This is a genomic window from Streptomyces sp. NPDC048291 (genome assembly GCF_043201715.1).
Classification (GTDB): Bacteria; Actinomycetota; Actinomycetes; order Streptomycetales; family Streptomycetaceae; genus Streptomyces.
The window spans coordinates 55648-169290 of record NZ_JBICZC010000020.1; the positions used below are offsets into that span (position 1 = coordinate 55648).

Consider the following 113643-nt stretch of genomic DNA (forward strand, 5'->3'; position numbering starts at 1 on the left):
TTACGTGCACGTCATCGCCGACGGCGGTGTCGGCTGGTCCGGCGACCTCCCCAAGGCGATCGCCTGCGGCGCCGACTCGGTGATGATGGGCTCCCCGCTGGCCCGCGCGACCGACGGCCCTGGCAGGGGCCACCACTGGGGCATGGAGGCCGTCAACGAGGAACTCCCGCGCGGCAAGAAGGTCGACCTCGGCACGGTCGGCACCATCGAGGAGATCCTCACCGGCCCGTCCCACACCCCTGACGGCTCGATGAACCTCTTCGGCGCCCTGCGCCGCGCCATGGCCACCACCGGCTACAGCGAGCTGAAGGAGTTCCAGCGCGTCGAGGTGACGGTGGCGGACTCGCAGCACAAGCGGTAGCCGCCGGACGTCGGACGGAGGGCTGGTCGCCCCGGGTGGGTGACCGGCCCTTTCGCTTGCCCAGCTGGGCTGGTGGGGGCGGGGCGCATTCTGCCGCACCGGGCCTGTTCAGAGCCGGTGCGCCGCCCCCGTCGGGGTCGCCCCGCGCGTGTCCAGCAGCAACTGGGCCTTCACCGACAGGCCCTGCAGGTCGTACGTGCGGTGCTGCTGGACCAGGATCGTCAGGTCGGCGTCGGCGGCGGCCTCGTAGAGGGAGTCCGCGCGCGGCACCGGGCGGTCAAGGACGCTCCAGGACGCGATGTGCGGGTCGTGGTAGCTGACCGCGGCGCCCAGCTCCATGAAGCGCATCGCGATCTCCTGGGCAGGGCTGTTCTGCTGGTCGGCGAGGTCGGCCTTGTAGGTGACCCCGAGCAGCAGCACGCGCGCGCCGCGCGCCGACTTCCCGTGCTCGTTGAGGAGGGCGGCGGCGCGCTGCACGACGTACCCCGGCATCCGGCTGTTGACCTGCTGGGCCAGTTCCACCATGCGCAGACCGCGGCTCGCGCGGCCGGACAGGTCCTGGGCGACGCCGTGGCCGCCGACACCGGGCCCGGGGCGGAAGGCCTGGAAGCCGAACGGCTTGGTCTCCGCGCAGCGGATGACGTCCCACAGGTCGACGCCCAGGTCGTGGCAGAGGACGGCCATCTCGTTGACGAGGGCGATGTTGACGTGCCGGAAGTTGGTCTCCAGGAGCTGCACGGTCTCGGCCTCGCGCGGGCCACGCGCGCGTACCACCTTGTCGGTGAGCCGGCCGTAGAACGTGGCGGCCGACTCCGTGCACGCGGGCGTGAGGCCGCCGATGACCTTCGGGGTGTTGGCCGGTGTGAAGTCCCGGTTGCCGGGATTCACCCGACTGGGCGAGTAGGCGAGGTGGAAGTCGCGGCCCGCGCGCAGGCCCGAGCCCTTCTCCAGCAGGGGCCGCAGGAAGTCCTCCGTCGTCCCCGGGTGGACCGGGGACTCCATGATCACCGTCGTGTGCGGACGCAGCCGCTCGGCCAGCGTGCGCGCGGCGGCCTCCACCTGGCCGAGGTCGAGCCCGCCGTCTGCGCCGCGCGGGGACGGCGCGCAGATCACGGCGGTACGCACCCGTCCCAGCTGTGCCGGGTCCTCGACCACCCGGAAGCCCTTCGCGAGCATCCGGCGCAGCTCGGCGGGGCTCAGCGAACCCGCCTCGGGGCCGGTGGCGTAGCCGATCGTGGAGACGCCGGCGGCCACGGCGGCCTGGGCGAGGGGCAGGCCGTAGGGACCGAGTCCGATGACGGCGAGGTCTGCGGGCATGGCGTGGGCCGTCCTTCCCAGTAACCGAAGCGGGACAGGTGCGCAAGCCCTGTGGACAGGATGAGCGAGGCGCACGGTCAGACTAGGAGTAAATATGACCGTTATGCGGGATTGTGTTCATGTGTCTTCCGTGGGTTCGGTGGCCGTTGTCCACAGGCTGGGGGCGAGTGGTGGCTGAAGCCGGGCAAGCCGGTCAGAATTTGGGCAGGGGCCACGCCCGCCGGGGTGCGGCCGACGCGACCGATGACCGGTGGCCCGCGGTCGGCGATGGCCGGTGTCGAGCGATGGACCGACGGCGAGCGATGGCCGCATGGCGGCAGAGCGGGAGGCAGCGGTGAGGACAGCGACACTGGGGCCGGAGCAGCGCGCGGAGTCCCTGGCGGCGATGGCCGAGCGCGAACTGGACGTGCTGGTGGTGGGCGGTGGAGTGGTCGGCGCGGGTACCGCGCTGGACGCGGTCACCCGGGGCCTGAACACCGGCATCGTCGAGGCCCGCGACTGGGCCTCCGGTACCTCCAGCAGGTCCAGCAAGCTGATCCACGGCGGCCTGCGGTACCTGGAGATGCTCGACTTCGCCCTGGTCCGCGAGGCACTCAAGGAGCGCGGTCTCCTCCTGGAGCGCCTCGCCCCGCACCTGGTCAAGCCGGTGCCCTTCCTCTACCCGCTCCAGCACGAGGGCTGGGAGCGCCTGTACGCCGGCTCGGGCGTCGCGCTCTACGACGCGATGTCCATGGCCAGCGGGCACGGCCGGGGCCTGCCCGTGCACCGGCACCTGACCCGCCGTCACGCCCTGCGGATCGCGCCCGCGCTGCGCAAGGACGCCCTGGTCGGCGCCATCCAGTACTACGACGCGCAGATGGACGACGCCCGCTACGTGGCGACCCTGGTGCGCACGGCGGTGTCGTACGGTGCGAAGGCGGCCAACCGCGCGCGGGTGACCGGGTTCCTGCGCGAGGGCGAGCGGGTCGTCGGGGCCCGGGTGCAGGACGTGGAGAGCGGCGGGGAGTACGAGATCCGTGCCCAGCAGGTCGTCAACGCGACCGGGGTGTGGACCGACGACACGCAGGCGATGGTCGGCGAGCGCGGCCAGTTCCACGTCCGCGCGTCCAAGGGCATCCACCTGGTCGTCCCGAAGGACCGCATCCACTCCACGACCGGCCTGATCCTGCGCACCGAGAAGTCGGTCCTGTTCGTCATCCCCTGGGGCCGGCACTGGATCATCGGTACGACCGACACCGACTGGGACCTGGACAAGGCCCACCCGGCCGCCTCCAGCGCCGACATCGACTACCTCCTCAACCACGTCAACTCGGTGCTCGCGGTGCCGTTGTCGCGCGACGACGTGCAGGGTGTCTACGCCGGCCTGCGTCCGCTGCTGGCCGGCGAGTCCGACGCCACCAGCAAGCTGTCGCGCGAGCACACGGTCGCGCATCCGGTGCCGGGGCTCGTGGTCGTCGCGGGCGGCAAGTACACGACGTACCGGGTGATGGCCAAGGACGCCGTCGACGAGGCGGTGCACGGGCTCGACATGCGGGTCGCGGAGTGCGTCACCGAGGACATCCCGCTGCTCGGCGCGGAGGGCTACCGGGCGATGTGGAACGCCCGGGCCAGGATCGCCGCGCGCACCGGCCTGCACGTGGTCCGCGTCGAGCATCTGCTCAACCGGTACGGCTCGATGGCGGAGGAGATCCTCGACCTCATCGCCGCCGACCCCGGCCTGGCCGAACCGCTGTCGGCCGCCGACGACTACCTGCGCGCCGAGGTGGTCTACGCCGCGTCCCACGAGGGCGCCCGTCACCTCGACGACGTCCTGACCCGCCGCACCCGCATCTCCATCGAGACCTTCGACCGCGGCACCCGCAGCGCCCGCGAGGCCGCCGAACTGATGGCACCCGTCCTCGGCTGGGACAAGGACCAGATCGAGCGGGAGGTCGAGCACTACGAGAAGCGTGTCGAGGCGGAACGCGAATCCCAACTCCAGCCGGACGACCAGACGGCGGACGCGGCGAGGCTGGGGGCGCCGGACATCGTGCCGCGGTGACTACCCGGGGGCGTTGGGTGCTGCCGGGCCCGGCCCGGCAGCCGGTCCCGGGAAATTCCTCCCCGCCCCGCCCCACTCGACCGCCCGACATCGCCCGATCGCCCGACATCACCCGATCGAGCTACCCGCCGTCGGGATCTCCCTCCGGGCCCCGGCCGTTCTACCCATTGCGAGGGCAGAACTCGGCCGCGAGCAGTGCGGGTTCGAGGTCCGGGTCCGCGATCGCCGTCGTGTTCACGCGGAACGTGAGGACATGCCGGCCGCCGATCGAGGCGGCGCTCCGCACGTAGCTGCCCGCGATCCGGCCGTTGTGCCCCCACACCGTGGTCCCGCACGGCAGCTTCACAGGAAAGATCCCCAGGCCGTAAGCGCCGTGTGCGGCACGGGTGTCGAGCATCTCGCGCAGCCGGCGCGGGGGCAGCAGCTCGCCGTCCAGCAGTGCCGCGTAGAAGCGGTCCAGGTCGTCGAGCGTGGTCACCAGCTCACCCGCCGCGCCGGCCACGCGCGGGTCGAGCTCGGTGACGTCGGAGCCGTCGGTCGCGTAGGCGCGGCCGTGCGGAGAGGGCAGCGTGGTGCGGGCACCGGGGAAGGAGGTGCCCGTGAGACGGAGAGGGGTGATGATGCGGCGCCGGACCTCGGCGGCGTACGAGTGACCGGTGACCTGGTGGATGACCATGCCGAGCACGACGTAGTCGGTGCTGGAGTACGCGTAGTGCCCCAGCCGGGTGGACGGGAGGGCGAGCGAGACGCGGACGGCCTGAAGCGGGGTCAGGGCGACGGCCCCCCGGGTGACCCTGGTGAAGTCGGCGAGCCCGCTGGTGTGGCTGAGCAGGGCCCGCAGGGTGATCCTCCGCCCGTCGACGCCGTGTCCGCGCAGCAGTCCCGGCAGATACCGCTCCACGCTGTCGGACAGGGAGAGCCGGTGTTCCGCGGCCAGTTGCAGGACGACGGTGGCGATGAAGGTCTTCGTGACGCTGCCGGCGCGGAAGTGGTCGGCGCGGGCGATGTCCCGGCCGGCGGCCGCGTAGCGGACGTCGTCGCCGTCGTGGTCCAGGAGCGCGGCGGCGGGTGCTCCGCCTTTGGTGACGAACTGTGACAGGAGGGGATCGGTGGCCTCCGTGGAGGAGGCGGAACCGGCCATCAGCGGGGCGAACAGCAGGGCAAGAGAGACCGGTATGGCCACCAGTGTCCGAAGCGACGGCATCCGGGTTCCTCCCTTCTCGGGACCCATCATCCTGCCCGTGTGACGCCCTCGTCACGGGGGGTTCCGGTTGGCCGGCCGCGATGCGCGGTCAGGGGGCCCCTGGGCGTCGGGCACTTGTCGGGTGAGGGACAATGGAGGCTCTGTCAGGGCGGGTTGCATGAGGGGACGCATGTCGGAGGCGGAGCGGGCGGGGACTTCTCGTCAGGAGACTCGTCAGGACAACAGTGAGCGTCTTCTCGCCGGGCGGTACCGGCTGGGGGGTGTACTCGGCCGCGGTGGCATGGGCACGGTGTGGCGGGCCGAGGACGAGACCCTCGGCCGGACGGTGGCCGTCAAGGAGCTGCGGTTCCCGTCGAACATCGACGAGGAGGAGAAGCGGCGCCTGATCACGCGCACCCTGCGCGAGGCCAAGGCGATCGCCCGGATCCGCAACAACAGCGCGGTGACGGTCTTCGACGTGGTCGAGGAGGACGACCGGCCCTGGATCGTGATGGAGCTGGTCGAGGGCAAGTCGCTGGCCGAGGTCATCCGGGAGGACGGCCTGCTGGAGCCGAAGCGGGCGGCCGAGGTCGGGCTGGCCATCCTGGACGTGCTGCGGTCGGCACACCGCGAGGGCATCCTGCACCGGGACGTGAAGCCGTCCAACGTGCTGATCTCCGAGGGCGACGGCCGCGTCGTGCTCACCGACTTCGGCATCGCCCAGGTCGAGGGCGACCCGTCCATCACCTCCACCGGCATGCTCGTCGGCGCCCCCTCCTACATCTCCCCGGAGCGGGCCCGTGGTCACAAGCCCGGCCCGGCGGCCGACCTGTGGTCGCTCGGCGGGCTGCTGTACGCGGCGGTCGAGGGCGCACCGCCCTACGACAAGGGGTCGGCGATCGCCACCCTGACGGCGGTGATGACCGAGCAGCTGGAGGAGCCCAAGAACGCGGGACCGCTGAAGGACGTCATCTACGGGCTGCTCACCAAGGACCCGGCCAAGCGGCTGGACGACGCGGGCGCCCGGGCGATGCTCAACGCGGTCATCAACGCGCCGGAGGAGGTCCCCGCGGACGCCACCCGGGTGGTACCGCTGCCTCCGCAGCCCGAGGCGCCGCAGGAGGAGAAGGGCGCCGGGGCCAAGCGGGGCGAGGAGGCCGGGGAGAAGCTGCGCGGGGCGCTGCGGTCGGTGCGGAAGGCCGCGGGGGCGGCGGGCGCCGCGGCCGCGACCCGGACGAAGAGCACCGGTGCGGGCGCCGGTGCCGGCGCCGAGGCGGGCAAGGCCGCCGCACCCGCGGCACCCGCCGCCCCGGTCGTGACCGGTTCGCCCTCGGGGCCGGTCGGGGGTGCGCGTCCCGCCGCCGGTGGCGGGTCCGGTGCCGCCTCCGCCCCGGGTGCGGCCAAGCCCGCGGCCGGCAAGGCGAGTTCGGGATGGCCCGTGATGCCGCCGCCGGATCTGGACCTGGCGCCCCGGCCCGTGCCCAAGGCGCCGCTCACCGACGTGGTGCCGAAGCGCACCCTGGTGGTCATCGCCGTCGTGGTGGTGCTCGCGGTGCTCGGTACCGTGCTCGCCGTCGTGCTGAACGGCGGCGACGGGGACAGCAAGGGGAGCGGCAAGAGCGGCGGTTCCAAGGCGGTGGCCAGCGCGGGGGCGAGCGCGAGCAGCGGCTCCGGCTCCGGTTCGGGTTCCGGTTCGACGTCCGGTTCCGGGGACTCCACGAAGCAGGACACGAGCGGCGGCACGCGGACGGACGGGGACGCCTCGACGGCCGACGCCTCCGGGAGCGACGACTCGGACGGGTCCGGTGACGACGCGTCCTCGACGTCGAACTCCAGTGGCAGCGACAGCGGCAGCGCGCCGGTGGTGCGGACGTACAAGGGCGACCAGGGGTATTCGATCGGGCTGCCCAAGGGCTGGAAGTTCCAGACCGGCAGTTCCGCCGGGGACCGGTTCACCGGGCCCGACGGGCAGAAGCTGCTGATCGCCTGGACGAGCACGCCCAAGGACGACCCGGTGGCGGACTGGAAGAACCAGGAGCGCTACATGGTGCGCTCCCAGTACCAGAAGATCCGCATAGCCGACGTGAGCTACCGCGGCTGGAACACGGCCGACTGGGAGTTCACCTACGTGGACGGCGGCACCGAGTACCGGACCGTCGACCGGGGGTTCGTCGTCAGCTCCAAGCAGGGGTACGCGCTGATGTACACGGCGAAGGCCGACGACTGGAGCAGTGAGCTGCGCAAGGACACCTGGAAGACGCTGACGGCGTCCTTCGAGCCCAATTGAATCCTCCCTTCCTTGAAAGGAGGGGATTCCTGGCTCAGGCAGCCGTCCGGGGCAGCGCCCCGGACGGTCTTACGCCCTCGGCGCCAGCCGGGTTGAGACCAGCCCGGACGAGCATCACGCGTGCGGAGTTCTTGTCTCTGGGGGAGGAGATTCCGCAGTGTGTGCAGGTGTAGGTGCGCATCCCCAGCGGCAGTGCGTGCTTGGCTCTCGCTCCGCAGTGCGCGCAGTCCATCGTGGTGTGCGCGGGGTGGACCAGGTGCACGGTGCGTCCGTGCTTGCGGCCCATCTCGATCAGGGCCTTTTTGGTGGCGCCGATGGCGGCGTCGGCGGCTTTGCGGGCCATCGAAGTCCTGGCGAGGAACTTGGGTCTGAAATTTTCGACGGCCAGTACGTCATGGTCGGTGACGATCTTCTTGGCCCACTTGCGGCCGGTGTCCTGTCGTTGGCGTGCGACTTTTTGGTGCGCCTTGGCGCGCAGCCGCTTCGCCTCGCGGTAGCCCTTCGACCCGGCCTGCCCTTTCTTCGGCTTGCGGCGGGCCATCATGCGGTCGTACCGGGTCAGTTTCGCTGCGGCCTTCCTGCCGTGCTGGGCGTGCGGGAGGTCGTGGGCTTCGGATGTGGTGGTCGCTGTCTCCTTCACACCCCAGTCCACACCGATCACCGCACCGGTCTCCGGCAGCGGCTCGACGGCGGCGGGCACGACGAAGCAGGCGTACCAGTGACCGATGACGTCCTGGTAGACGCGCACGCTGGACGGGGCGGCAGGCAGCTTGCGCGACCACACCACGTTCAGGACGATCCGGCCCGCCAGGTGGAGTACTCCATCGGTCAGCCGAAAACCTCGGCGGGTGTAGTTGAGGGTGGGCGGCGCCTCGCGTTTCTTCTTCCACTTTGGCATCCCAGCTCGGCGTGTCGGAGGCAGCCGATTCTTGATGTCCTGCTGCGCCCTGGCGCGGGACTTGCCGAAGTCCCGGATGGTCTGCTGTTGCGGCACCGAGCTGCCGTCCCGCAGCCACGGGCTCGTCCTGCGCGCCCCAGTCAACATCTTGTCGAGCTGTGCCGGGCCGCACGTCTGCTTCCCACCGGTGGCCTTGTTGCGCAGGTGCACGGTCTGGGACTTGGCCACGCACTCGTTCCACACCCACCGGCACCGATCCCACTCCGCCATCAGCGAAGTGCGGGCAGTGGACGACACGCGCAGCCGGAACGTGTACCGGGCATGCCCCACTCCGTCGGTTCCCGCCGCTGCCGCCACGCCACCACCTCCCGCCCACGTTCCGGTCACCCGTTCTACTGGACGACCATACGTACGAGATCAGTACAGCTGCACCCACTTCGTGGCGTTCACTCCAATTGGCGAACATTGATATACATGTTCGCGTCCACCCGGCTCTGTCGGTAAGCCACAGCGGCGCTCCGCGCCTGGCAGGCGGATGCGGCGACGGTCCGCACCATCATCACGGGATGCGATTCTGTGCCGCAGGCGGGAAGCACCCCCACCCGGCGTGAACGCTGGGGCCTCCGGGCAAGAGGCCCGGTGACAAATTCGCATCGCCACAATGAGACTTGCCTCCGGCACGTATCGTGAGTGGTTGCGGACCGTACGCATCCAGGTATGCATACAGAACGGGCCGCGAAACGAGCGGATTTGACCATCCGGACGGCCGGGGGAGGCAACGTGGACGACTACGCGGGTCGGGTGCTCGCCGACCGCTACCGCCTGCCGCTGCCCCCCTCCGACGAGTACGAACACGCCGAGACCCGGGCCTTCGACACCTACAGCGGGCAGGAGGTGTTCGTCCGCCAGGTGCCGTTGCCGGAGGTCGTCGAGGCGGAGGTGCTGGACGCCGAGGGGCTGCCCGCGGGTTTCACTGCGCGTGACCGTGGCGCCCGGAGGCCGGCGTCGGCGCGCACCGCGACACGCCGGCCCAGCGACCCGGTGGTGCGGCGCGCCGTCGAGGCCGCGCAGGCCGCCGCCCGGATACCCGACCATCCCCGGCTCGACCAGGTCTTCGACGTGTTCGCCGAGGGCGGTTCGCTCTGGATCGTCAGCGAGTCGGTCGCCGCGCGGTCGCTGGCCACGCTGCTCGCGGAGCAGCCGCTGAGCCCGTACCGGGCGGCGGAGGTCGCCTCCGACGTGCTGATGGCGCTGCGCGTGCTGCATGCCCACGGCTGGGTCCACCGCAACATCACCGCCCGCACGGTCCTCGTCTGCGACGACGGCCGGGTGATGCTGACCGGCCTCGCGGTCGGGGCGGCGGAGGAGGCGCTGTGCGGGTACGACCCGGTGCCGGCGCAGGAAGGCGAGGACGGTGAGGGCGGCGCGGGCGGCGCGGAGACCGGCGGCCGGCGGACGGGCGGGGCGGCGGAAGGTTCCGCCACGCCCGGCGGCCCGCCCGGTCCGGGCGTTCCGCCCAGTTCGGGTGTGCCGGGCGTTTCGGGCGGTTCCGTCGGCTCGGGTGTCGTCGCCGTCGGAGGCATCGGGAGCACCGGTGGTGCGTCCGGTGGTACGGGCGGCGCACAGCAGGCGCCCGGCGCGCCGGAGACCGACCCCGAGGCCGCTCGGCGCGCCGCGATCCAGGCGCGGGCCGCCGGCGGGCTGCCGGGGGCCGGTCCGGACGAGGGTTCGGGCGGGCCCGGTTCCGGAGGCGCCGGTACGGGTGCCGTGGAGCGGCGGGCGCTGGAGACAGGCTCGGACATCAGGGCCGCCCGGGCCGGGGCGATCGCCGCCTACCGGGCGGGAGCCAGGGCCGCCGCCCGGGTCCAGGAGGCCCAGCAGAACGGGCGCGCCGCGCTGCCCGGCGCCCGGCCGCCGGCCGAGGGCGACAGCGCGCCGCCCGCGCCGCAGCCGCCGTACGGCCCGGGACACGCCAACGGGGCGGCCCAGCAGCCGTACGCCAACGGCGGGGCGCAGCAGCCGTATGCCAACGGCGGCGCCCAGCAGCCCTACGCCAACGGGGCGGCCCAGCAGCCGTACGCGAACGGGCAGGCGCAGGTGCCGGGTGGGGAGCAGCGGGCCGCCGGTGGCGTGCCGCCCGGCCGGATAGCCGACCCGTACGGGGTGCGCGGCGCGCCGTCGCCCTGGCACGGCGCCGCACCCCGCCCCGGCACGCCCCCGGCGGTGGTCCCGGGCCAGGAGCGCAGCGCACTCCCGTCCGTCGCCCCCGGCGCGGGCATGCCCGGGACCGGTACCCAACTCCCCAGCGTCCAGGGCCACGGACAGGGCCAGGGCCAGCCGCACGCCGTCGTGCCCGCGCAGGGTGCCGGACCCGCCGCCGCCCGCTGGGGCGAGCCCGGCGCCGCCGTCCCCGGGCGGCGGGGGCCCGGCACCGCGCTGGCCGCCGAACGGGCGCGGCAGGTGCGGATGACCGTCGTGGGTCCGGTGACCGAGCGCTGGGCGCCGGAGCAGGCCGTTCCGGTGCACGAGAACTGGCAGCTGGCGGCGCCCATCGGCCCGGCCACCGACCTGTGGGCGCTCGGTGCGCTGCTGTTCCGGTCGGTGCAGGGACACGCGCCGTATCCGGAGGAGTCGACGGCCGAGCTGGTGCAGCTGGTGTGCTCGGAGCCGCCCGCGTTCGCGGAGGAGTGCGGGTCGCTCAGGCCGGTCGTGGAGTCGTTGCTGCGTCAGGACCCCACCGAGCGGCTGGACTTCGAGGAGCTGCGCGGCTGGCTGCGCTCGCTGGTGCGGTCCGCGCCCGAGCCGGACGCCGGCACGCATGTCGTCGCCGCCCCGCCCGCCGACCCCAGGCGGCTGCCGATCGTCCGGCGCCGCGGTGAGCTGGTGCGCAGGCGCAAGGCCGGGCTCCCGGCGACCCACGGCCGGCACAAGCGGGCCCGGGAGGAGGCCGGGTCCCCGCGCCGGCTGGGCCGTACGCTGGTCCTGCTGGTCCTGCTCCTGCTGGCCGCGGCGGTCGCGTACGCCATGCTGTTCCTGCCGAAGAAGGACGCCGGGGACGAGAGCGGCGCGGGGACCGGCGACCGGACCGGCGCGGCCGGCCAGGCGAGTCCCGCACCGAGCCACCGCCAGACGCCGACCCCGACGCCGACGCCGACTCCCACGTCGACCCCGTCCACCGAGACGCAGACGACCGCCGGTTCGACCGGCGGCGCCACCGTCGCCGACGGGTTCACCCTGCGCAACGACCCGAACGGCTTCCGGATCGCCGTCGCCCAGGGCTGGAGCCGCTCCCCGAAGAACAGCAGCGGCCAGGTGATCTACTCGCACGGGAAGTTCGAGCTGATCGTCGTGGCCGGACGGGACAGCGCGGCGGCCGACGGCAGCGACCCGATGGTCTACCAGCGGGACAAGGAACCGGAGCTCCAGCCGTACCGGGACTCCAGCTGGGCCACCGCCGGGGGACTGCGGACCATCACGGTGGGTCAGCAGGTGTCGGCCGAGGGGCAGTTCACCTGGACGGACAGCCAGGAGGGCGACCTGTTCGTGCGCAACATGGTCTTCCTGATCGACGGCAGGTACCACATCGTGCAGGTGCGCGGCCCCGAGGCCGACCGGGACGAGGTCACCACGCTGTACGAGCAGGCGTCGTCGACGTACAAGTACACGGGCTGAGACGGGGACGTGGCCACAGACGTACAAGTGGGCGGGCCGGGTTGAAGTCAACGCGTCGCCAGGGCGGTTGGTTCCCGTTCCGGTGCGGGGATTTCGTTCACATCCGGTGACAAGGGCGAGAACCGTCACAGTGCTGTCTCCGTGGGACCCCACTTGTTCCCTGACCGAGGGGCGGTCCTTAGTCTGACCCTGACAAGAGCATTGCGGGGCAACGTGAATCAGATGCAGGGCCTGCTCATCGCGGGCCGCTACCGGCTGGCCGACATCATCGGCAGCGGCGGCATGGGCCGGGTGTGGCGCGCCCATGACGAAGTGCTGCACCGGGCTGTCGCCATCAAGGAGTTGACGGCCGCGCTCTACGTCTCCGAGGGCGACCAGGCCGTCCTGCTGGCCCGCACCCGGGCCGAGGCCCGCGCCGCGGCGCGCATCAACCACTCCGCCGTCGTCACCGTCCACGACGTACTCGAACACGACGGCCGCCCGTGGATCGTCATGGAGCTGGTCGAGGGCCACTCCCTGGCCGACGCGGTCAAGGAGCAGGGGCGCATCGAGTCGCGGGAGGCCGCGCGGATCGGGCTGTGGGTGCTGCGCGCGCTGCGCGCCGCGCACAGCGCCGGGGTGCTGCACCGGGACGTGAAGCCGGGCAACGTCCTGATCGGCCGGGACGGCCGGGTCCTCCTCACCGACTTCGGCATCGCGCAGATCGAGGGCGACACGACGATCACCCGTACCGGGGAAGTGGTCGGATCCGTCGACTACCTCGCGCCGGAGCGCGTGCGCGGGCACGATCCGGGGCCGTCCTCCGACCTGTGGGCGCTGGGCGCGACGCTGTACACCGCGGTGGAGGGACGTTCGCCGTTCCGCCGCACCTCGCCGCTGACCACCATGCAGGCGGTCGTCGAGGACGAGGCCGCCGAGCCGCGCGCCGCGGGCCCGCTGGAGCCGGTCATCACGGCCCTGCTGCGCAAGGAACCGGCCGAGCGGCCGAGCCCCGAAGAGGCCGAGCAGATGCTCGCCGAGGCGGCCGAGGGCCGCCGGCCGAACTCGGCACAGGCGTACGTGCCGACGCAGTCGCAGATCAGCGGCGGCAGCGGCGGGGGGCCGCGGCCGGACTCCGGTGGCGCGTACGGCGGCGGCTCCTACCCCGGAAACTCCTACCCCGGAAACTCCTACGGCACCGATTCCTACGGGAGTTCGTACAGCGGTTCCGTCGGCGGTTCCCCGGAGGGGCGGCGTCCCTCCGGCGGTTCCGTGATCCCGCCGACGACCATCGGGGCGCCGTCCGATGCCGTCCCCGTCCGGTCCGGGCGGCGCAGGCTGCGGACGCTCGCTCTTGTCGTCGCCCTGGCCGCGCTGCTCGGCGGCGGTGCGGCCGTAGCCCTGCAGAAGTGGGGTTCCGGGCAGCAGGACGACAGCGGCAGCGTGGCCTCGCCGGCCACCTCGGGCCCGTCCTCCTCGGCGGGCGCGACCACGGCCCCGGACGGCGCCGTTCCCGCCGACTGGCAGGCCGTGCACGACCCGCTCGGCTTCGGCCTCTCCCTGCCCAAGGGCTGGAAGCGCAAGGTCTTCGGCATCGACGGCGACCTCAAGCAGGTCGACTACACGCCCGACGGCGGCAAGCACTTCGTGCGCATCGCCATCGACAGCTCGCCGGACTTCTCCAACGCGCTCGCGCACCAGCAGGACCTGGAGCAGCAGTTGCAGAAGCTGGTCGACTACCAGCGCGTGACCATGAAGCAGAACCTGTACCGGGACCGGGACGGGGCGCTGTGGGAGTACACCTGGACGGCGCTGGCGAAGGACGGGGCGAACGTGGCCGGGCCCCGGCGGGCGGTCGAGGAGACGTACTACTCACGCGCGGGCGTCGAGTACGCGATCTACATGTCGTCGCCGGCGAAGGACTGGACGACGGCCGCCCAGCAGTTCAAGTGGGTGCTGCAGAGCTGGCAGGAGCCGGGCGCGTCCGGCTGACCCGGTCGCGGGCCCCGGCCCCGGCCGGTCCCGGAGAGCGGCGCCGCGGGCTGGCGTCTTGGCTTGTCACCGTCCGGAAGGTTCGGGTCCGGTGGGGCATCATGGGGCCATGGGGACCGACGGGGACGCCGTCCGTCTGATCGCGGGGCGTTATCGCCTGCAAACGCGGCTCGGGCGGGGCGGAATGGGTGTCGTATGGCGCGCGGCCGACCAGTTACTGGGGCGGGAGGTCGCCGTCAAGGAGCTCACCGTCGACGACTCCCTCTCCGACGACGACGCCCGGCTGCGCCGCGAACGCACCCTGCGTGAGGCGCAGGCCGTCGCCCAGCTGCACCACCCGCACATCATCGTCGTGCACGACGTGGTCGAGGACGGCGGACGGCCCTACATCGTCATGGAGTTGATCGAGGGCGGTTCGCTCGCCGACCGGATCTCGCGGAGCGGGCCGGTGGACGTCGGGGAGGCCGCGCGGATCGGGATCGCGCTGCTGAGCGCGGTGCGCGCGGCGCACGGGGCCGGGGTGCTGCACCGGGACATCAAGCCGGCGAACGTGCTCGTGGAGGCCGCCACCGGGCGTGTCGTGCTCACCGACTTCGGCATCGCCCAGGTCGCGGGCGCCAACACGCTCACCGAGACCGGTTCCTTCGTCGGCTCGCCCGAGTACACCGCGCCCGAGCGGATGTCCGGCGGCCGGTCCGGCCCGGCGTCCGACCTGTGGTCGCTGGGGGCGCTGCTGTGCGCGGCGCTCAGCGGCGAGTCGCCGTTCCGGCGCGACTCGCTCGGCGGGATCCTGCACGCCGTGGTCTCCGACGAGATCCGGCCACCGGCCCAGGCGGAGCCGCTGCTGCCGGTCGTACGGGGGCTGCTGGAGCGGGATCCCGAGCGCCGGCTGGGCGCGGCGGAGGCCGAGCTGATGCTGCGCGGGTTCCTGGAGACGGGGGCCGTGACGGGCGCCGGTGGTGCGGCGCGGAGCTCGGGCGGAGCGTCGTACACGCCGACCCAGCGGGACGTTCCGTGGCCGCCGGCTCCGGAACCGGCCGTGCCGCCCCGGCCGTCCACCCGCGGGGTGCTGGTCGCCGCGCTGCTGGTCGCCGCGATGGCTGGGGCGGGCGTGTCGGCGGCCACACTGCTGTTCCACGGGGACGGCGGCGGCACCACCCCGGCCCCCGGGGGCACCACGGCCGTCTCCGCGTCGTCCCCGGCGACCCCGTCGGCGACCCCGCCCGCCTCCTCGTCCTCCTCGCTGCCCCCCACCGCCCACTCCGCCACCGCACCCTCCGGCTACCGGCTCGCGCAGGACCCGGCCGGCTTCTCCCTCGCCGTGCCGGAGGGCTTCACCCGCGACCCGCAGGGCGAGCGCGTCTTCTACCTGTCGCGGGGGCAGACCTTCCGGCTCGGCATCAAGGTCTCCGAGACGCAGACCGGCGGACCGGGAGGGGCGATGCGGCGCGCGGCGGCCGAGGGGCCGAGCACGAACCCCGGCTACCACGACGGCCGGGTCACCGACACCACCCACTCCGGACACCCCGCCGCGTTCTGGGAGTTCACCTGGAAGGGCTTCAGCGCGACGGAGGGACCGCGGCACACCTACGACCTCTGCTGGGAGGAGGGCGGCATGCTGTACGACGTGTGGGTGTCGGCGCCGGTCGGGAAGGTGCGTGAGGCGCGGGAGTACTTCGACGTCGCAGTCGACACGTTCACCGCGGGCTGACCCGCCGTCGACGGGTGCCGTGCGGCACCGGCGGGCATCACCGGCATGGAGTTCGGGGTCGGTCCGGTCCCGGACACCTCGCACGGCTGTGATGCCGCGGTGCGTCGGGGAGCCCGGAGGCGGCCGGGGCTCACAGGAAGGGGCCCGCACCCCGTGGCCCGCTGACCGCGCCGCTTCGACAACGGCATGGTGCGCAAGGTACTCATGTGACATGAGTGAAGACGGCGAACAGCCGGTCGAGGGACGTCTGATCGGTGGGCGTTACCGGCTCGCCGAGCGCATCGGGTCCGGGCCGGCGGGGACCGTGTGGCGGGCCCGGGACGAGCAGGACGGGCGGGACGTCGCCGTCAAGGAGCCCGACCCGGCCGGTGAGCCGGAGGGCGAGGAACGGCAGCGCGCCGCCCACCGTCTGCTGCACGAGGCCCGGGCCGCCGCCCGCGTCGACCACCCGGCCGCCGTCGCCATCCACGACGTGCTCATGGATGACGAACTTCCCTGGATCGTCATGGAGTTGGTGGAGGGGGAGGCGCTGCACTCCGCCCTCGCCGCCCGCGGCCCGCTGCCGACCGCCGAGGCCGCCCGGATCGGGCTCGCCGTGCTCGGCGCCCTGCACGCCGCGCACTGCGTCGGCATCGTCCACCGTGACCTGAAGCCGTCCAACGTCCTCCTCGCGGCCGACGGCGACCGCGTCGTCGTCACCGACTTCGGCATCGGCGGGGGACAGGGCCGCGGCCCCTTCGACGCCCCGGAGTGCGGTGCGGGGCGCGGGGCCGGCCCCGCCTCCGACCTGTGGTCCCTGGGCGCGCTGCTCCGCGCGGCCACCGGCGGCGACGCACAGGGCGCCCTGGGCCCCCTTCTGGACGGGCTCCTCGCCCCGGAACCGGAATCCCGGCCGACGGCCCAGCAGGCCGCCGAGGCGCTCGCCGAGGCCGCCGGAGCGCCCCTTCCGCGGTGGGTGTCCGAACCCGCCGCCGCGCCGCCCCCGGACCTGGCCCCCGCGCCGCCCTCCCCGGCCCCCGAACCCCGCCGCCTCACCCCGCTCGCCGCCCTCGGCCTGCTCCTCGCCAAAAAACCGGAACGCGGCTGATCGTCCCCACCCGAGGCGCTGATCAGCACGTTCTCTGCCAGTGATCACTGGCGGTGTGTGTGCGGTCGGTGAAACCGGGTTACCCACGGGTACCCAAAGGCCCCGCTCCCGAATACCCTGCGGCTCATGACGGACTCGCAGGCCCCGGCCCACGCACCGGCCCCCACCGGCACGAACCCGCTCGCCCCCGCCCCCGCAGGGGCCCGAACCGCCGCCGACGTGGTCACGCCCGAGCTGGTCGCCCAGCTCACCAAGGGCGTCGCCGGCTCCGGCCGTACGGCCAACCACACGCCCTTCACCGGCGAGAAGCTGGCCGACCTGCCCGAGTCCACCCCCGAGGACGTGGCCAAGGCCTTCGACGCGGCCCGCGCCGCGCAGGCCGTGTGGGAGAAGGTGCCGGTACGGCAGCGCGCCGCGGTCCTGCTCCGCTTCCACGACCTGGTCCTGGCCCGCCAGGCCGAGGTCCTCGACCTCATCCAGCTGGAGACCGGCAAGGCCCGCCTGCACGCCCACGAGGAGGTGCAGGCCGTCGCCGTCGCCGCCCGCCACTACGGCCGCAAGGCCCCCGCCTACCTGCGTCCCAAGCGGCACGCGGGCGCCATGCCCACCCTCACCAAGGTGACCGAGCTGCGGCACCCGCGCGGCGTGGTCGGCCAGATCGCCCCCTGGAACTACCCCCTCGAACTCTCCGTCGGCGACGCGCTCCCCGCCTTCGCCGCCGGCAACGCGGTCGTCATGAAGCCGGACACCGAGACCTGCCTGACCGCCCTGTGGGCCCGCGACCTCCTCATCGAGGCGGGGCTGCCCGCCGACGTCTTCCAGGTCGTGCTCGGCGAGGGCCCGGTCGTCGGCCCCGAGGTCGTCCGGCACGCCGACTACGTCTCCTTCACCGGCTCCACCCGCACCGGACGCGAGGTCGCCCAGGGCGCCGCCGCCCGCCTGGTCGGCGTCTCCCTCGAACTCGGCGGCAAGAACGCCATGCTGGTCCTCGACGACGCCGACATCGAGAAGGCGGCGGCCGGCGCGGTCCGCGCCTGCTTCTCCTCCGCCGGCCAGCTCTGCATCTCCATCGAGCGGCTCTACGTCCACGAGTCGATCGCCGACGCCTTCGTCGAGCGCTTCGCCGCCCGCACCAAGGCCATGCGCCTCGGCCCCTCCCTCGCCTACGGCGCCGACATGGGGTCCCTGGTCGGGGAACGGCAGCTGGAGACCGTCACCCGGCATGTCGACGAGGCCGTCGAGAAGGGCGCCACCCTCGTCGCAGGCGGCACGGCCCGCCCCGACATCGGCCCCTACTTCTACGAGCCCACCATCCTCGACGGCGTCGAGGACGCGATGGCCGTCTGCACCGAGGAGACCTTCGGCCCGGTCGTCTCCATCTACCGCTTCAAGACCGAGGACGAGGCCGTCGAGCACGCCAACGGCACGCCGTACGGCCTCAACTCGTCGGTCTGGACGAAGAACGGCGCCCGCGGTCGCGACGTCGCGGCCCGCCTGCGCACCGGCACCGTCAACGTCAACGAGGGCTACGCCCCCGCCTACGGCAGCGTCCAGTCCCCGATGGGCGGCATGAAGGACTCGGGCCTCGGCCGCCGCCACGGCTCGGAGGGCATCCTCAAGTACACCGAGGCCCAGACCGTCGCCCAGCAGCGCCTCCTGCCGATGGCCCCCTCACTGGGCATGGACGACGAGAAGTACGCCCAGTTCATGAGCACGAGTCTCAAGGTGATGAAGGCACTCAGGCTGCGTTGACCGACCTGCTTTCAGGGGCGCGGGGAACTGCGCGATCAACCACCGACGGCCCGCACGCGAAACTCGACGAGGAGCACCCGTGCCCCAGGACACCTACGACTACGACGTCATAGTCGTCGGCTCAGGATTCGGCGGCTCCGTCACCGCCCTGCGCCTCACGGAAAAGGGCTACACCGTAGGCGTCCTGGAAGCCGGCCGCCGCTTCACCCGCGAGACCCTCCCCAAGAACTCCTGGGACATCAGGAACTACCTCTGGGCCCCGCAGCTCGGCTGCTACGGCATCCAGCGCATCCACCTCCTCGGCAACGTCATGGTCCTGGCCGGCGCGGGCGTCGGCGGCGGTTCGCTGAACTACGCCAACACCCTCTACGTCCCGCCGAAGCCCTTCTTCGACGACCCCCAGTGGCGTGACATCACCGACTGGCAGGAGGAGTTGAAGCCGTACTACGACCAGGCCCAGCGCATGCTCGGCGTACGGCTCAACCCGACGACGACCCCGTCCGACGTCCACCTGAAGGCGGCGGCGGAGAGGATGGGCGTCGGCGACACCTTCCACCTCGCCCCGGTCGGCGTCTTCTTCGGCGACGGCAAGGACGCCGACGGCGAGTCGAAGGCGTCGCCCGGGGACCCGGTCGCGGACCCCTACTTCGGCGGCGCGGGCCCCGCCCGCAACGCCTGCACCGAGTGCGGCGAGTGCATGACCGGCTGCCGGCACGGCGCGAAGAACACCCTCAACGAGAACTACCTCCACCTCGCCGAGAAGGCGGGCGCGGAGGTGCACCCCATGACCACCGTCGTCTCCGTCACCGACGACTCCCGGGGCGGCTACGCGATCGCCACCCTCCCCACGGACGACAAGAAGAAGGCGGAGGGCCGGATCTTCACGGCCCGCCGGGTCGTCGTCGCCGCCGGCACCTACGGCACCCAGACCCTCCTGCACCGGATGAAGGCCGGCGGTCAGCTGCCGTACCTCTCCGACCGCCTCGGCGACCTCACCCGCACCAACTCCGAGGCCCTGGTGGGCGCCCAGACCGACGACCGGCGCTACCGCAAGGCACACGGCACCCCGAAGGCCGACTTCACCAAGGGCGTCGCGATCACCTCGTCCATCCACCCGGACGCGAACACGCACATCGAGCCGGTCCGCTACGGCAAGGGCTCCAACGCGATGGGCGGCCTGTCGATCCTCCAGGTGCCGTACGCGGAGGGCTCCTCGCGCGTCCTCGGCTGGCTGGCGAACGCGGCCCGGCACCCGCTGCTCGTGCTGCGCTCGCTCTCCAACCGGCGCTGGTCGGAGCGGACCATCATCGGCCTGGTGATGCAGTCGCTGGACAACTCCCTGACGACGTACCTGAAACCGGACGGCGTCGGCAAGGGCCTGCTCACCGCCCGGCAGGGCCACGGCGCCCCCAACCCCAAGCAGATCAAGGCCGCTTCCGAGGCGGCCACGGTGCTCGCCGAGGAGATCAACGGCTTCGCCGGCAGCAACGTCGGCGAGCTGATGGGCACCCCGCTCACCGCCCACTTCCTCGGCGGCTGCCCGATCGGCGACTCGCGCGAGACCGGGGTCATCGACCCCTACCACCGGGTGTACGGCCATCCGGGCATCTCGGTCGTGGACGGCGCCGCCGTCTCCGCGAACCTGGGCGTGAACCCGTCCCTCACCATCACCGCGCAGGCCGAGCGCGCGATGTCGTACTGGCCCAACAAGGGCGAGGCGGACCCGCGGCCCCGGCAGGGCGAGCCGTACCGGCGGCTCCAGGCCGTCGAGCCGCACCGCCCGGCGGTCCCGGCGGAGGCGTTCGGCGCACTGCGGCTGCCGTTCCTCGGGATGCCGGCCGTACCGCCGAAGAAGTAGACGGAAGAAGCAGAGGGAGAAGCGGGGCAGAAGCAGGCGGACACCGAAGAGGGACCTGTGCCCCCCTCCGAGCCCAGGTCCCTCTTCGATCGGTGCGCGGTCGCCGTACGGCGGTCCGCGCGACCTTGCCTATGAGTCCGTGCCGGTCCTCCGCCGCCGTACCAGGACCACCGCGCCGGCGCCGACCACGACGGCGACCCCGCCGACCAGGCCGATGACGGGGAGCGCCGAACTGGTGCCGGTGTCGGCGAGGTTGCCGGTCGGCAGGTCGGAGACGTCGCCCTGCGGCTTCTTCACGGAGTCCCTGCCGCCGTCGTCGCCCGGCGTGGCGGTACCCGGGGCCGGGTTGGACGAGCCGGCCTTGAGGACCGTGAAGTCGTACTGGGCCCAGCCCTCGGCGATGCAGTCCAGGCCCTGGACCTTGTCGAGGTAGGCGCCGGAGCCGAAGGAGTAGGCGTCACCGGCCGGCGCCTTGGCGTCGACGGAGACGCGCAGGTCGACCGACGTGCTCGCGCCCGACTTCAGCTTCGGGACGTAGAAGAAGTAGTCGCCGGCCCAGTCGTCGTCGCCGATCCGGTCCCAGGAGCCGGTGTCGGGGTTCTTGAACTCCAGGTCGACGTACGGGCTGAGGTACTTCGACTCGTCGAGCGCGTAGTTCTCGATCTCGGCGTAGAAGGCGACGCCCTCGACGTCGGCCTCGGCGTCGTTCGTCACGACCAGCTCGAAGCCGTGGAAGCCGTCGCCCGCGACGATCTTTCCGGGCAGGCCCTTGACGTCGGCGGACACCTTGGCGTCGCCGAAGTTCTCGTCGAGGTCCTCGCAGTAGGGCACGTCCGGGTCGGACGGGTTCGCGCTGGGCTCGGCCGACCCCGAGGGCCCGGCGGACGCCGACGCCGACGATGACGCCGAGGCGCTCGCGCTGCCACTGGGGGAGGCGGCGGCCGACGCGGATCCGGACGCCGAGGCGCTCGTGCTGTCGCTGTCGCTGGGGGAGGCGGAGTCCGAGGCGGCGGCGGATCCCGTGTCGCCGGGCTCGCCCGGCGCGCTCTCGGACGCGGGCGTCGACGGCGAGTCCTCCGCGAAGGCGAGGACCGGCGCGGACAGCAGGGCGACCGGCGCGACGACGGCCGCGACCGCTGCCGCGGCCATGACCCGGCGAAGCTTCATGAGGAGGACCCCCGTGCGTCAGCTGCGGTGGATGGATGTCACCGCTGGTTCCGCAGATGTGACAGGCGAGTCCTGTGAATGGTTGCCTCCGCATTCACGGAACCCTCATGTGATCTGGGTCACTCGTCCCGTCGGGGCGTCGGGTGGCATGGACACAGCCGACTGCAAGGTTATTCTCGCCCCCGTCGAGCGGCCGAGCGAGAGAGTGCCATGTCTGACAGACGGTCCGAAGAATCGTCGGGGGACGAGCCGTCGTCCTCCTCCATATCCGACGAGGTGTGGGAGCAGTTCCTCCAGGACACCGAACGGGACATCCGCAAGTCCGCCCCCAAGGAGCCCTCCGCCCGGGCCCGTGAGGTGACCGAGCGGCTCAAGGGGCGCAAGGGGGAGCCCGAGGGATGGCGGACCGGGCCTGCCTGGCAGGAGACGAACGGGCGGGCCGCCCGGCGCCGCAGGACCTGGGCGGTCATCGGCGTCCCGCTGGCGATCGCCGTGGCCGTCGTGGCGATGCGGCCGTCCGTGATCCCCGGCGACCCCTTCGGCTCGTCCTCCGGCTCCTCCTCCGGCACGGACACCACCACCGCGCGGCTGCCCGACGAGATCACCACCCCGACCGCCCCGCCCTCCGCGGTCGCCCCCGGCACCCCCACGCTCGCCCACCCGTTCGCCGGATCCCCGGCGCTGCGCTGGGCCGACGGCGCGGCCGGCATCGTGCTGCCGAAGGCCACCGCGCTCGGTGCGATCCCGGAGGACCGCGTCGAACTGGCCCTCCGGCAGACCAGGAAGCTGCTGGTGGACGCCAACCTGAACCCCGGCGTCATAGCGGGCGGCAACCCCGCCGCGGCCCTCTCGGTGCTCGACCCGAAACAGCCCGAGGTGCTCGACAACCTCAGGACCTCGCTGCGCAGCCCCGGCAAGGCCCACAACCCGCTCTTCCTCTTCAGCCGCTTCGACCCGAAGGACGTGAAGCAGGCCGGGAAGGTCGTCAAGGTGCGCGGCCGGATCACCTTCGCGAAGGGCAAGTACCAGGGAGTGGCCGTGCACGCCGACTACACCTTCGTCTACCCGGTCGTCCGCGCCGGCGCCGCCACCGACGGTTCCGCCGAGGTCGCCCGCACGATCGTGCGCCGCGTCATCGACGTCGAACTCCCCGACCCCACGCGGTACCAGGTCACCGCCGGCCGCCTGACGCTCCTCCGCTACGACGAGGACGCCGGGAACTCGGTCTGCGGCATCGACGACGGCTATCTGCACCCCCAGTTCCCGTCCCGGGCCACGACCGCGACCGCCACCCCGACCGGCCCGCCCGTCGACCCGTACGACCGCAGCCGCGACATCGGCAAGGAGGAGGCCTGCGGCAAGGTCAGCCGGACCTAGGCGCCTCGGGCTTCGCCGCCCGGGGTTTCGCCGCCCCGGGTTTCCGGGGCAAGGCGAAGGGCCCCGCGGGACGGAGCCGCGGGGCCCTTCTTTCGTCAGCACCGACGTCAGGGCAGCGTCGGTGCCTGGGAGCGGCGCCGGGGGGTTGCGCCGCTGGTCTCTGTGCCCTGTGTCGCCGTCCGTGCCCCGGGTCGGCGCCCCGGCGCACTCGGGGCGTACGGCAGGTCTCGACCTTTGGCGGACGGCCGGCACACGGCAATTCCGTTGCCTGAACTGGGACTTGGGGGCTCCGAAGGCCGTGGGAGCCTTCTACGCATCGTGCTGGATGTACGCGGCCTCCGCAACCGTTTGACCCAGCCCTTGTGCATTTTTGCAATTTTCCGCCGGTCGGCCCCGGGCGTCCCCGGAGCCGGCCGTCTCTTGGGTGACCGGGCTGCTGTCCCCTGCCGTCCGGTCACTTGACTGGAGCGAGGTCCCACGGCGCACGGCACGTTCCGTACGCCTCATCGCCCCAGCGGAGCCACGCGTGGTTCTTCCGGGCCCGCCCCTGGCTGAGACGGACACCCCACCAACGAAGCGGTTCCCGGGCCGGTCACGCGCCGTACGGGTGAGAAGGGCCCCGAACTCAGATCCGCCCGACTCAGATGCGACCCCGGCACAGTTCCAGGAGCGTCATGGCGAGGGTGGTGCCGGGCCTGCCGAGCGCCGTGCTGTAGTGGCCGAGGATCTCCATCTCCCGGGAGAGGTTCACCCGACGGCCGCCGGAGGCGATCCGGGCGTCCTGGACGACGGCGGAGACGGCCATCCGTTCCTGGATCAGACCGATGATCCGGTCGTCGAGCGCGTCGATGCGCTCCCGCGCACCGGTGATCACATCGGCGGCCTCGGGGGTACGGGCACCGGTCACATCGAGGGCGGTCATGTCGGGGCTCCTCATCTGAAGGCATCTGAAGGGAGGTGCCCCGGAGCGGCAGGATCCGGAGAAACACCAGGCGCCCCGGACCTTGTCGGCCCGGGGCGCCTGGGGAAGTCGCTTGTCAGTTGCTCAAGCAGCACGACCATGGCAGCCGGTGGGCCGGTCGCCATAGGTAAAGAGGAAGGTCGTCTGCGTGAGCATGGGGGCGAGTATGCCACAGCACTACGGGGAGGTGTCCCGCGCCCACCCCGTTAGAATCGGTAACCACAGACCCCCGCCCGACCGCCGGAAGGCACCCCGTGTCATCAGCGACTCCCGCTGCCGCCGCTCCCGACACCGTCCTGGTCGTCGACTTCGGCGCGCAGTACGCCCAGCTCATCGCCCGCCGCGTCCGCGAGGCCCGGGTCTACAGCGAGATCGTGCCCAGCACCATGCCGGTCGCCGAGATGCTCGCCAAGAACCCGGCGGCGATCATCCTCTCCGGCGGCCCCTCGTCCGTGTACGAGGAGGGCGCCCCCCGCCTGGACCGCGAGCTCTTCGAGGCCGGCGTCCCGGTCTTCGGCATGTGCTACGGCTTCCAGCTGATGGCGCAGGTCCTCGGCGGCACCGTCGACAACACCGGCGCCCGCGAGTACGGCCGCACCGACCTGCACGTCTCCAAGTCGGCGTCCACCCTGTTCGAGGGCACCCCCGCCGAACAGCACGTGTGGATGTCGCACGGCGACGCCTGCTCCGCCGCCCCCGAGGGCTTCACCGTCAGCGCGTCCACGGACGTCGTCCCGGTCGCCGCCTTCGAGAACGACGAGAAGAAGCTCTACGGCGTCCAGTACCACCCCGAGGTCATGCACTCCACGCACGGCCAGCAGGTCCTGGAGCACTTCCTGTACCGGGGCGCGGGCCTCAAGCCCACCTGGACCACCGGCAACGTCATCGACGAGCAGGTCGCCGCGATCCGCGAGCAGGTCGGCGACAAGCGCGCCATCTGCGGCCTGTCCGGCGGCGTCGACTCCGCGGTGGCCGCGGCCCTCGTCGCACGGGCCATCGGTGACCAGCTGACCTGCGTCTACGTCGACCACGGTCTGATGCGCAAGGGCGAGACCGAGCAGGTCGAGAAGGACTTCGTGGCCGCGACCGGCGTCAAGCTGGTCGTCGTCGACGCGGAGGCCCGCTTCCTCGACGCGCTGGCCGGGGTCTCGGACCCCGAGCAGAAGCGGAAGATCATCGGCCGCGAGTTCATCCGGGTCTTCGAGCAGGCCCAGGCCGAGATCATCGCCGACGCCGGCCCGGCCGTGGAGTTCCTGGTCCAGGGCACGCTCTACCCGGACGTCGTCGAGTCCGGCGGCGGCACCGGCACCGCGAACATCAAGTCCCACCACAACGTGGGCGGGCTGCCCGAGGACCTCGAGTTCCAGCTGATCGAGCCGCTGCGCAAGCTCTTCAAGGACGAGGTCCGGATGGTCGGCCAGGAGCTCGGCCTGCCGGAGGAGATCGTCCAGCGCCAGCCGTTCCCGGGTCCGGGCCTCGGCATCCGCATCGTCGGCGAGGTGACGAAGGAGCGTCTCGACCTGCTCCGCGACGCCGACGCCATCGCCCGCGAGGAGCTGACCGCGGCCGGCCTCGACCGGGCCATCTGGCAGTGCCCGGTGGTCCTGCTCGCGGACGTCCGCTCGGTCGGCGTCCAGGGCGACGGCCGCACCTACGGCCACCCGATCGTGCTGCGCCCGGTCTCCTCCGAGGACGCCATGACGGCCGACTGGTCCCGCCTGCCGTACGAGGTCCTCGCGAAGATCTCCACCCGGATCACCAACGAGGTCCGTGACGTCAACCGGGTCGTCCTCGACGTCACCTCCAAGCCGCCGGGCACCATCGAGTGGGAGTAGGCCCGAAGAAGCGGGAGTAGGCCCGAAGGCCCGAAGAAGAGGTGGTGCGGCTCCGGCGGCGCCACCTCTTCGACGTGTGCCGTACGTGTCATCCGGTCGCCGATTCCCGACAACTTCTGTCGCGATCTGCTCGCGCGCGTCATCTTTACAGAACAGCTCTGTTTTCCTGCACTGACCGGCGGTAACTTCCGGCCGTAACACAAACCCAGTGCTGGAGGACCTATGCACGGGCCGACCCCGCCCCTTCCGCTGCCCACCGATCAGCTTCAGTTCGCGATGCCGCCGATGTACGACTCGCTCGACGACGAGCGCCGGCATCGCAAGGAGCGGCTCGCCGGAGCGCTGCGGATCTTCGGCCGGGCCGGACTGGAGGACGGTGTCTCCGGGCACATCACCGCCCGCGACCCCGAGTACTCGAACTGCTTCTGGGTCAACCCGTTCGGCATGCCGTTCAAGCACGTCACCGTCGGCGACCTCGTCCTCGCCAACCAGGACGGGCAGGTGATCGAGGGCCGCTACCACGTCAACCAGGCCGCCTTCACCGTCCACGCCCAGGTGCACGCGGCCCGCCCCGACGTCGTCGCCGTCGCCCACTGCCACTCCGTGCACGGCCGCGCCCTGTCCGCCCTCGGCGACCTGCTCGACCCGATCAGCCAGGAGAGCTGCGCCTTCTACGAGGACCACGCTCTCTACGACGCGTACACCGGCGTCGCCGTGGACGCCGAGGAAGGCCGCCGGATCGCCGCCGCCCTCGGCTCCCGCAAGGCGCTGGTGCTGCGCAACCACGGGCTGCTGACCGTCGGCGACTCGGTGGACGCGGCGGCCTGGTGGTTCCTGTCCATGGAGAAGTCCGCGCAGGTCCAGCTGACCGCGAAGGCGGCCGGCCGGCCGCTGCTCATCGACCACAAGCTGGCCGTCGCCACCCGGGAGCAGCTCGGCGGCGACCTGGTGGCCTGGATCAACTACCAGCCCCTGTGGCAGGACATCAGCCGCAGCGAACCGGATCTGCTGAGCTAGACGCTCCGCAAGGCGCTCCGCAAGGCGCTCCGCTGGAAGTGCCGCGATCTGTCGTCTGCGGCGCCGTCGTGGCTGGTCGCGCAGTTCCCCGCGCCCCTTCGGGGGCGCTGCTGCCCCTGGGTCAGAAGCTTCGCAGTACGGCTGCTTTTGTCTGTGCGAACTCCTCGTCGGTGAGGACTCCGTCGCGGTGCAGTTCGCCCAGCTCCCGCAGCCTGCGCAGCAGGATGTCGTGGAGGTCGGCGGACTGGCGCGGCACGGTCGCCGGGGGCCGGTCCCGGTCGGTGTACTCCGTGCCCGGCCGGGTCGACGGATGCGGCAGCCGGGCCGTGACCGCCGCCGCGACCAGCGCCGTCAGCAGGTCGCGGCGGACACTGCCCCACAGGTCGAGGGCGTACGGGTCGCGCTCGGCCGGCAGTTTCGAGAACACCGTCTCCCGGGTCACGAACCGCAGGAAGCCGTCCTCGTAGCCGGAGTTGGGCAGCCACTCCACCTGGACCAGATCGCCGACGCCGATGATCCGCGGCCCGGTGGCCCGCTTGACCCGGTGGGAGGTGTCGGCCCAGTCGATGCGCACCTGCGTACCGTCGAACGACACCGTGCCGTCCGAGGACCGCACCGACACCGGCACCGGCGGACCCGGCAGCAGGTACGTCCTCGCCGGCTCCTTCGGGACCTGGTCCAGCAGCAGCGACTGCCGGATCTCCGCCACGACGTACTCGGCCACCCCCGACCGGTCCCCGTCCACCGCCAGCCGGTACGGATCCGCCGCCTCCGGCAACCGCCCGCCCGTCGCCTGCAACAACGGGTCCGCCCCCTCGCGCAGCCGCATCCTCAGCCGCCCCCGCCTGCGCTCCGGCTCGTACACCACCCCCGCCACCGCCTCCAGGGGTACGGCGATCTCCCCGTAGGTCTGCCGGAACAGCGGCACGGACCGGTGGCGTCCCGGCGTGATCCGGACCGTACTGCCGTCGAAGGCCCAGGTCCCGTCCCGCTGGATGATCTCGGCCATGGGGAAATTCTCGCAGCCGGGTCAACACGTCTGCCGTATCTTCACTCGTCGTGACCGGCCCGCTGAACGCGAACCGCGTGGCGTAGGGCACAATTCGCTCTCGACACAAGGGAGTTGCACGACGCCGTCCGGGCCCGGGGAGGGCCCTGCGCGTCGTGCCCCGGGCGTGGGGAAGGCAGGCGTCGGGCGTGGCGGTGCAGGAGGCGAGGCAGGGCGCCGGTTCGGGTGCCCACGGGGGCGGCTGCGCGTGCGGGGACTGTCCGCACGGGGCACGGGAGGGACACCGGCGGGCGGTCGCCGAATTCCTCCTGAAGCGGGAGGAGTTCGCGGCCGGGCAGGGGCTGCCCGCGGCGGTGGCCCACTCGGCCTCCGCCTCCCGCCAGTGGGTCTCCGAGGAACTCGCCCAGTCCGCCGGGGTGGTCGCCGAACGAGGCCGCGCCGAGGGCGAGGCCTGGCTCGCCCGCCTGTGGCTGCGCACCGCTTGCACCGTCTGGGCCGCCGTCGTGATCATGCTTCTCACCCAGGCCCTCACCGCCATCGGCACGGGCTGGACCAGCGCCCGCACCGCCGGACTGCTCGCCGCCCTCCTCGTGGCCCTCGCCCTCACGGCGGCCTCCTGGTTCCACCGCTCGCGCGGTGGGGTGCTCGCCCCCGTCATCGGCGAGGACAACCGCATGTCCACCTCCCGTACCATCGCCGCCTTCTGGGTCCTCTTCGTCGCCTACGCCGTCCTCGTCCTGGCCGGCCGCCTGGCCGCCGCCTCCTCTCCCGCCGACCGCGACGCCCTCATCGCCGGTCTCGACCTCGCCCGCGGCGCCGGCGTGGTGACCGTCCTCGCCGTGGTCTGCGGCATCGCCGTGCTGGTGCGCCGGGTGGTCGGCCTGCGCATCGCCGGCCAGCGCCTGCAGAAGGTGCGCGCCCACCGCCCCCGCGCCGCCGACCTGCTCACCGACGACTCCGGCCGCGGCACCTTCGCCGACATCCAGTACGTCGTCATCAGCGCCGTCGCCCTGCTCTTCGCCGCCGTACGGCTCGCCCGCCGCCCCGACCAGCTCCCCGACCTGCCCTGGGGCCTCGCGACGGTGGTCCTGATCTCCGCCGCGACCTACCTGGCCGGCAAGTACGCCGAGGGCGGCCGCCCGGTGATCCTCTCCGTGGTCCGCGCCCGCGAGGCCGGTGACCTGGACGCCCCGATCCGCACGGGCGACGACATCGAGATCCGCGGCACCGGTTTCGTCCCGCCCGGCGCCCAGACCGCCGACCGCCTCTCCCGCATGGTCGTCCGCATCGGCGCCGTCAACGTCCACGTCCCCCTGGTCCCGGTCACCGGCGGCTTCAGCAACCCCACGGACCACGTCCTCACCGTCCCCGTCCCCGCCGAGGTGGAGCCCGGCTCCGTCGAGGTCCAGGTGGTGACCGCGGCCGGGGTGGCGACCAACCGGTGCACGGTCGAGGTCACGGAGTGAGCGGGCCTGCCCAGCCCGCATGTGCCCCCTCCTGTCCGGCTTTCTCCACCCTCCCGGGTGTCTGAGTCCGGCCGAAATTCGGAAAAACGTCCGGGAGAGGGTTGAGCCGACCACGGTTGTCGTACGTATGGTCTGTTGAGGGGCCCGGGTACTGCGGCGAGAGGCGGCTACTGGCGATGACTCACGGCATTCGTTCGGACACGCACACTCCGTATCTCGACGGCGACCGCAGCCTGCGGGACACCGCCACCCGATACGCCCTCCTTCCCCTGCGGATCTTCCTGGGCGTCACCTTCATCTACGCCGGCCTGGACAAACTGACCGACAACGCCTTCCTCAAATCCGGCGGCTCCGGGTCCATCGGCGACACCATGCGCGCCGTCCGCGACTCCGCCGCGATCCCGGCCCTGATCGACCTGGCCCTGAAGAACCCCGTCGGCTTCGGCACCGCGATCGCCATCGGCGAGCTCGCCGTCGGCCTCGGCACCCTCTTCGGCCTGCTGGCCCGGCTGGCCGCGCTCGGCGGCGCACTGATCTCCCTCAGCCTGTGGCTGACCATCAGCTGGGCCAACTCCCCGTACTACTACGGCAACGACCTCGCCTACCTGATGGCCTGGCTGCCCCTGGTCCTGGCCGGCGCCCCCTACCTCTCCCTGGACGCGATCCTCCGCGCCCGACGCCGACACCGCTCGGCACGGGCTTCGCTGGGCCTCTGATCTGAGCGGCGTTCCCGCTCTCTACCTCTCCGGTGTGCCGCGGCGCCTGCGTATCGCCCTGGTCAGCGCCGCGGTCAGCCCTGCGAGGGCGAGGCCGGCCACCGTCACGGGGATGACCGCGAACCACTCGGTGTCCCACCAGCCGCCCGCGTCACCGGCGTAGGCGATCCCCGCCGCCGTCAGGAAGACACCGACGACCAGCCGTCCGGGCTGGAACTCATGCCGCAGCACGGGTCACCTCCACCTGTCCCGCGCCGACCTGGAGATCCAGGTCGAGCGTCCCCGCGTCCTTCGCGCCGCTCGCCGGCGCCAGTGTCACGTCCTTGTGCTTGCCCGGCTCCACGTCCACGTCCTTCTTGTCGTCACCGGGCAACTGGATGTCGCCCACCCCCACGTCGATGCTCATCCGCACCGTCACGCCGGCCGGCACGACGATCTTCAGTTGGCCCGCGCCCACCTCGGCGGAGGTCGACACCGTCCGCCCCCGGGCGACGCGTATGTGCGTCAGGTCCAGCGTGGCCACACCCGTCCCGAGGTCGTACGCCGGCGCCACCTCCGCCGCCGTGGCCGGGGTCCAGTTCGCCCGTGTCCAGTGGGTGCTGATGTCGGACGGGAGTGCCGTCGCGCCGGCCAGCAGGGCTGCCGTGAGCAGGGCGAGGAAGAGCGAGCCGGCCCCCGTGCGCCCCAGGAACGAGCTGAGCGCCGTGCCCAGCCCGAACACGATCAGCGCGCAGGCCAGACCGGTCTGGAGGCTGGTGCCCAGCGGGTGAGTGTCCCACGTCAGCCCCGTGCCCAGGCCGCCCGCCACGAGGGCCGACAGGAAGATCCAGCCGCCGATCCAGCGCGGTCCGCGCGGTCTCGGGGGCGGGCTCTGCCGGGCGCGGACGTCCTGGCCGTGGACCCACGGGGTGCTCAGCCGGAAGTCGAGCCCCGGGGCCTCCCGGCCGCGGACCTCGGCCGGGCCCCACAGGTAGCCGGTGCCCCCGACGTGCGTGCCGTCCTTCACGATCGGGTCCCGCCACCACGAGGGGTAGGAAACCGGGACCGGCGGCGCCTGGGCCTCCGGCGGGGCGTCGGCGACGGCCTGGGCGGACAGCGGATCGGGGTCGGGGGCGCCGCGCCGCCGCGACCAGTACCCGGCGCCGGCCAGCAGCAGGGAGAGGACGACGGCGAACGCCAGCACCTGGCCGTTCCTGATCATCGTCAGCAGCACTCCGCAGCCGACCAGGGCGAACAGAACGGCCGCCAGGGCCTGCCCGTCGACCCGGCCGGTCAGCAGCTTACGGACCTCGTTCTCCTCGTCGTCCTCGTACGGCACGAAGAGCCAGGCGAAGCCGTAGAAGAGGAGACCGATGCCGCCGGTCGCGGCCAGCACGGCCAGGGTGATGCGGAAGATCACCGGGTCCAGGTCGGTGTGGCGGCCGAGCCCCGCGCACACGCCCGCGATCATCTTGTGCCGGCGGTCGCGCCGGAACCGCGGGGAGGCCGCGTCGACGGCTTCCGCGCCGGTGCCGGTACCGGTGGCCTCGGCCCCCGGCGCGGCCGTCTCCGCCGCGGCGGGCGCGGCATCCGACGGCCCGGTGCCCGCTGCGGGCCGCGGGCCGGGGCCGGGTCCCGGACCCGTCGCGGCGTGCTCGTGATCAGTCATGAGTCAATGGTGACGGCCGAGCCGTCGCGGCGGCAGTCGGGATGACCCTGGCCGAACCCTGAAATCTGCCCCGAGGCCGGACCGGGAAGCGTTCGAACGGCGTGACAGGGGCAGTGCCCGCGGGAAATCCGAAGATCAGGGGAGTCTCGGGGGTCGACCCTGATGCTCCGCAACTCCGGGCGTGTGAACATCGATGGCATGCCGGAAGCCGCAGCAGCGCCCCTCGACGACCCGCGGCCGCCGCGCAAGCTCTACCGCAGCAGCGACGGCCGCTGGCTCGGCGGAGTGGCGCGGGGGCTCGCCGGGCACCTCGGCCTGCCCGTCGTCTGGGTGCGGCTCGTCTTCGTCGGCCTGTTCATGGCCAACGGCCTCGGCGCGCTGCTGTACGCCGCGTTCTGGTTCTTCGTGCCGCTCGGCGTCGGCGGGGTCGGCGGGCAGAAGCCGCCCTCCCTGGTCACCACCGAGACCTCGGCGGACGGCCGCCGCAGACTCGTCGCCCGCAAGCCCGACAAGGGCCAGATCGCCGCCCTGCTCCTCATGGTCGTCGTGTCCATGGTGTTCGTGGGCAGCGTCAACCTGACCAGCGGAGCCAAGGCCTACCTCCTTCCCGCGGTCCTGGTCGCCGCCGGTGTCGCCCTGGTCTGGCGGCAGGCGGACAACGCCCGCCGGGCCCGCTGGGTCGAGGTCGGCAGCCGGCGCCGCACGCTCAGCCTGCTGCGCGCGGGCGTCGGCGTCCTGCTCGTCACCGCGGGCGTCTCGGGCGTCTTCGTCATGCAGGGCTCCGCCGCGCACATCGGGGCGGTGCTCCAGGCCTCGCTCGCCGTGCTCGTCGGCATCACCCTGCTCGCCGGCCCGTATCTCGTGCGGATGACCCAGGACCTCTCCGAGGAGCGGCTGATGCGTATCCGCGCCCAGGAGCGCGCCGAGGTCGCCGCCCATGTCCACGACTCCGTGCTGCACACCCTCACCCTGATCCAGCGCAACGCGGAGAACGCGGGCGAGGTGCGCCGCCTGGCCCGTGCCCAGGAGCGCGACCTGCGCACCTGGCTCTACAAGCCCGAGGGCACCGGCAAGGACGAGGCCGACGAACCCGCCACCCTCGCCGACGCGGTCCGGCGCAACGCGGCGGAGGTGGAGGACAAGCACGGCGTCCCCATCGAGGTCGTCGTGGTCGGGGACTGCCCGCTCGACGAACGGACGGGCGCGCAGATGCAGGCCGCGCGCGAGGCGATGGTCAACGCGGCCAAGTACGGTGGCGAGGGCGGCGCCGTCCAAGTCTACGCCGAGGTCGAGGGCAGGACGGTCTTCGTGTCCGTCCGTGACCGCGGTCCCGGCTTCGACCTCGACTCGATACCCGCCGACCGCATGGGTGTCAGAGAATCGGTCATCGGCCGCATGGAGCGCCATGGCGGCACCGCACGGCTGCGGTCCGTGCCGGGCGGCGGCACGGAGGTCGAGCTGGAGATGGAGAGGGCGGAGAGGACGTCATGAGCGACGCGACCGAGGCGAACGGTCCGGGGAACGGCCCGGCGGAAGGCGCGGACGAGGCCGGGCGTCGGGTGCGGGTGGTCCTCGTCGACGACCACCGGATGTTCCGCACGGGCGTCCAGGCCGAGATCGGCCGGACCGAGGAGACCGGCGTCGAGGTGGTCGGCGAGGCCGCGGACGTCGACCAGGCGGTCTCGGTGATCACCGCGACCCGGCCCGAGGTGGTCCTCCTGGACGTGCACCTGCCGGGCGGCGGCGGGGTCGAGGTGCTGCGCCGGTGCGCCCCGTTGACGGCGGACGCCGAGCGGCCGGTGCGCTTCCTCGCACTGTCCGTGTCGGACGCGGCCGAGGACGTGATCGGCGTGATCCGGGGCGGCGCCCGCGGCTACGTCACCAAGACGATCACCGGCACCGACCTGGTGGACTCGATCTTCCGGGTCCAGGAGGGCGACGCCGTCTTCTCGCCGCGGCTCGCCGGGTTCGTCCTGGACGCCTTCGCCTCCACCGACGCCCCGCCGGTCGACGAGGACCTCGACCGCCTCACCCAGCGCGAGCGCGAGGTCCTGCGCCTCATCGCCCGCGGCTACGCCTACAAGGAGATCGCCAAGCAGCTGTTCATCTCAGTGAAGACGGTCGAGTCCCATGTCTCGGCGGTGCTGCGGAAGCTGCAGCTGTCCAACCGGCACGAGCTGACCCGCTGGGCGACGGCTCGCCGCCTGGTCTGAGGCCGTTCAGACGACCCGCGTCGCCCCCGCGAACGGCATCTCGTCGATCGGTGCGATCCGTACCGGCGCCGACGGGTTCGGCGCGTGGATCATCTGGCCGTTGCCGATGTAGATGCCGACGTGGCTGATGCCCGAGTAGAAGAACACCAGGTCGCCCGGCTGGAGCTCGGAGCGGGAGACGCGGCGGCCGGCGTCGATCTGGGCGTAGGTGGTGCGGGGGATGGAGACGCCGGCGGAGCGGTAGGCGGCCTGGGCGAGGCCCGAGCAGTCGAAGGCGTCGGGGCCGGTCGCGCCCCAGACGTACGGGCTGCCGAGCTTCGAGTAGGCGTACGCGACGGCGGCCGCGGCGCGGGAGTCGGTGGCGGCGACGCTGCCGGTGGTCAGCGGGGCGCGGGCGTCCGACGCGGAGCGGGAGGCGCGTCCGGTGATGTCGTCCGCCGTGACCGCCGACCGCTGCTGCGGTGACAGCCGGTCCAGCAGCTGCCGAGCCTCGCCCAGCTTGCCGTTGACGGCGGCCTTCTCCCGTTTCAGCTCGGCCTGCCGGGACCGCAGCGACGTCAGCTCGACGTGTGCCGCACCCCGCAACTGCTCGATCTCGCGCAGCTGTTGCCGTACCCGCGCCACCGCACCGGCCTGCCGGTCGCCGGCCCGCTCGGCGAAGGCCGCGTCGTCGAGGTACCGGTCGGGATCGCTGGACAGCGCCAGCTGCCAGGCCGGGTCGATGCCGCCGTCGCGGTACTGCGCGGCCGCTATGGAACCGAGCGCGTCCCGGGCGGAGTTGAACTTCTCCTGGGCGCGGGCGGTCTCGTCCTGCAGCGACTTCAGCCGCCGCTGGGCCGTGTCGGCCTTCTCCTTCGCTCCGTCGTACTTCTGGGTGGCCTCCTCGGCCTCCTGGTACAGCTGGTCCACCTTGGCCTTCACCTGCGCCGGGGTCAGTTGCGGCTCGGCGTTACCGGTCCCTTCGAAGGCCGTCGCGGTGGCCGCGCCCGCCAGGGCGAGGGTGGCGGCCGTGCGGGCCGTGTTGCCGCTGAGCGAGCGCTGTCGGGGCTTGCGGTGCGCTGCCACCTGGACTGTCCCGTCCTTTCGTACGACCGCCGTCTCGTCCGCGGGGAGTGCGCATCGCGCGTCCGGCGGCGGCCCGCACAGGGGGAGCGGGCCGCCGCCGGATCTTCTCGGCGGTGGTGTCCGACTGCCGCCCCTGGCCCGGGCGGCGGTGGGGAGTCGGCCACCTGGGGGAGGACGCTAGGCCCGGGTGTGTCGGCTTGGTAACGCGATGCACGGAATTGGCACGACCGGATCGTTACCCGACGGTATGTGTACGGAATTCCGGTCCGGAGTCGTCGGCTTCCCGGGGCGGGATGACCGAAGCGGCGGTTCCGGGGCTGGTGGGAGACGCGGGCTGCTATGGGGTGCATATATGCGGCGCGGTCGGTGCCGAGGGAGGGGCCGGTGGCCGGTGCACCGGAGGGCCCTGATTAGGCTCCGGGGCCATGGACGTACTCATCCATCTCTTCGTCGGCCTGCACATCATCGGCATCGCCGCGCTCCTCGGCGGCTTCCTCACCCAGATGAAGGCGATGGGCCAGGGCACGGCCCGGTTCGTCCCCGGGATGCTGCACGGCGCGTTCACCATGCTCGCGACCGGCGTGATCCTCGTCGGCCTCAACGAGGCCGACGACCACCACGTCAACACGATCAAGATCGGCGTGAAGCTCGCCCTGCTGATCGTGATCCTCGGACTCGTCTACGTGAAACGGGACGACGAGAAGGTCGAGAAGGGCGCCTTCGGCCTGGTGGGCCTGCTCACGGCGGTGAACATCTTCATCGCCGTCCTGTGGACCTGATCCCGGCATCCTCTGCGGGCCTCAACGGGCCTTCCTGAGGGCGGCACGGGCGCCCGCCGCCGCGCCGGTCGCCACCGTCAGCCAGGCCGCCACCGTGACCCACACCAGCACCCGCCCGGGCCACTCCAGCCACGCACCGCCGACGGCGGCGGCGACCGACAGCGCCGCCGTCGCCGTCATCCCCATCGGGAACACCGTCGCCCAGCGGCGCACGTCGTAACGCGGCCGGGGCCACGCCACCTCCGCGGCCAGCAGGACGGCGTACCAGGCCAGGTCCAGGACCAGCAGCCCCACCGTCACCACGCGCAGGACGCCCCGGTCGTCGTCGTTCCACAGGTACAGCCGCGCGCTGTCGGCCGCCAGCAGCCGCGCCCCGGCCAGCGCGGAGATCGCGAGCGCGCCGCCCGCCACCCACTGGTCACCGGGCCCCCGGGCGATCTGCCGCCACTCGAACCGGGGCACGGCGAGCCCGTACATCGCCAGCCCCAGCCAGAACAGGACCAGCGAGAGGTGCGCGAGCCACGCCGTCGTCAGGGCCGCCGCCAGCGTCGCTCCGAGCACGGCGGGCCCCTGGGTGGCCACACAGGCAAGGAACACCGCTCCCGGCATCCGCGGCCTCCAGTGCCGCACGACGACGACCAGCAACGGCAGCCACAGCACCACCGACAGCGCCAGCAGGGCCTCGGCGGGGCTCTGCCACCCGAGCGCCGAGAACCGCGTCCCCAGCACCGCCGTCGCCGCCACCGCGGTGAGCGCGCCCGGCGTCCGCGCCTCCCGCGCCCACCGCCGGCGATCCCGCGCCAGCCGTACGACGAAGTCCGCCGCCAGCGCCGCCCACATCACGCAGGCGAGCGCCAGCGCCACCCGGGACACGGTCTCCGCCCCCACCAGGTGCAGCCCCACCGACAGGATGCCGGTGGCCATCACGGCGGCCCCGGCCGCCGGCGGACGCTGCGCCCACCAGGCGCGGAGGGGTGAAATGCCGGACATGCCCCTGATGCTAGGGAGAGCCGGCCGCAGTACGAACGGGGCACGCGCGCGTGTCACGAACGATGCACGCGCGCGTGCGGCCCGAAACCCGCGCGCCGGTGCGCCGAGGCGTGCGGGGGAGCGGGTGGAGCGTGCGGAGAAGCGGATGGGGAAGCGGATGGGGGCGCCCGGGGGACGGCGGGCGCCCCGTGGGATCAGGCCGGGCGCACCACGCTGTGGATGATCGACTCGCCGCCGTAGTAGATCGACTCCTCGCGGACGTAGGCGCCGGGCTTGGGGGCGTGGATCATCATGCCGTTGCCGATGTAGATGCCGACGTGGCTGACGTCGTCGTAGAAGAAGACCAGGTCGCCGGGCTGGGCGTCGGCGAGGGGGACGGTGGTGCCGGCGTTCACCTGGTCGTAGGTGGTGCGCGGCAGGGAGACGCCCGCGGCCTTCCAGGCGGCCTGGGAGAGCCCGGAGCAGTCGTAGGAGCCGGGGCCGGTGGCGCCCCAGACGTACGGCTTGCCGATCTGCGCGCGGGCGAAGGCGATCGCCTTGGCGGCCTTCGTGGCGTAGGCGGAGTCCGAGCCGGAGCTGGAACCCGAGCCGGAAGAGGAGCCGCTGGACGACGACGAGGATGACGAGGATGACGAGGACGACGCCGCCTGGTCGGCCGCCGCGGCCTGCTGCTTCGCCAGCTCGGCCGCCTTGCGGTCCGCCGCCTCCTGCTGCCGCTTCTCGATCGCCGCCAGCCGGGCCTTCTCCGCGGCCGTCAGCTGGGACAGCAGCTCCCGCGCGGAGGCCAGCTTCGTCTGCACGGTGGTCTTGGCGGTCTTGAGGTCGTCCTGCGTCTCGGTGAGCGTCTCGAGGCTCTGGGAGGCCTCCTGCCGCTTCTTCATGGTCGCGGACTGCTCGGTGACGTAGTCGTCGACCGCGCCCTTCTGGCGCGAGGTCAGGCGGCTCATCAGCTGGTCCTGGTCGAAGTAGTCCTGGGGACTGTCCGCGAGCAGGAAGGTCGCCGTGTCGGGGACGCTCGCCCCGGTCCGGTACTGGGCCGCCGCGAACGAACCCAGTTCCTCACGCGCCTTGTTGAGCCGGTCCGTGCGCCGGGCGACGTCGTCGAGCAGGGTGTCGACCTGCTTGCGCTGCCTGCCGGTCCGCTCCTTGGCCGCGTTGTACTTCTCGGTCGCCGACTCCGCCTGCCGGTAGAGGGAGTCGACCTTCTTCTCGACCTCCTCCAGGCTCGGCTTGCCGTCGTCGGAGGGCGCGGCCTCGGCCGTCTGGGAGAACAGGGCCATGGAGGTGAGGGCGGCGGTGGCCAGGGCGGGGGTGCGTATGCCTGCCGCGCGTGTTCCTGACGGCCGGGACTTGCGGTGCGACGCCAACGGGGGCGACTCCTTCCAGCGTTCCGCCTACCGAGTTAGCTGTCGGGTTCGGGCGGGTGGTTCGGAAGGGTTGCCCTACGGTCCGTTCTCCGGTGGGGAGTCGGGACCGATTCACCCCAAGGTCGGTGTGGGTCCCCGGCTCCGGGTGCGCGGCGGCACTCCGGACTCGGCGGAGGCCGTGCGGCCCGGCGACGTTCGCCGGTGGGGGTCGTACGGCCTGCCCGGCACGCTAGCCAACTCGTGTGGTCCCTGTGAAGTTTGATGTGCGATATGCCCGATACATTTTCGTGACCTTGGTGTTGCGGTGCGCTCCGGCGATGCGATTAGGGGCGTTATGGGTGACTTGCCCGACGGTGGCGGAGGGTTCGAGGCGGGTGTTCGTTGCTGCGTGACGCGCGTCGACCGGCCGTGACGGAGCGGATCTGTTCGGTGACCGGGGCGAGTTTTCGGGGCGGCGGCCGGTTGTCGGTGGGGCGCCCTAGACTCGGAGAGCGATGAGCAGCCTCTTTGACGACAGCTTCCTGGCGAACCTCCAGGCCCCCCGCGGCCATGACGAGGAACCTCCGCCGCCGCCCGAGGACGAGCACGCTCCGGAGTCGATTCCGGACGATCTGTTCGGCGGGAAGTTCGACGTGCCCCCGGACCGGGACGCCTACTACCGCGACGGCGCCGCCCGCCCGGCCCTGGACCCGGCCGCCCTCCTGGAGGGGCTGAACGACAACCAGCGGGCGGCCGTCGTGCACGCCGGCTCCCCGCTGCTCATCGTGGCCGGCGCCGGTTCCGGCAAGACGCGCGTGCTCACCCACCGCATCGCCCACCTGCTCGGCGCGCGCCAGGTGCACCCGGGCCAGATCCTCGCGATCACCTTCACCAACAAGGCCGCGGGCGAGATGAAGGAGCGCGTCGAGCACCTCGTCGGCCCGCGCGCGAACGCGATGTGGGTGATGACCTTCCACAGCGCCTGCGTGCGGATCCTGCGCAGGGAGAGCAAGAAGCTCGGCTTCACCTCCTCCTTCTCGATCTACGACGCGGCCGACTCCAAGCGCCTGATGGCCCTGGTCTGCCGGGACCTGGACCTCGACCCCAAGCGGTTCCCGCCGAAGTCGTTCAGCGCCCAGGTCAGCAACCTCAAGAACGAGCTGGTCGACGAGGAGGACTTCGCCGCCCGCGCGAGCGACGGCTTCGAGAAGACCCTCGCCCAGGCCTACGCCATGTACCAGTCGCGGCTGCGCGAGGCGAACGCCCTCGACTTCGACGACCTGATCATGACGACGGTCAACCTGCTGCGCGCCTTCCCGGACGTCGCCGAGCACTACCGCCGCCGCTTCCGGCACGTCCTGGTCGACGAGTACCAGGACACCAACCACGCCCAGTACGCCCTCGTGCGCGAGCTGGTCGGCACCGGCGAGCCCGACCTGCCCCCCGCCGAGCTCTGCGTCGTCGGTGACGCCGACCAGTCGATCTACGCCTTCCGGGGCGCGACGATCCGCAACATCCTCCAGTTCGAGGAGGACTACCCGAACGCGACGACGATCCTCCTGGAGCAGAACTACCGCTCCACGCAGACGATCCTGAGCGCCGCCAACGCGGTCATCGAGCGCAACGTGTCCCGCCGCCCGAAGAACCTGTGGACCAACGCGGGCGCGGGCGCCCGGATCACCGGCTACGTCGCCGACACCGAGCACGACGAGGCGCAGTTCGTCGCCGAGGAGATAGACCGTCTGACGGACGCGGGCGAGGCGAAGGCGGGCGATGTCGCCGTCTTCTACCGCACCAACGCGCAGTCCCGTGTCTTCGAGGAGATCTTCATCCGGGTCGGCCTGCCCTACAAGGTGGTCGGCGGCGTCCGCTTCTACGAGCGCAAGGAGGTCCGGGACGTCCTGGCCTACCTGCGGGTGCTCGCCAACCCGGAGGACTCCGTCCCGCTCCGGCGCATCCTCAACGTCCCCAAGCGCGGAATCGGCGACCGCGCGGAGGCGATGATCGACGCCCTCGCCCAGCGCGAGAAGATCAGCTTCCCGCAGGCACTCAGGCGCGTCGACGAGGCGTACGGCATGGCCGCGCGCTCGACGAACGCGGTCAAGCGGTTCAACACGCTGATGGAGGACCTCCGTACGGTCGTGGAGTCCGGCGCCGGACCCGCCACGGTCCTGGAGGCGATCTACGAACGCACCGGATACCTGGCCGAGTTGCAGAACTCCACGGACCCGCAGGACGAGACCCGCATCGAGAACCTCCAGGAACTCGCCTCCGTGGCGCTGGAGTTCGAGCAGGAGTCCGGCGAGGGCGAGGAGTCCGGCGGGCTCGCCGACTTCCTGGAGCGGGTGGCCCTGGTCGCCGACTCCGACCAGATCCCCGACGACGACGAGAACGGCGACGGCGTCATCACCCTGATGACCCTGCACACCGCCAAGGGCCTCGAATTCCCGGTGGTGTTCCTGACCGGCATGGAGGACGGCGTCTTCCCGCACATGCGTGCCCTCGGCCAGACCAAGGAGCTGGAGGAGGAACGCCGGCTCGCCTACGTCGGCATCACGCGCGCGCGGGAGCGGCTGTACCTCACGCGGTCGGCGATGCGCAGCGCCTGGGGCCAGCCGTCGTACAACCCGGCCTCGCGCTTCCTGGAGGAGATCCCGGGCGCGTATCTGGAGTGGAAGCGGACCGGGGCGATGGCACCGGTCTCCTCCGGGCCCGCGGCCGGCGTGGCGGCCTCGCTCTCCTCGACCCGCTCGCGCTCCTCGGCGTCGGGCGCGTCCGGCTTCGCCACCCGGCGGACCTCGGAGCAGCCGGTGGTCTCGCTGGCGGTCGGCGACCGGGTCACCCACGACCAGTTCGGCCTCGGCACGGTCGTCGCGGTGAAGGGCACGGGCGGCAACGCGGAGGCGACGATCGACTTCGGCGAGGCCAAGCCGAAGCGGCTGCTGCTGCGGTACGCGCCGGTGGAGAAGCTGTAGGGGAGAGGGAAGAGAAGAGGTAAGAAGGGCCCGGTCAGGTCGGGTCGAGCCCGTGGCTGCGCAGCCACGGCAGCGGGTCTATGGCGGCGCCGCCGGCCGGCCGCACCTCGAAGTGCAGGTGCGGTCCTGTCGAGTTGCCGGAGTTCCCGGAGTACGCGATCGGGTCGCCGGCCTTCACCGTCGTACCGGCGGCGACGCGGTAAGACGAGAGGTGGCAGTACCACGTCTCCGTGCCGTCCTTCGCCGTCACGATCATCATGTTGCCGTAGGCGCTGTTCCACTTGGTGGAGACGACGCCGTCGGTCGCGGCCATCACCGTCGTGCCGTAGGAGACCGGGAAGTCGATGCCGGTGTGGACGGACATCCAGTTGACGCCGGCCTGGCCGAAGTAGGCGCTGAGCCCCCGCTGCGTGACCGGAAGCGCGTACTTCGGGCGCAGCCGCTCCTTGCGGGCCGCCTCCGCCGCCGCTTTCTTCTTCTCGGTCTCCTGCTGGGTCTTGAGGTCGATGCGCTCCTGCGTCCGGCTGGCCCGGTCGGCGAAGTCGTCGGCGCCCGCCGAGAGCGTCCTCAGCTGGGCGTCCAGCTTGCTGTTGGCGGCGGACGGTTTCACCGACTGCGCGTCCGAGGCCGAGGCGGTGGTGTCCTTGCCGTCGCCGGTCAGGCCGTTGACGGAGGCGGCGGCGATCCCGGCGACGCCCATCACACACACGGAGGGCACCGCGACGGTCAGCAGCGCGGACCGCTTGGGAGGCGTACGGCGACGGGAACGCGCCCCCGCGCGGGAACCGGCGCGAGTCGCCGACGGGGCCGGGCCGGCCGGGGTGACCTCTTCCTGGTCGTCCAGCAGTGGCGTTACTGCGGGCAGCTCACCGGTCGAGGCCGACTCCGCGTACTGCCCGTGCTCCGCGTGCTCCGCGTACTCCTCGAAGTCCCCGTACGGCTCGTGCTGTTGCGCGTGTTCGGGCTCGGGCTCGTATTCGGGCTCGGGCTCGTGTTCGGGGAGCTGTGCCGGGGTGCCGTCGGAGTTCCACTGCGTGGCGTCGTACACGCCGGTGTCGAAGGCCTGGGTGCCCCACTCCCACTGCTGGGTGGCGCCGGCCATGCCCGACTGGTCGGGCTGGAGCCAGGCGTTCGCGTCCCAGTGGCCGCTGGTGTCGGCGGCCGTCCCCTGTGCCGGGACGGTCCACGCGGTGCTGTCGTAGGCGCCGGAGTCGTAGGCGGCGTGGTGCTGGGCCGCGTACGGGTCGTAGTTCGGCGTCTGGCCGCCGGCGGTCTGCCACTGCGTGGTGTCGTACGCCCCGGTGGCCTGGCCCTGGCCCTGGCCCGGGAGGCTGCCGAAGAGCGGGTCGCTGTGGAAGGCGGTGCCGGTGGCGGTGTGGTCGCCGTACGTGGTGAAGTCGCCGTACTGGGCTTCCTGGGTGCCGTAGGGCGCGTAGTGCGCCGGATCGGCGTCGGAAGCCGGGGCCGGGGTGGTCATGGTCCCCGACGGGTGACGGTCGTTCACCAACTTCTCTTTCGCCTCGACAACAGGGGCTGCCAGAGCAGTGCGGCGACTGTACCCGGCGGTATGCGGGCGCGACAATCTTCAACAGGTTTCGCTGTTTCGGGAAACGGGCATTCGGCCGTGTTTCGGGGGACGACGGGCGCGGGTTTGGCCTTGTGTTCGAGGATTGTTCGAGGCGAGTGGGTTCTTCGGCGCTCCGTGAACCGCCCTCGGGCCGCTTTCGAACCGTCCTCGGGCCGCCCTCAGGCCACCGTCAGACCGCCCGCGGTCCGCTCCTCCGCGTGTGTTTCGTCGAGGGCCTGTCGTATACCGGTCGCGATCGCCGGGTGGACGGGCAGGGCGAGGTGGCCGATCCCGGTCACCCGCACGTTCGTCGCCATGAGGTCCGGGTGGTCGACGCGGGCTGTCTCCACCGGCTCCATCAGCGAGTCGAGGTCGCTCCAGAAGCTCACGAACCGGGTACGGCAGCCGGGCGCGGGCCGGGTCAGCTCCTCGATGACCTCCGAGCCGGGGCGCATCTGCCGCACGATCGGGTGCGCGTCCGCCAGCGGCGCCACCCGGGTCCCGGAGTGCGGGGTGCCGAGCGTCACCAGGGTGCGGACGCGCAGGTCACCGCCGAGGCACTGGACGTAGTAGCGCGCGATCAGCCCGCCGAGGCTGTGCCCCACGATGTCGACCCGGCCGCTGCCGGTGCGCTCGCAGATCTCCTCGATGTGCCGGCCGAGCAACTCCGCGGCGGTACGGATGTCGCAGGTCAGCGGCGAGTAGTTGAGCGACTCGACGCGCTGGCCGCCGTGCTGGGCGAGGGCGCGGCGCAGCAGGACGAAGACCGAGCGGTTGTCGATGAAACCGTGCAGCAGCACGACCGGCGGGGCCGCCCGGACCGGCAGCCGGGCCGTGCCGTCGAGCTCCGGCGACGGTACGGAGGGCACGGCAGGGCGGCGCTCGGGGGTGAGGCCGGTCGGGTAGAGCAGCAGATGCCCGGCCAGGATCGCGGCCTCCAGGGCGGTCGACTTCAGGAGGGCCAGCGACAGGCCGGTGAGCCTGCTCGGCAGGAAGCGGCGGCAGATCGGGAGGAACGGCTCCAGCAGTACCTCGGTGACCTTCATCGGCCGACCTCCTGTCGGCACGCCGAGGACAGCTCCGTCCCCCGTGTGCCCTCATGGGGAGACCGGGCGGAGGCGGCGGGGGCGGCGGGCCGCGACGACGTGCCGCGTCGCATGCCGTACCGTCCCCGCGGACCACGCTGCGGCTCCCTGACGTGTCCCGCTGTGTGTGATTTCCCCCTCTGTAACCTCCGCGAAACTGCCGGTTGCGGGATGCTGGAGATAACGTTCGTTCACTTGAGGTGGGTGGCGGAACGCGCCGAATGTGCGGTACTTCTCGGTACGAATGGATGTTGGCGTGTTCGTTTCGTGGTCATGGAGGCAGTGATGGGTGTGGCAGCCGGTCCGATCCGTGTGGTGGTGGCCAAACCGGGGCTCGACGGCCACGACCGCGGGGCCAAGGTCATCGCGCGGGCGCTGCGCGACGGGGGCATGGAGGTCATCTACACCGGGCTCCACCAGACGCCGGAGCAGATCGTCGACACGGCCATCCAGGAGGACGCCGACGCGATCGGCCTCTCCATCCTCTCCGGTGCCCACAACACCCTCTTCGCGGCGGTCCTCGACCTCCTCAAGGAGCGTGAGGCCGAGGACATCCTCGTCTTCGGCGGCGGCATCATCCCCGAGGACGACATCGCCCCTCTCAAGGAGAAGGGTGTCGCCGCGATCTTCACGCCGGGGGCCACGACGGCGTCGATCGTGGAGTGGGTGCGGGAGAACGTGCGGCAGCCGACCCAGGCGTAGGCCGCGTTCGCGGGGGGCCGACTTCAGGGTGCGGGGCGTGTGTCGTCCGCGGCGCCGTCGTGGTTGGGCGCGCAGTTCCCCGCGCCCCTATGGGGCGCTGTTGTTCAGCTCTGTGAGCATGGCTGCCCGCAGTCTCAGTGTTGTCATCAGGCGTTGGAAGGCTTCCGCCCAGTAGCCGCCGGCTCCCGGTGAGGCGTCCTCGCGTTCGTCCGGGACGGTGAGGAGTGCGTCGAGGCGGCCGGCTTCCGCGGGGTCGAGGCAGCGCTCGGCCAGGCCCATCACCCCGCTGAAGCTCCACGGGTAACTCCCCGCGTCCCGGGCGATGTCGAGGGCGTCCACCACGGCCCGGCCGAGCGGCGCGGACCACGGTACGGCGCACACGCCGAGCAGCTGGAACGCCTCCGACAGGCCGTGTGCCGCGATGAAACCGGCCACCCAGCCGGCCCGCTCCCCGTCCTCCAGCGTGCCCAGCAGCTTGGCCCGCTCGGCCAGGGACACCGCGCCCGGACCGCCCGCCTCCGGTGCCGCCGGCACCCCGAGCAGCGCTCTCGCCCACCCGGCGTCCCGCTGCCGTACGGCGGCCCGGCACCAGGCCGCGTGCAGCTCGCCCTGCCAGCCGTCCGCCACCGTCAGCGCCACGATCTCCCGGGGCGTGCGGCCGCCGAGCCGGGCCGGCCAGCAGGAGAGCGGGGCCGCCTCCACCAACTGCCCCAGCCACCACGACCGTTCGCCGCGTCCGGTCGGCGGCTTGGCCACGACGCCGTCGCGCTCCATCCCCGGGTCGCACTCCGGCGGGGCCTCGACCGCGATCACGGGCCCGTTCCCGGTGTGGTCGACCGCCACGCACGCTCCCGCCCGTACCGCCATCCGCCCGGCGAGCGCCGAGCCGGGCAGCGCGGACAGCAGCTCGGCCGCCGTCGTCCGCACGTTGCGGCTGCGGTCCGACAGCGCCTGCTCCAGGAACGGCTCGTCCCCGGCGGCCAGTCCCGTGCGCAGCGAGTCGAGGAACATCAGCCGGTCCTCGGCCCGCTCCGTCGCCCAGGTCCCGGCCAGCAGCTCGCGCGCCGCCTCGGGCGCACGGGCCCGCAACGCGGCCAGCAGGGCCACCCGCTCGGCGAACAGCCCCTCCTGCCAGAGCTGCCGTATCGCGTCGGTGTCCTCGGGGCCGGGCAGGGCCGCCCCGCCGCCCGGGGCCGCGCGCAGGGCGAACCGCCAGTCCTGGTTGAGCCGGGCCAGCCACAGCGCGCGCGGTCCGGCGAAGGCCAGCGCGGCGGGCCGCAGGTCGGTACGGCCGCGGGCCGCGTCCAGCAGCGCGGGCAGCGCCTGCGGGGGTGCGGCGAACCCGCGTGCGTTGGCCGCCGCGAGCCACTGCGGCAGCAGCTCCATCAGGTCGGGCGAGGTGCCCCGGCGGCCACCGGCCGCGGCGCCGGGGCGGTCGGACAGCAGCATCGCCAGTCTGCGTGCCGCGGCGGCCGGCAGCGCGGGGCGCGGGTCCCCGGGGGCCGGTTCGGGGCGGCGCGCGGCCGGTGCCGGACGCAGCCCGGCCCGCCGCCGCACGGTCGCCACGGCCGCCTCGTCCAGCAGGGCCACCGGAGCCTCGCGCCCCGGCCCGCCGGTCACGGGCGGCCGCCGGTCCGTGCCCAGCAGAGCCGTGGTGACGAGATCCTCCCAAGCGGTCACGGGGTTCCCCTTCCACGGGATCCAGGAGTTCTGCGAGTTCTACTGGTCGTGCTGGTTCCGATAGCTCTGCGCGTCGGTTCGGGTGTCGGCCGGGTCAGCACAGCGGTACCGCCTCGCCCGCCTGTTCCGGCCAGGCCGTCAGCGGGGTGAAGCCGCGGTGGCCGCACTCGCCGAAGACCGTGACCGGGGCGCCGCCCGAGAGCGCGACCAGCCGCCACAGACCCGGCCCGGAACGGGCGCCGGGCGTCAGTGGCAGCGCCGACTCGGCCTCGGCGTCCGCCAGTTGCCAGGAGTCGCCGTCGGGGACCGGCACGACCCGGTCGAGTGTCACCGGCACCGAGTCCAGCCACGGGTCGTCGCGCAGTGCCTCCCCGTACCGGGCCGCCGCCTGTGCCGTCGGCATGCCCGGCGGCCGTGCCGGCAGGGGCGCGGGTGCGGCGAACCGCTCGCCCAGCGCCGCCCGGTGCTGCCCCGCGCCCGGATAGGCGGACAGCTCCGCGTCCAGGGCGAGCCCGACGGGCAGCGCCAGCTCGGGGGCGCGGCCGGCCGCGCCGTAGGAGAGGAGCAGTGCCGTACGGCCCGATTCGGCGCCGTGCAGCCAGATCCGGCGGGTCGTCAGCTTCGGGTCCGCCGTGTCGTACTGGGCGAGGACCAGCCAGCGGTCGCGGACCGGCGCGCCGTCCGCCTGGGCGGGCAGCCCGATGCGGGAGCGGACCGTGGCCGCGAGGCCCGCCGGGAGCCGGTCGCGGCGCAGCCAGCCCTGGTCGAGGAGGTGCAGCAGCGCGCACTCCTCGAGGAGCCGCACCGGCCAGCCGGGACCGGAGCCCGGTATCGCCCCCAACTCCCGCACCCGCGCGGCCAGTCCGGGAGCCTGGGCGTCGACCATGCGGGCCGCCGTCTCCTCCCACAGGCCGTACCCCGCCTGCTCGGCCGCGGCCAGGCCGCCGCGCAGCAGGTCGGACAGCCGCTGCTCCAGCTCCGTGGCGCCCGCCGTGACCCGCTCGGCCCGCTGCTCCGCCCGGCGCCGGGCCGCCTCGGGATCAGCGGCGGCCGGGGAACTCCCGGCGCCGGCCGGCCGTTTGTCCTCCGCGCGCCTGCGCCGGCCCGCGATCCACTGCTCGGCCCAGTCGGGCGGCTCCTGCGCCCCGGGCACCGCGTCGTCCCCGCCCGCCCAGAGCAGGAGCAGGCCCAGGGCGTGCTTGCAGGGGAACTTCCGGCTCGGGCAACTGCACTTGTACGCGGGCCCCGCCGGGTCGGCGACGTCCACGATCGTCTGGTACGGCTTGCTGCCGCTGCCCTTGCACAGTCCCCATACCGTCCCCTCCTCGCCACTTCCGGCTCCGGACCACGGCCCCGCCGCTCCGAGCCTGCTTCCCGCCTTGCGTGACGCGGCGTCAGGCGCCAAGGCCAGCACCTGGTCCGCACTCCAGCGCACCCCCTGCTGAGTCATGCCATCGAAGGTAGATCCCGCCACTGACAATCGCCCCGGCGAGCGTGTCTGTGCAGGTCAGAGCGATTGTCAGTGGCGTGGTGCACGGTGGACACCAGATCCGAACCGGCCGAGCTGGAGGGGGCCTCAGCCATGACTGTGTCCGTGGAACCGACCGACCCGACGACCGACCCGACGGCTGATCCGACGACCGATCCGACGACCGTCGAGAGCGCGCTGCGACCGCACGCCGAGCACGCCTTCGCCGCCGAACTCGCGGCACTGGCCGCACAGGACGACCGGCCGCGCCCGGCCCGCTGGCGGCTGTCGCCGTGGGCGGTGGCCACCTATCTGCTGGGCGGCACGCTGCCGGACGGCACGGTGATCACACCGAAGTACGTCGGCCCGCGCCGCATCGTCGAGGTCGCCGTCACCACCCTCGCCACCGACCGCGCCCTGCTCCTGCTCGGCGTGCCCGGCACCGCCAAGACCTGGGTCTCCGAGCACCTGGCCGCAGCCGTCAGCGGCGACTCGACGCTGCTGGTGCAGGGCACGGCCGGCACCCCGGAGGAGGCGATCCGCTACGGCTGGAACTACGCGCAGCTGCTCGCCCACGGCCCCAGCCGGGACGCCCTCGTGCCCAGCCCCGTCATGCGGGCCATGGCCGAGGGCATGACGGCCCGGGTCGAGGAGCTCACCCGGATCCCCGCCGACGTCCAGGACACGCTGATCACGATCCTGTCCGAGAAGACCCTGCCCATCCCCGAGCTGGGCCAGGAGGTGCAGGCGGTGCGCGGCTTCAACCTGATCGCCACCGCCAACGACCGCGACCGGGGCGTCAACGAGCTCTCCAGCGCCCTGCGCCGCCGCTTCAACACCGTGGTGCTGCCGCTGCCGGAGAGCCCGGACGCCGAGGTCGACATCGTCGCCCGCCGCGTCGACCAGCTCGGCCGCTCCCTGGACCTGCCGGCCGTGCCCGAAGGCATCGAGGAGATCCGCCGGGTCGTCACCGTCTTCCGTGAGCTGCGCGACGGCGTCACCGCCGACGGCCGCACCAGGATCAAGTCGCCGAGCGGCACGCTCTCCACGGCCGAGGCGATCTCCGTCGTCACGGGCGGCCTCGCCCTGGCGGCCCACTTCGGGGACGGCGTGCTGCGGGCGGGTGACGTCGCGGCCGGCATCCTCGGGGCCGTCGTCCGCGACCCGGCCGCAGACCGGGTCGTCTGGCAGGAGTACCTGGAGACGGTCGTGCGCGAGCGGGACGGCTGGAAGGACTTCTACCGCGCCTGCCGCGAGGTGAGCGCGTGAGCGACGACACGGCGTGGCGGCGGTCGCCCGGCCCCGGGCCCCTGCTGCTGGGGGTACGCCACCACGGGCCCGGCTCCGCGCGGGCGGTGCGGGCCGCGCTGGACGCCGCCCGGCCGCGGGCCGTGCTGATCGAGGGACCGCCCGAGGCCGACGCGCTGGTCCCGCTGGCCGCCGACCCGGAGATGCGGCCACCGGTCGCGCTCCTCGCGCACGCCGTGGACGAGCCCGGCCGCTCCGCGTTCTGGCCGCTGGCCGACTTCAGCCCCGAATGGGTGGCGCTCCGCTGGGCCCTGGAGCACGGGGTCCCGGCCCGCTTCATCGACCTGCCGGCCACGCACACGCTGGCCTGGGAGCGGCAGGACGACCCGGGCGAACCGGACGACGGACCTGACGGATGCGACGGACCTGACGGATCCGACGGCGGGCAGCGGCGGGTCCGGGTCGACCCTCTCGCCGCGCTCGCCGAGGCCGCCGGTCACGACGATCCCGAACGCTGGTGGGAGGACGTCGTCGAGCACCGGGGCGGGGACGGGGAGCGGGACGTGTTCGCGCCGTTCGCCGCGGTGGCGGAGGCGATGGAGGCGCTCCGCGAGACGTACGGGGGCGGAGGCCGCGACCGGGATCCCGTGCGGGAGGCCCACATGCGGCTCCGGCTGCGCGCCGCGCAGCGGGAGTTCGGGGAGCGGGTCGCGGTGGTGTGCGGGGCGTGGCACGTGCCGGCGCTGCGCGCGAGGACCACCGTCGCCGCCGACCGGGAACTGCTGAAGGGGCTCCCCAAGGTCAAGGCGGACATGACCTGGGTGCCGTGGACGAACCGCCGGCTGGCCCGGGCGAGCGGCTACGGCGCGGGCATCGACTCGCCCGGCTGGTACGGGCATCTGTTCCGCGCCCCGGACCGGCCGCTGGAGCGGTGGCTCACCAAGGTGGCCGGACTGCTCCGCGAGGAGGGCCGGATCGTCTCCTCGGCCCATGTCATCGAGGCGGTGCGGCTGGCCGAGACGCTCGCGGCGATGCGGGGCCGCCCGCTGCCCGGCCTCGGTGAGACGACCGACGCGGTGCGGGCGGTGCTCTGCGAGGGCTCGGACGTCCCGCTGGCGCTGGTGCACGACCGGCTGGTGGTCGGGGACGTGCTGGGAGAGGTGCCGGAGGCGGCGCCCGCGGTGCCGTTGCAGCGGGACCTGACCCGGGAGCAGCGCCGGCTCCGGCTGAAGCCGGAGGCACTGGAGCGGGAGCTTGAGCTCGACCTGCGCAAGGAGACCGACGCCGGGCGCAGCCGCCTGCTGCACCGGCTGCGGCTGCTCGGCGTCGAGTGGGGCGAGCCCGCGCAGTCGCGGGGGAGCACGGGCACGTTCCGGGAGACCTGGCGGCTGCGCTGGGAGCCGGAGCTGTCGGTACGGGTGGCCGAGGCCGGCGTGTGGGGGACGACCGTCGAGGGCGCGGCGACCGCCAGGGCCGAGGCCGACGCGGGGCAGGCGGGCGCCCTCGCCGACGTCACCGCTCTCGCCGAGCACTGCCTGCTCGCCGGGCTGCCGGACGCCCTGCCGGTGGTGATGCGGGCGCTCGCCGACCGGGCCGCGCTGGACACGGACGTCGGCCATCTCGCCCAGGCCCTGCCGGCCCTGGTCCGCTCCCTGCGCTACGGCGACGTCCGGGGCACCGGCACCACCGCGCTCGCCGAGGTCGCCGCGGGTCTCGCCGAGCGGGTCTTCGTCGGACTCCCGCCGGCCTGTGCCGCCCTCGACGCGGACGCGGCCGACGAGATGCGCGGCCATGTGGACGCGGTGCACACGGCGGTGGGGCTGCTCGGGGAGACGTCGGCGCAGGCCGGATCCGGCCACCCGGACCTCCGCCTCCGCTGGCGGGCCGTGCTCCGCACGCTCTCCGGGCGGGACACCGTGCCCGGGGTGCTGCGCGGGCGGGCCGTGCGGATCCTGCTGGACGAGGGGGAGCTGGGGCCCGAGGAGGCGGCGCGGCTGATGGGGCTGGTGCTCTCGCCGGGAACCCCACCGGCGGACGCCGCCGCCTGGATCGAGGGGTTCGTCGGCGGGAGCGGCGGGGGCGGGATGCTGCTGGTCCACGACGAGCGGCTGCTCGGCCTGGTCGACGCCTGGCTGACCGGCGTGCCGGCGGAGGCGTTCACGGACGTGCTGCCGCTGCTGCGCCGGACGTTCTCGGCGTACGAGCCGGGAGTGCGCCGGACGATCGGCGAACTGGTGCGCCGCGGCCCGGGGGAGCGGCGCCGGGGCGGAGCGGGGCAGGCCGACGGCACACCGGGATTCGGCGCCGAGCCGGACCCCGGGCGCGCCGACGCCGTACTGCCGGTGCTGCGCCTGCTGCTCGGCCTCGGCGACGGGGAGGACGCGACGGAATCGGACGACGACCTTGTGGGGGCGGGGAGATGACCACGGACGTGACGGACGCGGGTACCGACACCGGCAGCGGCGACACCAGCGCCGGCGCCGACTCAGGAGATCCCGCGCGGGAGCGGCTGCGGCGGTGGCGGCTGGTGCTCGGGGGTGAGGCCGCCGACGGGACCGGGTGCGCGCTGTCGGGGCGGGACGCGGCGATGGACGGGACGCTGGCCGCGCTGTACGGGAAGGGGGACAGACCGCAGTCCGGGCGGGAGCGCTCGGCGGGGCTGGGGGCGTCGGCGCCGTCGGTGGCGCGCTGGCTCGGCGACATCCGGACGTACTTCCCGTCCTCCGTCGTCCAGGTCATGCAGCGCGATGCCATCGACCGGCTCGGGCTGGCCTCGCTGCTGCTCGAACCGGAGATGCTGGAGGCGGTGGAGGCGGACGTGCACCTGGTCGGCACCCTGCTCTCGCTCAACAAGGCGATGCCGGAGACGACGAAGGAGACGGCCCGGGCGGTCGTGCGCAAGGTCGTCGAGGACCTGGAGAAGCGGCTGGCCACCCGCACCCGGGCCACCCTCACCGGCGCCCTCGACCGCAGCGCCCGGATCAGCCGCCCGCGCCACCACGACATCGACTGGAACCGCACGATCTCGGCCAATCTCAAGCACTACCTGCCGGAGTACCGCACGATCGTGCCGGAGCGGCTCGTCGGGTACGGCCGGGCGTCGCAGTCGGTGAAGAAGCAGGTGGTGCTCTGCATCGACCAGTCCGGATCGATGGCCGCGTCGGTGGTGTACGCCTCCGTCTTCGGGGCGGTGCTGGCGTCCATGCGGTCGATCGACACCCGGCTCGTCGTCTTCGACACCGCGGTGGTCGATCTCACGGACCAGCTGGACGACCCGGTGGACGTCCTGTTCGGCACCCAGCTCGGCGGCGGGACGGACATCAACCGGGCACTGGCGTACTGCCAGTCGCAGATCACCCGGCCCGCGGAGACCGTCGTCGTCCTCATCAGCGACCTCTACGAGGGCGGGATACGCAACGAGATGCTGAAGCGGGTCGCGGCGATGAAGGCGTCGGGGGTGCAGTTCGTGGCGCTGCTCGCGCTGTCGGACGAGGGCGCGCCGGCGTACGACCGGGAGCACGCGGCCGCGCTCGCGGCGCTGGGTGCACCGGCGTTCGCGTGCACGCCTGACCTCTTCCCCGAGGTGATGGCGGCGGCGATCGAGAAGCGGCCGATTCCGGTGCCGGACCCCCTGTGACGACCGCACCCGGAGGGTGACTTGTCGACTCGGTGATGTCCGGCTCGGGCGCCAAAAGGGACATGAGTACCCATCGGTAACAGGGGGCTTGCGCACCCTCGGGAGTCCCGTGCAAGGATCGAAGTCTCCACTGGTCTTTCACCGGCCTTCACGCCGTTGGACCCCTTCTGCTCTGTTCCGCCGCACGGGAGGATCCTCCCCGTCTTGACCTCGCCAGCCGTTCTGTCCGGTGCCGCCGTACGCGTGTTGCGTACGGCGCCGGCACGGCGTGCGCTGCAACTGGCGCTGCTGGTCGGCGGAGTGCTCGCGCTCGGCTTCCTCTGCGGGCAGCAGGCGCAGGCGGCCGAGGGGGCGGCGTCGACGCCGTCGCTGACGTCGGCAGTGACGTCGACGTTGACGTCGGCGGTGCCCCACAAGCTCGCGCCGCACCCGGAGCCGGGGGCGGCGCGAAAGCCCGTCGCCGAGGCCGTGCCGGTGGTGGACGGCGTGGGCGAAGTCGTCCGGTCCGTCACCGGCACAGTGAGCGACACGGTGACCGGGACCGTGACCTCTCCCGTCGTCTCGGCCCTCACCGAGACGCTCACCGAGACGGTCACCGAGACGGTGCGGCAGGTGACCGGGGGGCTGTCCGGCGTGCCGGTGGTGCAGGTGCCGGAGCTCCCCGTCGTCTCCGCCCCGCCGGCCGAGTCGGCCCCGGCACCGGTGACGCCGGCGCCCGGCCCCACGCAGGCGCAGCCGCGGACACCGGTCACGCACGACGCCGGGCGCGAGAAGCCCCGTACGGAAACGGACGCGGCGGGCCCCGCCGCGTCGTACGGGCCGCGGATCGCCGCCCTGGCCTTCGCCTCCGGCGAGGTGACGCACGCCGACGGCCACCGGGTCGACCGGGCCGGCCGTGCCGTCGACGCGCCCGCCCGCCCCGCGCCCGCCGGTGACCCGGACGGCGCACTGGGCAAGGCGGCGGTGGACGGCACCGCCTCCCGGCACGGCGACGCGTACGCCGTGACCTTCGCCGACCGGGCGCCGCTCAGGCTCGCGCCCGCTGCCGCCGCGCGGCTCGACGCGGCCGGGACCCGGGACAGGTACCGGGACATCCCCCTCTTCCCCGGCTAGGACCGGCGACCCCCTTCCCCGCCACGGACCTGCCGCGCGGGGGCGGAACAGGTCTGCCCGTCCGTCCGGACCCCGCGGATCCCTCTCCTGGACTCCGTGAACACGCCTCGGTTCCCCTGCCGAGCGCTCCGGGCGGCGATGTCCCCAGCCGCGCTTCCGGCCGCACCGGAAGCTCTCCCGGCTCCGTCCGCACGTGCTGAACGTGCCGGAGCCCCGAAGGACTGACACACGTATGAACGAGTACATCGGCCGTTCCACGATCACCTCCGCCGGTGGGAGCTGGGCGTTTGCGTTCGGCCGGCCCGCGGCGGCCGGCGCCGTGCAGCCGCCCGCCGGGCCGGGCCGGGCGGACCGGATCCGCGGCGCCCAGGCCATCCAGGGCGCCCGTGCGGCCCGCGCCGCGACGGCCACGGCCAAGGCGCAGGCCACCGCCCGAGCCCACGCCCAGGCCCTCCAGAACCGCGCGGAGGCCATGCTCGCGGCCACCGAGACGGCCCCCGGCCGCTTCCCCGGCCGCCCGGCCGTCACCCCCACGACCCCATGAGCTTCACGACCGCATGAGCTCCACGACCGCATGAGCTCCACGACCCCATGAGCTCCACGACCGCATGACCCCATGACTCGGAGGTCGGCCGTCGGGCGCAGGCCCGTGCGACCGGCTCTCCGCGACTCCGTGGGCGGTCCGGTACGGGCGGCCGAACGCCGTCGGTCCGTCCGGCCGGAATCCCACGGTCTCGGGGCGGCCCTCCCCCCTGGGGCGGGGCGCGGCCGCCCGGCCCGAGGACGCAGGAAGTCCTCGGGGCCTTGGGGCCTCACCGGGCCAACCCCAGCCCGGTGAGGCCTCGCACTTCGCACGCAAGACGGCACGCCGTGCCACGAGAACCCCGGATACCCGGCATCATGTGACAGGTATCACCGCTCAGGTGTGACTCCCGATTTAGAGACCCCCAGCGAGCGGCGATAATCTGCGAGACGGACATGCCGCGCGCTCGGACACCGTGTGCGCACCCCTTGTGACACATTGCGGACGTCACGTTGCCCTTCGCGGCACGCCCACGCATCCAACGAACCGCGAGATCACTGATAGGGACGGAAGCGCGTGGACCTGTTCGAGTACCAGGCGAGGGACCTCTTCGCCAAGCACGATGTACCGGTGCTGGCCGGTGAAGTCATCGACACGCCTGAGGCGGCGCGCGAGATCACCGAGCGGCTGGGCGGCAAGTCCGTCGTCAAGGCGCAGGTGAAGGTCGGTGGTCGCGGCAAGGCCGGTGGCGTCAAGCTGGCCACCTCCGCGGACGAGGCCGTCGCCCGTGCGACGGACATCCTCGGCATGGACATCAAGGGCCACACGGTCCACAAGGTGATGATCGCCGAGACCGCCCCGGAGATCCTCGAGGAGTACTACGTCTCCTTCCTCCTCGACCGTGCCAACCGCACCTTCCTCTCCATCGCCTCCGTCGAGGGCGGCATGGAGATCGAGGAGGTCGCGGCCACCCGCCCCGAGGCCGTCGCCCAGACCCCGATCAACGCGATCGACGGTGTGGACCTGGCCAAGGCCAAGGAGATCGTCGCCGCCGCGAAGTTCCCGGCCGAGGTCGCCGACAAGGTCGCCGACGTGCTGGTCACGCTGTGGGACACCTTCATCAAGGAGGACGCCCTCCTCGTCGAGGTGAACCCGCTGGCGAAGGTCGCCTCCGGTGACGTCATCGCCCTGGACGGCAAGGTGTCGCTGGACGACAACGCCGAGTTCCGCCACGCGGACTGGGCGGAGCTGCACGACAAGGCCGCGGCCAACCCGCTGGAGGCCGCCGCCAAGGAGAAGAACCTCAACTACGTCAAGCTCGACGGCGAGGTCGGCATCATCGGCAACGGCGCGGGTCTCGTCATGAGCACCCTGGACGTCGTCGCGTACGCCGGTGAGAACCACGGTGGCGTCAAGCCCGCCAACTTCCTGGACATCGGCGGTGGCGCCTCCGCCCAGGTCATGGCGAACGGCCTGGAGATCATCCTGGGCGACCCCGACGTCAAGTCGGTCTTCGTCAACGTCTTCGGTGGCATCACCGCCTGCGACGAGGTCGCCAACGGCATCGTGCAGGCCCTGAAGCTCCTTGAGGACCGCGGCGAGGACGTCTCCAAGCCGCTCGTCGTCCGCCTCGACGGCAACAACGCCGAGCTGGGCCGCAAGATCCTCACCGACGCCAACCACCCGCTGGTGCAGCGCGTCGACACCATGGACGGCGCCGCCGACAAGGCCGCCGAGCTGGCAAACGCCGCCAAGTAAGCACTCAGGACGAGGACACAACACACCATGGCTATCTGGCTCAACAAGGACAGCAAGGTCATCGTCCAGGGCATGACGGGCGCCACGGGCATGAAGCACACCAAGCTCATGCTGGGCGACGGCACCAACGTCGTGGGCGGCGTCAACCCGCGCAAGGCGGGGCAGACCGTGGACTTCGACGGCACCGAGGTACCGGTCTTCGGTACGGTCGCCGAGGCCATCGAGAAGACCGGCGCCAACGTCTCCGTCATCTTCGTGCCGGAGAAGTTCACCAAGGACGCGGTCGTCGAGGCCATCGACGCCGAGATCCCGCTGGCCGTCGTGATCACCGAGGGCATCGCCGTGCACGACTCGGCGTCGTTCTGGGCGTACGCCGGCAAGAAGGGCAACAAGACCCGGATCATCGGCCCGAACTGCCCCGGCATCATCTCCGTCGGCCAGTCGAACGTCGGCATCATCCCGGGCGACATCACCAAGCCGGGCCGCATCGGCCTGGTCTCGAAGTCCGGCACGCTGACGTACCAGATGATGTACGAGCTCCGTGACATCGGCTTCTCCACCGCCGTCGGCATCGGTGGCGACCCGATCATCGGCACCACGCACATCGACGCGCTCGCCGCGTTCGAGGCCGACCCCGAGACCGACCTGATCGTGATGATCGGTGAGATCGGTGGCGACGCCGAGGAGCGGGCCGCGGACTTCATCGCGAAGAACGTGACCAAGCCGGTCGTCGGCTATGTCGCGGGCTTCACCGCCCCCGAGGGCAAGACCATGGGCCACGCCGGCGCCATCGTCTCCGGTTCGTCGGGCACCGCCCAGGCGAAGAAGGAGGCCCTGGAGGCCGCGGGCGTCAAGGTCGGCAAGACCCCGACCGAGACGGCGAAGCTGGCGCGCGAGATCCTCGCCGGCTGAACGTCGTTCTCGACGCCGGTCGACTGAACGTCGGTAGGCCCGTCCCCGGGGTGGGGGCGGGCCTACGGGCGTTTCGCTCACCGGCGCTTGCCGGGTGCCGCCGCGCCCACCCGTGCCGCCTGGGGGCACCTCCCAGGCCCTTAAGGCGCTGGGGGAGGCACGACTGCCCGCAGCTGGGAGGGGCGCGGGGAACTGCGCGATCAGCCCCCACACCCAGCCGCACCCGACCGCGCTACCTCGCCACCGGCGCCAATCTCTCCGGCCCGTTGTCCGCGTCCCGCTGCAGTTTCAGCCGGAGCGCCCGTTCCCCCGCCGACAACGGCCCCAGCCCCACCTCCGCCGGCACCCCGCTGATCGCCTGGGCCGGGCCGATCGGCGCCTCGTAGTGCGTCGGCGCCGTCCGCAGCGTGAGGGTGGTCGCCGCGATGATCGTCGCCGTGAAGGCCAGCGCGGACCGGGTCCAGAAGCGCGTCCGCTGTTCGGCGAACGTCCGCACGCTGGGCGGCTGGGCCGCCCGCAACCGCTCCGTCGAGGCCAGTTCGGCCAGCCGGCGGTGGAGCGCCGCGGGATCGGCGAGTTCCGGCACCTGACGGGCTACCAGTCGCCGCGCCCGGGTCAGCCGGCCGGCCGCGGCCGGCGTGCTCGCCTCCGTCTCCGCCGCGGTCTCCGGCAGGTCGAGGCCGACACCGTCGTACAGCAACAGCGTGCGCCGGTACGACGGCGGCAGCCTCAGCAGCGCCTCCAGGAGCGCGCGGTCGGCCGCGTCGGCCGGTGGCGGCTCGGGGTGGCGGTACCGCAGCCGGAAACGGTGCCAGGGGGAGAGCGCACACTCGTGCGCCGCCGCCCGCACCCAGCCGGCCGGGTCCCGGTCACGGGCCACCTGCGGCCAGTTCTGCCAGGCCAGTTGGAAGGCCCGCTCGACGGCCTCCTGCGCCAGTTCCCGGCGGCCGGTGAGCAGGTAGGTCTGCCGTACCAGGGCCGGGGCGCAGAACGCGTAGAGCGCGTCGAAGGCCTGAGCGGGCGTCAGAGCGGGGTTCGTCATCGGGCGCACCTCCCTTCGAAAAAGCACATAAACATATATTGGGCGACACTTCGGCTGTTCATCGGTTACGACGGAAAAGCGCGTGTCGTTGGGAGCATGGCGGTCGTGATTCGGATGACCGCCCGCCGACCGTCCCTGCCGTCCCGTCGATCGTCGTCGCAGCCGTTGCTCAGCCGGGTGCGCGACCGTTCCCCGGGACTGGGCGCGAGCCTGGCGGCCGGCGCGCTCGCGGCCGGGCTCGGACTCGGTTCCTTCGCCGTCCTGGCGATCGCGCTGTGGGTCAGCTCGCCGTACCCCGACAGCGGTCCTGGCGGCGCGCTGCACGTCGCGGCCGGGCTGTGGCTGCTCGCCCACGGCGTCGAACTGGTCCGCACCGACACGCTGTCCGGGGTGCCGGCGCCGGTCGGGGTGACGCCGTTGCTGCTGCTCGTCCTGCCCGCGCTGCTGCTGTACCGGGCGGCGCGGTACGCGGTGGACGCGCCGGACGGCGACGACCCCGACGCGCCGCCACCGGTCCGCGCCCGTACGGCCTGGGCCGGGGTCGTCGCCGGCTACCTCGGCGTCGGCGGCTGTGCCGCGCTGTACGCGTCCGGCGGTGACCTGCGCCCCCAGTGGGCGTGGGTGGCGGTGGGCCCGCCCCTGCTCGCGGCGTGCGCGGCGGGCGCCGGGGTGTGGACGGCGTACGGCCGTCCGCGTGAACCGCTGCTGGGCCTGGTGCACGTACTGCCGGGCGCGGTACGGCGGCGGCTGCTCGGGCGCGACACACGGGTGCGGTGGGGTACGGCCCTGCGCGCGTCCCTGGCCGGGACGGCCGTGTTCCTCGGGGGCGGGACGCTGCTGCTCGCGGTGTCGCTGGTGGCGCACGGCGACGCCACACGGTCGTCGTTCCTCCAGCTGACGGAGGGCTGGACGGGCCGGTGCGCGGTCCTGCTCCTGTGCGTCTCGCTGATCCCGAACGCGGCGGTGTGGTCCGCGTCGTACGCCGTGGGCCCCGGCTTCACGCTCGGCGCCGGCCACCTCGTGAACCCGCTGGCCTCGGATCCGGCACCGCTGCTGCCGCCCTTCCCGCTGCTGGCGGCCGTACCGCAGCACGGTCCCGGAACCCCGCTGAACTGGGTGGCGGGCGTGGTGCCGGTGGCGGCCGGGGTGACGACGGCGTGGTTCGTGGCGGCGCGGGCGGTCCGGCGGCGCTGGTCGGCCGAGCGCACGGCCGGGGTGGTGGCACTCGCGGCCCTGCTGGGGGCGCTGCTGCTCGCGGCGCAGGCCGAGCTGGCCGGCGGCCCGCTGGGCGTCGCCGCGCTCACCTCCTTCGGCCCGGTCTGGTGGCAGACCGGCGCGGCGACCGGCGGCTGGCTCCTCGCGGTGGGGCTGCCGGGCGCCCTGATGCTGCGGGCGTGGCGGAGGGAGGGCGCCGCCTCACTCGCCGCCTGGCTGGGGTTCGCCGGACGGACGCCGCGGGACGGCCAGGCCGAGGAGAACCAGAAGGAGAAGAAGCGCACGCAGAAGAAGCAGACGGAGGAGGACCACACGGAGAAGAAGGAGCAGGCGCAGGGCGGCCAGTCGTCGTCGGCCTCGCATCCCGTCCCGGCCCCCGCCCGGACTCCGGCCCAGGCCTCGGGCGCGGCCCCCACCCCGCCCCGGGTCTTCGTCGCCGGGCTGCTGCCCGATCAGATCGACGGCGGCGGCGACTCCGAGCAGTACGAGGCGCTGCCGGCCGAGCCGCACGAGGTGCTGCCCGTCGACCCGCTGCCCGGCCCCTGGGCGGACGAGGCGGCGCGCAAGGCCCGCTGGACGGCGCTGCGGAAGCTGTCCGAGCCGGCCGCCGAGGACGCCGAAGGCCCCTGATGCTCCCGTCAGCTGTTGCCGCTGCCCAGTACCCCGCGCAGCTCCTTCGGCAGCAGATGGTCGCAGGACTGCTTGGCCTCGTTGGTGAGGGCGTCCGAGACGCAGGTGTAGTAGTCGCGGTACACCATCTGGGCGGTGAAGTTGGCCGCCACCAGGGCCAGCGCCAGGGACGCCGTGACCAGGCCGCTGATCGCCGCCGTCGTCTGGGGGCGGCCGGTGGTGGCCTCGTCCGGGTTGCGGGGCTTGGCGCGGAGCGCGCTGATGCCCCAGTACACGGCCAGGGCACCGAGCAGCAGCGCCACGTACGGCCAGCTGAAGAGCGCGAAGAGGAAGGCCCACATGCCGCACAGCAGGGCGTACCGCGCCCGCCGCTGGGCCGGGTCGGTCGGGTCCCAGCGCATGCCCGGGCCGCCGGGACCGCCGGGGCCGTTCTGTCCCCCGCCGCCCGGGCCGCCGTCGGGACGCTCGCCGAAGCCGCCGGACTGCCGGCCGGGCTGGCGGTCGCTCCACTGACTGCCCCACGGCGCTTCCCGGTCGTCGTCACCGGCCGGGCGGCGCGGCCGCCACGGGCTGTCCGGCGTGCCCTCAGGCGGCGGGGCGAAGGGGTTGTCGTCCTGCTGGTCATCCTGCCGGCCGCCCTTCGGCCGGTCCGAGGGCGCGTCCGGCGGCGAGGCCGGCCGCTCCCGCGGCAGCACGGCGGAACGCGTCCCTCCCTGTACCGACTGCGGGGGGAGCATGCGAAGTCCCAGGCTGCGGTCCGGCATCAAGTGAGCGTCTTCCCCTAGATCAAGATGAACAGAACAGAGCTGATGGATGGGCTGGATACGGCTGGATCGTCTGGATACTGCTGGGCACGGCGGACGGGGGGCTGCGGGCGATCGGCACAGCAGCCGAAACGACCGCCTACCCCGTGAACGCGTCGTATCCCGGACGCGTTCCCGCCCCGGTACCTCCCAGACGCTACCTTCCGGCCACGCCCCCGTCCCGTGGGGGCCGTCCGGTGTGCCGGTATCGTTGCTGACGGTCGGCCGCTTCGTAGACTTCCCCGTATCCCGGGGCGCGAAGCACTCGTACGAATGTACAAAGCGGGTGCGGGGCCGGCCGCCGTACCGACGCTCCCCCGAGAAAGGGCCCCGCCGTGGCCGCCAAGCCCGTGGCCAAGCGCCTCGTCGTGCTGGTCTCCGGATCCGGCACCAACCTCCAGGCGCTCCTCGACGCGATCGCCGGGACCGGCGTCGAGGCCTACGGCGCCGAGATCGTCGCCGTCGGTGCCGACCGCGCGGGCATCGAGGGGCTCGCGCGTGCCGAGCGGGCCGGGATCCCGACGTTCGTGACCCGGGTGAAGGACTTCGGGACCCGGGAGGAGTGGGACAGGGCACTGGCCGACGCCGTGGCCGCCCACGAACCCGACCTGGTCGTCTCCGCCGGGTTCATGAAGATCGTCGGGAAGGAGTTCCTGGCGCGGTTCGGGGGGCGGACGGTCAACACGCATCCCGCCCTGCTGCCGAGTTTCCCGGGGGCCCACGGTGTACGGGACGCGCTCGCGTACGGCGCCAGGGTCACCGGCTGCACCGTCCACTTCGTCGACGACGGCGTCGACACCGGGCCGATCATCGCTCAGGGCGTGGTGGAGGTCCGGGACGAGGACGACGAGAGCGCTCTGCACGAGCGCATCAAGGACGTCGAGCGAAGGCTGCTCGTCGAGGTCGTGGGGCGGATCGCCCGCAACGGCTATCGCATTGAGGGACGAAAGGTAGTTATCCAGTGACCGCCGAGAGCACTGTCACGGCCGAGAGCGGCAAGCGGGCCATCCGTCGCGCGCTCGTCAGCGTCTACGACAAGACCGGGCTCGAAGAGCTCGCCCGCGGGCTGCACGAGGCCGGTGTCGCGCTCGTCTCCACCGGCTCCACCGCCTCCCGTATCGCCGCCGCCGGCGTCCCCGTCACCAAGGTCGAGGAGCTCACCGGCTTCCCGGAGTGCCTGGACGGCCGGGTCAAGACCCTGCACCCCAAGGTGCACGCCGGCATCCTCGCCGACCTGCGCCTCGAGGACCACCGGCGCCAGCTCGAAGAGCTCGGCGTCGAGCCGTTCGACCTGGTCGTCGTCAACCTGTACCCGTTCCGCGAGACCGTCGCCTCCGGCGCCACCCCCGACGAGTGCGTCGAGCAGATCGACATCGGCGGTCCTTCGATGGTCCGCGCCGCCGCCAAGAACCACCCCTCGGTCGCCGTCGTCACCAGCCCGCAGCGGTACGCCGACGTCCTCAAGGCCGTCACCGATGGCGGCTTCGACCTCGCCACCCGCAAGCGGCTCGCCGCCGAGGCCTTCCAGCACACCGCGTCGTACGACGTGGCGGTGGCGTCCTGGTTCGCCTCCGAGTACGCCCCGGTCGACGACTCGCGGTTCCCCGACTTCCTCGGCGCCACCTGGGAGCGCGAGAACACCCTGCGCTACGGCGAGAACCCGCACCAGCCGGCCGCGCTCTACGTGGACGGCAGCGGCAGCGGTCTCGCGCAGGCCGAGCAGCTGCACGGCAAGGAGATGTCGTACAACAACTACACGGACACGGACGCCGCGCGCCGTGCCGCGTACGACCACGACGAGCCGTGCGTCGCGATCATCAAGCACGCCAACCCCTGTGGCATCGCCGTCGGTGGGGACGTCGCCGAGGCGCACCGCAAGGCGCACGCGTGCGACCCGCTGTCCGCGTTCGGCGGGGTCATCGCCGTCAACCGGTCGGTGAGCAAGGAGCTGGCCGAGCAGGTCGCGGAGATCTTCACCGAGGTCATCGTCGCGCCCGACTACGAGGAGGGCGCTCTCGAAGCCCTCGCCAGGAAGAAGAACATCCGGGTGCTGAAGGCCCCGGGCGCCCCCGCCAACCCCGTCGAGGTCAAGGCCGTCGACGGCGGTGTGCTGCTCCAGGTCACCGACCGCCTCCAGGCGGACGGCGACGACCCGGCCAACTGGACCCTCGCGACCGGCGAGGCGCTGGACGCGGCGGAGCTGGCCGAGCTGGCGTTCGCCTGGAAGGCCTGCCGGGCCGTGAAGTCCAACGCGATCCTGCTCGCCAAGGACGGCGCCTCGGTCGGCGTCGGCATGGGCCAGGTCAACCGCGTCGACTCGGCGAAGCTCGCGGTCGAGCGGGCGGGGGAGGAGCGGGCGCGCGGCTCCTACGCCGCCTCCGACGCGTTCTTCCCGTTCCCCGACGGCCTGGAGATCCTCACCGCGGCCGGCGTGAAGGCCGTGGTGCAGCCGGGCGGTTCGGTCCGTGACGAACTCGTCGTCGAGGCCGCCGAGAAGGCGGGCGTGACGATGTACTTCACCGGGACGCGGCACTTCTTCCACTGAGCCGCGGGCGCGTGGGCGCGAGCACACGAAGGCCAAAGACCAGGGCCGTGTCCCCCCTGCGCGGGGACACGGCCCTTGGGGTCGCTGCGAACGCTCAGTTGCTGCGGATCACGATCGTGCCGCAGACCTTGTCGGCGAACGTCTGGCGCTTGGCGTCCCACGCCGGCCACAGGTAGCCGAGGTAGCAGGGCAGGCCGTCCAGGATGTGCGCCAGCTGGCGCACGAACGCCATGCCCGCACCGATCGGCTGGCCCGTCTCCTCCTTGAGGGTGCGGGTGCCGACCGCCTTCTTGCCCAGGCTCTGGCCGGTACGCCCCTCCAGGATGATCTGGTAGACGAACAGGCCGATCAGGCCGAGGAAGCCGATGATCGTCAGCGCGGGGGTCTTGTTGCCGGCGCCCACGATCACGAGGATGTACGGAATGCCGTACAGCAGCGAGTCGATCAGCCTGCTCAGGAAGCGCCAGCCCCAGTTCGCGTACGGCGGCGTCGCGCCGTAACCCTGCTGCGGGTAGCCGTAGCCGCCCTGCTGCGGGTAACCCGGCTGCTGCGGGTAGCCGTAGTTCTGCTGCGGCGGCACGCCCTGCGGGGCCTGCGGGTAGCCGGGCTGACCCTGCTGCGGGTAGCCGTAGCCGGGCTGACCCTGCTGCGGGTTCTGCGGCTGCTGGCCGTAGGGGTTGTTGGGCGCGCCGAAACTCATGACGGGGTTCCTCCGTTTTACCTGCGGGGACGACGCGGCCAAGGACGGAGGTACGTCATGATCTGAGCGGTTTGCCCCCCACCGGACCGCGATACTGCGCCGCTTATCGTTTAGTACGGGCGTGTTGTTGTCCACCCTGATTCGCGATGTGTTGTGCAAGTGCAACATCATTGATCATGACCGCACACCCGACTGGAACCGGGAGACCGGCATCCGCGAGGATGGACCCATGACCGCCCAGATTCTCGATGGCAAGGCCACCGCAGCCGCGATCAAGTCCGATCTGACCGCCCGCGTGGCGGCGCTGAAGGAGAAGGGCGTCACGCCCGGCCTCGGCACGATCCTCGTCGGGGACGACCCCGGCAGCCAGAAGTACGTCGCCGGCAAGCACCGCGACTGCGCGCAGGTCGGCATCGCCTCCATCCAGCGCGAACTCCCCGCCACCGCGACCCAGGAGGAGATCGAGGCGGTCGTCCGCGAGCTCAACGACGACCCCACCTGCACCGGCTACATCGTCCAGCTCCCGCTGCCCAGGGGCATCGACGAGAACCGCATCCTGGAGCTGATGGACCCGCACAAGGACGCGGACGGCCTGCACCCGATGAACCTCGGCCGGCTGGTCCTCGGCGAGCCCGCGCCGCTGCCCTGCACCCCCAACGGCGTGCTCACCCTGCTGCGCCGGTACGGCGTCGAGATCAAGGGCGCCGAGGTCGTGGTCGTCGGCCGCGGCGTGACCATCGGCCGCCCGATGCCGCTGCTGCTCACCCGGCGCAGCGAGAACGCCACGGTCACGCAGTGCCACACCGGCACGCGCGACCTCGCGTCGCACCTCAAGCGCGCCGACATCATCATCGCCGCCGCCGGCTCCCCGCACCTGGTCCGCCCCGAGGACGTCAAGCCGGGCGCCGCCGTACTCGACGTCGGTGTCTCCCGCAACGCCGACGGCAAGATCGTCGGGGATGTGCACCCCGGGGTCGCCGAGGTCGCCGGGTGGATCTCCCCGAACCCCGGCGGGGTCGGGCCGATGACCCGCGCGCAGCTGCTCGTCAACGTGGTCGAGGCGGCGGAGCGCAGTGTCGGCTGAGCGCGGTCACGAGCAGGGTGCGGGGCGCCGGGCGCCCCGGCGCTTCCCGCTGTTCACCCGGGACACGGCGCGCCCCGAAGGGGGCGGCAGGGCCGCGTCGGGGGATCTGCCGGCACCGGCCCGGCAGTGGCCGATCCTGGTGGTCCTCGCGACCGTCGCGATGGGGCTGCTGCTGACCTCGCTGGACCAGTTCCGGGTCGGCGCGCTGCTGATCGGGGCGGGGCTGCTGGCCGGTGCGGTGATGCGGTGGATACTGCCGAGCGTCGGGATGCTGGCGGTGCGGTCGCGGTTCACGGACATCGCGACGTACGGGGTGCTGGGGCTGGTGATCGTGCTGCTGGCGTTGATGGCGCAGCCGAAGCCGTGGCTGGTGATCCCGTACCTGAAGGACACGCTGCACTTCACGATGAAGAGCTAGGGGTTCGCTGTCGGGTGCGGGTGCGCTGAGGCGGCCCGTCCCCTCCCCCGAGCAGGACGGACCGCTGTCGGGAATCAGCCTTCCACCGCGCGGCGGCTGTTCAACGCCTGTCCTACGGCTGTGGCTGAGAGGTGACAGTTCCGCTACGAGCCGCCCGCACGGCCCCTGCCTGCGGGAACCGGCGGGCCGCCCGCCGTCGTCACCCGCTCTGAACTGGCAACGAACTGGCAACGAGGCAGGCCGTGGAGGTGCGTGATGGGCGGCTGGCAGCCGCTGCCGGAGGAACTCCCGGCGGAGGTGCGGCACTTCGTGGAGCAGCTGCGGCTCCTCAAGGACGACACCGGCCTCAGCCTGGTCGCGCTGGGCGCCCGCACCGCGTACAGCAAGTCGTCCTGGCAGCGCTATCTCAACGGCGTGCAGCCGCCGCCCCGGCAGGCCGTCGTCGCGCTCTGCAGGGTCGCCGGCCTGGCCGGTGCCGACGCCGAACGGCACGCCGTGCGCTGGGAGCTCGCCGTCGAGGCCTGGCCGCGTCCGGCGACCGTCCCGGACCCGGACCGGCCGCCGGGCGCGGGTGAGCCGGAGGGGTACGAGGACGATCCGACCCTCCCGTGGTGGGACCGGCCGGAACAGGACCCCGAGCCCCGCCCGCACCACCGGCTGCTGCTGTACGCGGTCCTGCTGCTGCTCGCCCTGCTCCTCGTGACGGTCGTCGGCGCCGTGGCTCTCGGGTGAGCTGTGACCCCTGTGACCTGCGAGGTCACGGCCGGATGACCGGTGTGTCGATGTGTTGACAAGTTCGCGGACAGGTAACGGAGGCGACCCACAACCGGGCTAACGTGTCCGATCGGGACGAGCCGAGGGCCCGTCGGACCGTACGGCGGACGGCGTGCGACGGTGCATGCCGCACGGGCCGATGCTCCAGTGCGCCCCCTGCCCGGGGACTGTTCTCCGGGACCGCCGCATCCCGCTGGGTAGCCAGAACGGGGACCGGCGCGGGGGCACCGCGCGAGGGGAACGCGGGGGAAGACACGGCACCGAACCGGGGGAAGAGGACCGGGGGAAGAGGGGGGAAGCAATGCCTCGTTGGAAGGACCTGCCGGACGAACTCGATCCGCAGGTCAAGGAGTTCGCGACCCAGCTGCGGCGGCTCGTGGACCGCAGCGGCCTGAGCGTCGCGGCACTGTCCGACCGCACCGGCTACGCCAGGACGTCGTGGGACCGCTATCTCGGCGGCCGGCTGCTGGCGCCGAAGGGCGCGGTCGTCGCGCTCGCCGAGGTCACCGAGACCGATCCCGTCCACCTCACGACCATGTGGGAGCTGGCCGAACGGGCCTGGAGCCGTTCGGAGATGCGCCACGACATGACCATGGAGGCGATCCGGATCTCCCAGGCGCGGGCCGCGCTGGGGGAGTTCGGGGCCCCGCCCGCCACGTCCTCCGGCGGCGGAGGCGGCGCGGGGGGCGCGGGAAGCGCAGGAGGAGCGGGCGGCAAGGCGCCGCGCCGGGCGGGCAGCGCGGTGGCGATGCCGGGGATCGCCGGACCCGCGGGCGTCTCGCCCACCATCCCGCCCCAGCCGACGGCACCCGACGCCAACCGCCGCGAGGGCTCGGGCACCCGCGGCCCGGCGGGGTCCCCGCCTCCGGCCCCGCCCGGCGGTGGCAGGCGGCGGCTGACGATGTTCCTCGCCGGGGTCGTCGGGGTGGCCGTGGTCGTCGCCGGGGTCCTCTTCCTCACCGGAGGCGACGGCGGCGGCAGCAAGAACCAGGGCAACGGCGCCTCGGCCACCCCGTCCACCGCCACCGGCGGCGACCTCCCGGCCGGGGTGAAGTGCGCGGGCGCCGGCTGCACCGGCAAGGACGCCGAGGCCATGGGGTGCAGCGGCGACCTCGTGACCACCGCGAAGACCGTCACGGTCGGCGCGACCACCCTGGAGGTCCGCTACAGCCGGACCTGCGGCGCCGCCTGGGGCCGTATCACGGGCGCCGCCCGGGGCGACTCGGTCCGGGTCACGGCCGGCACCACCACGGAACGCGGCGACATCACGGCCACCGGCGACACGATCGCGTACACGCCGATGGTGGCGGTGCGGGACGCGGCGGCGGCGAAGGCCTGCGCGACGCTGGCGTCGGGGCAGCAGGGGTGCACGACGTAGGAAGCGTGATCACAACAGCCCGTCCGGCGTTCGAGGACGAGGCCGAAGGCCGACGGCGGGGGTCTGGGGGCGGCAGCCCCCGGTGCCTCGCGACAGCGCCGCGGAACGGCGAGGAAGACGTCGGCGCAGAAGAAATCGGCGGCACACAGGAATGCCCGCCTCCATCCTGGGCACGCGACACGTATCCCCCCACGGGAGTCCGGAAACCGGTACCCCCGAGTGGCGGCCGCCCTGTCTCACCTCTCCCGGACAGGCGGCCGCCTCTTTTGTGGGGTGAGCCACACCGACCCCTCGCCCTCCGGCATCCTTGATGCGCGATAGCCTGACCGGTGGATCTCTTGATACCAAGAGATCGATCATTTTGTACGTCCGCACCCCAGGGCACCCAGGGCAAGGACGCCCACCGCCAGCTGTCATACGGAGAACGCCATGACCCGCACTCCCGTGAACGTCACCGTCACCGGCGCGGCCGGCCAGATCGGTTACGCCCTGCTCTTCCGCATCGCCTCCGGCCAGCTGCTCGGCGCGGACGTGCCGGTCCGGCTCCGCCTCCTGGAGATCACCCCCGCGCTCAAGGCCGCCGAGGGCACCGCCATGGAGCTCGACGACTGCGCCTTCCCGCTGCTCCAGGGCATCGACATCTCCGACGACCCGAACGTCGCCTTCGACGGCGCCAACGTGGCCCTCCTGGTCGGCGCCCGCCCCCGCACCAAGGGCATGGAGCGCGGTGACCTCCTTGAGGCCAACGGCGGCATCTTCAAGCCGCAGGGCAAGGCCATCAACGACAACGCCGCGGACGACATCAAGGTCCTGGTCGTCGGCAACCCGGCCAACACCAACGCGCTGATCGCCCAGGCCGCCGCCCCGGACGTACCGGCCGAGCGGTTCACCGCGATGACCCGCCTCGACCACAACCGCGCGCTGACCCAGCTCGCGAAGAAGACGGGCTCCACGGTCGCCGACATCAAGCGCCTGACCATCTGGGGCAACCACTCCGCCACCCAGTACCCCGACATCTTCCACGCCACCGTGGCCGGCAAGAACGCCGCCGAGGTCGTGAACGACGAGAAGTGGCTGGCCGAGGAGTTCATCCCGACCGTCGCCAAGCGCGGCGCGGCCATCATCGAGGCCCGCGGCGCGTCCTCCGCGGCCTCCGCCGCCAACGCCGCGATCGACCACGTCCACACCTGGGTCAACGGCACCGCCGACGGCGACTGGACCTCCATGGGCATCCCGTCGGACGGCTCCTACGGCGTCCCGGAGGGCCTGATCTCCTCCTTCCCGGTCACCACCAAGGACGGCAAGTACGAGATCGTCCAGGGCCTGGAGATCAGCGAGTTCTCCCGCGCCCGCATCGACGCCTCCGTGCAGGAGCTGGCGGAGGAGCGCGACGCGGTCCGCGCCCTCGGCCTCATCTGAGCCTCCCGCACCCCGACGGGCCCCGCTCCGGATTCCCTCCGGAGCGGGGCCCGTCCGCATCCGGTGGCGCTACTCCATCCCGCGCTTGCCCGGCGTCCAGAACGGCTTGGTGAGGACCGCGCGCCGGTCCCAACCCGCCTCCTGGACCAGCACCTTGCGCACCGCCTGCACGGCCCGCGCCTCCCCGGCGACGTACGCCACCCCGCCGGGTTGGGGAGCGAGCCGCCGTACCGCGTCCGGCAGCGAGGTCTCGGTCCTGAGCACCCAGTCGAGGCGTTCCGCGTGGGTGAGGGGCAGCCGGTCGGCGGGCGTCTCCGTCTCGACGCAGCCGGAGATCCGGGCCTCCTCGGGCAGTGCCGCGAGCATCGCGCCGAAGGCGACCGCGGCCGTCTCGTCGCCGACGAAGACGTGGTGGTCGGCGTCGGGGCGCAGCGTGAAGGTGCCCTCGGGCCCGCGCAGCCGCACCTGCTCCCCCTTCCCGACGGTCCGGCCCCACCGGGCGCCGGGGCCGCCCTCGGCGTGGTCGAGGACGCACAACTCGACGACGCCCGACGGGTCGTAGTGCCAGACCGAGTACGTCCGCAGGGTCAGGCCGGCGACCAGGACCCGGACCTGCTGGCCGGGCCGGACGTCGAGGCCGGCGAGCTGGTCGCCGTCGATGCGCAGCCGGCGCATCCGGGCGGTGAGCTGCTCGGCCTCGGTGACGGTGCCGCGCAGGGTCAGCAGGTCGAGGACGGGGTTCAGCAGGGCGGGCATCGGGGCTCCTCAACGGGCCGGGGTGTGCGGGGAGTTGCTCAGGCGCCGGTAGAACGCGATAGTACGCGTTCCGGTTCGGACGCGATAGTGCGTGTCGGGTTGCGGCGGCCGTATCCGGCCACCACGAGCGCCGTCGCGGCGAGCACCAGCAGGGCGACGGTACGCAGGGCCGGGCCCATCCCGGAGGTGAGGTCGCTGTGCGCGGACAGGATCGTGCCGGTGACCGCGACCCCGAGGGCGGCGCCGGTCTCCCGGGCCGTGGTGCCGAGCCCGGAGCCGAGCCCCGCCTGGTGCGGCGGGAGCGAGCCGACCACGCCGAGGGTGAGGGCGGGCATCGACAGACCGGTGCCGGCCGAGATGACCAGCAGCCAGCAGGCGTACGTCCAGTACGGCGTGGCCGCGTCGACGGTGGACGCGCCGAGCAGGCCGAGGCCGATCAGGGCGAGCCCGGCGCCGACGACCGCGCGCGGGTGGCCCGCCCAGCGGGCGGCGAGCCTCGGGACCAGGGCCATGCCGATCGTCAGCGGCATGATCGCGACGCCGGTCACCGCCGCGTCGTAGCCCTTGACCCCTTGCAGGTACTGCGAGTTGACGAAGAACAGGGAGAAGAGGCCGAAGAAGCCGGCCGCCGTGCCGAGCGACGCCGAGCGCAGCCGGGCGGAGGCGAAGACCCGGGGGTCGAAGAGGGGGCGCGGCGAGCGCAGGCCGTGGAGCGTGAAGACGGTGGTGAGTACGGCGCCCGCCGCGAAGGAGCCGAGGATGGGCGCCGACGTCCAGCCGTAGGTCGTGCCCTCGATGATGCCGAACAGCACCGCCACCAGGCCCGCCGTGAGGAGCAGGGTGCCGAGCGGGTCGAGGTTGCTGTGCGCGGAGCGTTCGGTGCGCGGGGTGACCAGGGCGACGGCCAGGGCGAGCAGGGCGGCCAGCGGGACCATGGCGGCGAACAGGGCCCGCCAGGAAAGGAATTGACCGACCAGCCCGCCGCCCAGGTTGCCGGCCGCGCCGCCCAGGCCCAGCGCCAGGGTCCAGGAGGCGAGGGCGCGGGCGCGCCGCTCGGGGGCGGCGAGGTGGACCAGGATCGACATGGTGGCCGGGGTGATCAGCGCGGCCCCGGCGCCGGAGAGGCCGCGGCCCGCTATCAGCACGGCCGGATCCGGCGCGAGCGCGCTGGTGGCCGCGCCGGCCGCGAACAGGGCGAGGCCCGCGAGCAGGGCGCCCTTGCGGCCGTGCCGGTCGCCGAGCGCGCCGGCCGGGACGAGCAGGGCGGCGAAGGCGATGACGTAGGCGTCGACGGTCCACAGGATCTCGCTGTGCGAGGGGTGCAGGGACGACGCGGCCAGTTCGGGGATGAGCAGGTTGATGGCGGCGACCATGCTCTGCGCGACCAGCACGCAGGCGCACAGGACGAGCAGGACGGGGCGTTTCAGGGCGTGCGAGGGCACGGCTCCTCCCGGGGAGCTGGTGGGTGTGGTGTGGGGTGCCCTGTCACCGTAGGCTCGGCGCTGACCTGCTTTCCAGTGCAACCTTTGCAAGGGACGACTGCGTATGACGCAATCCGCGGGATCCCCCGGGGGCCTCGACCTGAACCTGCTGGTCGCGCTGGACGTGCTGCTCGAGGAGGAGAGCGTGCAGCGGGCCGCGCGCCGTCTGCACCTGTCCGAACCGGCCATGAGCCGCACCCTCGGCCGGATCCGCCGGGCGCTCGGCGACCCCGTGCTGGTGCGCGCCGGGCGGCGGATGGTGCCGACCCCGCACGCCCTTGCCGTGCGCGCCGAGGTGAGCGCGGTGGTGGAGCGCGCGCAGGCGCTGTTCGCGCCTGGCCGGGACACCGATCTGCGGACCGTCTCCCGGACCTTCACGATCATCGGCCCGGACGCGATCGCCGGCACCCATGCCGCCGTCCTCTTCGCCAGGGCCGCCGCGGAGGCCCCCGGCATCCGCATCCGCTTCCTCGCCGAGGCCCACGTGGACCTGCCGTACCTGCGGCAGGGCATGGCCGACCTGGAGGTCGGGGCGATCGACACCACCGCGCCCGAGGTGCGGGTGGAGCACCTCCAGGAGGACCGCATGGTCGGTGTCGTGCGGTCCGGGCACCCGCTGCTGGCCGGTGAGGTGACCCCCGAGCGGTTCGCGACCGCCGCCGGTCACCTGAACGTCTCGCGGCGCGGCAAGCTGCACGGCCCCGTCGACGCCGCGCTGGCCGAACTCGGCCTGGAACGGCGGGTGGTCGGTACCGTCGGCACCTTCCCGGCCTCCCTCTTCGTGCTGCGCGACTCCGACCTGATCGGCCTGGTCAGCTCCTGGGGGGTCCCGCTGGCCACCACCCTGGGCCTCGCCACCTTCGAGGTCCCGCTGCCGCTGCCGCCGATCCCGCTCGGCATGGCCTGGCATCCGCGCCACGACGCCGACCCGGCGCACGCCTGGCTGCGGGGCTGCGTACGGGAGCTGGTGACCGCGCGGACCGCGAGGACCGCGGCGACCTCGCCGTGACCTCGCCGTTCATTTAAATTCAGTATTCACGGACTGCGGTATCCGGCGTATTCGCAATTTCATCTGCGGTAGGCGGGTGGGAATTATATAACTTCTCTTCCGGGTGACGGAATTCCCCCGAACGCTCCAAATCCCACCCGGTGTGGCGGTCGTTAGGTGACCGTGACGCGATTGGACTGGTGCGCAGCCGAAGATCATCCGACAACCCTGCTCCGCTGGCCCGGCGGTATGGATATCACTTCATGCTCGGACCTGCTCGATGATTTCCTGAAGAGAATCAACACGATGGAAAATGAATATCGGCGGACCATGGCAGATCTGTACGGAGCGTTCTGAGGCAGGGTGTGGAGGTAAGCGATGGACGGGATTCAGCACGACTCGGGGCCAGGTCTCTACGACCACACCGGCTTCTACGACCATCCCGGTCTCTACGACCATGCCTGGGGTGCCCCCGAGCCGGACGTCGCGCCGAGCGACTGGGACCCGGTCGAGGAGCTGGCGCAGATACTGTCCGCACCGACCGGTGTGGCCGCGGCCCCCACGCTCATGGACGTGCCGGCCCAGCGCCGGGGCAGCCGCCGGCGGGTCCGCCACCGGGTCCGCCACGAATCCCACCTGCTCGACGGCGGCCGGAGCGTCACGCACATCACGCTCCTGATCGCGATGGTCTCGCTCTGCGCGGTGTCCATGCTGGCCTGGTCCCTCTGCTACTCCTACGCGCAGCTGCGCGGCATCGCCTCGTCGGTGCTCCCCGGGGGACTGGCGCAGTACTGGCCGCTGACGGTCTACGGCCCGTGGTTCGTGGCGGCGCTGTCCGTCCTGCGGGCCACCGCCCAGCGCCGGAGCGCGCGGCGGTCCTGGTGTGTCGTGCTGGCCGCCTCGGTCGTGGCCGTGGCCCTGTGTGTCAGCCACTCCTCACATGCGCTGTTGTCGTTAGTCATCTTCGGGATTCCGCCCATCACCGCCCTGGTCTGCTTCTGGGAGCTCGTCGGCCAGATCTCGACCAAGGGCAAGCCCCGGCACGCCACGCCCGCCGCGTCGGCGGGCGGCACGCCCTGACCTCTGCGGTTTGTGCCGCTATGTCCGACTGTTCAGTGACGCCGCACACTTCCGGCCGACGATTGCGCATGCAATCCGAGGCCGAGGGCAGGTGCCGGCGGTCCCCGAGTGCGACCCGGATGTCACACAGGGGCACCGAACAGGAACGGAAGGCAATACCGATCATGGCGGACAGCACGGCACGAGCGACCATCCATGCCGGAGGCGACTGGCTGGCAGCGGCCTCCGGCGCGACACGCGAGATCGTCGACCCCGCGGACGGCCTGCCCTTCGCCGTGGTCGCCGAGGGCGACGAGAAGGACGCGGAGGCGGCGGTGGCCGCCGCCCGGCGTGCCTTCGACACCGGCGACTGGCCCCGGACCCCCGTCGCCGAGCGCGCCGCCCTGCTCCGCCGGGTCGCCGACCTCCTCGTACGCGACCGCGAACAGCTCGGTCTCCTGGAGAGCCGGGACGCGGGCAAGACCGCGACGGAGGGCCGCGTCGACATCGACTGCGTCGCCGACGCCTTCCGCTACTTCGCCGACCTGGTCGCCGCGGAGGGCGCGGGCCGGGTGGTGGACGCCGGCTCGGCCGACATCCACAGCGTCGTCGTAGCCGAACCGGTCGGCGTGTGCGCGTTGATCACACCCTGGAACTACCCCCTCCTCCAGGCCAGTTGGAAGATCGCCCCGGCGCTCGCGGCCGGCAACACGTTCGTGGTCAAGCCGAGCGAGCTGACCCCGCTGACGACGGTCGCGCTCATCGGACTGCTCGCCGAGGCCGGGCTGCCCGCCGGAGTCGCCAACCTGGTCACCGGCCCCGGCCACACCGTCGGCGCCCGCCTCGCCGAGCACCCCGACGTCGACCTGGTCTCCTTCACCGGCGGCCTGGCCAGCGGCACCAAGGTCGCCCGGGCCGCAGCGCCCACCGTCAAGAAGGTCGCCCTCGAACTGGGCGGCAAGAACCCCAACGTCGTCTTCGCCGACGCCTGCGCCACGCCGGAAGGCTTCGACACCGGCGTCGACCAGGCCCTCAACGCCGCGTTCATCCACAGCGGCCAGGTCTGCTCGGCCGGCGCCCGGCTGATCGTCGAGGAGCCCGTCCGGGAGCGGTTCGTCGCCGAACTCGCCCGCCGGGCCGCCCGGATCCGGCTCGGCCGGGGCACCGCGGACGGCGTCGAGTGCGGCCCGCTCGTCTCCGAACAGCAGCGCGCGAAGGTCGAGGAGTACGTGGCGTCGGCGCTCGCGGAGGGCGCGGTGCTCCGCGCGGGCGGCAGGCGCCCCGAACCCTCCGCCGACCGCCCGGCCACCGGCTACTTCTACGAGCCGACCGTCCTCGACCAGTGCCACCGCGAGATGCGGGTCGTACGCGAGGAGGTCTTCGGGCCCGTCCTGACCGTCGAGACCTTCCGCACCGAGGACGAGGCGGTCGCCCTCGCCAACGACACCGAGTACGGACTCGCGGGCGCCGTCTGGAGCACGGACGCCGGGAAGGCCCGCCGGGTCGCGGGGCGGCTGCGGCACGGCACGGTGTGGATCAACGACTACCACCCCTACCTGCCGCAGGCGGAGTGGGGCGGCTTCGGCAGGAGCGGCACCGGCCGTGAGCTGGGACCCGCGGGGCTCGCCGAGTACCGCGAGACCAAGCACGTCTACCAGAACCTCGCGCCGAAGCCGGTGCGCTGGTTCGCCGGCTGAGCCCTCCCGGCCGCCGGCCGGCCTCTCCCGACTGCCTTACGCAAGAAGCCTTTTGGAGCACTCCCCATGTCCCACACCCCGCATGTCTACGACTACGTCGTCATAGGCGGCGGAACCGCCGGTTCCGTCATAGCCTCCCGCCTCACCGAGAACCCGGACGTCACCGTCGCCGTCATCGAGGGCGGCCCCAGCGACGTGGGCCGCGACGACGTCCTCACCCTGCGCCGCTGGATGGGCCTGCTCGGCGGCGAACTGGACTACGACTACCCGACCACCGAGCAGCCGCGCGGCAACTCCCACATCCGGCACAGCCGCGCCCGGGTGCTCGGCGGCTGTTCGTCGCACAACACCCTCATCTCCTTCAAGCCGCTGCCCACCGACTGGGACGAGTGGGAGGCGGCGGGGGCCAAGGGCTGGGGCGCGGTGCCGATGGAGGCCTACTACGCCCGCCTCCTCAACAACATCGTCCCGGTCGACGAGAAGGACCGGAACGCCATCGCCCGCGACTTCGTCGACGCGGCCCGACAGGCGCTGGGCGTCCCGCGCGTGGAGGGCTTCAACCGGCGGCCGTTCACCGAGGGCGTCGGCTTCTTCGACCTCGCCTACCACCCGGAGACCAACAAGCGGTCGAGCGCGTCGGTGGCCTACCTCCACCCGGTGCTGGACGAGCGCCCCAACCTGCACGTGTTCCTGGAGACCTGGGCGTACCGCCTGGAGCTGGACGGCACCCGGGCCGAGGGCGTGCACGTGCGCACCGGGGACGGCACGGAACTCCTCGTACGCGCCCGCGACGAGGTCGTCCTGTGCGCGGGCGCCGTCGACTCCCCGCGCCTGCTGCTGCATTCGGGCATCGGCCCGGCGGCGGACCTCGAAGCCCTCGGCATCCCGGTCTCGCACGACCTGCCGGGCGTCGGCGAGAACCTCCTCGACCACCCCGAGTCGGTGATCGTCTGGGAGACGCACGGCCCGATCCCGGAGAACTCCGCGATGGACTCCGACGCGGGCCTGTTCGTCCGCCGGGACCCCGAACACGCGGGCCCGGACCTGATGTTCCACTTCTACCAGGTCCCGTTCACCGACAACCCCGAGCGCCTGGGCTACGAACGCCCCGCGCACGGCGTCTCGATGACCCCGAACATCCCCAAGCCCCGCAGCCGCGGCCGACTCCACCTGACCAGCGCCGACCCGTCCGTGAAGCCCGCGCTCGACTTCCGCTACTTCACCGACGAGGACGACTACGACGGCCGCACCCTCGTCGACGGCATCCGCATCGCCCGCGAGATCGCGCGGACCGAGCCGCTGGCGGGCTGGCTGAAGCGCGAGGTGTGCCCGGGCCCGGAGATCCTCGGCGACGCCGAGCTGAGCGAGTACGCCCGCAAGGTCGCGCACACGGTCTACCACCCGGCGGGCACCTGCAAGATGGGCGCGACCGACGACGAACTGGCCGTCGTCGACCCCGAGTTGCGGATCCGGGGCCTGGACGGCATCCGCATCGCCGACGCCTCCGTCTTCCCGGCCATGCCGGCCGTGAACCCGATGATCGGGGTGCTGATGGTCGGCGAGAGAGCCGTGGACCTCCTGAAGGGCGGTGCGTGATGAGCGGTACGACCCCTGTCTTCTCCGTCGAGGGCCTGTGGAAGGTCTTCGGCCCGCAAGCCGACCGCGTCCCGTCGGACCGCGAGCTGACCGGCCTGTCCCCGGCCGAACTCCGCACCCGCACGGGCTGTACGGCCGCCGTCCGCGACGTCTCCTTCGACGTGCGCAAGGGTGAGGTCTTCGTGGTGATGGGCCTGTCCGGCTCCGGGAAGTCGACCCTGGTCCGCTGCCTGACCCGGCTCATCGAGCCCACCGCCGGCCGGATCGCCATCGACGGCGAGGACGTCCGCGCGATGGACAAGGGCCGGCTGCGGGAGCTGCGCCGGCACCGCGCCGCGATGGTCTTCCAGCACTTCGGGCTCCTCCCGCACCGGTCGGTCCTCGACAACGTGGCGTACGGCCTGGAGATCCAGGGCGTAGGCAGGGCCGAGCGGCGCGCGCGGGCCGCCGAGTTCGTCACCAAGGTCGGGCTCGACGGCATGGAGCAGCGCCGTCCCGGCCAGCTGTCCGGCGGCCAGCGCCAACGGGTCGGTCTCGCGCGGGCGTTGGCGGCCGATCCCGAGGTCCTCCTCTTCGACGAGCCGTTCAGCGCGCTCGATCCGCTGATCCGGCGGGACATGCAGGAGGAGGTGGTCCGCCTGCACCGGGAGGAGGGCCGCACGATGGTCTTCATCACCCACGACCTCTCCGAGGCGCTGAAACTCGGCGACCGCATCGCCCTCATGCGGGACGGCAGGGTGGTCCAGCTGGGCACCCCCGAGGAGATCGTCGGCTCCCCGGCCGACGACTACGTCCGCGAGTTCGTCCGGGACGTCCCGCGCGAGCAGGTCCTGACGGTCCGCTCCGCGATGCGCCCGACGAAGAACGGCGAGGCCCCGCCGGGACCTGAGATCAGCCCGTCCGCGACGGTCGCCGAAGCGATCGACGCGGTCGCGGAGGCCGGCGCACCGGCACGGGTCGTCGACGGCGACCGCTGCGTAGGGGTACTCGACGCGGAGACGCTGCTCGGCGTCGTGGCGAAGGGTGACACGGGCAGTACGTCGACCGCGGCCGGTCGTGGGCCGGTCGCGCAGTTCCCCGCGCCCCTGGGTGAGGACGGGCAGCCCTCGCCGGAAAGTCACCCAGCCGCCGACAACGACTCAGCCGCGGGCGTCGCCGACACCGACTCAGCCGCGGGCAGTCGTGCCGCTGGGGCGGCACGGGTGGGCGCGGCGGTACCCCGCGAGCGCGGGCAAGTGGAGCTCCCCGGCCCGCGCAGCAACCCGGAGGGCGTCTGATGGCGACGATCACCTTCCCGAGCCGTCGTGGCGCGGGGCTCCCCGCCGGCCGGGCCGCCCGTAAGCTGCTCGCCCTGGCCGTGGCCGCCGCGATCCTCGTCCCCGTGGCCGACTCCCAGTGGGCGTCGGGCGCCTGGCCCCACCACCTCACCGTCGACCTCTCCGCACCCCTCTCCTCCGCCAGTAACTGGGTCATCGACAACCGGGACACCCACCCCCTCTTCCTCTACTTCTTCGGGTACATCAGCAACGCCGTCGTCCTCACCGTCCGAGCCGTCTACCTCACCCTCCTCGCGGCAGGGTGGCCCGGCGTGACCGTGGCCGCCGTCGCCGTGGCGCACCGGGTCGCCGGGGCGAGGCTCGCCGTCGGCACGGGGGCCGCGTTCCTCGCCTGCGGCGTGCTCGGCATGTGGGTGCCGACGATGCAGACCCTCGCGCTGATGGTCGTGGCCGTACTCGCTTCCGTGGCCGTGGGTTTCGTGCTCGGGCTCGGCGCCGGGCTCTCCGGCCGGCTGAACCGCGCCCTGCGCCCGGTCCTCGACACCATGCAGGTGCTGCCCGCCTTCGCCTACCTCCTCCCCGTCGTCCTGGTCTTCGGCATCGGGGTCCCCGCGGCCGTCCTCGCCACCGTCGTCTACGCCGCCCCGCCCATGGCCCGGCTCACCGCCCTCGGCCTGCGCGGCGCCGACCCCGAGGTCCTGGAGGCCGTGGACTCGCTCGGCGCCACCCGCGCGCAGCGGCTGCTGACGGCCCGTCTCCCGCTCGCCCGCAGGGAACTCCTCCTCGGCCTCAACCAGACGATCATGATGGCGCTCTCGATGGCGGTCATCGCCTCCGTCATCGGCGCCGGCGGCCTCGGTGACCGCGTCTACCAGGCCCTCGCCTCGGTCGACGTCGGCGCCGCCCTCGCCGCCGGTGTTCCGATCGTGCTGCTCGCCGTCGTGCTTGACCGCATCACCGCGGCGGCGGGTGAGCGCGGCGACGTCCGGAAGCCCCCCGCCGGCCTCCTGTACGGCCTCGGCGCCACCGTCGCGGTCGCGGTCGCCGCCCGTCTCCTCGGCCGCCTCGACTGGCCCACCGCCTGGACCCTGGACTTCGCCGGACCGGTCAACCGCGCCGTGGACTGGATGACCGCGCACCTGTACTCGGGCGTGCCGGTGGTCGGCGGTACGGCCGACTGGGCGGGGCACTTCACCACCTGGGTCCTCGACCCCGTCCGCTCCGGGCTGCAGTGGCTGCCCTGGTGGGCCGTGCTGTTCGTGGTCGCCGCGCTCGCCTGGCTGATCGGCACCTGGCGCACCGCGCTCACCGCCGTCCTCGCGATGGCCGCGATCGGCGTGCTGGGGGTGTGGGAGCCGTCGCTGGACACCCTGTCCCAGGTGCTGGCGGCCGTCGCCGTGACCCTCGTCCTCGGCTTCGCGACCGGCATCGCCGCCGCCCGCAGCGACCGGGTGGAGCGCGCGCTGCGTCCGGTCCTGGACGTGTTCCAGACCATGCCGCAGTTCGTGTACCTCATCCCGGTCGTCGCGCTGTTCGGCGTCGGCCGCGCGCCCGCCGTCGCCGCCGCCGTCGTCTACGCGCTGCCGGCCGTCGTACGGATCACCGCGCAGGGGCTGCGCCAGGTGGACCCGGCCGCCCTGGAGTCCGCCCGGTCGCTCGGCGCGACCGGCCGCCAGCAGCTCACCCAGGTCCAACTCCCGCTCGCCCGGCCCGCGTTGCTGCTCGCCGTCAACCAGGGCGTGGTGCTCGTCCTCGCCGTCGTCATCATCGGCGGCCTGGTGGGCGGCGGCGCCCTCGGCTACGACGTCGCCTTCGGTCTCGCCCAGGGCGACCTGGCGACCGGACTGGTGGCCGGTGCCGCCATCGTCTGCCTGGGGCTGATGCTCGACCGGGTCACCCAGCCCACGGAACGCCGTACGGAGAAGGGAGCATGACCATGCGCCGTACGACACTCGTCGCAGCCGCCTCCGTGCTGGTGCTCGCCACCGGGTGCGGTGCCGCCGACATGACCAGGCAGGCCTCGCCGTTCGCCGACGCGCGGGGGGCGAAGACCGTCACCCTGTCCGTGCAGTCCTGGGTCGGCGCGCAGTCCAACGTCGCCGTCGCCCAGTACCTCCTCGAGCACAAGCTCGGCTATCGCGTCGACACCGTGCAGGTCGACGAGGTGCCGGCCTGGGACGCGCTCAGCCAGGGCCGTGTGGACGCGATCCTGGAGGACTGGGGGCACCCGGACCAGGAGAAGCGGTACGTCCAGGACAAGAAGACCATCAGCCGGGGCGGGGAACTCGGGGTCACCGGGCACATCGGGTGGTTCGTGCCGACCTATCTCGTCAGGCAGCACCCGGACATCACGAACTGGAGGAACCTGAACAAGTACGCCTCGCTCTTCCGCACCGCCGAGAGCGGCGGCAAGGGGCAACTCCTCGACGGCTCACCGTCGTATGTCACCAACGACAAGGCGCTGGTGGGCAACCTGAAGCTGGACTACCAGGTCGTCTTCGCCGGTTCGGAAGCCGCCCAGATCACCCAGATCAAGCAGTTCGCCAAGGAGAAGAAGCCCTTCCTCACCTACTGGTACGCACCGCAGTGGCTGTTCAAGAAGGTGCCCATGACCGAGGTGAAGCTGCCCGCGTACAAGGAAGGGTGTGACGCCGACGCGGCCAAGGTCGCCTGCGCCTATCCGCACACCCCGCTGCAGAAGTACCTCAACACCGACTTCGCGCACGGCGGCGGCAGGGCGGCGGCCTTCCTCAAGAAGTTCAGGTGGACGACCGAGGACCAGGACCAGGTCTCCCTGCTGATCGCCGACCGGAAGCTGAGCCCCGAGGAGGCCGCGAAGAAGTGGGTGGACGGCCACCCCGAGGTGTGGGAGCGGTGGCTGTCCTGAGCCGCCCGCCGGGCCCGGTGCCCCGTCACCGGTCCGGCCGTAGGGCGGTGACCCGACGGTAGGTCCGGCGGTTACCCCTCCGGCCGATGCCCGAGGGAGGCGCACGTGGTCTACATCCGGAAGAACGTCGACAAGCTGACCGGAACCGAGCGGCGCCGGTTGGTGGACGCCCTGCTGGAGGTCAAACGCCGCGGTGAGTACGACGAGTTCGTACGGATCCACATCGCGCACAACTCCGCCGACCGGGAACACCGGTTGCGCACCGCCCACATGGCGCCCTCCTTCCTGCCCTGGCACCGCAGGCTGCTGCTCGAACTGGAGCGGGCGCTGCGCCGGGTGGACGCGTCGGTGACGGTCCCGTACTGGGACTGGACCCGTGACCGCACGGCCGACGCGCTGCCGTGGACCGATGATCTGCTCGGCGGCAACGGACGGAGCTCGGACCGGCAGGTGATGACGGGCCCGTTCGCGTACCAGGCCGGCCACTGGAAGATCACCGAGAACGTGACCGACGTGCCCTACCTCACCCGCGACCTCGGCCATGCCCGCGCCCCGATCCAGCTGCCCACCGGGCGCGACGTCGAGTACGCGCTGGCCGACCCGGTCTACGACAGCTGGCCCTGGAACTCGGCCGTCACCCGCGGCTACCGCAACAAGCTGGAGGGCTGGGGGAGCGGCCGGGGCAGCGTCTCCTGGCAGAACCACAACCGGGTCCACCACTGGGTCGGCGGGGTGATGGTCAGCGCCGCGTCCGTCAACGACCCGGTCTTCTGGCTGCATCACTCCTTCGTCGACCTGCTGTGGACCCGCTGGCAGCAACGGCACCCCGGCCACACGTACCTGCCCGCCGAGCCCCTCGGCGCGGGCGACCCGCAGCGCGGCCGGGTCGTGGCCCGCCACGAGCGGCTGCCGCCGTGGGACGTCACGCCGGCCGAACTGGAGGACGTGAGTGGGATCTACAGCTACGAATGACGCGGTGCGCTTGTCCGTTCGAGATGTCACACATCCCGCTGAAATCGCGGCGACACAGCGATCATCGCGCGCGTACGGCTTGCCGTTGGTGACGAAGCTGGTGTCTTCTGCGAAGGAGAGCCACCGTGCGAATTTCTGACATCCAGCGCTGTGAGATCCGGCCCGGACGGCTCGTCGAGTGGAGGTTCAGCCCGGTGACGATCGCGGCGGCGGCGGCGCTGCCGCCGGATCCGCGGCCACCGGCGTACATCCAGGAGTCGCACATCAGGACGGCCCGGTCGGTGCGGGAGGACGGGCTGTTCGTACCGACCTGGCTCGGCGCGGCCTTCGACCTGCCGGGCGAGGTCGATCTCGACGCGCTGGAAGGGGCGTTGCGCGGCTGGACCCTGCGTCACGAGACGCTGCGCAGCGGATTCCGGTGGGCCGGCGAGGACATGCAGCGGTTCACACTCGCCGAGAAGGACGTGTCACTGCACCGCGAGGAGGTCGGCGAGTTCACCGACGCGGCGGCGCTGACCCGGTACCTGCAGGATCGGTTCGACGCCGCGGCGGACGCGCTCGGCTGGCCGAACCTCATCTACACGGCCGTCGTACGCGAGGACTCCACCAGCGTGTACATGGCTTTTGACCACACCAACGTCGACGCCTACTCGATCCACCGGCTCCCGGAGGAGATCAACGGACTGTACGCGGCGGCCGTCGCGGGCACCTCCGTCCCCGGTCCGTCCGTGGGGAGTTACGTCGACTTCTGCGAGCAGGAGCGGGCCAACGCGGACGGCATCGACGACACCCACGCGATCGTCGCCCGCTGGCGGGAGTTCATCGCCCGGTGCGGTGGCCGGCTCCCGGAGTTCCCCGTCGACCTCGGTCTCGAGCCCGGCGGCGCGCTGCCGACCCAGAAGCTGGTGTGCGAGCCGCTCGTCGACGCGGAGGCCGCCGCCGCGTTCGAGGCATACTGCCGTCCCTACGGCGGCAGTCTGGTGGGCATCCTCGCCGCGACCAGCCTGATCGTGCACGAGCTCGGCGGGCAGCCGGTCTACCGCACCGTCGTGCCGTTCCACACCCGGCTGAAGTCCGCGTGGTCGGACTCGGTGGGCTGGTACGTCGGCGGCGCCCCCATCGAGGTGCCCGCGGCGCGCGACCTGGAGGGCGCGCTGGAAACGGTCCGTGCCGAGCTGCGGGCCAACAGGTCGCTGGCGCGCATCCCGCTGGCCCGCGTACTGCGGCTGCTCGGCACGGACTTCCGCCCGACCTCGCCCGACATGTACTCGATCATCTCGTACGTGGACGCCCGCCTCATCCCGGGTGCGGCGGACTGGGCGGACCAGAAGGCGTACGGGCTGCTCCGGGTGTCGTACGGCGACCAGGTGTGCGCCTGGGTCAACCGGCTGCACGAAGGGCTCTGGTTCGCCTGCCGCTACCCGGACACCGACATCGCCTACAAGAACGTGCGGCGCTACGTCGAGAGGCTGCGGGACCTGATCCTCTCCGTCCCCGCGCCCGATCGCGGACGGCCCGCGGAGCTGGCGCTCTCCTGACCCAACTCCCCCTGCTCATAAGGTGATTATGTGTTGCTATGTCACCCTCGGGTTGGATGTCCGTTGTGGAACGCCTTATCCCGCTACTGCTAGTGTTCACGCAATCACGCTAGGCAATCAATTCGCTGTATGAGCAAAGGACCGAGGGTTCCATGCGCAAGCTTCAGCAGGTCGTGATCGCAGCAGTGGCGGCCGCCGGCGGTCTGTCCGCCGTCGGTGCCACCCCCGCCGTGGCCGACGCCTACGACAGTGGGCCGCAGGTGTCCAACCACTACCGCCCCTACCAGGAGTGCAGCCCGCAGACGGTGTCCGAGAACGACGTCCCGATCGGCGTGCTCGGCCTCGCCGACACCCTCGACACCAACTGCGGCCAGTACAACCAGGCTTTCGGCGGCTGAGTCGGCGGGTGTCCTCTCGACAGGAAGCACATCACATGTTCAGCGGGAAGATCAGCAGGAAGATCAGCGGGAAGAAGATCGCGGCCGTCTCCGGGCTCGTCGGCGGTCTCGCCATGGCCTGCGCCGGCCTCACGACGGCGTACGCCGCGGCGGGTCCGGGGAAGTGCACCGACGATCTCATGGGCAACCTCAGCTGCAGCCAGCGGATCAAGGGCGAGGTTCCCGAGGGTGGGACCATCCCGCACCAGGAGACCTGCAAGCCGGTGCGGCCCGTGCAGTTGCCCGCCGTCCTCGGTCAGGGGACGGAGCGGCTCGGGCCCGAGGTGACGTGTTCCCCCGGAACCGTCGGGGTGGCGCCCGTGGAGAAGGGCGACGAGTCGGAGACGCCCGGCGACGCCTTCGGTGTCATGAGCCGGATCCTTCCGGTCGGCGGTCGGTAGCGCCAATACGACAGACGGGGCTGATGCGCAACATGGCGGGCGTAGATCCCCGGTTGACTACGGAGTGTGTGTATATGCTCACATTAAGTAGTCGAGCCGGGCGCTACAGCCTGGACCAGAAAGGGTCAATCATGCGTAAGTTTCAGCGCGTCGCACTCGTAGCGGCGACGGTTGCGGGGCTCTCCTTCCTCGGTGCCGGGGTCAGCTCCGCCGCCGGTGGCGAGGACGCGCCTCCGCAGATCACCGCCGTGGCGAACTCGTCGGCCAACGCCCTGGCCGTCGGCGGGGGTTACTACACCACTCCGGAGACTGCCCAGTCCGAGGCCCAGCCCCAGGCCCAGCCCCAGGCCCAGCCCCAGGCCCAGCCCGAGGCGCAGCCGCAGGCCCAGCCCGAGGTGCAGCCCCAGGCGCAGCCGCAGGCGAACTCCGCCCCCGAGCAGGGTGGTTCCGACCAGAACCAGGGTGGCGAGTAAAAACGCACCCCGTACGAACTCGGTACCCCGCACCGGCACCGCTTCGGTCCGCTCGCCGGTGTGCTGAGTGACAACCATGGCGAAGGCAGCCCGGACGCACCCCGACTCCGTCGAGGTATGCGTCCGGGCTGCTTTGCTTCGCCCTACGCAGAGGAAGACAACTCATGTTCACTGCACGGAAGATCGCCACCGTCTCGGGGCTCGTCGGTAGCCTCGCCGCGCTCTGTGTCGGCGCGGGGCATGCGTACGCGGACCCGTCCCCGGGTGACTGCAGGACCACCGCCCAGGGCGGCACCGTCTGCGTCCACAAGAGCGAGTCGCGTATCGACAAGAACGGTACGCATGTCCTCAGGCAGGCGCAGGACTGCTCGACCTCCGACCGTCCGCGCGTGCTGTTCCCGGACGACGAGGCGGCGGGTGAGGGATCCACCACCAGGGCCGGAGAGGTCGTGGACTGCTCCAACAAGGCAGAGCTGCCCAAGGGGTTCAAGAGGCCGCACATCGAGTTCTGAGGGCCGCGGAAACGAAAGTCCCCGGTTTCCCGGCCAACGGCCGGGAAACCGGGGACTTTCGTGATGTCCTACTTGCCGAACGCGCTGTTGCTGCAGCCCATCGAGGACCCCAGGGACGACTGCTGGGCACCCGAGTTGCCCTCACCGTTCAGCAGGTTGCCGCCCAGGCCGTTGAGGATGCCGACCTCGCCGAGGATGTCGAGGTTCAGGTCGTGCGACTTGCAGCTGCTGCTCTGCTGGATGTTGAATTCGTCGCCCTTCTTGCCCCAGCCCTGGTCGGCATGGGCGGCGCCGGCGCCGAGGAGGCCGAAGCTTCCGAATGCGGTGACGAGAACGGCGGCGGTGCGGAGCTTGTGCATGTCATCTCCGATGAACGAGGTGGATGCGATCTGCGGGAAATCGCGATCTGTGTCATAAAGGCTGATACGAAATACCCGAGATATCCGTGCGACGCGCCGAATACCTTTGTATTTGGGTGCCTTGGAGACCCCCGACACACACGAATGGTCCCGGCGCCCGGCGCCGGGACCATTCACTGTCCGGCGCCGCGGCGTCGGACGGGGCCTCGGAAGGCTGCTGTTACCGGCCTCAGAAGGCGCTGTTGTTGCAGCCCATCGTCGAACCGAGGTTGGTGGCCTGGGCGCCCGGGTTGCCCTCGCCGTTCAGGGCGCTGCCCAGCAGGCCGTTGAGCAGGCCGACCTCGCCGAGGACGTCGAGGTTCAGGTCGTGCGACTTGCAGTGCGAGCTCTGGGTGATGTTGAACTTGTCGCCGCCGTGCCCGTGGCCTTCGCCGCCGGCGTAGGCCGTGCCGCTGACGAGGCCGATGCTGCTGAGAGCGGCGACCAGGACGGCAACGTTGCGAACCTTGCGCATGTCATCTCCGTGGAGTGGGGGGTTGCGATCTGTGGAAGATCGACTTTTTACAGTTACGGGAGATTAGTACGTAATTCGCCAAATTTGGTAGCGACGCGCTGTTCTCTCCGATGTGCTGAAGAAACACCCGAAAAGTCGTATGCCCGGGGCCGGACCTGCCGGCCGTGGCTCGCGAAAGGCCGGTGCCGGGCTGCGACTTCCGGCTGTCAGCCCTGGCGCTGCGCGCTGGCGAGGGCGTTCGACTGGCTGTTGGCCTGGGTGCAGTCGATGCCCCGGGTCTGCGAGGCCGCGAGCAGGGAGACCGGGATGTTCGCGTCGAGCAGGGACTGCGGGCTGCACTCCTGGTACGGACGGAACAGGTTGTTCTGCTCCACCGGTCCGCCCTGCGCCTGTTGCGGAGCGGCCTGCGGCGAGATCTGGGGGCTGATCTGCGGATTCAGCTGGGGGTTGAGCTGCGGGGCGACCTCGGTGCCGCGCTGCGGGGCCTGTTGCGGCGCAGGCGCGCCGTACGTCTGCGCGGTCGCCTGGGCGGAGGTGGCCGCGGCGGCCTGGGCGTCCGGCTGGGACACGGGGGTCGGTCCGGTCCCGTAGGAGACGGGGGCGGCGGAGCTGGGGCCGGCACCGACAGCGGTCAGACCGCCGGCTGCTGCGACGATGAGCGCGACTTGCCGAAACTTGCGCATGGAATCCTCGGCTCTTCATTTGATCTGTGCACGGAACCTGATGAAATGACTGATGCGGCAGCGCGGTTATCGCTTTGTCGCCGCCCCGGGCGCCTGGGATGCCCCTTCGCCCTCACCCCGTGGGGAACGAGAGCCGTGCGGACCCGGATACGGGCGCGGTCCCGTGTCACCCGTTTGCCGAAAGGCATATGAGCGGCAACGCCCGTATCGGTGACGGCAATTGGGTGACGCGACTGTGAATTGCCGTGACCATCGCCGGACATTCCTCGTTCCGGTGGGGAGAGGGCGGCGGCCGAGGACCTGAGGAGACGAGGCGAATCGCTGCCGGCTCCGATGCGAAGTTCGCGTGCTGCTCAGGAGTACCGCTGCTGAAAGTGCAGTGTCATTGCCGCACCGTCTGCACGCGCGACCGCACTGAACGCAATGGACTTTCTCATCTCCAGGTATCGAAGGGCCGAGGGTTTCATGCGCAAGCTTCACAAGGCCGCGCTCGTTCTGGCGGCGGCCGGCGGTCTGTCCGCCATCGGCGCCGGCGTCAGCTATGCCGACGCTCCCGTCGGATACGGCGGTCCCGCTCCGGCGCCGGCTCCGGACCAGCCGTATCCCCAGGCCCCGCCCCCGGCGTCCGCTCCGCCGCAGGCCCCCTATGCCGCAGGCCAGACCCAGGGCTCGGCCCAGGCCACCGTGCCCGCCTACCCGCAGCAGCAGGCCGCCCCGCCGCCGCAGTACCAGCAGCAGGCCCCGCCGCCCCCGCAGTACCAGCAGGCGCCGCCGCAGCAGTACCCCCAGCAGACCGGTTACGCCGCCGCCTCGGCCTCGGCGCAGGGTTCGGCGCAGGCCACCGCGGCTCCCGCGTACCCGCAACAGGCCGCGCCGCAGCCGCAGTACCAGCAGGCGCCGCCGCCCCAGCAGTACGCCCAGCCGCAGCCCGCGCCCGTGTACCAGCAGCCGCAGCCGCAGTACGGCCCGCAGCCGCAGTACGCCCCGCAGCCGCAGTACGCCCAGCCCCAGCCGCAGCCCGCGCCGCCGCAGGTCGTCCCGCAGGTCATGCCCCAGGTCATGCCGCAGGTCGCCCCGCAGCTGGCCGTTCCGCAGGGCTACGCCCCGGAAGGCCCGACGCGCGTCACCCCGCAGGTGAACCCCCAGGTGAACCCGCAGGTGAACCCGCTCATCAACCCCGTCCTCGGGGCGCCGGGCGTGCCCGGCCTCGCGCCGGTCGGCCTCGGCCAGGTCGCGGCGCCTCCCGTCGGCCAGCTGGGCCTTCCCCGCCTCGGCTGACGCCCTCCCGGCACCGTCCGCACCGTCCCATCGATCCGCAGCGGATCACCGTCCGCTCGACCAACGGAGAATCCATGCGCAAGTTCCACAAGGCGGTCCTCGTGGGCGCCGCCGTGCTCGGCAGCGTCGGCTCGTTCGGCGGCGGCACCGCCTTCGCACACGGTGAGCCGGGCCACGACATCGACGTCACCCAGGGCACCGAGTGCCGCTCGCACGACATGAACATCGAAGTGCTCGGCAACGTCAGCGCCCTCACCGGCCTGGCGGGCAACCTGCTGAACGGCGAGGGGAACCCGGGTGCGCAGCAGAGCCACCTCGGCTCGGACATGGGCTGCAACAACCAGGCGCTCTGACCTGACAGGCCGCCCCGCTTCTCTTCTGTCCTCTTCGGTTCTCTTCTTTCTCTCTCCTGACCCCATCTCCCCAACGTTTCACCGAGTCCGGGTGACTGCCCGCGACGCGTCTGGAAGGGCAGGTATCCCATGAAAAGGGTTACCCGGAACAGTGTGATCGCCATGGCCGTCGCCTCTGGCGCGATGGCAGTCGCGGGGACGGCCCACGCCGACTCCGCAGCGGAGGGCACCGCGAGCGGCTCACCCGGACTGGCGTCCGGCAACACCATCCAGTTGCCGGTGGACATCCCGGTGAACATCTGCGGGAACACCGTGGACGTGGTCGGGCTGCTGAACCCCGCGATGGGCAACAAGTGTTCCAACGAGGGGCACAAGGCGCCGGGGAAGGCGGGCTCCACGACGTCGGGCCGGGCCACGGCCGAGGGAACCGCCCACGACTCGCCGGGAGTTCTCTCCGGCGACCTCGTCCAGATCCCGGTCCACGTGCCCGTGAACCTCAGCGGCAACAGCGTGAACCTGGTGGGCGCCCTCAACCCGGTCTTCGGCAACGAGTCGACCAACGGCTCGGACGACCAGCCCGACGCGCCCGCGCCGTCCACGCCGCGGGTGCACCACGAGCCCCAGCACCCGGCCCCGTCGCACCCGCGGACCACCGTCGTGCGGCAGCGGACGAACGAGACGCTCGCCCAGACCGGAGCGGCCAGCCCCTGGGCACCGGCCGCCGTGAGCCTGGCCTCGCTGGCGGCCGGCGCGGTGCTGTACCGGCGCTTCCGTCCCGGGACGGGCAGCGCGTCGTACGTCTAGTGCGCGAGCGCGTCCGATGACCGCGGGGCCCGCCGCAGCGGGCCCGGTCCGAACGTGACGCGAGTGGCCCCGAGTCCGCCGAGTCCGGCGGGCGAGGGGCCTTCGCCGTCTCACCCGTGCTGTCCCGGCGTGTAGTGCCCGGGGACCATGCGGGTCGTCACGGCGAACCGGTTCCAGGAGTTGATCACGATGATCGAGGCGATCAGCTGCGTCAGCTGCACCTCGTCGAAGTGCTTCGCGGCCCGCTCGTAGACCTCGTCCGGCACGAAGCCGTCGGTCAGCACGGTGACAGCCTCGGTCAGCTCGATCGCGGCGAGCTCCTGCTCGGTGTAGAAGTGCTTCGACTCCTCCCACGCGCTGAGCTGGACGATCCGCGCGATGCTCTCGCCCGCCGCCAGCGCGTCCCTGGTGTGCATGTCGAGGCAGTACGCGCAGTGGTTGAGCTGCGAGGCACGGATCTTCACCAGCTCGAACAGCTTGGCGTCCAGGCCCTTACGGGCGGCTCCGTCCAGACGGACCATCGCCTTGTAGACCTCGGGCGCGTGCTGGGCCCAGGAGAGGCGGGGGGTGTGCTCGGGGACGTACTGAGGCGTTTCTTCCGTGGTCATGACGCCAGCCTAGGGACCAGGCAGCCCAGAGGTATGGTCCATTTCCATGGAGAAGATGTGGGCCACTCTCGGTATCGACCTCCACCTGGAACCGGCGGCCGGTCCGGGCCTGCGCCGGGGCCTGACCGACGCGCTGCGCGAGGCCGTGCGCAGCGGCCGGCTGGTCCCCGGCACCCGGCTGCCCTCCTCCCGCTCCCTCGCCGCCGACCTGGCCATCGCCCGCAACACCGTCGCCGACGCCTACGCCGACCTGGTCGCCGAGGGCTGGCTCACCGCCCGGCAGGGCTCCGGCACCCGGGTCGCGACGGGCGTGACCCCGGAGCGGCACGCGGCGGCCCCCGTGGACCCGGCCGCCCACCGGCCCGCCTACGACCTGCGCGCCGGCTTCCCCGACGTCTCCGCCTTCCCGCGCGCCGAGTGGCTGAAGGCCGCCCGCCGCGCCCTCACCGCCGCCCCCAACGAGGCCTTCGGCTACGGCGATCCGCGCGGCCGCCCCGAACTGCGCACCGCGCTCGCCGCCTACCTCGCCCGGGCCAGGGGCGTGCGCGCCGACCCGGAACGGATCGTGGTCTGCGCCGGGTTCTCGCACGGCCTGAGCCTGCTCGGCCGGGTGCTGCGGGCCCGCGGGGCGGACACCGTCGCCGTGGAGTCGTACGGCCTCGACGAGCACTGGCAGCTGCTCACGGCGGCCGGGCTCCGCCAGGTCGCGCTGCCGTTCGACGGACTCGGCACGGACACCACGGAGCTGGCCCGGGGGCCGGCCGCCGTACTGCTGACCCCCTCCCACCAGTTCCCGATGGGCGTGGCGCTGCACCACGACCGGCGGGCGGCCGTCGTGGACTGGGCCCGGCGCACCGGCGGCCTGGTCCTGGAGGACGACTACGACGGCGAGTTCCGCTACGACCGCCGGCCCGTCGGCGCCCTCCAGGGTCTCGCCCCCGACGAGGTGGTCTACCTGGGCACCGCCAGCAAGTCCCTGGCGCCCGGGCTGCGGCTGGCCTGGATGGTGCTGCCGCCGGCCATGGCCCGGGAGGTGACGGCGCTCAAGGGCGGTGTGGACACCTGCGGGGCGCCGGACCAGCTGACGCTGGCCGAGTTCATCACCTCCGGCGCCTACGACCGCCACGTCCGGGCGGCCCGCTCCCGCTACCGGCGGCGCCGGGACGACCTGGTCAGGGCCCTCGCCGAGCGTGCCCCCGCGATCCTGGTCACCGGTATCGCGGCGGGCCTGCACGTCGTGCTGCGGCTGCCGCCCGGCACCCGGCGCCGGGTGGTCCGGGCCGCCGCCGAACGCGGCCTCGCCGTCGAGGGACTCGTCCCGCGCCACCGCCACCCCGGGGCCGCCGTCGAGGCCCCGGACGCCCTCGTCCTCGGCTACGGCACCCCGCCCGACCACGCCTGGTCGGGCGCGCTGGAGATCCTGTGCACGGTGCTGTCCGACCCGGCTGTGACCGGCGTCGCCTGAATTCCCGGACAACGGCCCCCTTAATTGAATTGCGGGGGCTAGAGTCTGCCTCATGAGCAATGGTGAACAGATTTCCCGCGTGGCCCTCAAGAAAATCACCCCTGACGTCTCCTCGGCGATGGGTTCCCTGCATGCGGCGGCCGTCACCGCGGCCCAGGAGGCCAAGGTCGAACCGGAAATCCTCGAACTGGTCAGAATCCGCGCCTCCCAGCTGAACGGCTGCGCGTTCTGCCTCGACATGCACACGAAGGACGCTCGCGCGCAGGGCGAGACGGAGCAGCGGATCTATGCGCTGGACGCGTGGCGGGAGACGCCGTTCTACAGTGAACGGGAGCGGGCCGCACTGGCGTTGACCGAGGCCGTGACGTTCGTCGCGGACGGCCACGTGCCGGACGCGGTGTACGCCGAGGCCGCCGGGGTCTTCGACGAGGCGCAGGTCGCGGCGCTCATCTGGGTGGCCGTCGTCATCAACGCCTACAACCGGACTGCCATCGCCACGCGCATGGTGCCGGGGGCTTATCAGCCGAAGCGAGCCTAATAAAAAGCAGCTTAATATCCGGTCCGGTGGATTATCGCCGGACCGGTTTTTTTGTGTGTTTCGGCTGCGGGTGCGTGGGGGCTGGTCGCGCAGTTCCCCGCGCCCCTAAAGGGGCGCCAATGGCGTCGGTGCTTCTTCGTCGAGCCATTTCTGCCACCCGGGTGCCCGTGCTGCCGTACCGGCCTCGATCGGGCCGCCCACCCACCTCGTCACCGGTCTGATTCCGTGCAGGGCGTTCACCAGCCACACCTCGCGGTCTGTCAGCTCGGCCAGGGTCCGTTCGCGGTGGGCGATGCGGATGCCGGTGTGCCCGGCGTGCTCCTGGATCAGGGCGAGGGTCACGCCGGGGAGCAGCGGGAGGCGGGGCGGTGGCAGGCACAGGGTGTCGTCCTCCCACCACAGGACGCTGGTGGTGGCCGCCTCCAGGACCACCCCGGACGGGGTCACCAGCACCGCCTCCTGGGCGCCCGCGTCGGCCGCCCGGGCGCGGAGGCGGGCCAGGGTGCCGAGGTCGGGGCCCTTGCGGCGGGGCGCGGTGCGCGGGTCCGGCTGGCCGGCCGCCCAGACCTCGACCGTGGTGCCGAGCGGAGGGGCGGGCCGCAACCGCAGCCGTACGTGGTGGGGCGTGAGTTCGACGCGGGGGAACCAGGCGCCGGTGCGGGGCAGCGCGGCCGTCATGGCCCGCCAGAACTCCAGCAGCCGGTACTCCGGCGGCCCGTCGCACTCGGCGCAGGACCGTACGAAGCGGTCCCGGTGCCGGTCGAGGGCGCGCACCCTGCCGTCCCGTACCAGCCAGGAGTCCGCGACCAGCAGCGGTTCGTCCGCGTCCGCGACCGGCCGCAGGCCGGCGACCGGTGACCACGCGAACACGCCTTCCGTCACCGCCGGTTGTGCCATGGCTCCTCCTTCGCCGCGCTCAGTACCGGCGGCCCGACAGCGCCGCCGCCCCGCCCCGCGGGCCGTACGGGGCGTGCTCCAGCCAGGATCCGCAGGACGGCACGACCGGCGCCAGTACCGCCGCCGCGCGCTGCCGCAGCCGGACCATCCGGCGCCGGGGCCGCAACTGGTCCAGGGCGGCCCCGGCCGCCTCGCTGTTGAAGATCGCGGCGGCCCGCCGCACCGCCGCGAAGTCCGCCACCGTGTCGTTCGTGATCGCTTCCGCCGCGGCTGCCGCGTCGGCGATCCCGCTGTTCATGCCCCGGGCCCCGAACGGCGGGAAGAGGTGGGCGGCCTCCCCGGCGAGCAGCACCCGCCGGTGCGGGTCGGTGAAGGAGGCCGCGACCTTGCGCAGGAAGCGGTACGTCGACACCCACAGGATCCGGTCCGCGTAGCCGTCGCCGACCACCCCGGGCAGCCAGCGGCGGACGGCCTCCTCGGTGCCGTACTCCTCCGCACGGTCGTGGGCGTGGCACTGGAGGTCGACCTGGAAGCCCCCGGTGAACGGCACCCGCATCACGCTGCGGCCCCCGACGCCGGGGTGTTCGTAGTGGAAGACGCGTTCCAGGGGCAGTTCGGCGTCCGGCCGGTCCGCGACGTCGACGACCACGTGGAAGCCCTCGCCGTGCGTGCCCTCCATGGGGATGCCGAGCCCGGCCCGGACGGCGGAGCGCGCGCCGTCCGCCGCGATCACGTACCCGCAGGTCAGCTCCCGGCCGTCCGCGCAGCTCAGCGCGGCGCCCGAGGCGGTGGTACGGGCGCCGATCACCCGGGCGTTCCACACGAACTCCACGCCCGCCGCCGCGCACGCCTCGCGCAGGAACCGTTCGGTGTCCACCTGACGCAGGCTGGTGAAGGGCGGCCGGCCGGACGGGGGCGGGAAGGTGCGGGAGTACACCTCGCGCCCCCGGTACAGGGTCCGTCTGGTGTGCCAGGTCCGGCCGTACGAGGTGATCTCCTCGGCCAGTCCCGGGCGCATCCCGTCGAGCAGCGCGAGGGTCTCGCGATGCACGAACAGGGCCCGGCTGCCCGGCCGTTCGCGGTCCTCGGGGTCCGCCTCCAGGAGCATGGCAGGCAGCCCGTGCGCGCGGAGCGCGAGCGCCGCCGACAGGCCCACCGGGCCGGCGCCGACCACGACCACGGGGGTCACGCGCGGACACCCGCCGCCAGCATCCGGGTGATCTCCACCCGCTTCACCTTCCAGGTCGCCGTCATCGGCAGCTCCTCGAACCGCCACTGCCGCGGCTCCGCCATCGCCGGCAGGTCGGCGGTCGCCGCCCGCCAGCGCTCCGGGTCCAGCGGCCGTTCCCCGCGCACGCACACCACCGGCACCGGCTCCCGGTCCGCGCCCGGCACGATGACCACCTCACGCAGCTCGTCGAGGCGGTCCATGAGGGTGTCCTCGACCTCCAGGTTGCTGTGCACGGAGTCGATCCGGTCGATCTCCCGGTCGATCAGGTACAGCGCGCCCAGCCGGTTCCGGTAGCCCATGTCGCCCATCTGCCACCACTCGCCGTCCAGTTGGCGCTCGTACTGCTCGCGGGCGCCGAGGTAGGTGAGGATGCGGCCCCGGGTGCGGGCCTCGATCCGGCCGGGAGTGCCGGGCGCGGCGGGCTGTCCGTCGGGGCCGGTGACGCGGACGCTGGTGAAGCCGGGGATCCCGATCCCGACCCGCCGCCCGTCGGCGCGGGCCACGCTCCGGCGCGTGAACCACTGGAAGGCGACCGGCCCGGTCTCGCTCTGCCCGTACAGCTGGAGCAGCCACGGGCTGCGCCGCTTCGAGGCGTCGAGCAGCCGTCGTACCGTGCGCGGGTGGATGGCGTCGAACGTCGAGCCGTACGACTTCACGCGCGACAGCGGGGCGCCGGGCGCGTCGGCCAACTCCTCCCACAGGACGAAGGTGTTGGGGTGGGTCTCGACGATGCCGGGGCGGTGCCGGGCGAGCATCGGGCCGACCTTCGCCGGGTCCGGGTCGGTGATCAGCAGCAGCGGGCTGCCGTAGTGCAGCAGGACGCCGAGCAGGTGGTAGAAGCGGGAGTGCACGAACGACATGTGCAGGGCCGCGACCTCGCCGCGGGTGGGCCAGCCCATCGCCTGCTGCGGGACCAGGCGGTTCCACATGGTCTGCGGGCAGTGCACGGCGAGTTTGGGGAGGCCGGTGGTGCCGGAGCTGTGGGTGATCAGGGCGGGCTCGCGCGGGTGCAGCCGGACCGCGGGCGGCACCTCGGCGCCGGTGTGCTCCGCCAGGGACACCACACCGGGCACGCTGTCGACGGTGAGCGTCTGCCGGACCAGGCCCTTGACCTCCAGACCGGCCAGCTTCGCCGCGTCGGTGACCAGCCACGGCTGCTGGAGCCGGGCGAGCAGCTTGCCGACCGTCTCGCCGGCCAGCGCGGGGGAGAGCAGCACGGGCACCGCGCCGATCCGGGAGGCGGCACAGGTCAGCAGCACGATGTCGACGTTGTCGGACTTGTGCACGACGACCTGCTCGGCGGGCCGTACCCCGGCCGCCCACAGCCGCGCCGACAACTCATCGACGGCGTCCGCCAGTTCCGGGTAGCTCAGGCGGACGCCGAGGTCCGGATGGGTGTCCAGGGGCCGGTCCAGGGTGACGAACACCCCGCCGTGCCGGTCGGCGGCCCGCCGGAAGAGCGGGCCGAGGTAGAAGCCGCGGTCGCCGATCAGGGACTCCTGCATGGAGACGGTCCTTTCAGTCATGGTCACCACGCGCCCCGGCGGACCAGATGGCGGCGGAGCTTCCCCGACGACGTGCGGGGCAGGGAGGGCAGCAGGCTGACGCTGCGCGGGACCTTGAAGGCGGCCAGCCGCTGCCGGGCCAGCGTCAGCAGCTCGTCCGGCAGCCCGTCCGGTGCCGGGGAGGCGGCGGGGACGACGAAGGCGCGCAGCCGTCCCGTGCCGGTCCCGTCCGGTACGGCGGCCACCGCGACCTCGCGCACCCCGGGATGGGTACGCAGCACGGCCTCCACCTCCAGCGGGGAGACGGTGATCCCGCCGACCATCTCCATGTCGTCGCTGCGGCCCAGGTGCCGGTAGGCGCCGTCGGGTTCGCGGACCGCCCGGTCGTGGGTGGCCAGCCAGCCGTCCACGAGGGTGCGGGCGGTGTCCTCGGGCCGGTTCAGGTAGCCGGGCGTCACCGTCGGCCCGCGGACCCACAGCTCGCCCTCGTGGCCGTCGGGCACCGGCCGACCGTCGCGGTCGCGCAGCTCCACCTCGAAGCCGGGGACGGGGCGGCCGACGGTGCCGGGGTGGTTGTGGGCCAGGCCGTTGGCGCAGAAGGCGTGCCCGGCCTCGGTGGAGCCGATCTGCTCCAGGACCGGCGCGCCCAGCAGTTCCGCGACCCGGTCGCCGAGGCCGTCCGGCAGTCCTTCGCCGGCCGACACCGCGGCCCGCACCGAGGCGAAGCAGCCCTGGTGCCCGGTGCCCCGGTCGGCGACCAGCGCCGCGTACGCGGACGGCACCGAGTACAGCAGGGTCACCCGGTGCCGGGCGATCAGCTCGTCCACGGCGGCCGGGTTCGGACGCCGGTCCGCGAGGACGGCGCTGGACCCCGAGAAGAGCGGGAAGACGAAGGCGTTCCCGAAGCCGTACGCGAAGTACAGCCCGGACACCGACAGGGTCACGTCGTCCTCGGTGATCCCGAGCAGCCGCCGCCCGATCAGGTCGTGGTACGCGGCCGGGTGGGCGTGGGTGTGGACGACGCCCTTGGGCCTGCCCGTCGTCCCGGACGTGTACTGGACGTACAGCGGGCTGTCCGCGCCGACCGGGTGGGCGGGGGCCGGTGCGGCGGCGGGGGCGAGCGCGAGCAGCTGGTCGGCGCCGAGGCGGACCCGTGTGGCGAAGCGGTCCTCCAGACCGGGGCCCGTCAGGCACAGCACCGCGTCCGTGTCGGCGGCCATGAACGCGTGGTCGGCCGTGGGGAGTTCCGGGTTGACCGGGACGGCCACCGCGCCGAGCCGGGCGACCGCGAGGAAGGCCACCGCCCAGGCGATCCCGTCCGGCAGCGCGAGCACCACCCGGTCGCCGGGGCCCACGCCCTGCCCGGCGAGCACGGTCGCGGCCCGCGCCCCGAGGTCGTGCACCTCCCCGTGGGTCCAGGTGCGGTGCCCCTGGTGGAAGGCGGCCCGGTCGCGCCAGCCACGCCGACCGGCGAGCTCCGCGAGACGGGCGGCGAGGTTGGCGGTGCCGGCACCGGTGCCGGCGGTCACCGTGTCGCCGGGTGCGGAGGCGGGGCCGAAGGCAGAGCCGGAGGCGCCGGTGAGGGCGGACGCGGCTACGGGGAGGGGCGCGTCGGTGGGGACGGAGGCGTCGGCAGGGAGGGAGGCGTTGGCGGGGAGGGGCGCGTCGGTGGGGACGGAGGCGTTGGCGGGGAGGGGCGCGTCGGTGGGGACGGAGGCGTCGGCAGGGAGGGGCGCGTCGGCGGGGAGGGGCGCGTCGGCAGGGAGGGAGGCGTTGGCGGGGAGGGGCGCGTCGGTGGAGACGGAGGCGTCGGTGAGGGTGGAGGCGTCGGTGGGGACGGAGGCGTCGGCGGAGGCGTTGGCAGGGGCGGGGGCCTGGGTCATCGGGTGGCCTCCTCCACGGGGTCGGCCGCGGGCGACGCCGTGTGCTCCCGCAGCGCCCGCATCTGCGCGGCCGTCTTCAGGAGCATCTCGTCGTACTCGGCGGCCGGGTCGGAGTCCAGGACGATCGCCCCGCCCGCGCCCAGCTGCATCCGGCCGCCCGTCATCACGGCCGTCCGGATGACGATGTTCAGGTCGGCGCCGCCGCTGCACCCGAGGTAGCCGAGCGCCCCCGCGTACACGCCCCGGGCCTCGGTCTCCAGACCGTCGATGATCTCCATCGTGCGCAGCTTCGGGGCGCCGGTCATCGAACCGCCCGGGAAACAGGCGCGCACGCAGTCCACGGCGTCCGTCCCGGCCCGCAGCCGTCCGGTCACGGTGGAGACCAGCTGGTGCACGGTCGCGTACGACTCGGTGGCCATGAGGCGCGGGACCCGGACGGTTCCGGTACGGCAGACCTTGCCCAGGTCGTTGCGGAGCAGGTCGACGATCATCAGGTTCTCGGCGCGGGTCTTGGCGTCCGCCGCCAGCGCGTCCCGCAGCCGCGCGTCCTCGAACGGGGTCGCCCCGCGCGGCGCGGTCCCCTTGATGGGCTTCGCCTCGGCCACCCCGTCCCGGGTGATCCGCAGGAACCGCTCCGGCGAGGAACCGGCCACGTCCAGGTCGCCGAAGCGCAGGAAGGCCGCGTACGGCGCCGGGTTGACGCGGCGCAGCTCCCGGTAGAAGGCGTACGGGTCGGGCGGGGCGGGCAGCCGGGCCGCCTCGGTCAGGCAGATCTCGTAGCTGGTGCCGGCCCGCAACTCCCGTCGGCAGGCCTCGATGTCGTCGAGGTAGGCGGCCCGGTCGCGCACCAGCCAGGGCTCGGCGGCCGCCAGGTCCGGTTCCGCGGCGGCGGGCGGCGCCGGCCGGGGCCCGGCCGGGGCCAGGAAGCTGAGCTGGGCCAGCGTGTCCGTCAGCCACTCGTCGGCGGCCCGCGCCGCCTGCGGGGAGTTCTCCGCCAGGCAGACCGCGTAGGTGGCGTCCGCCTCGTGGTCCACGGCGATCAGCCGGTCCGCGAACAGCCAGCAGGCGTCCGGGGTGTCGGCCCGGTGCCGGTTCGGGGAGCCGCAGTCGGCCTTGGTCTCGTAGCCGAAGTAGCCGACATAGCCGCCGGTGAAGTCGAAGGGCAGCCCGTCGGCGTCCACCCGGCGGCTGTCCAACTGCCGCTTCAGGTAGTCGAAGACGCTCGCGGACACCTTGCGCGGCGGCCGTCCGGCCCGCTCGACCTCGCACCGGCCGGCCGTGACGTCGTAGCGCACGAACTCGGCGAGCGGGCCGCTGTCGTCGCCCAGGAAGGAGAAGCGCGAGCGGCCCTCCTCGACGAGCGAGCTGTCCAGCCAGAACGCGCGCGGCGAGGCGGCGAAGAGGCGGGTGAAGGCGGCCTCCGTGTCGACGGCGCCGGCGATCTGCCGGGTGTGCAGGCGGTACGCGGGCACGTCGGCGTGGCGGGGGCGGGGGACGACGGCCGCGCTCGCCGGGGTCCGCGGCCGGGGGATCGCGGCCTCGGCCGGCGGGACGGCGGTGTTCTTGGTGCGTGCTCTGCGGGCCCGGCGGGCGGTGAGGTTGCGGAAGTTCACCAGCATGCGGTGGCCGTACTCGGTGAGCACCGACTCGGGATGGAACTGCACGCCCCACAGCGGCCGTTCGCGGTGGCGCAGCCCCATCAGGACGCCGTCCTCGGCCCAGGCGGTGGCCTCCAGCGTGGCGGGCAGCGGCTCGTGCACCGCGAGGGAGTGGTAGCGGACGGCGGTGAAGTCCTGGGTCAGCCCCTCGAAGAGGTCCCGCCCGTCGTGCCGTACCCGGGTCAGGTGCCCGTGCCGAGGCTGCGGGGCGGGTGCCACCCGGGCCCGCTCCCCGAGCGCGATGCCCTGGTGACCCAGGCACACCCCGAGCACGGGGACCGCGGCCTCGGCGATCACCCGGGCGCTGATGCCGAAGTCACGGCCGTCGCCCGGATGTCCGGGCCCCGGCGACACCACCACGTTGTCGAACTCCGCGAGAGCGGGCGGTGCCGGCTCGTCATTGCGGATCACCACCGGTTCCTCGCCGTTGACCTCGGCGATCAGCTGGAACAGGTTGTAGGTGTACGAGTCGTAATTGTCGATGAGCAGGGTCTTCACCCGCCCACCTCCCTCGGGTCGTTCCCGGGCCTATGCGGCCCGTCGTTTGTGCCGCCCACGCAGCGCCTGGAGCGGGGGGTACAGCCATTTCTTGAAGAAACGCTGAAGTCGCGGCATGAGAATCCACGTGACAAGCGCTGTCACGCAGAGGCAGAGCAGCAGAGTGCGAATGAGCGGATTGAGGCCGCCGAGATGCGGAATCACGATGATGTTGAAGAGCAGGACCGGCGGGAACACCGCGCTCATGTTGATGAACCACAGTTTCCATTTCGCCGGAGGGGTGGGCGGCGGTGGCACGGGCGGCGGCCCGGCCAGCGAGTCGAACCACTCCTTCGACCCGCGTACGCTACGGCGCCCGGTGGGCCGGGCGATGCCGTCCGCGCGGGTCTCCCACTCGCCGCGGTCTGGGGAGTTCTCCCAGGCCAGCGCCGAGTCCTCGGTGGCAAAGCGATACACGACATGCCATTCCGTCTCCTGGTCGACTAGGACGCCGCCGCCGAGGAACCCCGGCCGGCGGGCGCTCGCGCCCAGCATGGCCCACCCCCACGAGTGGAAGTCGGCCTCGCGACCCGGCATCACGTGATAGGCCACGGTGACGGTGACGGGATTACTGGTCACGGTGTCCTTTACGCAATGGACACAACTCGCGTTCAAAGTTTCAACGAGTTTTTTTGTGTCCGGATCGTGACTCTTTATAGCGCTTTCTATGTGCTTGCTGTGGTCTGCCACCCGATACTTCCGGTAACTCGACCGCAATTCCTGAAAGTGGTTGCCGGGGCGGTCGCGGCCATTGCACGATCGCGGTCCCAGAACGAAGGAGGACGCCATGTCGAGGTACGTCTGGAATTTGACCGAAGAGGGTCGACAGGCAATCGATCAGGCGCGTTCCGTGATCGAACCGGCGCGAAAAGAAGTGACCGCACACCCGCTTTACCAGCGAATATCGGACCGGGAGCGCCTGGCCACGTTCATGGCCCACCACGTGTACGCCGTCTGGGACTTCATGTCCCTGCTCAAGTCGCTCCAGCAGGAGCTGACCTGCATCGACGTGCCCTGGGTGCCCCGCGGCTCCGCGGTGGCCCGCAGGCTCGTCAACGACATCGTGCTGGTCGAGGAGAGCGACGCCCTGAACGGCGGCTTCACCAGCCACTTCGAGCTCTACCGCGCCGCCATGACGGAGGCGGACGCCGACACCGCCCCCGTCGACACCTTCGTCGCGCTCCTCGCCGAGGGCCACGACGTGCCGGCGGCCCTGCGCGTGGCCCAGGTGCCCGCGCCGGCCGCCGAGTTCGTGCGCACCACCTTCGGCATCATCGCCGACCGCCCGCTGCACTGCCGGGCCGCCGCCTTCGCCTTCTCCCGCGAGGACCTGATCCCGGACATGTTCGACCAGGTCGTCCGGGAGGAGGGCACCGACCGCTTCCCGCTCTTCCGGGACTACCTCGCCCGGCACATCGAGGTCGACGGCGAGGAGCACACCCCCATGGCCCTCCAGATGGTCGCCGACCTGTGCGGCACGGACGACGGCCGGTGGCGCGAGGCCACCGACACCGTTCTCGTCGCCCTGGAGGCCAGGTCCCGGCTGTGGGACGGGATCACGGCCGCGATGGGGTGAGCGCGTCGGCCGATGTGGGTCGGCCGAAGCGCGTCAGGCGAAGGTGCGGCCGAGGAAGCCGCGGATGCGCTCGGTGATGACGCCGAGGTGGCTCTCCAGGGCGAAGTGGCCGCTGTCGAGGAGGTGGATCTCGGCGTCCGGCAGGTCCTGGCGGAACGCCTCCGCGCCCGCGGGGCCGAAGATCTCGTCGCCCTTGCCCCAGACCGCCAGCAGCGGGACCTGCGAGTCGCGGAAGTACTGGTGGACCTTCGGGTAGAGGTCCACGTTGGTGGGGTAGTCGCGGAAGAGCCCGAGCTGGATCTCGTCGTTGCCGGGCCGGTCGAGGAGCGCCTGGTCGTGCACCCAGTTGTCGGGGCTGACCAGGCTCGGGTCGGCGACCCCGTTGAGGTACTGCCAGCGGGTGCTCTCCAGGGTCAGCGCGCCCCGCATCGGGGCCTCCGTGTCCGGTCCCGGGTTGCCGGCGTAGGCGAAGACGCCGTCCCAGAACGGCTTGACGAAGCCCTCCTCGTAGGCGTTGCCGTTCTGGGTGACGATCGCGCCGACCCGGTCCGGGTCCCGGAGGGCGAGCCGCCAGCCGATGGGGGCGCCGTAGTCCTGGACGTACATCGCGAACCCGGCCACCCCCAGCTGCCGGAGCAGGCCCGCGGTGACGTCGGTGAGGGCGTCGAAGGTGTAGGGGAAGTCCCCGGGGGCGGGCATCGCGGACTGGCCGAACCCGATGTGGTCGGGGGCGATCACGCGATACCGGTCCGCGAGCGCCGGGACGAGGTTGCGGAACATGTGCGAGCTGGTCGGGAAGCCGTGCAGCAGGACGACCGTGGGGGCCTCCGGGTCGCCGGCCTCCCGGTAGAAGACCTCGAGGCCGTCGACGGTGGCGGTGCGGTGGTGGACTGCGGGTGCCATCTTCCTAACCCTTCTGCCGAGCTTGAGTGGTTACACATTCCAGTCGAGCACGGGGTGTCTAACCTGTCAAGGCGGGTGAGGCGGTTAGGTGAACGTGCCTGTGCGTGTAACCTGACTGGTACGTCGAATCGGTTAGGAGGGGTGTGCGGTGGCCGACCCGGAACAGCAGGAGGCACTGCTGCTGGAGCTCCTCAACAGCACGCCGGTGGTCAACGGGGTCGCCCAGGACCTGCTGGCGGACCCCGAGGCCGCGCGGTCCTGGCAGCGGGTGCACGGCGGCAGCGGAACCGCGGCCGAACTCCGCGACCTCGTGGCGGCTCGCGACGCCCTCCAGGAGGTGGTGCGCGGCAGCCGCCCCGCCACCTCACTGGCCCCGCTCCTGGAGGACGTCACCTCCCGCCCCCACCTCTCGCCCGAGGGAGTGTCGTGGCGGCTGGACGCCCCCGCGGAACGCCGGATGGCGGCGGAGGCGGTCCTGGCCTGGAGCACCGTGCGGCAGACGCTGCCCGGCCGCCTGCGACCGTGCGCCAACCCGGAGTGCCGGCTGTTCCTCATCGACCGCAGCAGAACCAACAAGGCCCGCTGGTGCTCGATGGCCGTGTGCGGCAACCGGATGAAGGCCCGCCGCCACTACCAGCGCACCCGCGACGCGGTGACCGACTGAGGGCGGGCGCGAGCGGGCGTGGCCGTTGGATGCCCTGTGCCTGTGCCTGTGGTCAGGTGGGCGGGAGGCTCACCCCTCCTCGGTCGTGACCGGTGCCTCTCCGAATCGGCCCAGGGCCAGCGCTCCCGCCACGGCCACCGCGAAACCGAGGACCGCGAGCCAGGTCACCCCCTCGCGGGTGCGGTCGCCGAGCCATACGACCCCGACCGCGGCCGGGCCGATCGTCTCCCCGATGACCATGCCGGCCGTCGCCGTGGTCACCGAGCCGCGTTGCAGGGCCGAGGTCAGCAGCATGAAGGCGCCACCGCCGCCGACCAGCAGGGCGTAGGTCGCGGGGTTGGCGAGCAGTTCGGCCGGCCGCAGGGTGTCGATCAGCCGGACCGACACCTCCACCACCCCGAACCCGAACCCCGCCCCGAGGCCGAGGAGCAGCGCCCGCCCCCGCCCGGTCAGCCGCCCGCCGGCCAGGCCGAGGAGCAGCACCGCCACGGCGATCCCCAGCATCGTCCACTTCAGCGCCGATGTCCCGGCCCGGTCCCCCTCCGGTCCCGACGCCAGCCCCAGCATCGCGAGCCCCGCGCACACCACCCCCACCGCGGCCCACTCCACCCCGCTCAACCGCACCCGCAGCAGCCGCGCCGCGACCACCGCGGTCACCGCGAGCGACGAGGCCAGGGCCGCGCTCACCGCGTAGATCGGGAGCGAGCGCAGCGCCAGGATCTGGAACACGAACCCGAGCCCGTCCAGCCCGAGCCCGACGACGTACCGCCACTGCCGCACCGCGCGCAGCAGCAGCGCGGCCTCGCCGCCGGCACCGTCACCGGCCGCCCGCGCGGCCATCGCCTGCAGGACCGTCGCCGTACCGAAGCAGATCGCGGCCGCCAGGGCACACACCATTCCGAAGAGCACAGAGGGACTGTAGGGGAGGGGAGTGTGCGGAGATCGAGAGGAGAGCAAGAAGCGGGCCCGGGGCGGCCCCGGACCCGCTTCCCGTGCCTGCCGGACGTCAGCTCGCGCCGGCCAGCCAGGCGGTGGCGTTGAGGGCGAGGGCCGCGTTGGTGGCGCCGCTGTCGTTCCAGCCGTCGTACAGCGTGTTGCCGGACTGGCCGGTGCCGTCGTCGATCGGGGAGCTGTCGCCCCAGAAGGCGACGCGCCCGCTGCCGTAGGTGGACGTGGCGAAGAAGGCGCCGGTGTTGCCTGAGTAACCGCTGCGGTACACAAGCCCCTTGACGGCCGAGTTGTCGGCGGGCTTGAGGGTGGCGGTGGTCCCGTTGGCGATCAGGCTCTTGGTGACGGTGCCGAAGGAGCCGTGCAGGACGGCGTTGCCGCTGTCGCTGATGGCCTTCGGGTAGCCGGAGCTGATGTTCAGCGAGTCGATGGAGAGGCCGAACGGGTCGTCGCTGTCCACGCTGTTGTTGGTCATCAGGTCGTTGAGGATCTCGACCGCGTCGTAGCCGTCGTTGTTGCGGTCGGCCCCGGTGTGGTCGGAGATCATGAACAGACCGCCGCCGGCCTTCACGAAGTTCATGATCGCCGTCTTCTCGGCGGTGGTGAACTTGGTGTTGGGCTCGGGCAGCACCAGCGCGTCGAACTTGGACAGGTCGGTCGTCGACGAACCGCCGTACGTCAGCGCGCTGGTGGCCGTCTTCAGGCTGTAGTCGCCGGTCTGCTGCAGGGCCACGCCCCACGACGACAGCGCGCCGGTCCAGTCCTTGTCGGAGGACGGGGAGGAGTCCTGGGCGAGCGGGTCGGGCTTGCTGGTGGAGATGATCCAGTCCGCGTTCCCGGCCTCCTCGGCGTGGCCGTCGTCGAACAGCACGCGGTAGGTGGTGGCCGCGTGGGCGGGGGTCGCGGCGCCGGTCGCCTGGACGGCGGCACCGGCGGTGAGCAGGCCGAGCACGGCCAGGGCCGTGGTGAGTTTGCGGCGGGGGACGGTGAAGCCGGGCATCTGTCATTCCTCCATCGGTGGGGGGTGCGAGGGGGATGGCGGTGCGGGTGGTGGGTGACGCATCGATCTGCGCGCGTAGATTGCGAAGTTGATCGTTCACCTACGGACAGCTGGACGGTACCGGCGGCGCGCGGTGCGCCGACAGGGACCCGGCGGCTTCACAAGATTTTCTTACCTGTCCATGACAACCCGCGGGTCACCGCACGTGACGGCTCGACGCCTGCCGGCGGTGGCCGTGATGGCTCAAAACCGCTGGTCTAAGCTTTGGCCGGACATCGCATCGCACGGGGGAGCACGAACATGGCAGACGCGCGCCGGCAACTACGCTCGGGCACGGTCGTCCTCGGCGGCATGGGCCTGCTGGCCGCCGCCCTGACCGCCTGCTCCTCCGACCCCGACAAGCGCTGCGTCGACCGCGACAGCTACACCGCGGCCAAGGGCTACCAGGTCGTCTCCGACAAGAACTGCACCTCGGCCAAGTCCGCCGTCGACGCCGGCTACTACTACGGCGGCCAGAAGAAGGCCGGCTGGGTCAGCGGCGGCTCCTTCACCAAGCCGCGCAGCGGTTCGGGCGGCTCCTCCTCCGGTGGCGGCCACAGCGTCAAGCGGGGCGGCTTCGGCGGCGGCCACGACAGCTCCGGCGGCTGACCGCGCCGTGGAACGCCGTACGACCGAACCCCGCCCCGACTGGCAACGGACCGTCGAGGAACAGGGTTTGATCTACCCGCTCACCCGTCACCCCGACGGCTCCCTGCGCCCGTACTGGGACGAGAGCGCCTACTAAGCGTTCACCCTCGACGAGGTGGAGACGCTGGAGGAGGCTGTCGGGGAACTGCACGCGATGTGCCTGGCGGCGGCGGACCACATCGTCACGGCGAACCGTTTCGCCGAGCTGGGCATCACCGACCCGCGTGTGGTGTCGGCGGTCACCGGGTCCTGGCATCGCCGCGCCGAACTCCCGTCCCTCTACGGCCGCTTCGACCTCCGCTACGACGGCACCGGCCCGGCCAAGCTCCTGGAGTACAACGCCGACACCCCCACCTCCCTGGTGGAGGCGGCCTCGGCCCAGTGGTTCTGGATGGAGGACCGCTTCCCCGGCGCCGACCAGTGGAACAGCCTCCACGAACGCCTGGTCGCCACCTGGCGGAGACAGTCCCACCTCCTCCCGCCCGGCGCTCCCCTCCACTTCGCCCACTCCGCCGCCGACGAACTCGGCGAGGACCTGATGACGGTCGCCTACCTCAAGGAGACGGCGGAACAGGCGGGCCTCGCCACCGACTGGATCTCCATGGAGGAGATCGGCTGGGACTCCCTCTCCGGCCGCTTCGTCGACAACCGACTCCGGTTCATCCGCAGCTGTTTCAAGCTCTACCCGTGGGAGTGGCTCACCACCGACGACTTCGCCGGCCACGTCCTCGACACCCTCGACAACGGCGGCGGCACCGGCACGACGATGTGGATCGAGCCCGCCTGGAAGATGCTCCTCAGCAACAAGGCCCTCCTCGCGATCCTCTGGGAGCTCCATCCCGGCCACCCGAACCTCCTCCCCGCCTACGTCGACGGACCGAGAGAGCTCGCGACCGGACGCGGCTACGTCAGCAAGCCGCTGCTGGGCCGGGAGGGCGCGGGCATCCTCGTCCACGCACCGGGCACGGAGCCCGTCCTGCGCGAAGAGCCCTGCTGCTACCAGGAGTTGGCCCCGCTCCCCGACTTCGACGGCAACCACGTGGTGCTGGGCGCATGGGTGGTGGGGGAGGAGGCGGCGGGCCTGGGCATCCGGGAGTCACAGGGCCTGGTGACGGACGACTACGCCCGCTTCCTGCCCCACGTGATCCTCTAGTGCAGAGCCTCTCCCGTGATCAGGCGCCAGGACAGCCGTTCTCCAGCGGCAGCGGCAGCGGCAGCGGCAGGGCCCGGAGAGGCTGCGGACGGGCACGGGTGTTAACTTCCCTTCCCGTGACGGAGCACCAGGACAAGACCAGGGCGGCCTACGACGGGGTCGTCGAGCTGTATGTGTCGTTGTTCGCTGATCGGTTGGAGACACACCCGTTCTCGCGGAACATGATCGGCACCTTTGCCGAACTGGTGCGTGCGACGGGGAACCCGCGGGCAGCCGACGTCGGGTGCGGGCCGGGACATCTGACGGCCATGCTGCACGATCTCGGGCTGGACGCCTTTGGGCTCGACCTCTCCCCCGGCATGATCGACCACGCCCGGCGGGCCCATCATGCGCTGCGGTTCGATGAGGCGCGGATGGAGGCTCTGCCGGTCGAGGACGACGCGCTCGGTGGAGTACTGGCCCACTACTCGATGGTCCATACCCCGCCTGGGGAACTGCCCGCACTGCTCGCCGAGCAGGTACGTGTCCTGTAGCACACAGCTGACAACGGATGTCGCGGCCGGACGGGAACGCAGCCTAGGCTCCGACCATCCGCTCACGGTCGCCGGTCGGCAATTGTTGGGCGCGTTCACGTCGGGGCAGTGGCGTGTACCCGAGGCGGAGGCGGGGCTGGCCTCAACGCGTGCAGGAATCGTTCAGCGTAGGTGACCGACGAAGGCCGTCCATGCGCTGGGGGAGAAGGCGAGTGCAGGGCTGGTGGGGCGCTTGCTGTCGCGGACGGGGATGAGGGTGGGGAGGTTGTCGGCGACTTCGACGCACTCGTTGTTGCCTCCGCTGTAGGTACTGCTGCGCCACTTCGCGCCCGACAAGTCCGGCGTGCTGTGGCGTGCGCGATTCATGTTCTGTGCTCCTTGGCCCTGCGTCGGATGATGGCGCGGGATTCCATCGGAGAGAACGCGGACGTGCGAGCCGCATCGAACAGATCTTGGTAACGGGCGACTTCCGCCTCCCGCTCCAGCCAGATGGAGCCGGTCGGGTTGTCTGCCAGTACCACGTCGAGCGCTGCCTCCTCCGGGAAACCCAGTACGACGTACGGGCCGAACATACTCGCGTGTGCTCCGCGCGAGAACGGCAGGACCTGGATGGTCACGTGGGAGTGCTCGGAGCTGGTCAGAAGGTGCTCCAACTGCGCCTGCATCACCTGGGGGCCGCCGACCTGTTGGAGAAGAACCGCTTCTGACAGCACGGCCCACAGATGCAAGGGGGAGTCGCCGGCGAGTCGTTCCTGTCGAGCGAGGCGAACCTGGACGAACTTTTCGATCTCGTCGGCTGTCTGCCATTGTCGCGAGGCTACGGTCACGGCACGGATGTAGTCCGGGGTCTGAAGCAAACCCGGGACCAATTGCGCCTGGAACGTGCGGATCTCTCCGGCCATGGCTTCCAGCGCGATGTAGTCGCGATACGTGTCAGCGAGAACTGAACCGTACTGGTTCCACCATCCCTGCCTGCGACGGCGGTTGGCCTTGCGAGCCAGAGTGCTCAGTCGCTCACCCAGTTCAGAATCCGCCACATCGTAGGCGTGCAGCATTGCGGTCAGGTCCGGGAGCCGTACTGCCACCCGACCGTTCTCGATCCGACTGATCTTCCCCTTGGTGCAGTCGAGGGCTTCAGCTGCCTGACTGGTGGTCAGTCCTGCTGTCTCTCGCAACCGGCGTAGTTCGACGCCGAGTTGTCGGCCGAGCACGGTCGAGGGGTTCGGGGTGGTGCTCTTCGCAAGCATGCTCACACCTTTAGCAGAGCGGCGGGAATGCGGGGGTGGCCCTAACTCGAATGGGGGAAGATTGAGGCTATTCTAGTTGGCAACGTTGCAGATTCGGATGATGCCCGTACATTCTGCTGGCCGTGGACATCGGTGTCCCACGTTTGACTTGCTGTCTCTGTGGGGCTCCGGCCGCGCGTCGACCCTCTGGGGGCTGTCATGGCTGCACCGAACGAAGTCACCTTTCGGCTCTCCAGGTCCCGTCGAAGCGTGCCGAGGTCCCGAGCTGCCTTACACGCCGTACTCGGCGGATGGGGTGTCGGCCAGGACGTCCTGGAAGCCGCGGAGTTGGTGCTCTCCGAGCTGGTGACCAACGCGCTCCGCGTGTCCGTGCCCAGCGACCGGCAGGTGGGAATCCGGATCGTGCGCTTGCTGACGGACGGGCTGCTGCGGCTGGAGGTCAGCGACGCGGGTTCCGGCACGCCCGAGGTGCGGGTGCCCGGCGACGAGGAGACGGGTGGGCGTGGGCTGCTGCTCGTGGAGGCGATGGCTCACCGATGGGGCGTCGATCGGCGCGCGGGCGGGATCGGGAAGACTGTGTGGGCCGAGTTGAAGGCACCGGACATCGCGGCCGAGTCCGTCGGGAGAGAGGTCGCGGCGGCCATCGTGCAGCCTGGGCAGCACGTGAGGGTGTGGGGTGAGTGGCGCGTCGTCCGCACCATGCGCACCGAGCCGTACGCAGCGGGCGGTCTCGCCGTTGTGCTCGCACTGGACGAGGGCCCGGCGCTACGGGTGCCTGCGGCGGAGCCGCTGGTCGTACGTGACGGTGGGCCGCTGTGATCACCGTGTACGGCCACCCTGACTGGTGCGGCACAGGGGCGACGAAGACACGGTACTTCTGAGAGCGGTCCGTCGATCGCTGACAGCCCTGGCCTCGAAACCCTGCCGTACAGTGAAAACCATGTCGCGTGAGTGTTCAGACGCTTCCCGCTGGAGCTTCCGCCAGGCAACGAGAGAGGTGGCATCTTGAGCATCCCGGCTCATCACCCCATTCCCGTCCGTCGTGGGCACCTGCGCGAGGCCGCGGAGAGCATCGAGCAGGCCACGGGCATGAGTGTTGAGATCATCGGAGGAACGCTCGTGATGTCCCCCAGCCCGAGCGGCAGGCACGCCGGAATCATCATCGACCTGCGCGATGCCGTCCGCCCCGGGCTTTCGGCCCCGTTTGAGGCGTTCGAGAACGTGTCCGTTCCGATGCCTGATGATCCGGACGACTACGCGACGCCGGATCTGACCATCGGCCCACGTACGTTCAAGGACGACGACGGCTGGCTTCTGGACGCCGACGCGGTCGAACTGGCCGTCGAGGTCGTCTCTCCGTCCGAGCGGCTCAAAGGCATCAACGAGAAGACCGCATGGTACGCGGCCGCGGGCGTGGCTCGGCTCTTGCAGATCGACCCGCGGACGGGCACGTGGTCGCTGTTCGGCCGACCGGGGGAAGGCGAGTACAAGAGCGTCGTCCACGGCAAGTACGGCGAAGAGGTTCCGTTGCCCGCTGGGCTCGGTGGCGATCTGTCCACGGCCGGCCTCGGCCTGTACGGGACGCGACCGGGCCGCTGACTGAAGGGTATTCGGGTGCAGTCAAGGGGGCATGGAGCTGCTCGGCGGAGTGATTCAGCCGCTCAGAACCCCCCACAACTGCTCAACCCCCCACTCCAGATCCTCCTCCTCGATGGTCAACGGCGGAGCCACCCGCACCGTCACCCCGTGCGTGTCCTTCACCAGCACCCCCCGCTCCATCAGCCGTTCCGACACCGCCCGCCCCGACCCCACCCCCGGATCCACGTCCACCCCCGCCCACAGCCCCCGCCCCCGTACGGCCGTCACCCGTCCGGTCCCGGTCATCTCGGCCAGGCGCCGGTGCAGCAGGTCGCCCAGTTCGGCCGCCCGCTCCTGGAACTCCCCGGTCCGCAGCATCGCGATCACCTCCAGAGCCACCGCGCAGGCCAGCGGATTGCCCCCGAAGGTCGACCCGTGCTCCCCGGGCCGGAACACCCCGAGCACCTCCGCGTCCGCCACCACCGCCGACACCGGCAGCACCCCGCCCCCCAGCGCCTTCCCGAGCACGTACACATCCGGTACGACCCCCTCGTGCTCGCACGCGAACGTCCGCCCGGTCCGCCCCAGCCCCGACTGGATCTCGTCGGCGATGAACAGCACGTCCCGCTCCCGGGTCAGCTCCCGCACCGCCCGCAGATATCCGGCCGGCGGCACGATCACCCCCGACTCGCCCTGGATCGGCTCAAGGAGCACCGCGACCGTGTTGTCGGTCAGCGCGGCCCGCATCGCCGTGAGGTCGCCGTACGGCACGATCTCGAAGCCGGGCGTATAAGGCCCGAAGTCCGCGCGGGCCTCCGGGTCGGTCGAGAAGCTGATCACGGTCGTCGTACGGCCGTGGAAGTTCCCGCTCGCCACCACCACCTTCGCCATCTCCGCGAGCACCCCCTTCACCCGGTACCCCCACTTCCGGGCGGTCTTCACGGCGGTCTCCACCGCCTCCACCCCCGTGTTCATCGGCAGCACCATCTCCATCCCGCACAGCTCGGCCAGCTCCGTGCAGAACGCGGCGAACCGGTCGTGGTGGAACGCCCTCGACGTCAGCGTCACCCGTTCCAGCTGGGCCTTCGCCGCCGCGACCAGGCGCGGGTGGCCGTGCCCGAAGTTCAGCGCCGAGTACCCGGCCAGGAAGTCCAGGTACCGGCGCCCCTCGACGTCCGTCATCCAGGCGCCGTCGGCCGTCGCGATCACCACCGGCAGCGGGTCGTAGTTGTGCGCGCTGTGCGCGTCGGCGGCGGCGACGAGGGCTTCCGTACGGGTCACGACGACTCCAGAGGGCGCGGCGGGATTGCCCCCTTTCCTACCCTCTGCCCCTGACCGACTGGTGGACGCCACGGCCCTCGGGCCCGGCGTGCCCGGTAATGTGATCCACGGGCCGTGACTGGCGCGCTGGGGTCTGCCGTCACATTCCCGTCGTCCGCCCGGAGGGCGGGCCCCGCGGCGACTGGTGCGTGCAGCTGCAAGGCGGAGGAGGGAGTCGACGCGGAGCGTCGGTGACCGACGACAACGCCGCAGATGCGCGTGCCAGCCGCCGCGGGGCAGGCGGGAATGTGACGGCAGACCCCGAGGATGGGACCGACCATCGGGGAGCGGCCCGTGCAGTGACCGAGTGCCGTGCGCCTGGGCCGAACCGTGAATGCCGAACGCCATGTCCGGAGGTCCCGAATGACTGACAAGTCCGCGCCCCTGTCCACCGAGTCCACCGCCTACCGCGCCGCCCTCGACGTGATCCGCGCGGTCGAGCCGCGGGTCGCCGACGCGATCGGCCAGGAGGTCGCCGACCAGCGCGAGATGCTCAAGCTGATCGCCTCCGAGAACTACGCCTCCCCGGCGACGCTGCTCGCGATGGGCAACTGGTTCAGCGACAAGTACGCCGAGGGCACGATCGGCCGCCGCTTCTACGCCGGCTGCCGCAACGTCGACACCGTCGAGGGCCTCGCCGCCGAGCACGCCCGCGAGCTGTTCGGCGCCCGGCACGCCTACGTCCAGCCGCACTCCGGCATCGACGCCAACCTGGTCGCCTTCTGGGCCGTCCTCGCCGACCGCGTCGAGGTCCCCTTCCTCCAGAAGACCGGCGCCCGCCAGGTCAACGACCTCTCCGAGGCCGACTGGGCCGAGCTGCGCCAGGCCTTCGGCAACCAGCGGATGCTCGGCATGTCCCTGGACGCCGGCGGCCACCTCACCCACGGCTTCCGCCCCAACATCTCCGGCAAGATGTTCGACCAGCGGTCGTACGGCACCGACCCGGCCACCGGCCTCATCGACTACGACGCGCTGCGCGCCCAGGCCCGTGACTTCAAGCCGCTGATCGTCGTCGCCGGCTACTCCGCGTACCCCCGGCTGGTGAACTTCCGGATCATGCGGGAGATCGCCGACGAGGTCGGCGCCACGCTGATGGTCGACATGGCCCACTTCGCCGGTCTGGTCGCCGGCAAGGTCCTGACCGGCGACTTCGACCCGGTCCCGCACGCCCAGATCGTGACCACGACCACCCACAAGTCGCTGCGCGGCCCGCGCGGCGGCATGGTCCTGTGCGACGACTCCCTCAAGGACCAGGTCGACCGCGGCTGCCCGATGGTCCTCGGCGGCCCGCTCCCGCATGTCATGGCCGCCAAGGCGGTCGCCCTCGCCGAGGCCCGGCAGCCCTCCTTCCAGGACTACGCCCAGCGCATCGTCGACAACTCGCGCGCGCTGGCCGAGGGCCTGATGCGGCGGGGCGCCACCCTGGTGACCGGCGGCACCGACAACCACCTCAACCTGATCGACGTCGAGACGTCATACGGCCTCACCGGCCGCCAGGCCGAGTCGGCCCTCCTCGACTCCGGCATCGTCACCAACCGCAACGCGATCCCGGCCGACCCGAACGGCGCCTGGTACACCTCCGGCATCCGCATCGGCACCCCGGCGCTCACCACCCGTGGCCTCGGCACGGCCGAGATGGACGAGGTCGCGGGCCTGATCGACCGCGTCCTGACCGCCACCGAACCGGGCACGACGAAGTCCGGCGCCCCGTCCAAGGCCTCCCACGTCCTCGACGAGAAGGTCTCTACGGAGATCGCCCAGCGCGCGACGGACCTGGTCGCGGGCTTCCCGCTGTACCCGGAGATCGACCTCGGCTGATCGACGTCCTCAGGGGCAGCGCCCCTGAAAGGGGCGCGGGGCCGCATTCATTTGCGGCCCCGCCGCGGGGCGCGACCAGCCCCTACGGTCCGCGGTTCCCCACGCACCGAATCCACCCGAGCTCTCTGAGAGAATGGTGAGCATGGCCTCAGATCGACCTCGCGTGCTCTCCGGCATCCAGCCCACCGCCGGCTCGTTCCACCTGGGCAACTACCTCGGCGCCGTCCGCCAGTGGGTGGCCCTCCAGGAGACCCACGACGCCTTCTACATGGTCGTCGACCTGCACGCGATCACGATCCCGCAGGACCCCGCCGACCTGCGCGCCAACACCCGGCTCGCCACCGCCCAGCTGCTCGCGGCCGGCCTGGACCCGGACCGCTGCACCCTCTTCGTGCAGAGCCACGTCCCCGAGCACGCCCAGCTCGCCTGGGTCATGAACTGCCTCACCGGCTTCGGCGAGGCCAGCCGGATGACCCAGTTCAAGGACAAGGCGGCCAAGCAGGGCACGGACCGCGCGAGCGTCGGCCTGTTCACGTACCCCATCCTCCAGGTCGCCGACATCCTGCTCTACCAGGCCAACGAGGTGCCCGTCGGTGAGGACCAGCGCCAGCACGTCGAGCTCACCCGTGACCTCGCGGAGCGTTTCAACGGCCGGTTCGGCGAGACCTTCACCATCCCGAAGCCGTACATCCTCAAGGAGACGGCGAAGATCTACGACCTCCAGGACCCGGCGATCAAGATGAGCAAGTCGGCGTCCACGCCGAAGGGCCTCATCAACCTCCTGGACGACCCGAAGGCGACCGCGAAGAAGGTCAAGAGCGCGGTCACCGACACGGACACCGTGATCCGCTACGACGCCGAGCACAAGCCGGGCGTCTCCAACCTGCTCACCATCCACTCCACCCTCACCGGCAAGTCGATCGCCGAGCTGGAGCAGGAGTACGAGGGCAAGATGTACGGCGCCCTCAAGACGGACCTCGCCGAGATCATGGTCGACTTCGTCACCCCGTTCCGGGAGCGCACCCAGCAGTACCTGGACGACTCGGAGACCCTCGACTCGATCCTCGCCAAGGGTGCGGAGAAGGCCCGTGCCGTGGCCGCCGAGACCCTGGCCCAGGCCTACGACCGGGTCGGTTTCCTGCCCGCCAAGCACTGAGCCGGGAACGGCGCGAAGCGAAGCGCTGCACATCACTTCGGCCACGGCTGCCCGGGAGGCGGCCGTGGCCGTACAGTCGATAGACGGACGCCCGGGTACGAACCCGACATGCGTCCGCCCACCACGACCGACGGGAGATGACGTGGGGACCGTAACGATCGGCGTGTCGATCGCGGTCCCGGAGCCTCACGGCAGCCTGCTCCAGGAGCGGCGCGCGGGCTTCGGCGACGCCGCGGCCCACGGCATCCCCACGCACGTGACCCTGCTGCC

Annotated in this window: 95 protein-coding genes, 4 pseudogenes and 1 riboswitch (2 of these 100 cut by a window edge); of the genes and pseudogenes, 62 read left to right on the top strand and 37 right to left on the bottom strand. The window is 72.3% G+C overall.

The window, feature by feature from the left end; all coding sequences use genetic code 11:
* Window positions 1-361: the final stretch of a GuaB3 family IMP dehydrogenase-related protein gene (locus ACGF5O_RS43165; protein WP_393815415.1), read on the top strand. The gene continues 764 nt to the left of window position 1, outside the view; the window shows 361 of its 1125 coding nt (coding positions 765-1125); its start codon lies beyond the left edge, outside the window; the stop codon is at window positions 359-361.
* A gap of 108 nt (window positions 362-469) precedes the next feature.
* On the opposite strand, the gene ACGF5O_RS43170 is transcribed toward ACGF5O_RS43165, so the two are convergent.
* Window positions 470-1678 carry a nucleotide sugar dehydrogenase gene (locus ACGF5O_RS43170; protein ID WP_393815416.1) on the bottom strand — a complete coding sequence of 403 codons (1209 nt, stop codon included), beginning with the start codon at window positions 1676-1678 and terminating at the stop codon, window positions 470-472.
* 334 nt (window positions 1679-2012) lie between these two features.
* Between ACGF5O_RS43170 and ACGF5O_RS43175 the strand changes: the two genes are divergently transcribed.
* Window positions 2013-3719, top strand: coding sequence for a glycerol-3-phosphate dehydrogenase/oxidase (locus tag ACGF5O_RS43175; protein WP_393815417.1), 1707 nt, complete (start codon window positions 2013-2015; stop codon window positions 3717-3719).
* 160 nt (window positions 3720-3879) lie between these two features.
* On the opposite strand, the gene ACGF5O_RS43180 is transcribed toward ACGF5O_RS43175, so the two are convergent.
* Window positions 3880-4923 carry a serine hydrolase domain-containing protein gene (locus ACGF5O_RS43180; RefSeq protein ID WP_393815418.1) on the bottom strand — a complete coding sequence of 348 codons (1044 nt, stop codon included), beginning with the start codon at window positions 4921-4923 and terminating at the stop codon, window positions 3880-3882.
* A gap of 169 nt (window positions 4924-5092) precedes the next feature.
* On the opposite strand from ACGF5O_RS43180, the gene ACGF5O_RS43185 reads away from it, so the two are divergent.
* Window positions 5093-7189 (top strand): serine/threonine-protein kinase, encoded by a 2097-nt coding sequence (locus ACGF5O_RS43185; RefSeq protein ID WP_393815419.1) that lies wholly within the window; start codon window positions 5093-5095, stop codon window positions 7187-7189.
* A gap of 34 nt (window positions 7190-7223) precedes the next feature.
* Here ACGF5O_RS43185 and ACGF5O_RS43190 read toward each other — a convergent pair whose 3' ends face one another.
* Complete coding sequence (locus ACGF5O_RS43190) at window positions 7224-8444, bottom strand: RNA-guided endonuclease InsQ/TnpB family protein (RefSeq protein WP_393815420.1); 1221 nt, start codon at window positions 8442-8444, stop codon at window positions 7224-7226.
* Window positions 8445-8867: 423 nt separating this feature from the next.
* On the opposite strand from ACGF5O_RS43190, the gene ACGF5O_RS43195 reads away from it, so the two are divergent.
* The 6 genes from ACGF5O_RS43195 to ACGF5O_RS43220 all read left to right on the top strand — a co-directional run bounded on the left by ACGF5O_RS43195 (window position 8868) and on the right by ACGF5O_RS43220 (window position 20138).
* The gene (locus ACGF5O_RS43195; protein WP_393815421.1) at window positions 8868-11759 is read left to right on the top strand and encodes a protein kinase; all 2892 of its coding nucleotides are present in this window, start codon (window positions 8868-8870) and stop codon (window positions 11757-11759) included.
* 222 nt (window positions 11760-11981) lie between these two features.
* Window positions 11982-13730 (top strand): serine/threonine-protein kinase, encoded by a 1749-nt coding sequence (locus ACGF5O_RS43200; protein WP_393815422.1) that lies wholly within the window; start codon window positions 11982-11984, stop codon window positions 13728-13730.
* A 109-nt stretch (window positions 13731-13839) separates the two neighbouring features.
* On the top strand, window positions 13840-15441 hold the full coding sequence (locus ACGF5O_RS43205; RefSeq protein ID WP_393815423.1) for a serine/threonine-protein kinase: 1602 nt from the start codon (window positions 13840-13842) through the stop codon (window positions 15439-15441).
* Between the two features lie 211 nt (window positions 15442-15652).
* Window positions 15653-16528: a serine/threonine-protein kinase gene (locus ACGF5O_RS43210; RefSeq protein ID WP_393815424.1), complete on the top strand. Its 876-nt coding sequence runs from the start codon at window positions 15653-15655 to the stop codon at window positions 16526-16528.
* 126 nt (window positions 16529-16654) lie between these two features.
* A complete protein-coding gene (locus ACGF5O_RS43215; protein WP_393815425.1) occupies window positions 16655-18280 on the top strand; it encodes a succinic semialdehyde dehydrogenase in 1626 nt (541 codons plus the stop codon).
* A 79-nt stretch (window positions 18281-18359) separates the two neighbouring features.
* Entirely contained in the window at window positions 18360-20138 is a 1779-nt protein-coding gene (locus ACGF5O_RS43220) for a GMC family oxidoreductase N-terminal domain-containing protein (protein ID WP_393815426.1), read from the top strand.
* Window positions 20139-20267: 129 nt separating this feature from the next.
* Here ACGF5O_RS43220 and ACGF5O_RS43225 read toward each other — a convergent pair whose 3' ends face one another.
* Entirely contained in the window at window positions 20268-21305 is a 1038-nt protein-coding gene (locus tag ACGF5O_RS43225) for an LPXTG cell wall anchor domain-containing protein (protein ID WP_393815427.1), read from the bottom strand.
* A gap of 210 nt (window positions 21306-21515) precedes the next feature.
* Here ACGF5O_RS43225 and ACGF5O_RS43230 point away from each other — a divergent pair, with 210 nt between their 5' ends.
* Window positions 21516-22682: a hypothetical protein gene (locus ACGF5O_RS43230; protein ID WP_393815428.1), complete on the top strand. Its 1167-nt coding sequence runs from the start codon at window positions 21516-21518 to the stop codon at window positions 22680-22682.
* A 640-nt stretch (window positions 22683-23322) separates the two neighbouring features.
* On the opposite strand, the gene ACGF5O_RS43235 is transcribed toward ACGF5O_RS43230, so the two are convergent.
* Window positions 23323-23604, bottom strand: coding sequence for a chorismate mutase (locus ACGF5O_RS43235; protein ID WP_393815429.1), 282 nt, complete (start codon window positions 23602-23604; stop codon window positions 23323-23325).
* A 293-nt stretch (window positions 23605-23897) separates the two neighbouring features.
* On the opposite strand from ACGF5O_RS43235, the gene guaA reads away from it, so the two are divergent.
* Window positions 23898-25478 carry a glutamine-hydrolyzing GMP synthase gene (gene guaA, locus ACGF5O_RS43240; protein ID WP_393815430.1) on the top strand — a complete coding sequence of 527 codons (1581 nt, stop codon included), beginning with the start codon at window positions 23898-23900 and terminating at the stop codon, window positions 25476-25478.
* A 222-nt stretch (window positions 25479-25700) separates the two neighbouring features.
* Entirely contained in the window at window positions 25701-26495 is a 795-nt protein-coding gene (locus ACGF5O_RS43245; protein ID WP_351491326.1) for a class II aldolase/adducin family protein, read from the top strand.
* Between the two features lie 121 nt (window positions 26496-26616).
* Here ACGF5O_RS43245 and ACGF5O_RS43250 read toward each other — a convergent pair whose 3' ends face one another.
* On the bottom strand, window positions 26617-27504 hold the full coding sequence (locus tag ACGF5O_RS43250) for a DUF4429 domain-containing protein (protein WP_393815431.1): 888 nt from the start codon (window positions 27502-27504) through the stop codon (window positions 26617-26619).
* Between the two features lie 188 nt (window positions 27505-27692).
* Between ACGF5O_RS43250 and ACGF5O_RS43255 the strand changes: the two genes are divergently transcribed.
* Both ACGF5O_RS43255 and ACGF5O_RS43260 read left to right on the top strand, forming a co-directional pair.
* Window positions 27693-28970, top strand: a complete 1278-nt coding sequence (locus ACGF5O_RS43255; protein ID WP_393815432.1) for a hypothetical protein — start codon at window positions 27693-27695, stop codon at window positions 28968-28970.
* A gap of 176 nt (window positions 28971-29146) precedes the next feature.
* The gene (locus ACGF5O_RS43260; protein WP_393815433.1) at window positions 29147-29686 is read left to right on the top strand and encodes a DoxX family protein; all 540 of its coding nucleotides are present in this window, start codon (window positions 29147-29149) and stop codon (window positions 29684-29686) included.
* Between the two features lie 21 nt (window positions 29687-29707).
* Here the strand turns inward: ACGF5O_RS43260 and ACGF5O_RS43265 are convergent, their stop codons facing one another.
* Both ACGF5O_RS43265 and ACGF5O_RS43270 read right to left on the bottom strand, forming a co-directional pair.
* Window positions 29708-29917, bottom strand: a complete 210-nt coding sequence (locus ACGF5O_RS43265) for a hypothetical protein (RefSeq protein ID WP_393815434.1) — start codon at window positions 29915-29917, stop codon at window positions 29708-29710.
* Window positions 29904-31334, bottom strand: coding sequence for a PspC domain-containing protein (locus ACGF5O_RS43270; protein ID WP_393815435.1), 1431 nt, complete (start codon window positions 31332-31334; stop codon window positions 29904-29906). Before ACGF5O_RS43270 ends, ACGF5O_RS43265 begins: the two co-directional genes overlap by 14 nt.
* A gap of 198 nt (window positions 31335-31532) precedes the next feature.
* On the opposite strand from ACGF5O_RS43270, the gene ACGF5O_RS43275 reads away from it, so the two are divergent.
* Window positions 31533-32825 (top strand): PspC domain-containing protein, encoded by a 1293-nt coding sequence (locus ACGF5O_RS43275; protein ID WP_393815436.1) that lies wholly within the window; start codon window positions 31533-31535, stop codon window positions 32823-32825.
* Window positions 32822-33547: a LuxR C-terminal-related transcriptional regulator gene (locus ACGF5O_RS43280; protein ID WP_393815437.1), complete on the top strand. Its 726-nt coding sequence runs from the start codon at window positions 32822-32824 to the stop codon at window positions 33545-33547. Before ACGF5O_RS43275 ends, ACGF5O_RS43280 begins: the two co-directional genes overlap by 4 nt.
* 6 nt (window positions 33548-33553) lie before the next feature.
* Here the strand turns inward: ACGF5O_RS43280 and ACGF5O_RS43285 are convergent, their stop codons facing one another.
* Window positions 33554-34612 carry an NlpC/P60 family protein gene (locus ACGF5O_RS43285; protein ID WP_393815438.1) on the bottom strand — a complete coding sequence of 353 codons (1059 nt, stop codon included), beginning with the start codon at window positions 34610-34612 and terminating at the stop codon, window positions 33554-33556.
* 425 nt (window positions 34613-35037) lie between these two features.
* Between ACGF5O_RS43285 and ACGF5O_RS43290 the strand changes: the two genes are divergently transcribed.
* Entirely contained in the window at window positions 35038-35391 is a 354-nt protein-coding gene (locus ACGF5O_RS43290) for a hypothetical protein (RefSeq protein ID WP_393815439.1), read from the top strand.
* Window positions 35392-35412: 21 nt separating this feature from the next.
* Here ACGF5O_RS43290 and ACGF5O_RS43295 read toward each other — a convergent pair whose 3' ends face one another.
* Window positions 35413-36381: a tellurite resistance/C4-dicarboxylate transporter family protein gene (locus tag ACGF5O_RS43295; protein WP_393815440.1), complete on the bottom strand. Its 969-nt coding sequence runs from the start codon at window positions 36379-36381 to the stop codon at window positions 35413-35415.
* A gap of 194 nt (window positions 36382-36575) precedes the next feature.
* Window positions 36576-37748: an NlpC/P60 family protein gene (locus ACGF5O_RS43300; protein WP_393815441.1), complete on the bottom strand. Its 1173-nt coding sequence runs from the start codon at window positions 37746-37748 to the stop codon at window positions 36576-36578.
* A gap of 7 nt (window positions 37749-37755) precedes the next feature.
* A riboswitch (cyclic di-AMP (ydaO/yuaA leader) is annotated at window positions 37756-37930 on the bottom strand.
* Between the two features lie 312 nt (window positions 37931-38242).
* Here ACGF5O_RS43300 and pcrA point away from each other — a divergent pair.
* Window positions 38243-40702, top strand: a complete 2460-nt coding sequence (gene pcrA, locus ACGF5O_RS43305) for a DNA helicase PcrA (protein WP_393815442.1) — start codon at window positions 38243-38245, stop codon at window positions 40700-40702.
* A 34-nt stretch (window positions 40703-40736) separates the two neighbouring features.
* On the opposite strand, the gene ACGF5O_RS43310 is transcribed toward pcrA, so the two are convergent.
* On the bottom strand, window positions 40737-42206 hold the full coding sequence (locus ACGF5O_RS43310) for a M23 family metallopeptidase (RefSeq protein ID WP_393815443.1): 1470 nt from the start codon (window positions 42204-42206) through the stop codon (window positions 40737-40739).
* 242 nt (window positions 42207-42448) lie between these two features.
* Window positions 42449-43315 carry an alpha/beta fold hydrolase gene (locus tag ACGF5O_RS43315; protein WP_393815444.1) on the bottom strand — a complete coding sequence of 289 codons (867 nt, stop codon included), beginning with the start codon at window positions 43313-43315 and terminating at the stop codon, window positions 42449-42451.
* Window positions 43316-43639: 324 nt separating this feature from the next.
* Here ACGF5O_RS43315 and ACGF5O_RS43320 point away from each other — a divergent pair, with 324 nt between their 5' ends.
* Window positions 43640-44056, top strand: coding sequence for a cobalamin B12-binding domain-containing protein (locus ACGF5O_RS43320; protein ID WP_393815445.1), 417 nt, complete (start codon window positions 43640-43642; stop codon window positions 44054-44056).
* 87 nt (window positions 44057-44143) lie between these two features.
* Here the strand turns inward: ACGF5O_RS43320 and ACGF5O_RS43325 are convergent, their stop codons facing one another.
* Window positions 44144-45757, bottom strand: a complete 1614-nt coding sequence (locus ACGF5O_RS43325; protein WP_393815533.1) for a DUF5691 domain-containing protein — start codon at window positions 45755-45757, stop codon at window positions 44144-44146.
* A 73-nt stretch (window positions 45758-45830) separates the two neighbouring features.
* A complete protein-coding gene (locus ACGF5O_RS43330) occupies window positions 45831-47186 on the bottom strand; it encodes an SWIM zinc finger family protein (RefSeq protein ID WP_393815446.1) in 1356 nt (451 codons plus the stop codon).
* Window positions 47187-47318: 132 nt separating this feature from the next.
* Here ACGF5O_RS43330 and ACGF5O_RS43335 point away from each other — a divergent pair, with 132 nt between their 5' ends.
* The 7 genes from ACGF5O_RS43335 (at window position 47319) to sucD (ending at window position 56395) form a co-directional block, all read left to right on the top strand.
* The gene (locus ACGF5O_RS43335) at window positions 47319-48473 is read left to right on the top strand and encodes an AAA family ATPase (RefSeq protein ID WP_393815447.1); all 1155 of its coding nucleotides are present in this window, start codon (window positions 47319-47321) and stop codon (window positions 48471-48473) included.
* Window positions 48470-50875: a DUF5682 family protein gene (locus ACGF5O_RS43340; protein WP_393815448.1), complete on the top strand. Its 2406-nt coding sequence runs from the start codon at window positions 48470-48472 to the stop codon at window positions 50873-50875. The genes ACGF5O_RS43335 and ACGF5O_RS43340 overlap by 4 nt, the downstream gene beginning before the upstream one ends.
* Window positions 50872-52089 carry a VWA domain-containing protein gene (locus tag ACGF5O_RS43345; protein ID WP_393815449.1) on the top strand — a complete coding sequence of 406 codons (1218 nt, stop codon included), beginning with the start codon at window positions 50872-50874 and terminating at the stop codon, window positions 52087-52089. The genes ACGF5O_RS43340 and ACGF5O_RS43345 overlap by 4 nt, the downstream gene beginning before the upstream one ends.
* Before the next feature lie 204 nt (window positions 52090-52293).
* Complete coding sequence (locus tag ACGF5O_RS43350) at window positions 52294-53202, top strand: hypothetical protein (RefSeq protein ID WP_393815450.1); 909 nt, start codon at window positions 52294-52296, stop codon at window positions 53200-53202.
* Window positions 53203-53434: 232 nt separating this feature from the next.
* Window positions 53435-53746, top strand: coding sequence for a hypothetical protein (locus ACGF5O_RS43355; RefSeq protein WP_393815451.1), 312 nt, complete (start codon window positions 53435-53437; stop codon window positions 53744-53746).
* Window positions 53747-54301: 555 nt separating this feature from the next.
* A complete protein-coding gene (gene sucC / locus ACGF5O_RS43360) occupies window positions 54302-55483 on the top strand; it encodes an ADP-forming succinate--CoA ligase subunit beta (protein WP_362592044.1) in 1182 nt (393 codons plus the stop codon).
* Between the two features lie 27 nt (window positions 55484-55510).
* Window positions 55511-56395 carry a succinate--CoA ligase subunit alpha gene (gene sucD / locus ACGF5O_RS43365; RefSeq protein ID WP_362592047.1) on the top strand — a complete coding sequence of 295 codons (885 nt, stop codon included), beginning with the start codon at window positions 55511-55513 and terminating at the stop codon, window positions 56393-56395.
* A gap of 232 nt (window positions 56396-56627) precedes the next feature.
* On the opposite strand, the gene ACGF5O_RS43370 is transcribed toward sucD, so the two are convergent.
* Complete coding sequence (locus ACGF5O_RS43370) at window positions 56628-57476, bottom strand: RNA polymerase sigma factor (protein ID WP_393815534.1); 849 nt, start codon at window positions 57474-57476, stop codon at window positions 56628-56630.
* A 57-nt stretch (window positions 57477-57533) separates the two neighbouring features.
* Between ACGF5O_RS43370 and ACGF5O_RS43375 the strand changes: the two genes are divergently transcribed.
* Window positions 57534-59282 (top strand): DUF6350 family protein, encoded by a 1749-nt coding sequence (locus tag ACGF5O_RS43375; protein ID WP_393815452.1) that lies wholly within the window; start codon window positions 57534-57536, stop codon window positions 59280-59282.
* Between the two features lie 8 nt (window positions 59283-59290).
* On the opposite strand, the gene ACGF5O_RS43380 is transcribed toward ACGF5O_RS43375, so the two are convergent.
* Window positions 59291-60046: a hypothetical protein gene (locus ACGF5O_RS43380; RefSeq protein ID WP_393815453.1), complete on the bottom strand. Its 756-nt coding sequence runs from the start codon at window positions 60044-60046 to the stop codon at window positions 59291-59293.
* 374 nt (window positions 60047-60420) lie between these two features.
* Here ACGF5O_RS43380 and purN point away from each other — a divergent pair, with 374 nt between their 5' ends.
* Both purN and purH read left to right on the top strand, forming a co-directional pair.
* Window positions 60421-61050 carry a phosphoribosylglycinamide formyltransferase gene (gene purN, locus ACGF5O_RS43385; RefSeq protein WP_393815454.1) on the top strand — a complete coding sequence of 210 codons (630 nt, stop codon included), beginning with the start codon at window positions 60421-60423 and terminating at the stop codon, window positions 61048-61050.
* Window positions 61047-62630 carry a bifunctional phosphoribosylaminoimidazolecarboxamide formyltransferase/IMP cyclohydrolase gene (purH, locus tag ACGF5O_RS43390; RefSeq protein WP_393815455.1) on the top strand — a complete coding sequence of 528 codons (1584 nt, stop codon included), beginning with the start codon at window positions 61047-61049 and terminating at the stop codon, window positions 62628-62630. The genes purN and purH overlap by 4 nt, the downstream gene beginning before the upstream one ends.
* A 94-nt stretch (window positions 62631-62724) precedes the next feature.
* Here purH and ACGF5O_RS43395 read toward each other — a convergent pair whose 3' ends face one another.
* On the bottom strand, window positions 62725-63330 hold the full coding sequence (locus ACGF5O_RS43395; protein ID WP_393815456.1) for an RDD family protein: 606 nt from the start codon (window positions 63328-63330) through the stop codon (window positions 62725-62727).
* A gap of 229 nt (window positions 63331-63559) precedes the next feature.
* Between ACGF5O_RS43395 and ACGF5O_RS43400 the strand changes: the two genes are divergently transcribed.
* The 5 genes from ACGF5O_RS43400 to ACGF5O_RS43420 all read left to right on the top strand — a co-directional run bounded on the left by ACGF5O_RS43400 (window position 63560) and on the right by ACGF5O_RS43420 (window position 68403).
* Entirely contained in the window at window positions 63560-64414 is an 855-nt protein-coding gene (locus ACGF5O_RS43400) for a bifunctional methylenetetrahydrofolate dehydrogenase/methenyltetrahydrofolate cyclohydrolase (RefSeq protein ID WP_393815457.1), read from the top strand.
* Window positions 64404-64832: a DUF3017 domain-containing protein gene (locus ACGF5O_RS43405; RefSeq protein WP_393815458.1), complete on the top strand. Its 429-nt coding sequence runs from the start codon at window positions 64404-64406 to the stop codon at window positions 64830-64832. The genes ACGF5O_RS43400 and ACGF5O_RS43405 overlap by 11 nt, the downstream gene beginning before the upstream one ends.
* Before the next feature lie 255 nt (window positions 64833-65087).
* Window positions 65088-65564 (top strand): helix-turn-helix domain-containing protein, encoded by a 477-nt coding sequence (locus ACGF5O_RS43410; RefSeq protein WP_393815459.1) that lies wholly within the window; start codon window positions 65088-65090, stop codon window positions 65562-65564.
* A 343-nt stretch (window positions 65565-65907) separates the two neighbouring features.
* Window positions 65908-66984 carry a DUF2690 domain-containing protein gene (locus ACGF5O_RS43415; protein WP_393815460.1) on the top strand — a complete coding sequence of 359 codons (1077 nt, stop codon included), beginning with the start codon at window positions 65908-65910 and terminating at the stop codon, window positions 66982-66984.
* Between the two features lie 429 nt (window positions 66985-67413).
* Window positions 67414-68403 (top strand): malate dehydrogenase, encoded by a 990-nt coding sequence (locus ACGF5O_RS43420; protein WP_393815461.1) that lies wholly within the window; start codon window positions 67414-67416, stop codon window positions 68401-68403.
* Window positions 68404-68472: 69 nt separating this feature from the next.
* Here ACGF5O_RS43420 and ACGF5O_RS43425 read toward each other — a convergent pair whose 3' ends face one another.
* Entirely contained in the window at window positions 68473-69159 is a 687-nt protein-coding gene (locus ACGF5O_RS43425) for a siderophore-interacting protein (protein ID WP_393815462.1), read from the bottom strand.
* 38 nt (window positions 69160-69197) lie between these two features.
* The gene (locus ACGF5O_RS43430) at window positions 69198-70601 is read right to left on the bottom strand and encodes an MFS transporter (protein WP_393815463.1); all 1404 of its coding nucleotides are present in this window, start codon (window positions 70599-70601) and stop codon (window positions 69198-69200) included.
* Window positions 70602-70704: 103 nt separating this feature from the next.
* Here ACGF5O_RS43430 and ACGF5O_RS43435 point away from each other — a divergent pair, with 103 nt between their 5' ends.
* The 13 genes from ACGF5O_RS43435 to ACGF5O_RS43495 all read left to right on the top strand — a co-directional run bounded on the left by ACGF5O_RS43435 (window position 70705) and on the right by ACGF5O_RS43495 (window position 84477).
* A complete protein-coding gene (locus ACGF5O_RS43435; RefSeq protein WP_393815464.1) occupies window positions 70705-71649 on the top strand; it encodes a LysR family transcriptional regulator in 945 nt (314 codons plus the stop codon).
* Between the two features lie 357 nt (window positions 71650-72006).
* Window positions 72007-72708, top strand: coding sequence for a DUF2637 domain-containing protein (locus ACGF5O_RS43440; RefSeq protein ID WP_393815465.1), 702 nt, complete (start codon window positions 72007-72009; stop codon window positions 72706-72708).
* Window positions 72709-72872: 164 nt separating this feature from the next.
* Entirely contained in the window at window positions 72873-74384 is a 1512-nt protein-coding gene (locus tag ACGF5O_RS43445; RefSeq protein WP_393815466.1) for an aldehyde dehydrogenase family protein, read from the top strand.
* Window positions 74385-74450: 66 nt separating this feature from the next.
* Window positions 74451-75980, top strand: coding sequence for a GMC family oxidoreductase (locus tag ACGF5O_RS43450; protein WP_393815467.1), 1530 nt, complete (start codon window positions 74451-74453; stop codon window positions 75978-75980).
* Window positions 75980-77257 carry a glycine betaine/L-proline ABC transporter ATP-binding protein gene (locus ACGF5O_RS43455; protein WP_393815468.1) on the top strand — a complete coding sequence of 426 codons (1278 nt, stop codon included), beginning with the start codon at window positions 75980-75982 and terminating at the stop codon, window positions 77255-77257. Before ACGF5O_RS43450 ends, ACGF5O_RS43455 begins: the two co-directional genes overlap by 1 nt.
* The gene (locus ACGF5O_RS43460; RefSeq protein ID WP_393815469.1) at window positions 77257-79191 is read left to right on the top strand and encodes an ABC transporter permease; all 1935 of its coding nucleotides are present in this window, start codon (window positions 77257-77259) and stop codon (window positions 79189-79191) included. Before ACGF5O_RS43455 ends, ACGF5O_RS43460 begins: the two co-directional genes overlap by 1 nt.
* Window positions 79192-79193: 2 nt before the next feature.
* Window positions 79194-80144, top strand: a complete 951-nt coding sequence (locus ACGF5O_RS43465) for an ABC transporter substrate-binding protein (protein ID WP_393815470.1) — start codon at window positions 79194-79196, stop codon at window positions 80142-80144.
* 105 nt (window positions 80145-80249) lie between these two features.
* On the top strand, window positions 80250-81116 hold the full coding sequence (locus ACGF5O_RS43470; protein ID WP_393815471.1) for a tyrosinase family protein: 867 nt from the start codon (window positions 80250-80252) through the stop codon (window positions 81114-81116).
* A gap of 125 nt (window positions 81117-81241) precedes the next feature.
* Window positions 81242-82654 (top strand): condensation domain-containing protein, encoded by a 1413-nt coding sequence (locus tag ACGF5O_RS43475; RefSeq protein WP_393815472.1) that lies wholly within the window; start codon window positions 81242-81244, stop codon window positions 82652-82654.
* A gap of 152 nt (window positions 82655-82806) precedes the next feature.
* Window positions 82807-83052 carry a hypothetical protein gene (locus ACGF5O_RS43480; protein WP_362592110.1) on the top strand — a complete coding sequence of 82 codons (246 nt, stop codon included), beginning with the start codon at window positions 82807-82809 and terminating at the stop codon, window positions 83050-83052.
* Between the two features lie 35 nt (window positions 83053-83087).
* Complete coding sequence (locus tag ACGF5O_RS43485) at window positions 83088-83492, top strand: hypothetical protein (protein ID WP_393815473.1); 405 nt, start codon at window positions 83088-83090, stop codon at window positions 83490-83492.
* Window positions 83493-83623: 131 nt separating this feature from the next.
* Complete coding sequence (locus tag ACGF5O_RS43490) at window positions 83624-83965, top strand: hypothetical protein (RefSeq protein ID WP_393815474.1); 342 nt, start codon at window positions 83624-83626, stop codon at window positions 83963-83965.
* Between the two features lie 164 nt (window positions 83966-84129).
* On the top strand, window positions 84130-84477 hold the full coding sequence (locus ACGF5O_RS43495) for a hypothetical protein (RefSeq protein WP_393815475.1): 348 nt from the start codon (window positions 84130-84132) through the stop codon (window positions 84475-84477).
* A 68-nt stretch (window positions 84478-84545) separates the two neighbouring features.
* On the opposite strand, the gene ACGF5O_RS43500 is transcribed toward ACGF5O_RS43495, so the two are convergent.
* From ACGF5O_RS43500 to ACGF5O_RS43510, 3 genes are all read right to left on the bottom strand, one after another.
* On the bottom strand, window positions 84546-84836 hold the full coding sequence (locus ACGF5O_RS43500) for a hypothetical protein (RefSeq protein WP_093499533.1): 291 nt from the start codon (window positions 84834-84836) through the stop codon (window positions 84546-84548).
* Window positions 84837-85065: 229 nt separating this feature from the next.
* Entirely contained in the window at window positions 85066-85350 is a 285-nt protein-coding gene (locus tag ACGF5O_RS43505) for a hypothetical protein (protein ID WP_362592125.1), read from the bottom strand.
* A 206-nt stretch (window positions 85351-85556) separates the two neighbouring features.
* Window positions 85557-86033: a hypothetical protein gene (locus tag ACGF5O_RS43510; RefSeq protein ID WP_393815476.1), complete on the bottom strand. Its 477-nt coding sequence runs from the start codon at window positions 86031-86033 to the stop codon at window positions 85557-85559.
* A 465-nt stretch (window positions 86034-86498) separates the two neighbouring features.
* Between ACGF5O_RS43510 and ACGF5O_RS43515 the strand changes: the two genes are divergently transcribed.
* The 3 genes from ACGF5O_RS43515 (at window position 86499) to ACGF5O_RS43525 (ending at window position 88468) form a co-directional block, all read left to right on the top strand.
* Window positions 86499-87311: a hypothetical protein gene (locus tag ACGF5O_RS43515; protein WP_393815477.1), complete on the top strand. Its 813-nt coding sequence runs from the start codon at window positions 86499-86501 to the stop codon at window positions 87309-87311.
* A 74-nt stretch (window positions 87312-87385) separates the two neighbouring features.
* The gene (locus ACGF5O_RS43520; RefSeq protein WP_393815478.1) at window positions 87386-87664 is read left to right on the top strand and encodes a hypothetical protein; all 279 of its coding nucleotides are present in this window, start codon (window positions 87386-87388) and stop codon (window positions 87662-87664) included.
* A 162-nt stretch (window positions 87665-87826) separates the two neighbouring features.
* Window positions 87827-88468 carry a chaplin gene (locus ACGF5O_RS43525; protein WP_393815479.1) on the top strand — a complete coding sequence of 214 codons (642 nt, stop codon included), beginning with the start codon at window positions 87827-87829 and terminating at the stop codon, window positions 88466-88468.
* Here ACGF5O_RS43525 and ACGF5O_RS43530 read toward each other — a convergent pair.
* Window positions 88465-88578 (bottom strand): annotated as a pseudogene (locus ACGF5O_RS43530) (isocitrate lyase/phosphoenolpyruvate mutase family protein); the annotation flags it as partial. The gene ACGF5O_RS43525 and the pseudogene ACGF5O_RS43530 overlap by 4 nt on opposite strands.
* The gene (locus ACGF5O_RS43535; RefSeq protein ID WP_393815480.1) at window positions 88579-89076 is read right to left on the bottom strand and encodes a carboxymuconolactone decarboxylase family protein; all 498 of its coding nucleotides are present in this window, start codon (window positions 89074-89076) and stop codon (window positions 88579-88581) included.
* Window positions 89077-89122: 46 nt separating this feature from the next.
* On the opposite strand from ACGF5O_RS43535, the gene ACGF5O_RS43540 reads away from it, so the two are divergent.
* A complete protein-coding gene (locus ACGF5O_RS43540) occupies window positions 89123-90541 on the top strand; it encodes a PLP-dependent aminotransferase family protein (protein WP_393815481.1) in 1419 nt (472 codons plus the stop codon).
* Between the two features lie 52 nt (window positions 90542-90593).
* Window positions 90594-91079 carry a carboxymuconolactone decarboxylase family protein gene (locus tag ACGF5O_RS43545; RefSeq protein WP_393815482.1) on the top strand — a complete coding sequence of 162 codons (486 nt, stop codon included), beginning with the start codon at window positions 90594-90596 and terminating at the stop codon, window positions 91077-91079.
* A 105-nt stretch (window positions 91080-91184) separates the two neighbouring features.
* On the opposite strand, the gene ACGF5O_RS43550 is transcribed toward ACGF5O_RS43545, so the two are convergent.
* The 6 genes from ACGF5O_RS43550 to ACGF5O_RS43575 all read right to left on the bottom strand — a co-directional run bounded on the left by ACGF5O_RS43550 (window position 91185) and on the right by ACGF5O_RS43575 (window position 99369).
* A complete protein-coding gene (locus ACGF5O_RS43550) occupies window positions 91185-91976 on the bottom strand; it encodes an aminotransferase class IV (RefSeq protein ID WP_393815483.1) in 792 nt (263 codons plus the stop codon).
* A gap of 19 nt (window positions 91977-91995) precedes the next feature.
* Complete coding sequence (locus ACGF5O_RS43555; protein ID WP_393815484.1) at window positions 91996-93165, bottom strand: FAD-dependent monooxygenase; 1170 nt, start codon at window positions 93163-93165, stop codon at window positions 91996-91998.
* Entirely contained in the window at window positions 93162-94733 is a 1572-nt protein-coding gene (locus ACGF5O_RS43560; RefSeq protein ID WP_393815485.1) for a class I adenylate-forming enzyme family protein, read from the bottom strand. The genes ACGF5O_RS43555 and ACGF5O_RS43560 overlap by 4 nt, the downstream gene beginning before the upstream one ends.
* 2 nt (window positions 94734-94735) lie before the next feature.
* Entirely contained in the window at window positions 94736-96241 is a 1506-nt protein-coding gene (locus ACGF5O_RS43565; RefSeq protein ID WP_393815535.1) for an AMP-binding protein, read from the bottom strand.
* A 350-nt stretch (window positions 96242-96591) separates the two neighbouring features.
* On the bottom strand, window positions 96592-98751 hold the full coding sequence (gene pabB, locus ACGF5O_RS43570) for an aminodeoxychorismate synthase component I (RefSeq protein ID WP_393815486.1): 2160 nt from the start codon (window positions 98749-98751) through the stop codon (window positions 96592-96594).
* Between the two features lie 30 nt (window positions 98752-98781).
* On the bottom strand, window positions 98782-99369 hold the full coding sequence (locus ACGF5O_RS43575) for an antibiotic biosynthesis monooxygenase (RefSeq protein ID WP_362592159.1): 588 nt from the start codon (window positions 99367-99369) through the stop codon (window positions 98782-98784).
* Between the two features lie 295 nt (window positions 99370-99664).
* Here ACGF5O_RS43575 and ACGF5O_RS43580 point away from each other — a divergent pair, with 295 nt between their 5' ends.
* Window positions 99665-100366 (top strand): DUF3050 domain-containing protein, encoded by a 702-nt coding sequence (locus tag ACGF5O_RS43580; protein WP_393815487.1) that lies wholly within the window; start codon window positions 99665-99667, stop codon window positions 100364-100366.
* A gap of 33 nt (window positions 100367-100399) precedes the next feature.
* Here the strand turns inward: ACGF5O_RS43580 and ACGF5O_RS43585 are convergent, their stop codons facing one another.
* Window positions 100400-101269: an alpha/beta fold hydrolase gene (locus ACGF5O_RS43585; protein WP_393815488.1), complete on the bottom strand. Its 870-nt coding sequence runs from the start codon at window positions 101267-101269 to the stop codon at window positions 100400-100402.
* 148 nt (window positions 101270-101417) lie between these two features.
* Between ACGF5O_RS43585 and ACGF5O_RS43590 the strand changes: the two genes are divergently transcribed.
* Complete coding sequence (locus ACGF5O_RS43590; protein WP_393815489.1) at window positions 101418-101933, top strand: CGNR zinc finger domain-containing protein; 516 nt, start codon at window positions 101418-101420, stop codon at window positions 101931-101933.
* A gap of 69 nt (window positions 101934-102002) precedes the next feature.
* Here the strand turns inward: ACGF5O_RS43590 and ACGF5O_RS43595 are convergent, their stop codons facing one another.
* Both ACGF5O_RS43595 and ACGF5O_RS43600 read right to left on the bottom strand, forming a co-directional pair.
* Window positions 102003-102830 (bottom strand): DMT family transporter, encoded by an 828-nt coding sequence (locus tag ACGF5O_RS43595; protein ID WP_393815536.1) that lies wholly within the window; start codon window positions 102828-102830, stop codon window positions 102003-102005.
* A 112-nt stretch (window positions 102831-102942) separates the two neighbouring features.
* Window positions 102943-103881: pseudogene (locus tag ACGF5O_RS43600) on the bottom strand (hydrolase); the annotation flags it as partial.
* A 300-nt stretch (window positions 103882-104181) separates the two neighbouring features.
* On the opposite strand from ACGF5O_RS43600, the gene ACGF5O_RS43605 reads away from it, so the two are divergent.
* The 3 genes and pseudogenes from ACGF5O_RS43605 to ACGF5O_RS43615 form a co-directional block, all read left to right on the top strand.
* A complete protein-coding gene (locus tag ACGF5O_RS43605) occupies window positions 104182-104529 on the top strand; it encodes a hypothetical protein (RefSeq protein ID WP_393815490.1) in 348 nt (115 codons plus the stop codon).
* 7 nt (window positions 104530-104536) lie between these two features.
* Window positions 104537-105721, top strand: a pseudogene (locus ACGF5O_RS43610) (glutathionylspermidine synthase family protein).
* 116 nt (window positions 105722-105837) lie between these two features.
* Window positions 105838-106251, top strand: a pseudogene (locus ACGF5O_RS43615) (class I SAM-dependent methyltransferase); the annotation flags it as partial.
* Window positions 106252-106416: 165 nt separating this feature from the next.
* Here ACGF5O_RS43615 and ACGF5O_RS43620 read toward each other — a convergent pair.
* Window positions 106417-106620, bottom strand: a complete 204-nt coding sequence (locus ACGF5O_RS43620; protein ID WP_393815491.1) for a DUF397 domain-containing protein — start codon at window positions 106618-106620, stop codon at window positions 106417-106419.
* Window positions 106617-107501 carry a helix-turn-helix domain-containing protein gene (locus ACGF5O_RS43625; protein ID WP_393815492.1) on the bottom strand — a complete coding sequence of 295 codons (885 nt, stop codon included), beginning with the start codon at window positions 107499-107501 and terminating at the stop codon, window positions 106617-106619. The genes ACGF5O_RS43620 and ACGF5O_RS43625 overlap by 4 nt, the downstream gene beginning before the upstream one ends.
* 249 nt (window positions 107502-107750) lie before the next feature.
* On the opposite strand from ACGF5O_RS43625, the gene ACGF5O_RS43630 reads away from it, so the two are divergent.
* Together ACGF5O_RS43630 and ACGF5O_RS43635 are read left to right on the top strand one after the other, a co-directional pair.
* On the top strand, window positions 107751-108320 hold the full coding sequence (locus ACGF5O_RS43630; protein ID WP_393815493.1) for an ATP-binding protein: 570 nt from the start codon (window positions 107751-107753) through the stop codon (window positions 108318-108320).
* Window positions 108321-108506: 186 nt separating this feature from the next.
* Window positions 108507-109100 carry a Uma2 family endonuclease gene (locus ACGF5O_RS43635; RefSeq protein ID WP_393815494.1) on the top strand — a complete coding sequence of 198 codons (594 nt, stop codon included), beginning with the start codon at window positions 108507-108509 and terminating at the stop codon, window positions 109098-109100.
* 54 nt (window positions 109101-109154) lie between these two features.
* Here ACGF5O_RS43635 and rocD read toward each other — a convergent pair whose 3' ends face one another.
* Window positions 109155-110360 carry an ornithine--oxo-acid transaminase gene (rocD, locus tag ACGF5O_RS43640; protein ID WP_393815495.1) on the bottom strand — a complete coding sequence of 402 codons (1206 nt, stop codon included), beginning with the start codon at window positions 110358-110360 and terminating at the stop codon, window positions 109155-109157.
* Between the two features lie 402 nt (window positions 110361-110762).
* Here rocD and ACGF5O_RS43645 point away from each other — a divergent pair, with 402 nt between their 5' ends.
* The 3 genes from ACGF5O_RS43645 to ACGF5O_RS43655 all read left to right on the top strand — a co-directional run.
* Complete coding sequence (locus tag ACGF5O_RS43645) at window positions 110763-112217, top strand: glycine hydroxymethyltransferase (protein ID WP_393815496.1); 1455 nt, start codon at window positions 110763-110765, stop codon at window positions 112215-112217.
* Between the two features lie 142 nt (window positions 112218-112359).
* Window positions 112360-113373, top strand: a complete 1014-nt coding sequence (gene trpS, locus ACGF5O_RS43650; protein ID WP_393815497.1) for a tryptophan--tRNA ligase — start codon at window positions 112360-112362, stop codon at window positions 113371-113373.
* A 142-nt stretch (window positions 113374-113515) separates the two neighbouring features.
* Window positions 113516-113643, top strand: the start of a protein-coding gene (locus ACGF5O_RS43655) for a 2'-5' RNA ligase family protein (RefSeq protein WP_393815498.1). Its footprint extends 451 nt past the window's final position; the window shows 128 of its 579 coding nt (coding positions 1-128); the start codon lies at window positions 113516-113518; its stop codon lies off the right edge, out of view.

Excerpts from the sequence above, each read along its gene's own strand:
- ACGF5O_RS43170 (WP_393815416.1), bottom strand. The coding sequence starts at position 1,678 with ATGCCCGCAGACCTCGCCGTCATCGGACTCGGTCCCTACGGCCTGCCC.
- ACGF5O_RS43180 (WP_393815418.1), bottom strand. The coding sequence starts at position 4,923 with ATGCCGTCGCTTCGGACACTGGTGGCCATACCGGTCTCTCTTGCCCTG.
- ACGF5O_RS43185 (WP_393815419.1), top strand. The coding sequence starts at position 5,093 with ATGTCGGAGGCGGAGCGGGCGGGGACTTCTCGTCAGGAGACTCGTCAG.
- ACGF5O_RS43200 (WP_393815422.1), top strand. The coding sequence starts at position 11,982 with ATGCAGGGCCTGCTCATCGCGGGCCGCTACCGGCTGGCCGACATCATC.
- ACGF5O_RS43205 (WP_393815423.1), top strand. The coding sequence starts at position 13,840 with ATGGGGACCGACGGGGACGCCGTCCGTCTGATCGCGGGGCGTTATCGC.
- ACGF5O_RS43210 (WP_393815424.1), top strand. The coding sequence starts at position 15,653 with ATGAGTGAAGACGGCGAACAGCCGGTCGAGGGACGTCTGATCGGTGGG.
- ACGF5O_RS43215 (WP_393815425.1), top strand. The coding sequence starts at position 16,655 with ATGACGGACTCGCAGGCCCCGGCCCACGCACCGGCCCCCACCGGCACG.
- ACGF5O_RS43225 (WP_393815427.1), bottom strand. The coding sequence starts at position 21,305 with ATGAAGCTTCGCCGGGTCATGGCCGCGGCAGCGGTCGCGGCCGTCGTC.
- ACGF5O_RS43230 (WP_393815428.1), top strand. The coding sequence starts at position 21,516 with ATGTCTGACAGACGGTCCGAAGAATCGTCGGGGGACGAGCCGTCGTCC.
- ACGF5O_RS43235 (WP_393815429.1), bottom strand. The coding sequence starts at position 23,604 with ATGACCGCCCTCGATGTGACCGGTGCCCGTACCCCCGAGGCCGCCGAT.
- ACGF5O_RS43245 (WP_351491326.1), top strand. The coding sequence starts at position 25,701 with ATGCACGGGCCGACCCCGCCCCTTCCGCTGCCCACCGATCAGCTTCAG.
- ACGF5O_RS43250 (WP_393815431.1), bottom strand. The coding sequence starts at position 27,504 with ATGGCCGAGATCATCCAGCGGGACGGGACCTGGGCCTTCGACGGCAGT.
- ACGF5O_RS43260 (WP_393815433.1), top strand. The coding sequence starts at position 29,147 with ATGACTCACGGCATTCGTTCGGACACGCACACTCCGTATCTCGACGGC.
- ACGF5O_RS43270 (WP_393815435.1), bottom strand. The coding sequence starts at position 31,334 with ATGACTGATCACGAGCACGCCGCGACGGGTCCGGGACCCGGCCCCGGC.
- ACGF5O_RS43275 (WP_393815436.1), top strand. The coding sequence starts at position 31,533 with ATGCCGGAAGCCGCAGCAGCGCCCCTCGACGACCCGCGGCCGCCGCGC.
- ACGF5O_RS43280 (WP_393815437.1), top strand. The coding sequence starts at position 32,822 with ATGAGCGACGCGACCGAGGCGAACGGTCCGGGGAACGGCCCGGCGGAA.
- ACGF5O_RS43290 (WP_393815439.1), top strand. The coding sequence starts at position 35,038 with ATGGACGTACTCATCCATCTCTTCGTCGGCCTGCACATCATCGGCATC.
- ACGF5O_RS43295 (WP_393815440.1), bottom strand. The coding sequence starts at position 36,381 with ATGTCCGGCATTTCACCCCTCCGCGCCTGGTGGGCGCAGCGTCCGCCG.
- pcrA (WP_393815442.1), top strand. The coding sequence starts at position 38,243 with ATGAGCAGCCTCTTTGACGACAGCTTCCTGGCGAACCTCCAGGCCCCC.
- ACGF5O_RS43315 (WP_393815444.1), bottom strand. The coding sequence starts at position 43,315 with ATGAAGGTCACCGAGGTACTGCTGGAGCCGTTCCTCCCGATCTGCCGC.
- ACGF5O_RS43320 (WP_393815445.1), top strand. The coding sequence starts at position 43,640 with ATGGGTGTGGCAGCCGGTCCGATCCGTGTGGTGGTGGCCAAACCGGGG.
- ACGF5O_RS43330 (WP_393815446.1), bottom strand. The coding sequence starts at position 47,186 with ATGACTCAGCAGGGGGTGCGCTGGAGTGCGGACCAGGTGCTGGCCTTG.
- ACGF5O_RS43335 (WP_393815447.1), top strand. The coding sequence starts at position 47,319 with ATGACTGTGTCCGTGGAACCGACCGACCCGACGACCGACCCGACGGCT.
- ACGF5O_RS43345 (WP_393815449.1), top strand. The coding sequence starts at position 50,872 with ATGACCACGGACGTGACGGACGCGGGTACCGACACCGGCAGCGGCGAC.
- ACGF5O_RS43355 (WP_393815451.1), top strand. The coding sequence starts at position 53,435 with ATGAACGAGTACATCGGCCGTTCCACGATCACCTCCGCCGGTGGGAGC.
- sucD (WP_362592047.1), top strand. The coding sequence starts at position 55,511 with ATGGCTATCTGGCTCAACAAGGACAGCAAGGTCATCGTCCAGGGCATG.
- ACGF5O_RS43375 (WP_393815452.1), top strand. The coding sequence starts at position 57,534 with ATGGCGGTCGTGATTCGGATGACCGCCCGCCGACCGTCCCTGCCGTCC.
- ACGF5O_RS43380 (WP_393815453.1), bottom strand. The coding sequence starts at position 60,046 with ATGCCGGACCGCAGCCTGGGACTTCGCATGCTCCCCCCGCAGTCGGTA.
- ACGF5O_RS43395 (WP_393815456.1), bottom strand. The coding sequence starts at position 63,330 with ATGAGTTTCGGCGCGCCCAACAACCCCTACGGCCAGCAGCCGCAGAAC.
- ACGF5O_RS43400 (WP_393815457.1), top strand. The coding sequence starts at position 63,560 with ATGACCGCCCAGATTCTCGATGGCAAGGCCACCGCAGCCGCGATCAAG.
- ACGF5O_RS43410 (WP_393815459.1), top strand. The coding sequence starts at position 65,088 with ATGGGCGGCTGGCAGCCGCTGCCGGAGGAACTCCCGGCGGAGGTGCGG.
- ACGF5O_RS43415 (WP_393815460.1), top strand. The coding sequence starts at position 65,908 with ATGCCTCGTTGGAAGGACCTGCCGGACGAACTCGATCCGCAGGTCAAG.
- ACGF5O_RS43420 (WP_393815461.1), top strand. The coding sequence starts at position 67,414 with ATGACCCGCACTCCCGTGAACGTCACCGTCACCGGCGCGGCCGGCCAG.
- ACGF5O_RS43425 (WP_393815462.1), bottom strand. The coding sequence starts at position 69,159 with ATGCCCGCCCTGCTGAACCCCGTCCTCGACCTGCTGACCCTGCGCGGC.
- ACGF5O_RS43435 (WP_393815464.1), top strand. The coding sequence starts at position 70,705 with ATGACGCAATCCGCGGGATCCCCCGGGGGCCTCGACCTGAACCTGCTG.
- ACGF5O_RS43440 (WP_393815465.1), top strand. The coding sequence starts at position 72,007 with ATGGACGGGATTCAGCACGACTCGGGGCCAGGTCTCTACGACCACACC.
- ACGF5O_RS43445 (WP_393815466.1), top strand. The coding sequence starts at position 72,873 with ATGGCGGACAGCACGGCACGAGCGACCATCCATGCCGGAGGCGACTGG.
- ACGF5O_RS43450 (WP_393815467.1), top strand. The coding sequence starts at position 74,451 with ATGTCCCACACCCCGCATGTCTACGACTACGTCGTCATAGGCGGCGGA.
- ACGF5O_RS43455 (WP_393815468.1), top strand. The coding sequence starts at position 75,980 with ATGAGCGGTACGACCCCTGTCTTCTCCGTCGAGGGCCTGTGGAAGGTC.
- ACGF5O_RS43460 (WP_393815469.1), top strand. The coding sequence starts at position 77,257 with ATGGCGACGATCACCTTCCCGAGCCGTCGTGGCGCGGGGCTCCCCGCC.
- ACGF5O_RS43465 (WP_393815470.1), top strand. The coding sequence starts at position 79,194 with ATGCGCCGTACGACACTCGTCGCAGCCGCCTCCGTGCTGGTGCTCGCC.
- ACGF5O_RS43480 (WP_362592110.1), top strand. The coding sequence starts at position 82,807 with ATGCGCAAGCTTCAGCAGGTCGTGATCGCAGCAGTGGCGGCCGCCGGC.
- ACGF5O_RS43485 (WP_393815473.1), top strand. The coding sequence starts at position 83,088 with ATGTTCAGCGGGAAGATCAGCAGGAAGATCAGCGGGAAGAAGATCGCG.
- ACGF5O_RS43490 (WP_393815474.1), top strand. The coding sequence starts at position 83,624 with ATGCGTAAGTTTCAGCGCGTCGCACTCGTAGCGGCGACGGTTGCGGGG.
- ACGF5O_RS43495 (WP_393815475.1), top strand. The coding sequence starts at position 84,130 with ATGTTCACTGCACGGAAGATCGCCACCGTCTCGGGGCTCGTCGGTAGC.
- ACGF5O_RS43500 (WP_093499533.1), bottom strand. The coding sequence starts at position 84,836 with ATGCACAAGCTCCGCACCGCCGCCGTTCTCGTCACCGCATTCGGAAGC.
- ACGF5O_RS43505 (WP_362592125.1), bottom strand. The coding sequence starts at position 85,350 with ATGCGCAAGGTTCGCAACGTTGCCGTCCTGGTCGCCGCTCTCAGCAGC.
- ACGF5O_RS43510 (WP_393815476.1), bottom strand. The coding sequence starts at position 86,033 with ATGCGCAAGTTTCGGCAAGTCGCGCTCATCGTCGCAGCAGCCGGCGGT.
- ACGF5O_RS43515 (WP_393815477.1), top strand. The coding sequence starts at position 86,499 with ATGCGCAAGCTTCACAAGGCCGCGCTCGTTCTGGCGGCGGCCGGCGGT.
- ACGF5O_RS43520 (WP_393815478.1), top strand. The coding sequence starts at position 87,386 with ATGCGCAAGTTCCACAAGGCGGTCCTCGTGGGCGCCGCCGTGCTCGGC.
- ACGF5O_RS43525 (WP_393815479.1), top strand. The coding sequence starts at position 87,827 with ATGGCCGTCGCCTCTGGCGCGATGGCAGTCGCGGGGACGGCCCACGCC.
- ACGF5O_RS43535 (WP_393815480.1), bottom strand. The coding sequence starts at position 89,076 with ATGACCACGGAAGAAACGCCTCAGTACGTCCCCGAGCACACCCCCCGC.
- ACGF5O_RS43540 (WP_393815481.1), top strand. The coding sequence starts at position 89,123 with ATGGAGAAGATGTGGGCCACTCTCGGTATCGACCTCCACCTGGAACCG.
- ACGF5O_RS43545 (WP_393815482.1), top strand. The coding sequence starts at position 90,594 with ATGAGCAATGGTGAACAGATTTCCCGCGTGGCCCTCAAGAAAATCACC.
- ACGF5O_RS43550 (WP_393815483.1), bottom strand. The coding sequence starts at position 91,976 with ATGGCACAACCGGCGGTGACGGAAGGCGTGTTCGCGTGGTCACCGGTC.
- ACGF5O_RS43560 (WP_393815485.1), bottom strand. The coding sequence starts at position 94,733 with ATGACTGAAAGGACCGTCTCCATGCAGGAGTCCCTGATCGGCGACCGC.
- ACGF5O_RS43585 (WP_393815488.1), bottom strand. The coding sequence starts at position 101,269 with ATGGCACCCGCAGTCCACCACCGCACCGCCACCGTCGACGGCCTCGAG.
- ACGF5O_RS43595 (WP_393815536.1), bottom strand. The coding sequence starts at position 102,830 with ATGGTGTGTGCCCTGGCGGCCGCGATCTGCTTCGGTACGGCGACGGTC.
- ACGF5O_RS43605 (WP_393815490.1), top strand. The coding sequence starts at position 104,182 with ATGGCAGACGCGCGCCGGCAACTACGCTCGGGCACGGTCGTCCTCGGC.
- ACGF5O_RS43620 (WP_393815491.1), bottom strand. The coding sequence starts at position 106,620 with ATGAATCGCGCACGCCACAGCACGCCGGACTTGTCGGGCGCGAAGTGG.
- ACGF5O_RS43625 (WP_393815492.1), bottom strand. The coding sequence starts at position 107,501 with ATGCTTGCGAAGAGCACCACCCCGAACCCCTCGACCGTGCTCGGCCGA.
- ACGF5O_RS43645 (WP_393815496.1), top strand. The coding sequence starts at position 110,763 with ATGACTGACAAGTCCGCGCCCCTGTCCACCGAGTCCACCGCCTACCGC.
- trpS (WP_393815497.1), top strand. The coding sequence starts at position 112,360 with ATGGCCTCAGATCGACCTCGCGTGCTCTCCGGCATCCAGCCCACCGCC.